Here is a 115343-nt window from a genome sequence, read left to right on the forward strand (position 1 = left end):
GGCTTTCTATCGTTGGAATCATGCTTGCCTTTATCGCACTAATTAATTGATGATGAATAGCCTGTTTTGGTGTTCCACCTAATGATAAAATGAGCTCTACTTGATCACGATGCGCGTGCATTTCAGCTGTGAAACGATTTAAGAATAAAATGGATAGTACCATAGAGTTCCCGATGATCATTCCACTAATTGGAATAATATATTGTGCAGTTGCGGGTACAATGTGGAAGCCTAGTAGTATGGCTTGCGTCAATACTTCAACAGTCAGTAAAGTAACTGCAATTTTCCACGTAATCCCGTCTATAGATTTACCTTTTTTACGTGCGTTTAATGTAGCAGTTCCAATCATCAAAGCGATCATTAAGAAGATATAGATAAAATGATTGGAATCAAAAACAAATTTTAATACATAGCCGACAGCAAGTAACTGGATTATGGAGCGTATAGTAGCAATAAATGTATCTTTTTCTAATCCGAGTTTTAAAGTTTTTGATAAAATTAATGGAATAAGTACGAAAATCAATGTTAAGGATAATGCTAAATAGCTCATTTAATCACCCCTTGTACGAAGCGTCTTACAAGCTCATTTTGAGGGTCCTCTAATAGTTTGCTTTCTCCAGTTTCAATGACTTCACCTTTCATTAAAACCCAAGTATAGTGACCAATTTTTAATGCTTGGTCAAGATTATGTGTAATCCAAATCATCGTCACATTATATTTTTCGTTGATTTTGACGATAAGTTCTTCGATTTCTTTTAATGAAGCACGATCAAGTGCAGATGTAATTTCATCAAGTAACAATATTTCGGATTGATTGACAAGGGTTCTTGCAATCGATACTTTTTGGCGTTGCCCACCTGATAGATCATATGCATCTTTATGTAAAAAGGCGTGTTCCAAACCAACATCATCTAAATATGAAATAGCATCTTCTTCAGTTAGTTTCTTATTTTGCAATGCCAACGGAAGCTCTAAGTTTTCAAAAACTGTGCCTTTGATCATAGGAGCAGCCTGTAATGCCATTCCAACATTTCTACGTAAATCAATTGGATCATAAGTAGTAATGAGCTTATTGTGAATAAAAATTTCGCCAGCAGTAGGGGAGATTAAGCCGTTGCACATTTTGAGTAAAGTAGTCTTACCTGCACCAGAAGGACCAACAAGCGTTGTGATTTTTCCCTTAGGAAAAGATCCTGTAACGTCTTTAATTATTTGAGAGTCGCCAATTTGAAAATCAACATGGCTAAAATGTATGGCGGGATCGTATACAGTATCCATTTGTAAGCCTCCTAAAAAAAGTCTTTACTATAAATGTACCATAGTTCAAGAATAATCTTCTATATAAGAGTCGGTTGAGTATTCAATAGTTAAGCAAGTGACGTTAAACTTTTATAATCAACGTGTCAGATTTTCGATATATTACTTTTACATCCCAACACTACCCTTTCAACTAACAATATTGGGTATATTATAATTACACCAAAAAGTAAGATTTGATATGCTGAGTGCCAATGACCTTTTTGCATCCAACAGAAGAACAAACTATATTAGGGCGTTATATCTTGTTAAGGTGGGAACCAAATGCATCGTATTTTATTACATTATCAATAACAAGACTAGTGAAACAACAAATCTTAATGAAAAAAAGGGGAATATTAGCATGATAAAAGATATTTATTGGACATGTTTTCAATATGAGGATTGGGAAATTTATTTAGCTGCTACAGACCATGGGCTTAGTTATGTAGGCATTAGTATGGATGAGTTAGAAACGATGTCTGCAAAGCGGTTTAAAAAGTATAGCCTAATAGAGTCTGATGAAAAATTAGAAGCATATAAAAAAGAGTTGATCGACTATTTAAAAGGTGTGAAACAGGAATTCGTGATGTCTCTAGATACAGGTGGCACGGAGTTTCAACAAGCTGTTTGGAAAGCATTACAAGGTATACCTTATGGCGAAACAACAACTTACTCAGCCATCGCCAATCAAATAAATAATCCAAAGGCAGTACGAGCTGTAGGTACAGCAATTGGTGCAAATCCAATTCTGATAATCGTACCATGTCATCGTGTTATCGGAAAAGATGGTCAACTTACAGGTTTTCGTAGCGGTATACCGATGAAAAAAGCACTACTTGCATTAGAAAAATAAAGTACATGAGACAAGAAAATGAAGAAATTATTTTACCAAATTGATGCAAAAAAATTGAGTTTCTTCCTATATAAATAGTAACTATAAAATAAATTGATAACGTTTGCGAGATTCTCATATTACCTTTCAAATATTTTATAGTTCACATAACCTAATAATGTCCGTCTGTTTGAAGTTGTCTCGAAAAATAATACGATTCCAATTTTTGTTTGAAAACTCAAATCAATCTAATGTGAAAATCGTTTATTTTATTGGCGTAAATTATATTTTGGCAAAATGAAAAGCCAATTCAAAATTTGATTGAATTGGCTTGAGAATTTGTAAGTTTATTGGTGATGAGGGAAGAGTGGCAATGTCCCTAAGAAAATAATGTCATCCCTTTTAATAGCATCACCTTCTGCTAAAATAGCTGCTTTTGCAACAACTCGACCGCCTGCTTTTGTTACTAGCTCTTCTAATACTTTGATAGACGCCCCAGTGCTAATTACATCATCAATAATTGCAACCCGCTTATATTTTAAAAAGGCTACGTCATGGAAGTCTAAACATAGGATTTGTTTTTCGTCTGTCGTAATGGATTTCACTTCATGAATAAGTGGTTCAAGCATATAAGCTTTTAATGATTTACGCGCTACGACATAACGTGGTAATTTCATACGCTTTGTAAGTTCATACACTAAAGGAATCCCTTTTGCTTCTGCTGTAATGAGTAGATCTACATCAGGTAGCTTTTCGGCAAGGGCAGTAGCTGCTGCATCCACCATCTCTATATCACCTAATAAAACAAAGCTAGCTATAGATAGATTTTCTTTAATTTGAATAATGGGTAAATGTCGCTTTAAACCCACGACATGTAATTCATAAGTTTTCATTGCATAAAATCCTCCGATTTACAAAATGACTAATGAGACAAATTCAAAAAATACCCGATGGCTTATATAAATAGGTCTCTAATAGTCTTTACATTTTCAGATGATTTAAGTCGTAATAATGCGCATCATCAAAAAATAACGTGACACATTCCTTAATATAACAATTTCACGATGACTACCTAGATATTTTCAATACACTTTACTGGAAGTATACGGGATTGTTCGATTCAAAAACAATGTTATCACCTTTAAAACTATTGTTCAAATTAATAGTTGATGGATTACTGAGAAAATTAAGAAATTTACAGTGTAATTAATGAAAAAATATAAGGTTCATGAGATAGAATAACGGTTTTCAAAACATGTTTAACGTTAAATAGTGTATACTATGACTAATTACGATGGTGGAAGAAGGGACTAAGTATGAAGTCGAAATATCCAGATGATAGCTTAGCGCTACATACAGACTTATATCAGATAAACATGGCAGAATCTTATTGGGCAGATGGTATACATAATAGAAAATCAGTGTTTGAGCTGTATTTCAGAAAATTACCATTTGGCAACGGTTTTGCAATTTTTGCTGGTCTAGAAAGAATGCTGGAATATTTACGTGATTTCCGTTTTAGTGAAAGTGATTTAGAGTATTTGCAAAATGATTTAGGTTATAGCGAAGATTTTATAGAATATTTAAGAGATTTACGCTTTACCGGAGATGTATATTCAATGGTTGAAGGTGAATTAGTCTTCGGTAATGAACCGATTGTTCGTATTGAAGCGCCTTTAGTAGAAGCACAATTAGTTGAAACGGCGCTACTAAACATTGTCAATTATCAAACATTGATTGCTACAAAAGCAAGTCGTATTAAGCAAATTGTAAAAGACGATGTAGTAATGGAATTTGGTACACGTCGTGCACAGGAGATGGATGCAGCTATTTGGGGTACACGTGCAGCAATTATTGGTGGGTTGGAATCGACAAGTAATGTGCGAGCAGGTAAATTGTTTAATTTGCCAGTTGCAGGCACTCATGCTCACTCCCTTGTTCAAGCTTATAAAAACGATTACGAGGCGTTTCATGCTTATGCAAGACGTCATAAAGACTGTGTATTTTTAGTTGATACGTATAATACATTAAAATCAGGAGTTCCAACTGCGATCAAAGTAGCAAAAGAACTGGGCGATAAGATTAACTTTATAGGTATTCGCTTAGACAGTGGAGACATTGCATTTTTATCAAAAGCGGCACGTAAAATGTTAGATGACGCTGGATTCCCAAATGCCAAAATCGTTGTATCAAATGATTTAGATGAATATACTATTTTGAACTTAAAAGCTCAAAATGCAATGGTTGATATGTGGGGTATTGGTACAAAACTAATTACTGGTTACGATCAACCTGCTTTAGGTGCAGTGTATAAAATAGTATCCATTGAAAAAGAAAATGGGCAAATGGAAGATACCATTAAAATTTCTGCTAATGCTGAAAAAGTGTCGACACCTGGGATGAAAAAATTATATCGCATCATCGATCGTGAGAATGGTAAAGCAGAGGGTGACTACATTACGATGTTTGATGAGGATCCTCAATTAGAGGAACGTATTAAAATGTTCCATCCTGTGCATACATTCATCTCTAAATTCGTCACTAATTTTGAAGCAAAAAATTTACACACAAAAGTGGTTGAAAATGGACAAGTAATCTACGAAAGTCCTTCTGTACAAGAGATGCGAGAGTACGCAACTGAAAATTTAGAATTATTATGGGATGAATATAAGCGTTCTTTAAATCCAGAGGAATATCCAGTCGATTTAAGCCAAAAATGCTGGGATAATAAAATGCGTAACATTCAAGAAGTGAAAGATATGGTTGAACAAATCGATCTTGGGTAAGGAGGTAAGTAGTATGTCAAATTTACAAAAACAAATTATTGAAGAACTAAGAGTACTACCAATAATCGATGTACAAGAAGAAATTCGTCGTTCAGTAGATTTCCTAAAAGCATACGCACTTAAGCATTCTTTCGTAAAAGGTTTTGTTTTAGGTATATCTGGTGGTCAGGATTCCACTTTGAGTGGTAAACTGGCGCAAATGGCAGTAGATGAACTAAATGCACAAGTTGGTAAAGATCAATATTCTTTTTGGGCAGTGCGTCTTCCATATGGAGTACAATCAGATGAACAGGATTGCCAAGATGCAATTGATTTTATCCAACCGACAAAAGTATATACTGTAAATATTAAGGCAGCTGTAGATGCTGGTGTACAAGCTTTGGCTGATGCGGGAGTTGTACTTTCTGATTTTGTAAAAGGGAATGAAAAAGCACGCGAACGTATGAAAGTTCACTTTGCAATTGCAGCAACAAATGCTGGGATTGTCATTGGGACAGACCATGCGGCAGAAGCCATTACCGGGTTCTATACTAAGTTCGGTGATGGCGGGGCAGATGTTGTACCGATATTCCGCTTAAACAAGCGCCAAGGTAGAGCGTTACTTGAGGAGCTTGGATGTCCGAAACATTTGTACGAAAAGACACCAACAGCAGATTTAGAAGAAGAGCGTCCTTCATTACCCGATGAAGTTGCGTTAGGTGTGAAATATGATCAAATTGATGATTATTTGGAAGGTAAAGAAATTCCTGATGAGGCTCGTAAAGTCTTAGAAGGACATTACTTACGTTCGCAACATAAACGCCACCTACCAATAACTGTGTATGATGATTTTTGGAAGTAATTAAATAACATAGATGAGCCGAATCCCGAAGTGGGGATTCGGTTTTTTTGTATTTCTTTAACCGAAGGACGTGAATTGGTGAAAGATATTATAAACAAATAAACAAACAATTAATTAATAAAACAGATACCTGTTATCATTTGAAAATTTAGCTCTAAAGTAGATTTTAAAATTATGAAGAAAAAGGGGGTTAGTAAAGAGCTTTAAGGAGCAATAATATAAGGAACTAAACAGATGAATTGAGCTAAAAGTTGTTCTACTCTGTGATTTGTTAAAGGTTTGTAATCAAACGAAATACAATGGACATGGTATAATAAGTCCAATTATATAAAAAGACTCGGTTCATAAGACTTATTTTTTTGGTCTAATGGCTTAAAACGATAGACTTTGTAAAGTGGAGGTTCAATTGATGGAAACACAAGAAAAGCTTCAAGAGGTCGTACGTAATATTGAAAAAGTTATGATAGGTAAAAAACATATTGCTGAATTGAGTGTAGTATCATTACTTGCTCAAGGGCATGTTTTATTAGAGGATGTACCTGGTGTTGGTAAAACGATGATGGTACGTGCTTTAGCAAAATCAGTAGGAGCGCAATTTAAACGTATACAATTTACACCGGATCTATTGCCTTCGGATGTTCTGGGTGTATCCATTTATAACCCAAAAGATATGGAATTCCATTTTCGACCAGGGCCAATCATGGGCAATATCGTATTGGCTGATGAAATTAATCGTACTTCTCCGAAAACGCAAGCTGCTTTACTTGAAGGTATGGAAGAGGCTGCTGTGACAATCGATGGTGAAACATATAGTATACCAAAACCTTTTTTTGTAATGGCAACACAAAATCCGATTGAATATGAGGGTACCTATCCATTGCCAGAAGCACAACTCGATCGATTTTTGTTAAAGATGAAAATGGGTTATCCATCTTATGATGATGAAATTGAAGTACTGCGTCGTGCTGAACAAGGAAAGCCAATCGATTTTTTAACATCTGTCATTACATTAGAAGAGTTAATTACTTTGCAACAACAGGTGAAAGATGTTTTTGTTGATGAAGTTGTGAAAGGTTATATTGTTGATTTATCTCGTGCAACGAGAGAAAACCAATATGTATATTTGGGTGTTAGTCCACGAGGCTCGATTGCATTGATGAAAGCTTCGCAAGCATATGCATTACTTCGTGGTCGTAGTTTTGTAACACCTGATGATGTTCAGTTTTTAGCACCATTTGTATTCTCACACCGTATAATGCTAAGGCCTGAAGCTCGTTATGATGGAGTTTCACCTGAAGAAATTATTGGACGCATTTTAATTAATACAGTTGTGCCCATTAAAAGGTCTGCAAATCAATGACAATAAGTAGGTTACGATATGTTTCAGGGAGAATCCTACGCCTGATGCTAGTCGTTTTGCTACTGCTTAGTACTTTAGCATTTAGCATCATAGAAGGCGGTTTTGTAATCTGGTTTGTCTTTTTCATGTTACTTCCTTTCTCAACGTACTCATTGCTGTTATTTTTTACACCTTTAAAAAAAATGAAAATAGAGCGTAGTATTGAACAGGAATATATGAGAAATGGTGATTCATTGAAGATGACAATGACTCTAAAACGCAATAATAGATGGCCTATTGTATATGCAGTTATTCGTGAAGCGATGCCAAGTGAAGCATTGGTAAATGCAACGACGCAACCAATGCAAAGGTTATTGTTAATTGGATTTAAAAAGGAAGTTAAGTGGACGTATGAGATTGAAGAAATACCGCGGGGGGAGCACTTTTTACAAGGCGTTGAAATAACAGTAAGTGATTTCTTTGGATGGATTAAAAAAACGCAAATCATCCCTGCGAAACGTACGGTTGTTGTGTATCCAAATGTGACGAAAATGATTTTCAGACCACTTGATATGAGCATGCAAACAGGAACTGGACCGGTATCTTCCACAATTGTACGAGATACGACGATGGTATCAGGGTTGCGCGAGTATCAATCTGGAGACCGGATGTCTTGGGTTCACTGGAAGACATTTGCGAAAACGGGAGAGCTTCGGACGAAAGAATTTGAAGATCAACAATCACAAGATTTATGCCTTGTGCTAGATTGTTCTCCATCAGCATTATTTGAAGAGCAAGTTGAGTTTGTTGCCTCTATCTTAAATGCAAGTGTTCGTCAGCAAATTACGATGGCGTTTTTGTCGGCAGGTAGAAATCGTGTGCTTTTTGAAGCTACGCAAACAGAAAGCCAATTGCAAGAGGTGATGTTCCATTTGGCGAGTGTACAAGATGATTTGGGAGATTCAGTCAATCATTTGTATGAACAAGATCGTACGTTAGCGAATGCGGCTCAAATTCTTTTTGTGACAAGTGAGCTTACAACAGAGTGGCTTGATATTTTAACAAAGGTATCAAGGTCATCTCGTGCCTGTGTATGTTTTGTTATTCGAAGTAAAGGACAAGTCATGTCTACCCAAGAGCAGGCTATGGAGAAATTGGCTCGTACACGTGGGATAAGAGTTATTACGATTGCTAAGGAACAATTTACAGAAGCTTTTACGGGGGTGTTGAAATGACACATCATCCTATTAAGCGAATGATAGGATTAGTGGCACTCTATATAGTGATTTTCTTCATGTTAAGAGAATGGCTTCTGCCCATAGTGAATTTGACCAATACTGGTCATTTAAACTTATTCTTATTATTCGTAGGTATCTGTTTACTGGCGAATATAGTCCATTTAAATGGTTGGATATCGGCCATTATAAAATCTGCCTATATACTCTGGTTTTTAATGTACGTTTATACAGGAACGAAAGTATTTTCAATTGAGAGTGTACTAACATTAAGCAGTGATCTTCAAAATAGTTGGTTAGCATTGATGCAAAAAGATTGGAACGGTGTGGAGAATTCATTTCGAAGTATCTTATTCTTTATCTTACTTTGGATGACAATTTATCTAATTCACTATTGGATAACGGTGAAGCATACTATTATTCATTTCTTATTCGTAACAATTATATTTTTAGTATTGTTAGATACTTTTAGTGAATATAATGCAAAGTTTGCCATTATAAGAGTTATGTTTTTAGGATTACTTTTACTAGGAACTTTATATGCTAATCATTTATTTGAGACAAATGCTGTAGAAAGGAAAGATATAAAGTATATCTCTGTCCTAGTTCCGTTAGCAGTTATGCTTATTGCGAGTACTGTATTTGCCTATGCGATACCTAAAAAAGGCCCGATGGTAACTTTACCAAAATCACTTTCTACTCTAATGGACCAACAAGGTAAAGGCAGTTCTGCTATTGGGAAAATTGGTTATGTTGAGGATGATAAAAAGCTAGGCGGACCATTTAAAATGGATGCTCGAATCGTCTTTAATGCAAAGGCTGATAGTAATCAATATTGGAGAATTGAAACAAAGGATATTTATACTTCTAAGGGATGGGAACGTAAAAAGGGTGATGTCTATGTCGAAGCTTTTAATCAAAATGAGAACATTCCTTTAAGTATTAAACCAGGAAGTAAAATGGATCAAACTACTGCAGAAATTGAAATGAAGAAAGATTTCAAATTCATTATGCAGACATATGGTTTAATGAAAGTTGGTAATGTAGATCCAGGAGTGTCTTTCTACCGAGAAATAGACGGTGAAAAAATTCGCTCTTTAAAGGGCGAAGATGAAATTGCGTTAGAAGCGTATACGATATCTTATAGTTCACCAAAATATAGTTTGAAGGCACTCAAGAAAACAAATGTAAACGATTTGGATAAGTTATCGAAGGATTATAATACTTATTTGCAATTACCTAAAACACTGCCGAAGCGAGTAAGAAAACTTTCAAAAGACATTACGAAAGATGAAAAGAGCTTATATGGTAAGGCTAATGCAATTGTAGATTATTTTAAATATAACGATTATGTCTATAGCCGTGATAAAGTGGCGATTCCAGGGAAAAATGACGATTATGTAGATCAATTTTTGTTCGATACAAAAATGGGTTATTGTGATAATTTCTCAAGCTCTATGGTTGTCATGTTGCGTTCTATTGGTATTCCAGCGCGCTGGGTAAAAGGTTTTTCTGAAGGTGAAGAAGTACAGAATGTTGCAGGCCAACAGAAGGAATTTGTCATCACAAATAATAATGCCCATTCATGGGTAGAAGCATATTTACCTGGAATAGGCTGGATGTCTTTTGAACCTACTATAGGCTTTGAAGGTTTTGATAATGTGTTAGATGATGTGAAAAATCAACAAGAACCTACACCAATCAATCCTAAAAAAGAAGACAAAGAAGAAAAGCAAAAACAACAAAAAGTTGATAAGAAGAAAGAAGAAAAAACAAAAGAAGAAAAGCAGAAGCAAGAAAAAGATGAAAAAAAGGCTCAAAAATCAAAAAAAGCAGAACCTGTAATGAGTAAGAAGTTTACAATGGTGATAGCGATAATTATAGGAGCTTTGATAGTACTATCTTTAATTCTAGTATTATTGCGTAGAAAGTGGATACCAAAAGCAATAATTACTTTTTATCGTATGAAAAAACCTGAGAATATTTCTTTAGACCATGCTTACCATCAATTATTAAAACAATTAGAGCATGCTGGTTTGAAAAAGGGGAATGGGCAGACCTTGCAAGACTATGCAAATTATGTAGATGAACGATTAAGTACAACGCATATGAGTAAAATAACTGCTTTATATGAGCAACAAATTTATAGTAATAATTACGCTCAATGGGATTGGTTAGATATTAAAGAAAGTTGGGAATATTTAATCAATCGTACAAGCGGTTGATTTTAAGTGTTACAACATGTAAAATTGAGAAAAATTATATATATTGATTACCCTCATATATGTTCGAAAATAAGGTTCGGATGTCTCTACCAGGTTACCGTAAATGACTTGACTATGAAGGTGAATGACAGCGTGGTTAATCCATGTACTAGCATTCACCTTTTTTGATGTAGAGCATAAGGACGCGTAGGATGTAATTTCAGACGCGTTCTTTTCGTATAGAAATGTTAAAATGAGTAGGTAAACAGTTATATTAATATTAAAAGAGGTGGAAACGTTGTCAGCTAGTTCAATTTTACAAGATCAAGAAAAGATTATCGTTCTTGACTTTGGTAGCCAATATAATCAGCTAATTACTCGTCGTATTCGTGAATTTGGAGTTTACAGCGAATTACATGCACATACTATTACTGCAGAAGAGTTAAAAGCAATGAATGCTACAGGGATTATTTTCTCTGGTGGCCCTAACTCTGTATATGATGAAAATGCATTCCATATTGATGAAGAAATCTTCAATTTAGGTCTTCCTATTTTAGGGATTTGCTACGGTATGCAATTAATGACACATGCTTTAGGTGGGAAAGTAGAAAAAGCTGCACACCGTGAGTATGGTAAAGCAGAAATTCAAGTATTGAATGACAATGCATTATTCGGCGAATTACCAAAAGAGCAAGTTGTTTGGATGAGCCATGGTGATTTAGTAACTGTTACTCCAGAAGGCTTTGAAACAATTGCGACAAGTACTTCATGTCCAATTGCTGCAATGGCTAATGCTGAGCGTAAATTCTATGCAGTTCAATTCCACCCAGAAGTACGTCACTCAGTATACGGAAATGACTTATTACGTCAATTCGTATTCGATGTATGTAACGCTAAAGGCGACTGGTCTATGGAAAGCTTCGTAGAAATTGAAATTCAAAAAATCCGTGAACAAGTTGGCGACAAAAAAGTTCTTTGTGCACTTTCTGGTGGCGTAGATTCATCAGTTGTTGCTGTTCTTATCCACAAAGCGATTGGTGACCAATTGACTTGTATGTTCGTTGACCACAACTTAAACCGTAAAGGTGAAGTTGAACAAGTAATGAAAACTTTCACAGAAGGTTTCAACATGAACGTTATCAAAATCGATGCTCGTGAACGCTTCATGAGTAAATTAGCTGGCGTTTCAGATCCAGAGAAGAAACGTAAAATTATCGGTAACGAATTTATCTATGTATTCGATGAAGAAGCTTCAAAACTTGAAGGTATGGATTTCCTTGCACAAGGAACTCTTTACACTGATATTATTGAGTCTGGTACAGCAACTGCACAAACAATTAAATCTCATCATAATGTAGGTGGATTACCTGAGGATATGCAGTTCGAACTTATCGAACCATTAAAAACATTATTCAAAGACGAAGTACGTGCACTAGGTTCTGAACTTGGACTAGCTGATGAAATCGTATGGCGTCAACCATTCCCAGGTCCGGGTCTTTCAATCCGCGTACTTGGTGAAGTAACAGAAGAAAAATTAAACATTGTACGTGAATCAGATGCTATCTTACGCGAAGAAATCGCTAAACATGGTTTGGATCGCGACATTTGGCAATACTTCACAGTACTTCCTGATCTGAAAAGCGTAGGTGTAATGGGTGACCAACGTACTTACGATTATGCAATCGGTATCCGTGCTGTAACGTCAATCGACGGTATGACTTCTGACTGGGCACGTATCCCATGGGAAGTTTTAGAAAAAATCTCAGTACGTCTAGTAAACGAAGTTGATCATATCAACCGCGTACTGTATGACATTACTTCTAAGCCACCAGCAACTATTGAGTGGGAATAATAATATTAAAGCTTGGAGAGCCTACATTAGTAGGTTTTCCAAGCTTTTTTTGTTTGCCTGATATCAATATACTTCATGACCTAGTCTATCTGAATAATGTTCATAGTAGTGTTCTCAGTTAAAAGTAGAAAATACTTTTTCGAATTTCTGCATTCGAATATAAATATTTTTGGTGGGCATTAAAACCTGAACGTTTCCATGACTCTATTGAATTTAAAGATGTAGTGAATGGATATGTAGAAAAAAGTATGGAAAACTATAATTGACAACGGAAGGATTTTTATAAAATAGATGAAAAATTCTATAAACTTTTAGCTTATCAAAAAAATATTAAGAAATTTGCCGAAATTACGACTGAATTGTAAATGCTGTGTAAAGAGCATGTTAAAACTCTGTGAAAAGCCAACGCAGAAAGTTAGTATTTTTTATAATAAATGTGATAAAACATGAAGGAGTGGCAGCATGGAGTTAAATTGGCAGGAAATGATTTTTCAATTCTTGGGAGGCCTAGGACTCTTTTTATTTGCAATTAAATACATGGGTGATGGTCTGCAAAAAGCAGCCGGAGACCGTTTAAGAGATTTATTAGATCGTTTTACGACAAATCCATTTATGGGTGTCTTAGTAGGGATTTTTGTCACAGTACTTATTCAGTCGAGCTCCGGGACAACCGTTATTACGGTCGGTTTAGTCAGCGCGGGCTTTATGACATTACGACATGCTTGGGCTATTTACGAATTATATAGAATGGATTTCTGGTATATTAGGATTAGAACCTAAAATGCAAATTGCCTTCGCGCATGGAACGTTCAATGTTGCCAATACGCTTATTCAACTACCGTTAATTGGTGTATGGGCTTATGTCGTTACCAAGTTGATTCCGGGTAAGGATACTATAGTTGAATATAAACCGAAGTATTTAGATTACTCGTTAATTACAAAATCACCAGGTATTGCGTTAGGACAAGCAAAGCAGGAAGTGGTTCGTATGGGGGGGGTGGTGTACAAGGATTATCAGCAGCTATGGACTATTTAAAAACGTTAGATGTGAAGCAAGCAAGTACAGCGGCACAATTAGAAGAAGCAATAAATAATCTCGATCAAAAAACAACGGATTATTTAGTAAGTTTATCAAAACAATCATTATCAGGTGTAAATTCTCATATCCATCATGCGCTTCTTGAAAATATTCGTGATATTGAACGTGTTGGTGATCATGTAGAAAACCTAATTGAGCTTATTGATTATAAAGAATCGAATCGCATAAAACTTAGTCAAGAAGCGACGCAAGAGCTAGAAGGAATGTTTGAGCTTGTCATTGAAACAGTAAAAATAGCAATGCATGCGCTTGATACACGTGATGTGTCGTTGGCACAGCAGGTAAGAGCTCAAGAAGAACGTATTGACGAAATGGAACGTAGTTTACGTAAACATCATATTCGTCGATTGAATGAAGGTATTTGCTCGGGTTCAGCAGGCATTGTATTTGCGGATATTATTAGCAATCTTGAACGTATTAGCGACCACGCCAACAACATTGCTGATACGATTTACGAACAAGATTAAGGTAATGAGCATTCTTTCGGGAATGCTTATTTTTTTACCTCAATTTTCAAATGATTCATTAGGTGTATTTTCGTAAACAATTAGAAGACATAAGACATCTAATTAAAGAGCAAATGATGAGGATATCAACAGTCACCCTCAATTTAAAGATAAACGAAATGCTAAAATCGATAACTTGTTTTATAGGATAGATGATCTCATTTGTAAAGTAAGATACGAGATTGACAACTTACTTAATTAAATGATTTAATTTACTTAACGATAGGTAAATAAGAGGTGTAATATGAATAAAGGGAAAGAAACGTATCAACGTGTATTGGATGTAGCTATTTATTTTTTTGCTAAAGAAGGAATTCATAAAACAAGCTTTGCAATGATTGCTAAAGAGTTGGGAATGTCAAAGCCTTCTCTTTATTATTATGTGGAGTCGAAAGATGAACTAATCAAAAGGGTTTTTGATTATATATTTGAAGATTATACATTCGAAAGGTACTTTCAAATAGAAGGCATGACTAAAGAAGATTTGATTGAACAGCTTTATTCAGGTGGTATGAAGTATATAAATGAGATTCAAGAACAGGATATATTGCTGAATTTATTGAGTGAATTTACTTTGTATGCTAATCGAATTAAAGAAGAGGATGAAACTTTTATCGATAAGATAAAGGAAGTACAACAAATGTTTATTGATGGCTTTGTCCAAATTCTACAGAAAGCTACAGAGTTTGGATTAATTGAAAAAAATAATATTCAGGCGAAAGCTGGAGTGTTGGCTTTAATGTTGGATAACATTCTGAATTATAAAATGCTAGATATGAAAATAGAAGAGGCTGCTATTTGGCGGCAAACAATTACAGATGTAATAAAGTAATAGGAGTGTAAAAGGGATGAATCATACAACCGTGCATTTGAATTTTTCTAAGGCGGATAAATTATTTTTATGGTTGATTTTGCCGCTCATTGGTTTAGTAATAGGTTATTTTTTGCCTCAAATTTCAGAATGGGCAAGTAAGTTAGATTGGATTCCATTCCAAGGGCCATTTAAGTTGGTCGCTAGTCTAAATGCGGGGTGGGTTATTTTTGCTACGATGGCATTTGGATTGGTAGCGGGTATAATTTTGACTCTAATTATTTATGATGAAATATTGAATATTTACATTAGTGAGGATGCATTAGCCTTTAAAATTGGGAAAGTTGAATTGAGTTATGTCAAAGATGATATTAGCTATATTTATATAGATCATAAAGATTTAGTTCTGATTGGGCATGAAGGTCAGGAACTTTTCAGATATAAAAAAGAAATTAGCACTAAAATATTAAAAGAAGAACTTGGTGAACTGGGTTATCTTTTGAAAGATGGAAATCCGTATAAGGAACAGTTTAAGAAATGGGTACCTGGGTTAACCGATTTATCACTTGAAGCAAATGCATTGTTAAAGGCAAGGGAAATTACGCTTAAAAATGATGCTAGTGAAGAGGCTTTACAAATTGCAGTTGAATTGTGGAAGCTCCATGTTTCGGTAAAAGAGATTGAATCGAAGCAATATTATAGAGTCGTGTAAGGAAAATAACCGAACCTCCTAATCGAAGGAGGACGGTTATTTGCAATTCTTATTGAATATTAATGCCAAGGATAGCGACGATTGCAGTAGCCTGATCATGACGAATAGATAAACCCTTCGCTAATGTTGGATCTAAGTTGATTTGTTCGAAATAACAAGACGATAAATCGATTCCTTTTAAATTTGTATCAGAAAAATCAGCTGCGTTTAGTTCCATTCCTTGAAACGTGACTTGAGTTAATTTTACATCTTGTAAAGTGCTTTCGTTTAATTGGCCATCTTTAAAGGCAACTGCATTCATTTTTGATTCTGAAAATGTGCCATAGTTTAAAAGACAATCAACTAATTCAACATTTTTAAGCTGTGTACGGAAGAAGCTGGAACCAATTAGTTTACATGTATCAAATTTGGCGCGATAAAAAACAGATTCTGCAAAATTACAATTTGATAAATCACATTTAGCGAAAATGACATCCAAAAACTCCATTTTAGTAAAATCATCTGTTAGGAATACGCAATTCTCGAATTTAACTTCGCTTAATTGGCGAGTACCAAAGCGACAATCGATTTGACATCCTTTAAGTAAAGAGTTCGCTTCAATTTCTTCTAGCATCATTTCTTCGTTTTCGATAATTGTTAAATAATGTTGCGAAGGTTCTATGATTTTAGGCATATTATAAATCCTCTCCAATCCACTTTGTATCATTTTATCAATAATACGCTAGATACACACTTAATAAATCGCTAAAACATGTATTGTAATAATCTAGTATCTCGAGACAAAATAGCTTATTCACGAACTATAATAAAGAAAAATATAGAAACGTTCGGAAAAACTATTGAAAATGAAAACCATGAATGATATATTATCTAATATAAACAAATAACGTCGTCGTATAATGTCGGGGATATGGCCCGAGAGTATCTACCAAGTTACCTTAAATAACTTGACTACGATTAAAAGAATTGGCTTTGCCGATTCTTTTATAAACTTGTGAGTATGAGTACTTAGCAAGGAATCGTAGACATTCGACTATTTCTAATTAGTTGCATGTCTTTTTTATTCTCTAAGATGTATAAGACGACATACGGAGGATTATCATGAAAAAGTATTTCCAGTTTGAAGAACTTGGAACAAATTATCGTCGTGAGATCATAGGTGGTATTACAACATTCTTAGCGATGGCCTATATTTTAGCGGTGAACCCAGGGATTTTAGGGGACGCTGGTATGGATAAAGGTGCTGTGTTCGTAGCTACAGCATTAGCAGCGGCAGCTGGTTCATTGGTGATGGGGATTTTTGCGAAGTTTCCGATTGCATTAGCACCGGGCATGGGGCTTAACGCATTCTTCGCTTACACAGTAGTATTAACATATGGTATTCCATGGCAAACAGGTTTAACTGGTGTATTCTTCTCAGGTATTATTTTCATTATCTTATCTTTAACAGGTGTTCGTGAAACAGTTATTAATGCTATTCCAACACAATTAAAATATGCAGTATCAGCAGGTATCGGATTATTTGTAACATTTGTTGGTTTAAAAGGTGCAGGAATCATTGTTGCTAATGAAGCAACACTTGTTACTTTAGGAGAGTTTAAAGGTGCAACATTATTAGCAGTTTTCGGTATCGTTATTACAGTCATCTTAATGGCTAGAAATATTAAAGGGTCAATTTTCCTAGGAATTATTATTACTGCAATTGTTGGTATGATTTTTAACTTAATCGCTGTACCAACTGCTATTGTATCAAGTATTCCTGATGTATCTTCAACATTCGGGGTAGCGTTAGATCCTATTAAAGAAGGATTCTCAAATGGATTTAAGGAATTACTCAATGTTCAATTCTTAATCGTTGTACTTACATTTTTATTCGTAGATTTCTTTGATACAGCTGGTACATTAATGGCTGTAGCAAATCAAGCAGGTTTAGTTAAAGACGATAAGTTACCACGTGCAGGCCGTGCTTTAATGGCAGATGCAATTGCAACAACAATCGGTTCTTTATTTGGTACATCAACAACAACTGCTTATGTTGAGTCTTCATCAGGTGTAGCTGCTGGAGCAAGATCAGGTTTTTCTGCAGTTGTCACAGCAGTATTATTTTTACTGGCAATGTTTTTCTTCCCACTTTTAGATGTAATTACTTCGGCAGTAACCGCGCCGGCGTTGGTGATTGTTGGGGTGTTGATGGTTTCATCATTACGTTTAATTGAATGGAATAAATTCGAAATTGCTGTGCCGGCATTCTTAACAATGATCATGATGCCATTAGGTTATAGTATTGCAACTGGTATTGCAGTAGGATTCATCTTCTACCCAATCACAATGTTACTAGCAGGTAGAAAGAAAGAAATTCATCCTTTGATGTATGTATTGTTTTTTGTCTTCCTTGCTTACTTTATCTGGGTACGATAATTAAAACGCTATTATATAGAAGAAGCTCCCTCCAAATGGTAGGGAGCTTCTTCTATATATAAAGAGAGTTAAAGAGTCTTATACTAATTAATAAAACTTTTTAACGGAAAACTATTGCAACATATCACTTAGGGTGATATAGTAAGTAACGTTGTCACCGAGACAATGAAATTACAACTTAATCCCTTAGTTAAAACACTTTTGTATAAAGGTGTTGACAACAAAGTAATAAGTTGTTATGATATAAAAGTTGCTGATTGAGCAACAATATTATATTAAGAGAAACAACTTAAAAAGAAATTTTAAAATAGTTGTTGACAACGGAAAGTTATTTTGATATAATAAGTGAGTCGCTGATGAAGTGGCGAACATAATGAACCTTGAAAACTGAACATGCAAGACGTTAATCAATAAATGTTTTTGAACATCAACTCTGTTGGTGGATCAAAACAAAAATAGATATCATCTTCGGATGATACGCTAGCAAAGCTAATGAGCTTTCAAACTACTTTTATGGAGAGTTTGATCCTGGCTCAGGACGAACGCTGGCGGCGTGCCTAATACATGCAAGTCGAGCGAATGATGAAGAAGCTTGCTTCTTCTGATTTAGCGGCGGACGGGTGAGTAACACGTGGGCAACCTACCTAGTAGATTGGGATAACTCCGGGAAACCGGGGCTAATACCGAATAATCCATTTTGTCACATGGCAAAATGCTGAAAGGCGGTTTCGGCTGTCACTACTAGATGGGCCCGCGGTGCATTAGCTAGTTGGTGGGGTAACGGCCTACCAAGGCAACGATGCATAGCCGACCTGAGAGGGTGATCGGCCACATTGGGACTGAGACACGGCCCAAACTCCTACGGGAGGCAGCAGTAGGGAATCTTCCACAATGGACGAAAGTCTGATGGAGCAACGCCGCGTGAGTGATGAAGGTTTTCGGATCGTAAAACTCTGTTGTAAGGGAAGAACAAGTACGTTAGTAACTGAACGTACCTTGACGGTACCTTATTAGAAAGCCACGGCTAACTACGTGCCAGCAGCCGCGGTAATACGTAGGTGGCAAGCGTTGTCCGGATTTATTGGGCGTAAAGCGCGCGCAGGTGGTTTCTTAAGTCTGATGTGAAAGCCCACGGCTCAACCGTGGAGGGTCATTGGAAACTGGGAGACTTGAGTGCAGAAGAGGAAAGTGGAATTCCAAGTGTAGCGGTGAAATGCGTAGAGATTTGGAGGAACACCAGTGGCGAAGGCGACTTTCTGGTCTGTAACTGACACTGAGGCGCGAAAGCGTGGGGAGCAAACAGGATTAGATACCCTGGTAGTCCACGCCGTAAACGATGAGTGCTAAGTGTTAGGGGGTTTCCGCCCCTTAGTGCTGCAGCTAACGCATTAAGCACTCCGCCTGGGGAGTACGGCCGCAAGGTTGAAACTCAAAGGAATTGACGGGGGCCCGCACAAGCGGTGGAGCATGTGGTTTAATTCGAAGCAACGCGAAGAACCTTACCAGGTCTTGACATCCCAATGACCGCTCTAGAGATAGAGTTTTCCCTTCGGGGACATTGGTGACAGGTGGTGCATGGTTGTCGTCAGCTCGTGTCGTGAGATGTTGGGTTAAGTCCCGCAACGAGCGCAACCCTTGATCTTAGTTGCCATCATTTAGTTGGGCACTCTAAGGTGACTGCCGGTGACAAACCGGAGGAAGGTGGGGATGACGTCAAATCATCATGCCCCTTATGACCTGGGCTACACACGTGCTACAATGGACGATACAAAGAGTCGCTAACTCGCGAGGGTATGCTAATCTCATAAAATCGTTCTCAGTTCGGATTGTAGGCTGCAACTCGCCTACATGAAGCCGGAATCGCTAGTAATCGTGGATCAGCATGCCACGGTGAATACGTTCCCGGGCCTTGTACACACCGCCCGTCACACCACGAGAGTTTGTAACACCCGAAGTCGGTGAGGTAACCTTTATGGAGCCAGCCGCCGAAGGTGGGATAGATGATTGGGGTGAAGTCGTAACAAGGTAGCCGTATCGGAAGGTGCGGCTGGATCACCTCCTTTCTAAGGATAATTACGGAAACAGATCTTGGATCTGTCGATTAACGTCTTGCGTTCAGTTTTGAAGGCTCATTGTAAAATGATCTTCAAAACCTTGTTCTTTGAAAACTGGATAAAACGACATTGAAGCAAATTAAGTAACACATTTTTTATTATTAAGTTTTTTAGGCTTAATAACTAACTTTTAGGTTAAGTTATTAAGGGCGCATGGCGGATGCCTTGGCACTAGGAGCCGAAGAAGGACGGCACTAACACCGATATGCTTCGGGGAGCTGTAAGTGAGCTTTGATCCGGAGATTTCCGAATGGGGGAACCCACTGTTCGTAATGGAGCAGTATCTTGACGTGAATACATAGCGTCTTGATGGCAGACCCAGGGAACTGAAACATCTAAGTACCTGGAGGAAGAGAAAGAAAAATCGATTCCCTGAGTAGCGGCGAGCGAAACGGGAATAGCCCAAACCAAGAGGCTTGCCTCTTGGGGTTGTAGGACACTCTATATGGAGTTACAAAGGAATGAGTTAAACGAAGCGGTCTGGAAAGGCCCGCCAGAGCAGGTAACAGCCCTGTAGTTGAAAGTTCATTCTCTCTTGAGTGTATCCTGAGTACGGCGGAACACGTGAAATTCCGTCGGAATCTGGGAGGACCATCTCCCAAGGCTAAATACTACCTAGTGACCGATAGTGAACCAGTACCGTGAGGGAAAGGTGAAAAGCACCCCGGAAGGGGAGTGAAATAGATCCTGAAACCATGTGCCTACAAGTAGTTAGAGCCCGTTAATGGGTGATAGCGTGCCTTTTGTAGAATGAACCGGCGAGTTACGATTACATGCGAGGTTAAGTTTTAGAAGACGGAGCCGCAGCGAAAGCGAGTCTGAATAGGGCGAATGAGTATGTGGTTGTAGACCCGAAACCAGGTGATCTACCCATGTCCAGGGTGAAGGTAAGGTAACACTTACTGGAGGCCCGAACCCACGTACGTTGAAAAGTGCGGGGATGAGGTGTGGGTAGCGGAGAAATTCCAATCGAACCTGGAGATAGCTGGTTCTCTCCGAAATAGCTTTAGGGCTAGCCTCGTGATAAAGAATCCTGGAGGTAGAGCACTGTTTGAACTAGGGGTCCATCCCGGATTACCGAATTCAGACAAACTCCGAATGCCAGTGATTTATGCACGGGAGTCAGACTGCGAGTGATAAGATCCGTAGTCAAGAGGGAAACAGCCCAGACCACCAGCTAAGGTCCCAAAGTAATTGTTAAGTGGAAAAGGATGTGACGTTGCTTAGACAACCAGGATGTTGGCTCAGAAGCAGCCATCATTTAAAGAGTGCGTAATAGCTCACTGGTCGAGTGACGCTGCGCCGAAAATGTATCGGGGCTAAACAATTCACCGAAGCTGTGGATGGACATCTTAGATGTCCGTGGTAGGAGAGCGTTCTAAGTGCTGTGAAGTCAGACCGGAAGGACTGGTGGAGCGCTTAGAAGTGAGAATGCCGGTATGAGTAGCGAAAGACGGGTGAGAATCCCGTCCACCGAATGACTAAGGTTTCCTGAGGAAGGCTCGTCCGCTCAGGGTTAGTCGGGACCTAAGCCGAGGCCGATAGGCGTAGGCGATGGACAACAGGTTGATATTCCTGTACCACCTATTTACCATTTGAGCAATGGGGGGACGCAGTAGGATAGGGTAAGCATGCTGTTGGTTATGCATGTTCAAGCAGTGAGGCGTGAAATGAGGCAAATCCCATTTCTATAACGTTGAGCTGTGATGACGAGGACGTATGTCCGGAGTTCCTGATTTCACACTGCCAAGAAAAGCCTCTAGCGAGGTAAAAGGTGCCCGTACCGCAAACCGACACAGGTAGTCGAGGAGAGAATCCTAAGGTGTGCGAGAGAACTCTCGTTAAGGAACTCGGCAAAATGACCCCGTAACTTCGGGAGAAGGGGTGCTCTAGTAGGGTGAAAGCCCGAGAGAGCCGCAGTGAATAGGCCCAGGCGACTGTTTAGCAAAAACACAGGTCTCTGCAAAACCGTAAGGTGACGTATAGGGGCTGACGCCTGCCCGGTGCTGGAAGGTTAAGAGGAGTGCTTAGCGCAAGCGAAGGTGCGAATTGAAGCCCCAGTAAACGGCGGCCGTAACTATAACGGTCCTAAGGTAGCGAAATTCCTTGTCGGGTAAGTTCCGACCCGCACGAAAGGCGTAACGATCTGGGCACTGTCTCAACGAGAGACTCGGTGAAATTATAGTACCTGTGAAGATGCAGGTTACCCGCGACAGGACGGAAAGACCCCGTGGAGCTTTACTGTAGCCTGATATTGAATTTTGATACATCTTGTACAGGATAGGTAGGAGCCAGAGATTCCGGAGCGCCAGCTTCGGAGGAGGCGTTGGTGGGATACTACCCTAGATGTATTGAACTTCTAACCCATGCCCCTTAGCGGGGTAGGAGACAGTGTCAGGCGGGCAGTTTGACTGGGGCGGTCGCCTCCTAAAGAGTAACGGAGGCGCCCAAAGGTTCCCTCAGAATGGTTGGAAATCATTCGTAGAGTGTAAAGGCATAAGGGAGCTTGACTGCGAGACCTACAAGTCGAGCAGGGTCGAAAGACGGGCTTAGTGATCCGGTGGTTCCGCATGGAAGGGCCATCGCTCAACGGATAAAAGCTACCCCGGGGATAACAGGCTTATCTCCCCCAAGAGTCCACATCGACGGGGAGGTTTGGCACCTCGATGTCGGCTCATCGCATCCTGGGGCTGTAGTCGGTCCCAAGGGTTGGGCTGTTCGCCCATTAAAGCGGTACGCGAGCTGGGTTCAGAACGTCGTGAGACAGTTCGGTCCCTATCCGTCGTGGGCGTAGGAAATTTGAGAGGAGCTGTCCTTAGTACGAGAGGACCGGGATGGACACACCGCTGGTGTACCAGTTGTTCTGCCAAGGGCATCGCTGGGTAGCTATGTGTGGACGGGATAAGTGCTGAAAGCATCTAAGCATGAAGCCCCCCTCAAGATGAGATTTCCCATTACGCAAGTAAGTAAGATCCCTCAAAGACGATGAGGTAGATAGGTTCGAGGTGGAAGTGTGGCGACATACGGAGCTGACGAATACTAATAGATCGAGGACTTAACCAAATTTTACTTAACGAACTTCAATGTAATTTATCCAGTTTTGAGAGAACAAGTTCTCTAAAAGAGAGTTTCAAGACACAAGTAGTACAAGGAAATGAACGAATGATAACCGGAATGTACTTTAGTACATGAGGATTTGAATGAGTGAAATTGACGCAGTAATACGATGTGTATTGGAAGTCTAATATAGTCTAGTGATGATGGCAAAGAGGTCACACCCGTTCCCATGCCGAACACGGAAGTTAAGCTCTTTAGCGCCGATGGTAGTTGGGGGTTTCCCCCTGTGAGAGTAGGACGTTGCTAGGCATACTAAGGCACAACTGATTTTATCGGTTGTGTCTTTTTTATTTGTCCTTTTAAAACCAAAAGCTATGACTATTTGAAATTCCAAGAGAAAAAACTCCAATTGTTATAATAGTAGAAGGCCATTAAACCATCTTCAGAAACGATTGGAGTTTTTTACAGGTATCGAGCGACAATGGTTTATCATATACATGATGAAAAGTAAGTATCACATCTTGTTCTTACATAAATACATAAGCAAAATAATTTACGGTAAATTAAGAAAAGCTATCGATGTCATTTTAGAATCAAAATTCCACCAAAAATGTCTGTATTGATATTTGAAAGAGGAAAGTTCCTAATCGACATGCTAATCTGAAATATATCCATGAAAACTAAGCATTTTGGACAAACGGATATTATGTTAGTACCGTTGGTTTAAATGAAAAAATAATTACCAAGTATATTAGAAATCAAGAAACTAAAGATCGCTTCCAGATAGTACGAGCAAAGAAGAATACCGCGATTTGTTTAAAAAGATCTTGAGACAAAATGATTGAAGGTCAATTGAGAGGTTGCCTTTAGGTATTTGTAAGCAAAGAGGGTGAAATAAAAACCACCTGTTCTACAGGTGGTTTTTATTTGTTTATTATGATTTTGCAATTATTATCGAAATATAGTATAAGATAAAGGATTATGCAAATAATAGGGATATATAGTCCAAAAAGAAGATATTAAACTTATATACTTTAGGCAGTTAGATTATAATAATCGACGTTTAAAAATCAAGTAACGACAATTCTTTCGAGAAGTTCACCTTAAATATTTTCAGCGTTAGTATATTAATAAATAATAACTAGGAAAAATATAAAAATAAATTGACTGAATTTTCAGAATGAATTACTATATATTCTTATAACGCTTAAATAGAAATCTATAAATAATCTAAGTTATGCATGAAATTTTTTGTTTTGTGTTAATATAGAAAATGAAAAATATGCTTAGTTATGTATTATATTTTCTATTTTGTGTTAAAAAATGAATCGGGGGAAGAGTATGAGTGAATTAAAAAATAATGCGTTAGCAATGCATAAAAAAAATAGAGGTAAGATTGAAGTGATTTCCAAAGTGGAGATTAATACTATAGATGATTTAAGCTTAGCTTATTCTCCAGGAGTTGCTGCACCTTGCTTGGAGATAGTGAAGGATCCAACTACAGTTTATGAATATACGGCAAAAGGTAATTTAGTGGCTGTAGTGACAGATGGTACGGCTGTTTTAGGGCTAGGTAATATCGGTTCTGAAGCTGCCTTACCTGTTATGGAAGGTAAGGCAGTCCTTTTTAAAAAGATGGCTAACATTGATGCTGTTCCTATCTGCTTAGATACTACAAATGTAGATGAAATAGTGCGAATTGTAAAAGGTATAAGCCCAACATTTGGAGGCATTAATTTAGAAGATATAGCAGCTCCTAGATGTTTTGAAATTGAAGAAAGACTGCGTAAAGAATGTTCTATACCTGTATTTCATGATGATCAGCATGGTACAGCGATTGTAGTTGGTGCTGGTCTAAGTAATGCCTTGAAGGTTATTAATAAGGATAAGAGCACTGTACGTATTGTTATAAACGGTGCTGGAGCTGCAGGTGTAGCTATCTTGAAAATCTTGAAACAAATTGGCTACGAACATATAATAATCTGTGACTCAACAGGTATTATCTATGAAGGTCGCGAAAATGGGATGAATTCGGTAAAACATGACCTTGCTAAAGTGACGAATAGTGAAGGACGAAAAGGATCATTAAGCGAAGCACTTATTGGTGCAGATATTTTTATCGGAGTATCTGTTGCAAACATTTTGGATGAAGAAATGATACAGAGTATGAATCATGACCCTATCATTTTTGCACTTGCTAATCCAAATCCAGAAGTATCTTATGAGAATGCTATGCGATGGGGTGTGCGTATTTTCGCAACAGGTCGTTCGGATTATCCTAATCAGGTAAATAATATGTTAGCATTCCCTGGGATTTTCCGTGGTGCATTGGATGTTCATGCTTCAGAGATTAATGAGGAAATGAAATTAGCGGCTGTTTTTGCAATTGCCTCTTTAATTGATGGAAATGATTTAGCACAAGGTACAATTATTCCAGATGCTTTAGATGAACGTGTTACTCCTATAGTTGCGAAGGCCGTTAGTGAAGCTGCAATCAAGACTGGTGTTGCTAAAAAGCCTGTAGCTATCGAAAATAAATAAAGTAAAGTAAAGTAAAAGGGCTGTCCAAAGAGTCGATAAAACGACTTTTGTAGGATATCCCTTTTTCATTGATTTAAAAAGAAAAGATATCATAAATTCTTAAAGATTTACGAGTAAGAAATGAAGAAAGCAAGCTATAATAAGGATAATGTTATTTAAGGAAGTGAAAGTGTGAGTAAAAAGCAAGTATGGTTCGAAGTGGAAGAGAACGAAACGATTGATGCGTGTTTGCAACGTATGAAAGAGGCTGGATATATGCCGATTGCACGAAAAGAGGAACCTCTTTTTGAAATGAAAGACGGAAATCCTGTTCCAGTTCGTCAAATAATACGGTTTAAAGGTATGTTATGTGAAGAATAACTAGAAAATGAATCTAAATACGAACATTATCTATTTACTAAAATTTATTGTTCGTATTTTTGCATTGACTTGTACTCGTTCAATTGTTAAAATGTGAGAAGGAAAACATCGAATCCCCATATATGCTAAGGAATTGGCCTTAGTGTCTCTACCCGACACCGTAAATGTCGGACTATGCGGGAAAGCAACTTTTGGAATGAGAGTGAAAGGTGTGACACAATTGCGTACAGCTAATGTTTCTAAGCCAAACTCTTTTGTTATGTCCTCAAGTAAATTGCTTTCACGCATGGCTGTGTGAAGTATTTTATTTGGGGACTTTTATTTGTTTAAAGGAGCGGAATGTATGAGTTCAAAAATTGGCGTGATCATGGGAAGTTCAAGTGATTGGGAAACAATGAAACATGCGTGTGATGTATTAGATGAATTGCAGATTCCATATGAAAAAAAAGTGGTTTCGGCACATAGAACACCAGATTTGATGTTTGAATATGCACAGGAAGCTCGTACAAGAGGCCTTCATGTCATTATTGCTGGAGCAGGTGGTGCAGCGCATTTACCAGGTATGGTAGCTGCAAAAACAACTCTACCGGTTATTGGTGTACCTGTTCAATCAAAAGCATTAAATGGGCTAGATTCTTTATTATCTATCGTGCAAATGCCTGGTGGTGTTCCTGTAGCGACTGTTGCTATCGGCAAAGCTGGTGCGACAAACGCAGGATTACTAGCAGCACAAATTTTATCTACAACAGATTCTGAAATCACAGAAAAAATAGAAGCACGACGCCAAGCTATGAAAATGAAAGCTCTAGAAAGTTCAGGTGAGTTAGAGTGACGAAAATTTATCCTGGTCAAACTATTGGAATAATCGGAGGCGGTCAACTTGGTCGTATGATGGCAATGGCAGCAAAGGAAGCTGGTTTTAAAATTGCTGTTCTTGAGCCAACAATGGATTCACCATGTGGTCAAGTTGCAGATATTCGTATCGTTGCCCCGTATAACGACGAAGCTGCATTAGAAGAGCTTGCAGAAGTAAGTGACGTTATTACATTCGAATTTGAAAACATCGATTATGCTGGTTTGAAAAGATTATCTGAGATTGCCTATGTACCTCAAGGTGCTGAACTTGTACGTATTACGCAGAACCGAATTCTTGAAAAATCTGCGATTAATGAGGCTGGTTGTCCAGTTGCAACATACATAAATGCTGATAGCTTCGAGGAACTTCAGAGTAAAATCGAAATTGTTGGTTACCCTTGCGTCGTGAAAACTGCAAGAGGTGGTTATGATGGGAAAGGCCAACAGACGTTACGATCAGAAAAGGATATGTCTTTAGCGAAATCTTTATTTGAACATTCTGCTTGTGTAGCTGAAGCATTCGTACCATTCGAGAAAGAAATTTCTGTCATTGTACAACGTAATGTTCAGGGAGAAACGTATTGTCTTCCTATTGGAGAAAATATTCATGTGAATCATATTTTACACGAAACGATTGTACCCGCACGTATTACAGAAGAAACTGCTAAACGAGCTACTGAAGAAGCGAAAAAAATTGCGAATCATCTTAAATTAGTGGGTACACTAGCTGTAGAACTATTTGTTTTAGAGAATGGACAAGTTATTATTAATGAGTTAGCACCACGTCCACACAACTCAGGACACTATTCGATTGAGGCCTGCAACATTTCACAATTCCATCAGCATATTCGTGCTGTATGTGGTTGGCCATTACGTGAACCACAATTATGGGCGCCTTCGATTATGGTTAATGTCCTTGGACAACATGTCGTACCACTGAGTAACTCTATTTCAAAATACTCTGACTGGTCTATTCATTTATATGGTAAACAAGAAGCAAAACATAATCGTAAAATGGGCCACGTTACGATTATGACAAACGACATTCAAAAAACGTTAACAGAAATTAATGATTCCCACATTTGGTCGGAATAGAAGGAGAACAATATGATAACACGCTATACTCGTCCTGAAATGGGCGCAATTTGGACAGAAGAAAACAGATATCAAGCTTGGTTGGAGGTTGAAATCTTATCATGTGAGGCTTGGGCAGAACTTGGTGATATCCCTAAAGAGGATGTTGTGAAAATCCGTGAGGGTGCAAGTTTTGATATCGACCGTATTTTAGAAATTGAAAAAGATACTCGACATGATGTAGTTGCATTTACTCGTGCTGTTTCTGAAACTCTAGGGGAAGAACGTAAATGGGTACATTACGGTTTAACTTCTACGGATGTTGTAGATACTGCTCTTTCTTATTTAATTAAACAAGCTAACGAAATTTTACGTAAAGATATTAAAAACTTTATCGAAATTTTAGAGAATAAAGCGAAAGAACATAAATACACAGTTATGATGGGCCGTACACACGGTGTTCATGCTGAACCAACTACATTTGGTTTAAAACTCGCATTATGGTTAGAAGAAATGAAACGAAATTTAGAACGCTTCGAAGCATCTGCTCAAGTAATAGAAACAGGTAAAATTTCTGGAGCAGTTGGTACTTATGCTAATATTGATCCATTTGTTGAAAAATACGTTTGCGAAAAATTGGGCCTTCAAGCAGCTCCTATCTCTACACAAACGTTACAACGTGACCGTCACGCACAATACATGGCAACGTTAGCTTTAATCGGATCTTCAATTGAGAAATTCGCAACTGAAATTCGCGGTTTACAAAAATCAGAAACACGTGAAGTAGAAGAGTTCTTCGCAAAAGGTCAAAAAGGCTCTTCTGCAATGCCTCACAAACGTAATCCAATTGGTTCTGAGAATATGGTTGGTATGGCTCGTTTACTTCGCGGCTATATGATGACAGCTTATGAAAACGTGTCATTATGGCATGAACGTGATATCTCACATTCATCAGCAGAGCGTGTAATCTTACCGGACGGTACAATTGCTCTAAATTACATGTTAAATCGTTTCGCAAACATTGTGAAAAACTTAACAGTATTCCCTGACAATATGAAACGCAATATGGGTCGCACATTTGGCCTTATCTATTCACAACGTGTATTACTTGCTTTGATAGACAAAGGCCTTGCACGTGAAGAAGCGTACGATACAGTACAGCCCCTAACTGCTAAAGCTTGGGACGAACAAGTGCAGTTCCGTGGACTAGTTGATGCTAGTGAGAAAATCACTGCTCATTTATCAAAAGAAGAGTTAGATGATTGCTTTGATTACAATCATCATCTACAACATGTAGATACAATTTTTGAACGTCTAGGATTAAACTAAACCGGGGGAATTAACAGTGGAAAAAGGTCAACTTTTGTATGAAGGAAAAGCTAAAAGATTGTACTCAACAGCAGAAGAAAATATTCTGTTTGTTGAGTACAAAGATAGTGCTACAGCATTCAATGGTGAGAAAAAAGAGGAAATCGCAGGTAAGGGAATTTTAAATAATAAAATTACAACTTTAATTTTCGATAAATTAAAGTCAGCGGGAATCGAATCTCACTTTGTTGAACAAATTTCAGAAAACGAACAGCTTGTAAAAAAAGTAGACATTATTCCAATTGAATTGGTTGTCCGCAATATTGCAGCAGGTAGCCTTGCAAAACGACTTGGATACGAAGAGGGTACAACTCTTCGTCGTCCAATCGTTGAATTTTATTACAAAAACGATGATCTTGGAGATCCACTCATCACAACAGAGCATATTGAAATATTGAATATTGCTACACCAGAAGAAGTACAAGCTCTTTACGACAATGGCTTAAAGGTGAATGAAGTTCTCCGTCCATTATTCCAAGAAATCGGCGTAACTCTAGTAGACTTCAAACTAGAGTTTGGTCGTGACGCTAATGGGCAAGTGCTATTAGCAGATGAAGTTTCACCAGATACTTGCCGTCTTTGGGACATAGAAACAAATCAAAAACTTGATAAAGACGTTTTTCGTCGTGATCTTGGTAATTTAACAGATGTTTATAAAATCATATTAGCTCGCCTAGGAGGACTATCAAAATGAAAAAGGTAAAAGTTTATGTAACATTACGTGAAAGTGTATTAGACCCACAAGGTTCTGCAGTGAAAGGTTCATTACACACAATGGGCTACAAAGAAGTTGCAGACGTTCGTATTGGTAAGTATTTAGAATTACAAATCGAACCATCTGATCGTGATTTAAATGTAGTGGTAAAAGAAATGTGCGAAAAACTACTTACAAATACTGTTATAGAAGACTACCGTTTTGAAGTCGAGGAGGCTAACTAACTATGAAGTTCGCAGTACTCGTTTTCCCAGGATCGAACTGTGATTTAGATATGTATCACGCAATTAAGGACGAGCTTGGTGAAGAAGCAGAATATGTATGGCACGATACAAAAGATTTAAGTAGCTATGACGGTATCTTATTACCAGGTGGATTCTCTTACGGAGATTACCTGCGTTGTGGTGCAATCGCTCGCTCTTCAAATGTTATGACTGAAGTAGTAAAAGCTGCTGAGGCAGGTAAGCCAATTCTTGGCGTTTGTAATGGATTCCAAATTTTAACGGAGGCAGGCTTACTTCCGGGTGCCCTTCTACGCAATAAAAACTTGAAATTCATGTGTCGTACAGTTGACTTAAAAGTAGTTAACAATAATACACAATTTACAAATCAATATGCAAAAGATGAAATTATTAAAGTACCTATCGCCCATGGTGAAGGAAATTATTACTGTGATGAAGATACTTTGCAATCATTAAAGGACAATAACCAAATTGTTTTCACTTATTCTAGCGAAAATCCAAATGGTAGTTTAGAAGATATTGCAGGAATCGTCAATGAACGCGGTAATGTACTTGGTATGATGCCTCACCCAGAGCGCGCAGTAAATGAATTAATCGGTGGCGCAGATGGACTTGCAGTATTTAAATCAATCGTCAAACAGTGGAGGGAAACACATGTCAATCAAGCTTGAACCAACACAAGAGCAAATTAAAGAGCAAAAACTCTATGCACAAATGGGCTTGTCCGATGAAGAATTTGCGCTAGTTGAAAGTATTCTAGGACGTCTACCGAACTGGACTGAAACAGGTTTGTTCTCAGTAATGTGGTCAGAGCACTGCTCATATAAAAACTCTAAACCGGTGCTACGTAAATTCCCAACTACAGGACCTCGAGTATTACAAGGCCCTGGTGAAGGTGCAGGAATCGTCGATATCGGCGATGAACAAGCCGTTGTGTTCAAAATGGAATCACATAATCACCCGTCTGCAATTGAACCTTACCAAGGTGCAGCGACAGGTGTAGGCGGTATTATCCGTGATGTGTTCTCAATGGGTGCACGCCCGATTGCTATGCTAAACTCTCTACGCTTTGGTGAGTTGAAAACTCCACGCGTAAAATATTTATTTGAAGAAGTGGTAGCAGGAATTGCAGGCTACGGTAACTGTATCGGTATTCCAACAGTTGGTGGCGAAATTCAATTTGATGATTGTTACGAAGGCAATCCACTAGTAAATGCAATGTGTGTCGGTTTAATCGATCATAAAGACATTCAAAAAGGTATTGCTTCAGGTGTGGGTAACCCAGTAATGTATGTTGGTGCTAAAACAGGTCGTGATGGTATTCACGGTGCTACATTTGCTTCTGAGGAATTAAGTGAGTCATCAGAGGAAAAACGCCCAGCTGTACAAGTTGGCGATCCATTCATGGAGAAATTGCTTCTTGAAGCTTGCCTAGAATTAGTGAAATTTGATTCACTAGTTGGAATTCAAGATATGGGTGCTGCAGGCTTAACTTCATCATCTGCCGAAATGGCTTCTAAAGCAGGTTACGGTATTGAGATGAACTTAGATTTAGTACCTCAACGTGAAACAGGTATGACAGCTTATGAAATGATGCTTTCAGAATCTCAAGAGCGTATGTTAATCGTTGTGAAAAAAGGACATGAAGCTGAAATCGTTACTTTATTCGAGAAGTATGGTTTAGATGCTGTAACTATCGGTCATGTAACTGACGATAAAATGCTTCGCCTTATACATAAAGGAGAAGTAGTAGCAAACGTACCTGCAGATGCTCTTGCAGAGGAAGCACCTGTTTATAACAAACCATCAGCAGTACCAGCTTACTACAATGAATTCCAATCAATGGAAAACGTAGAGCCTACAGTTGCTGACTATAAAGAAACTTTAATCTCACTATTAAAACAATCTACAATTGCTTCTAAAGAGTGGGTTTATGACCAGTATGATTATCAAGTACGTACATCAACAGTTGTAGCACCAGGATCTGATGCAGCAGTAGTACGTGTACGTGGTACGAACAAAGGTCTTGCTATGACAACTGACTGTAACTCTCGTTATATTTACTTAGATCCAGAAGTTGGCGGGAAAATTGCGGTTGCAGAAGCTGCCCGTAATATCGTTTGTTCTGGTGGTAAACCACTTGCAATTACAGACTGCTTGAACTTTGGTAACCCAGAAAAGCCAGAAATCTTCTGGCAAATCGAAAAATCAGCTGATGGTATTTCAGAGGCTTGTTTAGCACTAGAATCACCAGTAATCGGTGGTAATGTTTCTCTTTACAATGAGCGTAGTGGTGTAGCAGTTTATCCAACACCAACAATTGGTATGGTTGGTTTAGTAGAAGACTTAGCTCATGTTACAACACAACAAGTTAAAGAAGCTGGAGACTATATTTACTTAATCGGCGATACAAAAACTGAATTTGGTGGATCTGAACTTCAAAAAATGCAAAATGATGGACGTATTTTCGGTCTAGCACCAGAAATCGATTTAACTGTAGAAGCAACACGTCAAGATGCGTTATTAAATGCTATTCAACAAGGTTTAGTAGCATCTGCACATGATGTTGCTGAAGGTGGAGTAGCTGTTGCATTAGCAGAAAAAACATTCGGTACAAAATTCGGAGCAGAAATCATCTTAGAAGGTTCGGCAGTGACTGCTTTATTTAGTGAATCGCAATCACGTTTCTTAGTATCAGTTAAAGCTGAAAATGCACAAGCATTTGAAGTAGCTGTTAAAGATGCTCATAAAATTGGTGTTGTTTCAGCAGATGCCACATTGAGTGTTCGCGGTGAAGACGGTTCTACATTAATCGAAGGTCCAGTAGCAGAATTCCAAGATGCTTGGAAAGGGGCAATACCATGTTTGGTGAACTCAGAGGCTTAAATGAAGAATGTGGCGTGTTTGGGATTTGGGGTAATGAAAACCCAGCGCAGCTTAGTTATTACGGTTTACATGCATTACAACATCGTGGTCAAGAAGGTGCAGGGATTGTTGTCAAAGATGGCAAGCAATTTCGCGCTGTAAAAGGTGAAGGCCTTGTAAATGATGTATTTAGTGAAGGTAAATTAGAAGGCTTAAAAGGACAAGCAGCAATAGCTCATGCACGTTATACGACAGCAGGAGGCGGCGGAATTGAAAATGTTCAGCCGCTGCTGTTCCGCTCATCAACAGGCAGTTTATCAATCGCGCATAATGGTAATTTAGTTAATGCAAATCACTTAAAGCAACATTTAGAACGTCAAGGTAGTATTTTTAACTCAACTTCTGATACAGAAGTACTTGCTCATTTAATTAAAAAAAGTACGTATCCGACATTTCTTTCAAAAGTGAAAAATGCGCTTACTTTGTTAAAAGGTGCATTTTCAATCTTAATGTTATCTGAAGAAGGTTTAATCGTGGCTCGAGACCAGAACGGTTTACGTCCCTTAGCACTTGGTAAATTAGGTGACAGTTGGGTTGTTGCTTCTGAAACTTGTGCGTTCGATTTAATTGGCGCAGAATTCGTTCGTTCAGTCGAACCAGGAGAATTAATTGTTATTAATGATAGTGGTGTGAAAAGCGACCGTTTTGTAGAACCATCTAAACGTGCAATGTGTGCAATGGAATATGTATATTTAGCAAGACCAGATTCAGAAATTGGTGGCATAAACGTGCATATGGCACGTAAACGTATGGGTAAAACACTTGCTAAAGAATGTGCTCATATTGAGGCAGATGTTGTAACAGGTGTTCCAGATTCAAGTATTTCCGCCGCGATTGGTTTTGCAGAAGAAAGTGGGATTCCTTACGAATTAGGCCTTATTAAAAACCGTTATGTTGGTCGTACTTTCATCCAACCGACACAAGAGTTACGTGAACGTGGTGTGAAAATGAAATTATCTCCAGTACGTCAAGTAGTTCAAGGAAAACGTGTTGTAATGGTAGATGATTCAATTGTTCGTGGTACAACCTCAAGACGTATAGTGAAAATGTTGAAGGAAGCTGGAGCAGCAGAAGTACATGTTGTCATCAGTTCTCCGCCAATGACAGATCCATGCTACTACGGTATTGATACATCTTCATCAGAAGAACTTATAGCTTCTAGTCATAGTGTTGAAGAAATCCGTGATGCAATTGGTGCTGATACGGTAACATTTTTATCTGTTGAAGGCATGGTAGAATCTATTGCTCGTCAACACGAAGGTCCGGAACGTGGTCTATGCTTAGCATGTTTTACCGGAAAATATCCAACTGAGATTTTCCCGGATACTATCTTGCCACATGAAAAAGAACTTATACGTTAAGGAGACGATCTACATGTCAAAAGCATATGAACAAGCAGGCGTTAATATTGAAGCAGGCTATGAAGCAGTCCAAAGAATGAAATCACATGTTGAACGTACAGCAAGAAAAGGCATCATGGGTTCATTTGGTGGCTTTGGCGGCATGTTCGATTTATCTGAATTAAACTTGAAGGAACCAGTTCTTATTTCTGGTACTGATGGTGTTGGGACAAAATTAAAACTAGCGTTTATGACTGATAAACACGATACAATCGGAGTAGACTGCGTAGCAATGTGTGTAAACGATATCGTTGCACAAGGTGCAGAGCCATTATACTTTTTAGATTACGTAGCAGTTGGTAAAGCTGAGCCTGCTAAAATCGAGCAAATTGTTAAAGGTGTTGCTGATGGTTGTGTCCAAGCTGGTGCTGCGTTAATTGGTGGCGAAACAGCTGAAATGCCTGGTCTGTATGAAGAGGACGAATATGATTTAGCGGGCTTTGCGGTTGGTGCTGCTGAAAAAGCAAACATCGTAACAGGCGAGAAAATTTCAGAAGGTGACGTACTTGTAGGCCTAGCTTCTAGTGGTATTCACTCAAATGGTTATTCACTTGTCCGTAAAGTCGTTTTTGCTGATAATGGCTTTACACCTGAAACAATTGTTGAAGGCTATGAGAACCTTGGCCCGATTGGTGAAGCTTTATTAGTACCAACAAAAATTTATGCAAAACCTGTTTTAGCAATGCTAAAAGAGTGTGAAGTGCATGGTATGGCACACGTTACAGGTGGTGGTTTCTACGAAAACCTACCTCGTATGATGCCGGAAGGACTAGCAACAGAAATTGATTTAGGCACTTGGCCAGTATTACCTGTCTTTGAATTCTTAAAAGAGAAAGGTAATCTACAAGAGCGTGATTTATATAATGTTTTCAATATGGGGATTGGATACGTACTTTCAGTACCAGCTTCTGAAGCAGCTCGTATTATAGAGATTGCTGAACAGCATGGTGAAAAAGCGTATGAAATTGGTCGCGTTGTGAAAGGTGAAGGGGTTCTTTTCAAAGGTAATCATGATGGGAGCCTAACTCATGAGTAATATCGTTTCCATCGCAGTTTTCGCATCAGGTAGCGGTTCTAACTTTCAAGCTATTCAAGAAGCAATTGAACGTGGTGAACTAAATGCGAAAATTGAGCTCGTTGTCACAGATAAGCCTGGTGCTTACGTTGTAGAACGTGCTAAAGCAAAGAGTATCCCTGTATTAGCTCTAAGTCCTAAGGATTTTGGTTCTAAGGAAGCTTATGAACAAGCTATTTTAGCTAAGCTACAAGAGTGTGAAGTGAAATGGATCGTTCTTGCGGGATATATGCGTTTAATCGGTGAAACATTATTAAATTCCTATACTTCTAAAATTGTTAATATTCACCCATCTCTATTACCTTCGTTTCCAGGGAAAGATGCCATTGGACAAGCAATGGAACATCGTGTGAAAGTAACGGGTGTAACAGTTCATTTTGTAGATGCGGGAATGGATACAGGTCCAATTATTGCGCAACGTGCTGTAGCAGTCACTGACGGTGATCGCGAGGCAACAGAACAAGCAATTCATGCAATTGAGCATGACCTTTATAAAGAAGCATTACAGGCAACTTTAAAATAAATAATTAATTGGAGCCAGAGCTTCGTGCTTTGGTTCTGATCATGTACTACATAAGAATTACAACTTGCTTTCAAATCTAAGGAGGAAATAATCGTGACGAAACGTGCGTTAATCAGTGTCTCTGATAAATCAGGTGTTTTAGAATTTGCTAAGGAATTAGAGGCATTAGGCTATGAAATTTTATCAACAGGCGGTACAAAAAAACATTTACAAGAAAATGGTGTAGCAGTAACTGCTGTTGACCAAGTAACAAACTTCCCAGAAATTTTAGGTGGACGTGTTAAAACATTGAACCCGCTTATTCATGGTGGATTACTTGCAAAACATGATGATCCTGAACACCAAGCGCAAATGGCCGAACATGGTATTCAACCGATCGAAATCGTTTGTGTAAATCTATATCCATTCGTTGAAACAATTTCAAAGCCTAATGTAACAATCGTTGATGCTATTGAAAATATTGATATTGGTGGTCCAACAATGCTTCGTTCAGCCGCTAAAAATCAAAAATATGTAACAGTTATCGTCGATTCAAATGATTATGCAATTGTATTAGCAGAGCTAAAAGCAGAAGGTCAAACAACACTTGAAACACGTCGTCGTTTAGGTGCAAAAGTATTCCGTCATACAGCGGCTTACGATTCTTATATTTCTAACTACTTGACAGAATACACTGGTGAAGAGTTCCCAGAACAAATGACTTTAACATACGAATTAAAACAACCACTTCGTTACGGTGAAAATCCACATCAAAAAGCAGCTTTCTATCAAAAGCACTTAGGCTCAGATTTCTCAATCGCATCAGCTGAACAATTACACGGTAAAGAACTTTCTTATAATAATATTCAAGATGCAAATGCTGCACTTCAAATTATCAAAGAATTTGACGCACCAGCTGCAGTAGCAGTAAAGCATATGAATCCTTGTGGCGTTGGTACAGCTGAAACAATATCTGAAGCATTCGCTAAAGCATATGAAGCAGATTCAACTTCAATCTTCGGCGGTATCATTGCGTTGAACCGTGAAGTAGATTTAGCAACAGCAGAACAACTTGCTGGAATCTTCCTAGAAATTATCATCGCTCCTGCATTCACTGCTGAAGCACTTGAAAAATTATCTGCGAAGAAAAATATTCGCTTACTAACAATTTCATTTGCACAAGAAAAACGTGATGCATTCAACATAGTATCTGTTGAGGGTGGCTTACTTGTTCAAGAGCCAGATCGTTTCGGGTTAAAAGACGGAGAAGTAAAAGTAGTAACAGACCGCGAACCAACTGAAGAAGAATGGGCAGCAATGAAACTTGGCTGGTCAGTAGTAAAACACGTTAAATCGAATGCCATCGTTGTTACAGATGACAAAATGACATTAGGTGTTGGTGCTGGTCAAATGAACCGTGTAGGCTCAGCAAAAATTGCATTAGAGCAAGCTGGTGAAAAAGCAAAAGGTGCAGCACTTGCATCAGATGCATTCTTCCCAATGAATGATACTGTAGAAACTGCTGCTAAAGCAGGCATCACAGCAATCATCCAAACAGGCGGCTCAATCAAAGACCAAGACTCAATCGACAAAGCAAACGAATACGGCATCACAATGGTATTCACAGGAGTAAGACACTTTAAACACTAAGTGTGGAAGGCGCTCGCTCATCGGCGACAAGCACTGGAAGGCTCGAATCAAAGGCGCATTTGCCTTTGACCGAGAGACTGAAGTGACCTCGAGCCGATAGCGCCTGGAACCGGATATGCTAGATAATGAAGGCAACCTAAAAGCGCGACGTCGTGTCGCAACGGTTGCATGACAGCATCCTGCTTGCCCAAGGCGCTCGTCCAGCTGCGAGGTCGTTGGAGGGTGGAAGCCAAAGTCGCTCTTAGACTTTGAGCGCCTGGAACCGGATATGCTAGATAATGAAGGCAACCTAAAAGCGCGACGTCGTGTCGCAACGGTTGCATGACAGCATCCTGCTTGCCCAAGGCGCTCGTCCAGCTGCGAGGTCGTTGGAGGGTGGAAGCCAAAGTCGCTCTTAGACTTTGAGCGCCTGAAGCTGGATATGCTAAATAAGGAACACACCGATTAAACATCGGCGTGTTCCATTAATTTATAAGTAGGAGGAAACCTCAATGAAAGTACTAGTTATTGGTAGTGGCGGTCGCGAGCATGCAATTGCTAAACAATTTGCAAATGCAGCATCCGTTAAGAAAGTATTTGTAGCTCCAGGTAACGATGGTATGAAAAATGATGTAGAGTGTGTTGCAATTGACGTTTTCAACTTTGCGGAACTTATAGCATTTGCTAAAGAGCAGTCAATCGACTTAACATTTGTCGGACCTGAACAGCCTTTAGTAGCTGGTATCGTGGATGCTTTTCAAGAGGAAGGTTTGCGCATTTTTGGCCCAACTAAGGAAGCAGCTAAAATAGAAGGTAGTAAATCATTTGCAAAAGAACTAATGCAAAAATATAATATCCCAACAGCCGCTTCTGCAACATTTACTGAAGCAGAAGCGGCAATTGCATACGTGCAAAAAATGGGAGCACCAATTGTTGTAAAAGCAGATGGTCTAGCTGCCGGAAAAGGTGTAATCGTTGCATTAACTGAGGAGGAAGCGATTGAAGGTATCAAAGACATGATTGGTAATCAACGCTTTGGCGATTCTTCTTCTCGCGTAGTGATTGAAGATTTCCTTGATGGGGAAGAGTTCTCTTACATGTCATTTGTACATAATGGTCAAATTTATCCAATGGTTATTGCACAAGATCATAAACGTGCATATGACGGTGATAAAGGTCCAAATACAGGTGGAATGGGTGCTTACTCTCCAGTACCTCAAATTTCTGATGCGGTTGTTAAACGTGCATATGATGAAGTAGTCGTACCAACCGTTCAAGCGATGACAACTGAAGGTGCACCATTCACAGGGATTTTATATGCAGGACTTATTTTAACTGCTGAAGGTCCAAAGGTAATTGAATTTAATGCACGCTTTGGTGATCCTGAGACACAAGTTGTATTACCACGTATGGCTTCTGACTTTGGAGAATTCATGATGGCGTTAATGAATGAAGAACCTTATAAATTGGAATGGTCGAACGATGCAATGCTAGGTGTAGTAATTGCATCTGAAGGATATCCAGGCGATGTAAAAAAAGGTGCGAAATTACCGTCACTTGAAAAATTATCGGCAAACTTTGATGTATTTCATGCCGGAACAAAGTTAGTAGGAGAAGACTTTGTAGGTAATGGTGGACGTGTACTACTAGTTACTACAAAGGCTACATCTTTAAAAGACGCACAACAAAAAGTATACGAAGGTTTATCTAAAGAATCGTGGACAGGCTTTTTCCACCGTTCAGATATAGGTTGGCGTACAATGAAGTAAAACGAAAAGCTGCCCGATTGTAAGGTCGGACAGCTTTTTGTCTAGTATGGGGAATTATGAATTAGTTGAGTTAGATTGACTGTTATTATTGTTCTTTTTTTGATCATTAGACTGATTTTTTGAGTTGCTGTTTTGAGAGTTATTCTTTTCATTATTATTATTGGAGTTACTATTCGAATTACTATTGGAATTAGTATTCGTATCAGCATTCGAATTTCCACCAGCAAAATCTTTCATCAATTGATCAATATTCGGAATAATACTCGCAGCTTGGCCACCAAAAGCACTTGTCATAGAACTATCCACCACGGATTTCATAGTGGAGTTCATCATTGCTTTTGTTGGGCAATACTTTAAAATACCTTCCGCTGTTTTCATAGCACCGATAATAATCATCAATCGACCACCAGTACAATTAGAATCGCGCGAAATTCTACCGATACCAAATGCTGTCATAGTTATACCACATGTTAACCGCATAAAAGCATTCTTCGTACTTAAGTTTTCTGATTGTGTCAATTTAGTCAACCTCCTATACAAATTTTCCCACAAAATACTACTAAAAACTTTGCTTTCCTAAAGTGCTGTGATACGATAATTCAATAATGACAAAACAGTATTAAATCCTATTTTTGACATAAATTAAATAATCACATTAATGAGCATATAAATAATAAAGAAAAGCGAAAGGAGATGGATGTAATGCCAGAGCCTTCATGGAAAATCAGTCAAATCCGTCAACAAATAGCCATCATTGATGGTAAAGAAGCACCTAATTTAGTAATTAAAAACGCGCGTTATTTACATGGCATATATAAACAATGGATCCAGGGGAATATTTGGATTGATAAAGATCGTATTATATACGCAGGGTCTAAAATGCCTCCAAACACAGCGACAACAGAGATTGTTGATGCTGAGGGACAGACGATTGTTCCAGGTTACATTGAACCACATGTTCATCCATTTCAGCTTTATAATCCCCAATCCTTTGCGGATTATGCAGCGCAACGTGGAACGACGACGTTTCTATCCGATAACTTAATGCTATTTTTAGCAATTAAAAACAAGAAAGCGTTTTCAATTTTAGAACAATTAAAGCAGCTACCGTTCTCATTTTACTGGTGGGCGCGATTTGATTCGCAAACGGAGCTTGAAAATGAACATGATTTATTTACGACAAAAGCAATTAATGATTGGCTTGAACGAACAGATGTCATGCTAGGTGGGGAGTTAACAGGCTGGCCAAGATTACTTGCAGGCGATGACCAAATGCTGTATTGGCTAAAACTCGCAAAAGCACATGGCAAAAAAATTGAAGCACATTTACCGGGTGCATCTGAAAGAACATTGGCTCGTATGAAACTATTTGGTGCTGATGGGGACCATGAATCAATGACTTTAAAAGAAGTGGAAAATCGCATTTTACATGGATATGCAGTGACTTTACGTCATTCATCCATCCGTCCAGATTTACCAATACTTTTGAATGATATTGTTGAGAAGAAATTGAATATTTTTGATCACTTAATGATGACAACAGATGGTGCTACACCTTCATTCCATAGAGATGGTGTGATGGACAAATGCATTCAAGTAGCCCTTGATGCGGGTGTGGCACCGATTGATGCCTATCAAATGGCATCTTACAATGTTGCGCGCTACTATAATATGAGTAATTTACACGGACTTATTGCAACAGGACGGTATGCTACTCTGAACTTTTTAGAAAATGAATTTAATCCAGTACCAGTCAGTGTATTATCAAAAGGTGTTTGGTTAAAACGAGACAATAAAAAGGAATTCACTCTACCAACTATCGATTGGACGGCAATGGGCACTCTCGACTTGAAATTTGACTTATCTGATGATGACTTCCAATTTTCGATGCCATTTGGAATTCAATTGGTAAATGATGTTATTACAAAACCATATAGCGTATCAGTTCATACGAATGAAGGTAAACTTCACACGGACCACGATGAATGCTATTTGATGTTAGTGGATAAAAATGGAAAATGGCGTGTGAATACTTTGATAAAAGGTTTCGCGACACATCTCCAAGGATTTGCATCCTCTTATTCAAGTACTGGCGATATAATTTTAATAGGAAAAGATACAAAAGATATGTTAATAGCCTTTAATGAAATGAAAAAAATGAAGGGCGGTATCGTAATTGTTGAAAATGGACGAGTTTTAGAAAGCTTACCACTTTCAATTGGAGGAGGATTATCCGCTGAGCCTGTTGAAGTATTAATAGAGCAAGAATTAGCTCTAAAGAAGGCATTACAAGAGCGAGGCTATCATCTTGGTGATGCTATTTATACTTTGCTATTTTTACAATCTACACATTTACCTTATATTCGGATTACTCAACGCGGTATTTTCGATGTGATGAAGAAAACCGTTCTATTCCCGTCCGTTATGAGATAGGAGGAAGTCTTTTGAAAAAGAAGTTGATGGTGGGATTACTAGTACTAGGCGTTTTATTGGTTGGATGTTCTAAAGAGAAAGAAGAAAAAGAAGTAAAGAAGGAACCAGAAAAAACAGAAGTACAAGCGGAAGTAGAAGTTGAGAAAAAGACTTATTTCACACCGTTTACTGGATTAGAAGTAGAGCAAAAACCAAAGATGCGTCCTGTGATGGTGACGATTAATAATCATCCGCAAGCACGTCCTCAATCTGGTCTAACATCGGCTGACCTAGTTTATGAGATGGTAGCTGAAGGGAATATTACACGTTTGCTTGCAGTATTCCAAAGTGAGTTGCCTGAGAATATGGGGCCGATAAGAAGTGCAAGAGATTATTTTGTGGATCTAGCAAAAGGTTTAGATGCATTTTATATTGCACATGGATATAGTCCAGAGGCGAGAAGGATGCTAAGTGCTGGTGAAGTAGATAATATTAATGGGATGCAATATGATGGTTCATTATTTAAACGTTCAACTGATCGAGTAGCACCACACAACTCCTATATTTCAGAAAAAAATGTAAAGTTAGGATTTGAAAAGGTAGGGGCTTCATTAAAAATGCACAAAAAAGTACCTTTCTCTTTTTATGAGTCTGCTGAAGATGTTAAAATAGAAAAGTATATTGCAAAAGTAGATATTCGTTTTGGTGTTGATGAACAATTCCATAACACATATACTTTTAATGAAGACAGTAAATTATATGAACGTCAATCTGGCGGCGTTGTTACAAAGGATTTATTAAACGATGAATCTGTACAAGTTGCCAATGTATTATTCTTTGAAGTGAATCAAAGTACTGTTGATCAAAAGGGACGTCAAGCGCTAGATTTAACTTCAGGTGGAAATGGTTATGTCTTTCAAGCTGGGCAAAAGTTAGATATCGAATGGCGAAATGTAGATGGTGTATTAGCGCCATATGCAGATGATCAGCCTGTCAAATTAGTGCCTGGTAAGTCATGGATTCATCTCGTACCTTCCAATCCTGGATTAGCAAAAGCGGTCACATATGAACCTTAATGAGGAAAGGGGGAATGAAGCATGCAAATTGAAAAAATTAAAGGTCATCAAACAGAACAACTATTTAAAGCGGTTTTGGAGTTAAATGACATAGAAGAATGCTATAAATTCTTTGATGATTTATGTACAATAAGTGAAATCCAATCTCTAGCACAACGTTTTGAAGTAGCGCATTTATTACGCTTGAAAAAAACGTATGAAACAATCAAAAAGGAAACAGGTGCTTCTACAGCAACAATTTCTCGTGTACGTCGTTGTTTCGATTACGGAAATGATACATACGATGAAATGCTTGGTCGCCTTTATCCAGATGAAAAACCTTTTCTAGCTCCTAAAGACTGAGAAGTTGTTTAGCAAATATAATGAAACCGACTGAGCAGATGTCTGTTCAGTTTTTTTCTTGTGAAATAAATTCCAGATAAATTCTTTCTAGCCTTTACGAATATTCAATGGAGAGCACGTTTGACTAATGTATACTGGTAATTAGAGAAAAACTTGGTTGCTCTTTGATTAAATCAAATAGATATTAATATTACAGATAGGTGGGTTAAAATGGAGTTTCAAAATTGGCGTCATGTATTTAAAGTTGATCCGGCAAAACCAATGACAGATGAAGTGCTAGAGCAGATATGCGAATCAGGCACAGATGCAATAATTGTTGGTGGTACAGATAATGTGACAATCGATAATGTATTAGATTTATTGGTAAGAATACGTCGTTTTACAGTGCCAGTTGTTTTAGAAATTTCTAATTTAGAATCTGTTACACCAGGCTTTGATTATTACTTTATACCAACAGTATTAAATAGTAGTAACACCACATGGGTAAAAGATTTACATCATCAAGCGATTAAAGAATACGGCGATATCATGATGTGGGATGAGCTTTTTGCAGAAGGCTATTGCATATTAAATGCAGATTGTAAAGCTGCAAAAGTGACGGAGGCAAATACTGAGTTAGATGCAGAAGACGTAGTTGCTTATGCAAGAATGGCTGAAAATCTGTTCAATTTACCTATTTTTTATCTAGAATATAGTGGCATTTACGGGAATCCTAATATAGTAAAAGATGTTCAAGCAGTTCTAGAAAATACACGATTATTTTACGGTGGAGGGATTTCCAACGCTGAACAAGCAAAGGAAATGGCTCAATCAGCTAATACCGTCGTAATTGGCAATATTATTTATGAAGATTTAAAAGCGGCGCTTAGTACAGTAAAAGCCGTGAAAGAATTATAAAACTATAGTATAATCAAGAACAAATGTTTGTATTGTAAAAAGGTGGTGCGTTATGGAACAACTAACGAATAATTTATTAAAAGGAATGAACCCTGAACAGGCAGAAGCTGTGAAAACAACAGAAGGTCCATTGCTAATAATGGCCGGAGCTGGATCAGGGAAAACGCGAGTACTAACTCATCGTATTGCGTATTTAGTAATTGAAAAAAAGGTGTATCCTTCGAAAATATTAGCCATCACATTCACGAATAAAGCAGCTCGTGAAATGAGAGAACGTATCGATGGTTTACTAGGCAACGGCACGGGTGCTCAAATGTGGGTATCTACATTCCACTCAATGTGTGTTCGAATTTTGCGCCGTGATATCGATCGTATTGGCTACAACAAAAACTTCTCCATTCTAGATACAACGGATCAATTAACGGTAATTAAAAACGTTTTGAAAGAGTTAAACATAGATCCTAAACGTCATGATCCACGCTCTATGTTAAATGCGATTAGTTCTGCGAAAAACGAATGTATCGATGTTGAAACATATAAAGCGCAAGTGAGCTCAACAAACCCATATGAAAAAACTGTGGCAGATGTATATGAAAGTTATCAAAGACGCTTGCGAAAAAACCAATCGTTAGATTTTGATGATTTAATTATGATTACTATTCGTCTATTCCAACAGGTACCTGAAGTACTAGAATATTACCAAAATCGATTCCAATATATTCACGTGGATGAATATCAAGATACGAACCATTCTCAATATCAATTAGTTCAAATGCTAGCGAAGAAATTCCAAAACATTTGTGTTGTTGGTGACTCTGACCAATCCATTTATCGTTGGCGCGGAGCAGATATTCAAAATATTTTATCTTTTGAAAAGGACTACCCTAAAGCAAAAGCAATCATGTTAGAGCAGAATTACCGCTCATCTGCACGCATCCTTCAAGCGGCTAATGACGTCATAAAAAATAACTCAAGCCGCTATCCAAAAGAACTTCGTACGGAAAATGCTGAAGGTGAGAAAATTGCTATTTCTCGTTCTTATGACGAAAAACAAGAAGCACAATTTGTCGTGCAAACAATTCAAGAAATAATGTTAAAAGAGAATCGTTCACTCGATGATTTTGCAATTCTTTACCGCACAAATGCACAATCACGTGCAATGGAAGAAGTACTTGTGAAGTCGAACATGGCTTATACAATTGTTGGTGGTACGAAGTTCTATGATCGAAAAGAGATAAAGGATTTACTAGCATACTTACGTTTAATTGCTAATAATGATGATGATTTATCTTTAGCGCGAATTATTAACGAACCAAAGCGTAGTATTGGTGCGACTTCTTTTGATCGTATGGCACAATTTGCATTCGAACAAGATCGTTCTATTTTTGATGCATTAAGAGAAGTTGATTTTATGGGCTTGCCTGCAAGAGCAGCTAACGCAGCAGCAAAATTCCATGCTATGATTTCGGACTTTACGAGAATGCAGGAATTTTTGTCTGTGACAGAACTAGTTGAGCAAGTACTCGAAAAGTCAGGCTATCGTGAGATGCTCAAAACGGAAAAAACGATTGAAGCAGAAAGCCGCTTAGAGAATATCGATGAATTCTTAACAGTTACAAAAGCATTTGAAGCTCAAAGTGATGATAAAACGCTTGTTGCCTTTTTAACTGATTTAGCACTTATAGCAGACATTGATTCACTTGATAAAGAGGATGAGTCTAAAGGTAGCATCGTATTAATGACAATGCACTCTGCAAAAGGTTTAGAATTCCCAGTCGTGTTCATTATCGGAATGGAAGAAAATATTTTCCCACACTCACGTTCATTGCAAGATGAAGATGAAATGGAAGAGGAGCGTCGACTTGCTTATGTAGGTATCACACGTGCTGAGCAGAAACTATTCTTAACTTGTGCACAATCGCGTACTATTTTCGGACGTAGCAGCTATAACAATCCATCGCGATTCTTACAGGAAATTGATAATGGAATTATTGAAGATGTTTCTGCTAACAATAGCAATAGTAGTGCAAGTGCTGGACGTTCACCACGTCAGTCTGGATTTGTTACATCAACAGCACAGACAACTCGTACAGTAGTGACAAAACCTGCTTATACACAATCTGGTGGAGAAAAGCTTGGCTGGGCTTCTGGCGACAAAGCATCTCATAAAAAATGGGGTGTAGGTACAGTTGTTAGTGTCCGTGGTGAAGGAGAAAATGTTGAGTTAGATATTGCATTCCCAAGCCCAACAGGTATTAAACGATTATTAGCAAAATTTGCGCCTATCGAAAAAGTATAGGAGCAGTTGCGGAGGAAAATGAATGGACAAAATACAACTGGAAAAGCGTGTAGCTGAACTCAATGATCTTCTTCATGAATATGGACATGCCTATTATGTGCTGGATAAACCGGTTGTTCCAGATGCAATTTACGATCAATTATTAAATGAACTAATTGCAATTGAACAAGAAAATCCGGATTTAATCTATCCGGACTCACCTACACAACGAGTAGGAGGGGAAATATTACAAGGTTTCCGCAAGGTTACACATGACTATCCAATGCTTAGTCTTTCGAATGCTTTTAACGAAGCAGACTTGAATGACTTCGATCGTAGAGCTCGCACTATTATCGGTGACAATTTTAATTATATTTGTGAATTGAAAATCGATGGTTTAGCGATTTCGCTTCGGTACGAAAATGGTGTTTTTGTTGTAGGGTCAACACGTGGTGATGGTCAAATTGGTGAGGATATTACAGAAAACTTAAAAACGGTTCGTTCTATTCCGTTGCGTTTAAAAGAATCCGTTTCCATTGAAGCACGTGGAGAATGTTATATGCCAAAACGCTCTTTCACAAATTTAAATAAAGCACGTGCTGAAAAGGGCGAAGAATTATTTGCAAACCCTCGTAATGCAGCTGCTGGATCACTTCGTCAACTAGATCCTAAAATTGCAGCGAGTCGTAATTTATCGACCTTCATTTATGCTATTGGAGGTAGCGGTGAGGCTTACAATTTAGACAGTCATAGTGAAGCATTAGATTACATGGATACATTAGGATTCCATACAAATCATGAACGCAGAGCATGCAAGGATATTAAAGAAGTAATGGCTTATATCGAAGAGTGGACTGAAAAACGTCCAGAATTACCTTACGAAATTGATGGAATCGTTATTAAAGTAAACCGTTATGACCAGCAAGAGGAGTTAGGTTACACAGCGAAAAGTCCACGTTGGTCTATCGCATATAAATTCCCAGCTGAAGAGGTAGTCACTAAAGTTTTAGACGTAGATTTGACTATTGGTCGTACAGGTGTTGTTACCCCTACAGCTATACTAGAACCAGTTCTTGTAGCAGGGACAACTGTTGGGCGTGCAACATTGCATAATGAGGATATTATTCGCGAAAAGGATATCCGAATTGGAGATCAAGTTATTATCCGTAAAGCCGGTGATATCATCCCTGAGGTTGTATCCGTATTGTTTGATCAACGTAGTGAAGATTCGGTTCCTTATGAAATGCCAACACATTGCCCAGCTTGTGATAGTGAGCTTATACGTTTAGAAGGTGAAGTAGCACTTCGCTGTGTAAACCCACAATGTTTCGCTCAAATTTCAGAAGGTATGGCTCATTTTGTCTCACGAAATGCCATGAATATCGATGGTTGCGGTGAAAAAGTTGTAGAGCAATTATTAAAATCTGATCTCGTAAAAGATGTATCAGACCTATATAAATTAAAAGTAGAAGATTTAGTTCAATTAGAGCGTATGGGCGAAAAATCAGCAAATAATCTAGTGACAGCTATTGAAAACTCGAAAGAAAATTCAATGGAGCGCTTATTATTTGGCTTAGGTATTCGGCACGTTGGTGCAAAAGCAGCGCGCGTATTATCTGAAGAATTTGGTTCTATGCAGAATTTAATGAAAGCAACAACAAACGAACTTGTGAATGTAAATGATATTGGTGAGAAAATGGCCGAATCATTGCTTTCTTATTTTGAGAATGAAGAAGTTCAAGCATTGATACAAAGGCTTTCTGATGCAGGTGTGAACATGGACTTTAAAGGTAAAAAAGTAAATGTTACTGACATAGAGAGTATATTTTCAGGAAAAACAGTTGTTTTAACCGGTAAATTAGAACAATTGACACGACAAGATGCAAAAGAGAAAATAGAACAGTTAGGCGGTACAGTTACTGGAAGTGTAAGTAAAAAAACAGACCTAGTAATCGCCGGAGAAGAAGCAGGCTCCAAACTAGCAAAAGCCGAACAACTTGGCATTGAAGTTTGGGATGAAAACCGCCTTCTTCAAGAATTAACTGTGTAAAGGAGATCAAGATCATGAAACGACTTCGCTGGATACCGGCGATGATTGTTGTCACCATGCTTGCAGGTTGCGTTCCATCATTAAAGAATGACACGGAAGTAGTACAAAGCGATGCTAAAGACAAGGAAGAAGCAACGATCATTCCTAATATGCAAATTGATGACCAATACTATCGTACTCTTTTACCTTATAAAGCAAGTGCAAGTAGAGGTTTGATTGTTTCAAACATTTATTCGAAATATGATATTACTGAAGCAGAAAGTGGACTATTACGCTTATCTCAAAACGCATTTGACCCAGGAAAGTACTTTTTCCAAGAGGGGCAGTATATTGATAAGGAAACTGCCTCTTCATGGCTTGCGCGTAGTTCCCAAACAGATGATGGTTTAAACCCTGCTACTAACAAGAGTATGTCGCCAACAGAACGTGCTAAAAAGGCTCCTATCTATTTGGCGCATATCGTAGAACAAAACTATCTTGAAAAAGCAGGGAAAAATAAAGTGAAGCTTGCTGGTGTTTCAATCGGTTTGGCTCTTAACTCTATTTACTATTATCAAAAAGAAGATTATGGTGCAACATATGAAGAACAAATACCTGAACAGGCATTAACAAAACAAGGTGAAAAAATTGCTGCTCAAATCATCCAACGATTACGTCAAAAAGAGGGACTAGAAAATGTGCCAATGGTTGTTGGACTATTTAAACAGCAAAGTCGTAGCTCCATTGTTCCAGGTACATATATCTCTTACGGTATTGTAGATGAGGGATCTAATAAAATCTCAGAGTGGAAATCGATTAAAGAGGAATATGTGTTGTTCCCAACAAATGATAGTGAAGAAAATTACCGTGAAATGAATCAATATTTTAAATTCTTTAAACAAGATATTGAAAAGTACTTCTCTAACTATACAAATGTTATTGGAACAGGCTTCTATCAAGATAATAAAATTAAAAAGTTAAACATAGATATTCCAATTAAATTTTACGGTACTTCTGAAATTGTTGGTTTCACACAATTCATGGCTGGTGCAGTAATTGATCAATTCCCTAAAGGATTAAAGGTCGAAGTTAATGTAACTTCTGTCAACGGACCAGAGGCATTAGTAGTAAAAGAAGCTAATTCAAGTGAGCCATATGTTCATATATATAATGATTAGTTTTTAATAGAAAGAGTGCGACAAATCTGTCGCACTCTTTTACTTTAGTAGAAAGTATGAAAATCATACTTATTTGTGTCGATAAATTGTATAATCTGAAGGTAGTCAATTATCTCTATTCATTTTGCTATAATGAATTATGAGGATAGTAAGGTTGATAATAAAGGAAAGAAAAGCCTTTATTTTCAAGCGTTTGGCGTCACTTTAGCGAAAAGTATCGCCTTGCATAAATATTACTAAAAATGATATTATTATCGGTATGGTTATTGAATTCGGAGGTGTGAAGAATGGCGAATATTACAAAAGAAGAAGTTAAGCACGTTGCTAACTTAGCTCGTCTAGCTATTACAGAAGCTGAAGCTGAAAAGTTTGCACAACAATTAGGTGCGATTACTAAATTTGCAGAGCAACTTAATGAATTAGATACTACTAATGTTGAACCAACAACACATGTCTTACCACTTGTAAACGTTTTACGTGAAGACGTTGCAGTGAAAGGTTTAGATCGTGAAGTTATGATGTTAAACGTAAAAGAACATGTAGACGGTTTAGTTAAAGTACCACCAATCATTACAGAATAATAGTCAGTAAGGAGGGCCACATATGACATTGTTTACAAAATCAGCACAAGAGTTACAAGAACTTTTAAAAACAAAAGAAATCTCAATCGCTGACTTAACAGAAGAAGCTTACAAACGTGTAGCTGCACTAGATGGTGAAGTAGGCGCGTTTTTAGCATTAAATGAAGAAAAAGCAACAGCACAAGCAAAAGAAATGGATGTAGTTCCTTTTGAAGAAAGAGGACCACTATTCGGTCTACCTATCGGTGTTAAAGACAATATCGTTACTGAAGGCTTAGAAACAACTTGTGCAAGTAAAATTCTAGAAGGCTTCAACCCAATCTATGACGCAACGGTTGTCAATAAATTACGTGAAGCTGGAATGGTAACAATCGGTAAATTGAACATGGATGAATTTGCAATGGGTTCTTCAAATGAAAACTCAGGCATCAAACCAGTTCGTAACCCATGGAGTCTTGACCGCGTACCTGGTGGATCTTCAGGTGGTTCAGCAGCAGCTGTAGCAGCAGGAGAAGTACCATTTTCATTAGGTTCTGATACAGGTGGTTCAATTCGTCAACCAGCTTCATTCTGTGGTGTTGTTGGGATGAAACCAACTTATGGTCGTGTATCTCGTTACGGTTTAGTAGCATTCGCTTCTTCACTTGATCAAATCGGTCCAATTACTCGTAATGTACGAGACAATGCATTATTACTTGAAGCAATCTCAGGTGTGGATGCTAACGATTCAACTTCAGCAAACGTTGAAGTACCAAGCTTTGTAGAAGCTCTTACTGGTGATGTGAAAGGTCTTCGTATCGCTGTACCTAAAGAATATTTAGGTGAAGGTGTTGGAGAAGCGGCACGTCAATCAGTTCTTGATGCACTTAAAGTATTAGAAGCTCAAGGCGCAACTTGGGAAGAAGTATCACTTCCTCACTCAAAATATGCATTAGCAGCATATTACATCCTTTCTTCTTCTGAAGCATCTTCAAACTTATCACGTTTTGACGGTATCCGTTTCGGTTTCCGCGCTGAAAACGTTACAAACCTAGAAGAACTTTACAAAGAAACTCGTGCTCAAGGTTTCGGAGATGAAGTAAAACGTCGTATCATGCTTGGAACGTATTCATTAAGTGCAGGTACTTATGATGCTTACTACAAAAAAGCACAACAAGCTCGTACATTAATCAAAGAAGATTTCGATAAAGTTTTCGAAGAATTTGATGTAATTCTAGGGCCTACAACTCCAACTCCAGCATTCAAAATTGGAGAAAATGTTGAAGATCCTATGACAATGTACGCTAACGATATTTTAACGATTCCTATTAACTTAGCAGGTGTACCAGCTATCTCAATTCCATGTGGATTTGAAGATGGTCTACCACTTGGTTTACAAATTATTGGTAAATACTTCGACGAAACTACAATTTACCGTGTGGCAGATGCTTTCGAAAAAGCAACTGAATTCCACAAAGAAACTCCTCAAATTTGGGAGGTAAAATAACATGAACTTTGAAACAGTCATTGGTTTAGAAGTACACGTAGAGTTAAAAACAAACTCTAAAATCTTTTCTGGTTCACCAAACCACTTTGGTGCTGAACCAAATACAAACACAACAGTAATTGACCTAGGTTACCCAGGTGTTTTACCAGTTGTAAACAAAAACGTTGTAGATTACGCAATTCGTGCATCTCTAGCACTTAATATGGAAATCGAACAACATACTAAATTCGACCGTAAAAACTATTTCTACCCTGATAATCCGAAAGCTTACCAAATTTCACAATTTGATAAACCAATCGGTAAAAACGGATGGGTTGATATTGAAGTAAACGGTGAGAAAAAACGTATTGGTATTACTCGTCTTCATATGGAAGAAGATGCGGGTAAACTTACTCATGGTAAAAACAGCTCTCTAGTTGACTTTAACCGTCAAGGTACACCACTTGTGGAAATCGTATCTGAACCAGATATCCGTACTCCAGAAGAGGCATACGCTTACCTTGAGCAAATCAAATCAATCATCCAATATACAGGTGTATCTGACTGTAAAATGGAAGAAGGCTCACTTCGTTGTGATGCCAATATCTCAATCCGTCCATACGGCCGAGATGAATTCGGTACAAAAACTGAATTGAAAAACTTAAATTCATTCAACTTCGTTCGCCGTGGTCTTGAGTTTGAAGAAAAACGCCAAGCAGCTGTATTAAATGCCGGCGGTGTCATCGAGCAAGAAACTCGTCGTTTCGATGAAAAAACAGGTAAAACAATCCTTATGCGTGTAAAAGAAGGCGCGGACGATTACCGTTACTTCCCAGAGCCAGACTTAGTTGATATCGTAATCGACGATGCATGGTTACAACGCGTAAAAGATGAAATCCCTGAATTACCAGCAGCTCGTAAAGTTCGATATGTTGAAGAACTAGGCTTAACAGCATATGATGCAGGCGTTTTAACATTGCAAAAAGACATCGCAGATTTCTTTGAAGCAACAGTAGCGGCTGGAGCAGACGCTAAACTTGCTTCTAACTGGTTAATGGGTGAAGTATCTGCTTACTTAAATGCAGAACAAAAAGAATTAAAAGATACTGCTTTAACACCAGAAGGACTAGCAGGTATGGTTAAATTAATCTCTGCAGGTACAATTTCTTCTAAAATCGCTAAAAAAGTTTTCAAAGAGCTAGTTGAAAACGGTGGCGATGCAGAAAAAATCGTTAAAGATAAAGGTCTTGTTCAACTTTCTGATCCAACAGCTTTACTTAAAATTGTTACAGAAACTTTGGACAACAACCAACAATCAATTGAAGACTTCAAAAACGGTAAAGATCGTGCAATTGGCTTCTTAGTAGGTCAAATCATGAAAGCAACTAAAGGACAAGCTAACCCACCAATGGTTAACAAAATCCTTCTTGAAGAAATCAACAAACGCTAATTTAAAACTTTCAAAGACTGCTTGGGCATCCGTGCCTCAAGCAGTCTTTTTTTGCTATAGTAGAGAAAAAGTAAGGGGGCATTCATATGGAAACACTTAGTCGTTCTGAAAGCATCATTTATGCTTTTGATAAAAATCACGAGCCTATTAAAATGATTTCATCAGGTACAACAATTCGTATCGAAACTTTCGATTGCTTTCAAAATCAAGTGACATCTGAGGCGGATAAGATAGAACAATTAGCATGGGATCAAACGAATCCTGCAACTGGGCCTATTTATATTGAAGAAGCGATGCCTGGGGACATTTTAAAAGTCAAAATTGATAAAATTGAAATCGGCTCACAAGGTGTGATGATGACCTTGCCAAATGAAGGTACATTAGGACATCGTTTGACTGAATCGACGATCAAAATTTTGCCGATAAAAGATGACCATGTGTTCTTAAACGACATTAAATTACCTATTAATAAGATGATTGGCGTTATCGGTGTTGCACCTAAAGAAGAAGCAATTAATTGTGGCACACCTGGCCCACATGGGGGGAATATGGATAATAAAATGATTACAGAGGGCGCAATTTTATATCTCCCTGTTTTCGTTGAAGATGCATTATTTGGTCTTGGTGATTTCCATGCTGCAATGGGTGATGGGGAAATTGGTGTTACGGGTGTTGAAGTAGAAGGAGCAGCGACAGTTACATTAGAGGTGTTAAAAGGAGAGACAATAGAACAACCTTTACTAGAAAATGAAGAAGTGTTTACACAAATTGCTTCTGCCAAAACATTAGATGAAGCAAGCAGACTTGCAACGGAGTTAATGGCTAATAGAATTGTACAAAAAACAGGACGATCACTAGCCGAAGTTACCATGTTATTAAGTGCGGCTGGTCAAATTGAAATTTGCCAGATAGTCGATCCACTCATGACAGTGCGCTTCGTTTTATCAAAATCAATACTAACTCAATATAATACAAAGTTAATTTAAAACGAGTAGTAGCGGAGTAACAACATCTTATTTGAGATATGCATGTTTAGAACTTTGCCAAAAATTCATAAAACATTTACACTATTTTCAAGGAGGTTTTACATATGAAAACTGAACAACAATATTTTGACGAAGCAATTTCAATTCAAGATTATATGGATAGTATGACAACGCATAAGGATAACAGCTTTAAAGTTTATAATAATTACCAACTGCCTGAGGATGAAGAGTTTATTTCATTACTTGCATCTAAAAAACCACATATTCTAACGATAACTGAAGACTGGTGTGGTGATGCGATGATGAACAATCCAATCATCCGTAAAATTGCAGAGGCAGCTAATTTAGAAATGCGTTGTGTTTACCGTGATCAAAATTTAGAGTTAATGGATCAATATTTAACAAATGGTGGTCGCTCTATTCCTGTTTATATTATTTTAAGTGAAGCAGGAGAAGTGATTGGAAAATGGGGACCTCGTGCACCACAATTACAAGAATATGTGTTAGCAAACAAAGCCAAACTACCTTCACAGGATGATCCAACATTTACAGAGAAACAAAAGGAATTATTCGCAGGTATTACTGAAGAGAATGCTTCAAATGAAGAGTTTTGGGGCTGGGTGTATGATGATTTCCGTAAAGTTATAACAGACACTTTAAAATAAAACCGTCATTTGCACAATAAGGATGATTCTGTATAATGGGATTGAAAGCTTTTCATATTTGGATGGCATCAAATTGGAATTTTGATATCACATTACAAAAAATAAAGGGCTGCCTAACGTATTTAATATAAACGTTGAGACAGCCTATTTTGAGCCTTAAGTACTTTTGGGAACATTCCACAGAATTTTTCCGTTAACATAATTAGAAAATTGTAGAGCAAAGAAGGTAATGATATGAAACGAGCACGAATCATTTATAATCCCACATCGGGTAGAGAAATTTTCAAAAAGCATCTACCTGAAGTATTAGAAAAATTAGAAGTCGCCGGCTATGAAGCCTCTTGTCATGCTACTACCTGTGCAGGCGATGCAACTACTGCTGCAAAGGCAGCGGTTGAGCGTAAATTTGATGTGATCATTGCTGTAGGTGGAGATGGGACATTAAACGAAGTTGTCGCCGGGGTTAGTGAGTTTGAAGAGAGACCTAAAATTGGGTTAATACCGATGGGGACAACAAATGACTTTGCACGTGCGGTACATATTCCACGAGATATAAAGCAAGCTGTAGATATTATTATTAAAGGTGATACTATTCCAGTGGATGTAGGATTAGTGAATGATCGTCATTTTATCAATATTGCTGGCGGCGGTCGTATTACTGAACTGACTTACGAAGTACCTAGTAAGCTAAAAACAATTATTGGACAACTGGCTTATTATTTAAAAGGAATAGAGATGCTACCGTCTATAAAAGCTTCTAAAATGCGTATTGAATACGATGGAGAAGTATTTGAAGATGAAGCAATGATGTTCTTAATCGGCTTAACAAACTCAGTAGGCGGATTTGAAAAATTATCACCAAACTCAAGTATTAATGATGGCTACTTCTCCATGTTTATTTTGAAAAAATGTAATATCGCTGATTTTATCAAACTTGTTTCACTTGCAGTTCGTGGGGAACATTTTAAAGACCCACATGTTATCCATGCAAAGGCTAGTCATGTGAAAGTGACTTCGGATGAAGTAGTACAGTTAAATTTAGATGGTGAATACGGTGGAGATATTCCTGCTGAATTTAGAAATTTAAAAAGACATATTGAAGTCTTTGTACCAATTGATGATATTAGAGAACAAGATAGACCATAATATAATGAATGTTTTAAGACTAGAAGCCATGCTGCTTTCTAGTCTTTTCTTTTATTTAAAACGTGAAATGCAAATTCTTTGCTCAAGATAAATATCAATTCACATTTTGAACATTCTTTTATCATATTTTGAACATGAATACGTGATAAATCTGTCACGTTCGGAAGTTAGAATACCGGTTGCTATGGGTATAATAATAAGTAAGGGAGAGTGCGCTATGTATAAAACACATGAGAAGAAACTAATCTGGTTAAGCTTTATCGTAGCAGGTATTATGCTGCTGTCACTCGTCGGACGTATTTTCGGAAGCTGAGGAGGAACAATCATGGAAAATGAAAGTGCTGTATTTTTTAGCCGTGTCTTAACGGAGCTTACATTATCTTTCCATATCATTTACGCTACGATTGGCGTAGGTGTCCCATTGATGATTATGATTGCACAATGGGTAGGGATTAAGAAGAATGATGAGCATTATATTTTACTGGCAAGGCGTTGGGCGCGTGGATTCGTTATTACCGTTGCAGTTGGTGTAGTAACAGGTACCGCTATCGGTTTGCAGTTATCGCTACTATGGCCTAACTTCATGCAGCTAGCAGGTAATGTTATTGCATTACCACTCTTTATGGAGACATTTGCGTTTTTCTTTGAAGCAATTTTCTTAGGTATTTATTTATACACTTGGGACCGTTTTGAAAATCAAAAGAAACATTTACTATTATTAATTCCTGTTGCAATTGGTGCATCGATGTCAGCAGTCTTTATAACAATTGTGAATGCATTTATGAACGCACCACAAGGCTTTGATGTCGTAGATGGTCAGCTCGTTAATATACAACCAATTTTAGCGATGTTAAACCCAGCAATGCCAACTAAAGTAGCACATGTTGTCGTAACAGCCTACATGACAGCAGCTTTTGTTTTAGCAGCTATTGCAGCATTTAAAATGCTTAAAGGTTCAACGCACGTTTATCACAAAAAAGCATTGTTCTTATTAATGAAAGTTGGTTTAGTATTTGCTGTTGCATCAGCAATCATTGGAGATTTCTCTGCAAAATACTTAGTAGAATATCAACCAGAAAAATTAGCAGCAGCAGAGTGGCATTTTGAAACTGAGAAAAATGCTCCACTTGTTCTATTTGGTGTAACCGATGGTGAAGAAGTGAAGTATGCCATTAAAGTGCCTTATGCTTTAAGCTTTTTAGCACATTCAAATCCTACAGCTGAGGTTATTGGGTTAAATGAATTTCCAGAAGATGAAACACCACCACTTTACATTCACTACTTGTTCGATACGATGGTCATGATCGGTATGTTCATGGTATTAGTGTCAGCAGCGTATGTATTAGGTAAAATTCGTGGCTGGTCATTTGTAAGTACTAAATGGTTCCGCTGGGTCATTGTTGCAGGTGGGCCGTTATCTATTATTGCCATTGAAGCTGGCTGGTGGCTTGCAGAAGTTGGTCGCCAACCATGGATTTTAAGAAAGTATATGAAGGTAGCAGAAGCTGCAACAACAAGTGATCATGTGGACATTATGTTGATATTATTCTGTGGCTTATATATTGTTTTAGGTGTTGGTAGCGTCGTTGTACTTCGTCGTATGTTCCGTCACAATCCAATTGAACAAGAAATTGAAGATCGCAAAGCTGAAAAAGGCGGTGACTTCTCATGACATTAGAAATTCTAGGGATTTCCGTATTGTGGCTGTTTTTATTAGGCTATTTAATAATCGGTTCGATTGACTTTGGTGCAGGATTTTTCAATGCTTATGGTGTATTAACAGGGCGACAACATATTTTAACGAATATTATTCAACGTTATTTGTCACCAGTCTGGGAAGTAACGAATGTATTCTTAGTATTCTTTTTCGTAGGAGTTGTTGGTTTCTTCCCGAAAACAGCTTTTTATTACGGAACAACATTACTCGTACCAGCAAGTATTGCGATTATTCTCCTTGCCATTCGTGGTAGTTATTACGCTTTTGAATCGTATGGGTCACGGGGACATAAAGGTTATTCGTTTATGTACGGAGCGGCAGGATTGTTAATCCCAGCTTCATTATCAGTAGTGTTAACGATTTCTGAAGGGGGCTTTGTATCGATGGTGAATGATAATCCAGTGCTAGATTATCATGCATTATTCACAAGCCCATTAACTTGGAGTATAGTCGTGTTGGCAATAGCGGCTGTTCTATATATATCAGCGGTATTTTTAACTTGGTATGCAGATAAAGCTGGAGATCGAAAAGCTACAAAGCTTCTAAGAAAATACGCGCTCATTTGGGCAGGTCCATTAGCAATTTCTGTTATTGGGATTATGTTTGAGTTAAGTAAACATAACGTCGAACATTTTAATCGCATGATTGATATTGGCTGGATGTTCGGCCTGTCAGCAATCATGTTTGTCATTACAGTATGGTTTATTTGGAAGCAACAGCATTATAGCTGGGCACTAGGCTTACTTATTGGTCAATTTGCTTTAGCATTTTTTGCATACGGTATCTCACATTACCCATATTTACTTTACCCATACTTGACTATATATGATAGCTTTACGAATCCAGCAATGGCAACCGCTTTAGTAGTTGCTTTCGTGCTAGGATTATTACTGTTAATCCCATCAATATATTTACTCATGAAGTTATTCTTATTCAACAAAGATTATATTCGAGGGAAAAAAGACCATCATGCATAAGGGAGGATTTTCAGAATGGTTAATTTTCTAATTTTCTATGCACCATTTATTGTTTTAGCAGCATCCATTGCCGTAGCCTTCTTTGTAGCATTAAAAGATGGGCCAGTTACGAAAGGTGAATAATTAACTTTTTAAATCCAAGTGTCGATTTTGGCATTTGGATTTTTTCTGCATCTAGCTTCGTGTACCACACCATCGAGGTCGCTTCGAACACTCATATGAAGTCAAAAAGCAACTTCATATGAGTGTCCTCCACCGCTTGACGGCACTCTGCGCTTTTGTTCCTTCTAAGAGGTCATGGTACAATAGAAGAACTGAAATGGAGGAAGTACGAAAATGACAGCACCAGTAAAGAAAAATGACCGTTTGACGGTTTATATAGAAGACTTAACACATGACGGAGCAGGCGTTGCGAAAATCGATGGTTACCCACTTTTTATACAAGGTGGGCTGCCTGATGAAACTGCTGAAGTCCATGTATTAAAAACATTAAAAAACTACGGCTTCGCAAAAATTATCAACATTACAGAACCTTCACCTGATCGCGTCGCAGCACCATGCCCTGTATTTGCACAATGTGGGGGTTGTCAGCTACAGCACTTATCATACGAAGGTCAATTGAAATGGAAAGAAAAAATGGTCCGTAATGTTATGACACGTATCGGTAAGATTGACGCACCAGTGTTATCTGTTAAAGGTATGGACAATCCATGGAATTATCGCAATAAAGCTCAGATTCCATTTGGCTTAAACGGCGAAGCACCGATTGCAGGTTTTTACAAAACAAAATCACATGATATCGTTGATACAGATCGTTGCCTAATCCAAACAGCAGAAGCAGACGCCATTTTAGAAGGCTTAAAACCACGCCTTTGGAAGTTAGGTATCAAACCATATGATGAGCACACAGGACAAGGTATGCTACGCCATGTAGTAGTACGCAAAGGCCGTGCAACAAATGAAGTAATGGTAGTACTTGTAACGAAAAAGCGCAAATTCCCGCAAGCTGAAGCAGCAGTGGAACTGATCAAGCAACTCGTACCAAATGTAACATCAATTATGCAAAATATTAATGGTGAAAAAACAAACGTTATCTTCGGTAATGAAACGTTGAAACTTTGGGGCAATGACACCATTGAAGATACAATTGGCGACGTACGCTTCGAAATTTCAGCGCGTTCATTCTATCAAGTAAACCCAGAGCAAACAGAAGTGCTTTATAAGCAAGCTTTAGATTACGCAGACCTAAAAGGGGACGAAACAGTGATCGATGCTTACTGTGGCATTGGTTCAATTTCATTATTCCTAGCACAAAAAGCGAAATCTGTAATGGGTGTGGAAATTGTACCGCAAGCAATTGAAGATGCAAAACGTAACGCTGAACTGAATGGCTTTACAAATACGTATTTCGAGGCAGGTCCAGCAGAAGAAGTCATTCCACGCTGGTACAAAGAAGGCAAAACAGCAGACGTTTTAGTAGTCGATCCACCACGCAAAGGTTGCGACGAAGCATTGTTAAATACAATTTTAGAGCAACGTCCAAAACGTGTTGTGTATGTATCTTGTAACCCAGCTACATTGGCAAGAGATTTAAGGATCTTAGAAGATGGTGGCTATAAAACACAGGAAGTGCAACCTGTGGATATGTTCCCACATACGGCTCATTGCGAAGCTGTTGCGTGGTTGGAATTAGTATAGTAAAGCAAAAATAGACTCTTGCTACATGAAATAAAGTTGTGCAAACCATGTGGATAAAGAATGGATAGAAAAGGGGGTATCCCTATCTCTCCATCCTTTATCCACTTTTTTGTAAGTGAAGTGCAGATTGAGAAGAAGATGAGAAATATCATATATGAGACGTGATAAAATCCAAGATTCAAACTTTATATTGGATTTATTGAATAAAAAACCTCTGACCAAATTCAAATCATAAAACTATTCTGAAAAACAGGGTTTACCGTTACATGAAAATCATATACATAGAGTAAAAGCTAATAGGAGTAGAAATCATTGGAAAAACAAAATAGCAGATACAGATGGGTTGTATTTGTTGCTGTATTATTTACTTATTTGTTAATGGCAAGCCAACGAACTGCTCCAGGATTGATTACAGACCAATTAATGAGGGATTTTAATGTAACTGCATCAACGATTGGCTTATTGACGAGTATACAATTTTTTGTGTATACGAGTTTGCAAATTCCAATGGGGATTTTGGCTGATCGTTATGGTCCAAACTTTTTTCTAATTATCGGGGCCTTACTTACAGGTTTAGGTACAATCATTTATAGTCTTGGTACACATGAATTGGTCTTGTTTTTTTCTAGAATATTAACTGGGATAGGGGATGCGACCATATGGGTTAATATGGTGCTAATTTTGGCCCAATGGTTTCATACAAAGGAATTTGTTCGATTAATTGGCCTGGCGGGCATGACAGGAAGTCTGGGTTTCTTGTTGGCGACAGTCCCTTTCTCCGAATGGATAATTTTACTTGGTTGGAGGGCGGCATTTTTCTCAGCAGGACTACTATTATGTTTATGTGGCTTTCTCCTTTATTTTGTACTTGTAAAAAAACCTAAAAGAATTTTTTGGGATGAACCGGTAGTAGTAACAGTAGAAGTACAACGCGAAAAAACAGTAGTTTTATTACGAAGAATTTTTTCAAATCGTCAAGCATGGGCTCTATTCTTTTGTCATTTTGGAGTAGTCGGAGGTTATGTAGGGTTTATCAGTTCTTGGGCAGTACCATATGGAATGAATATGTATGAAATGACACGCTCAGATGCAAGCCAGCTGATTATGATTGGTCTCATCGGGGCACTTATTGGAGCTCCTCTAACTAGTTGGATTTCAAGCCGGTTAGAAACAATAAAACGGCCATATATTGTCGTTCATATCACTGTTTTATTGGGATGGTTTTCTTTCCTTTTATTTAATGGACATCCGTCATTTTTCTTGTTAATTATACTTTTCTTTATCATTGGTTTTGGATATGGGTCAAGTGCATTAACCTTTGCAGCTGTACGCCAATCTTTCCCTATAAAAGAATCTGGCATTGTTTCTGGAGTTGCGAATACGGGTGGCTTTCTAAGTGCTGTCTTGCTACCAATCATTTTTGGATTTATATTGGATTATTTTCAAGCTACTTCAGGTAATCAAGTTGATGGATACTACTATGGTTTCATCACGCCAGTGATATTCTCCATAATTGGCTTGATTGGAGTGATTTCATATAAGGAAAAGCGTCAGGTAACAGGAGATAAAACGAATATCCGCCTGTCTTAACCTAGCATAATATAAAATGCATGATTCTAAGTTGACCAATCCCTTTTGCATAAACTCACCAAAACCTCTTTGTTACGCCATACACGCCGTACATTGTGAAGCTGTGGAAAGCTAGTAATAAAAGATACAGGTAACCAAATTGCACTTTAATGTAGCACATTATTTTTCTATAATATGACATGGTAAAACAAATTATAGTTTGATAGAATAAGTAACAAGATAATTATCCTTTAATATAGCCCAGAGAGGCTAAAAAGGGCTACTTGATATTTTATACGTTATTATATCTTTGCTTTTTCATGCCCTTTTGTCCTCTCTGACGGAAGGGTATTTTATTTTGCTTTAATGTTGTGAGTAGACATAACTTTAGTACCTCTTTTAAAGTAAGTCCTGTGAGGCTTAAAAGGAAAATGGAAAAGTTTCATTTAATAGATTGATACATCCATTCCTCTTGAAATAAAAGAGATTATTTGCATTAAGAAAATATTGGAGGATCGTAAAATGGATTATCGAAAAAAAACGGTGGTAGCATCGGTAGCTGGTTTAACATTAGAGGGTATGGACATCATGTTTATTTCTTTTGCGATGACAATGATTATTTCGGAATTTAACATTGATTTAGCAACTGGTGGACTTATTTCTTCTATAACAAATATAGGTATGTTATTAGGTGGAATTATTTTTGGAATTCTAGCAGATAAGTATGGTCGAGTAAAAGTTTTTACCTATACTGTTTTGCTGTTTGCAATAGGCACAGCATTCACAGGATTAGCAACAAATATTGAGCAAGTATATATATATAGATTTATTGCAGGATTAGGTGCTGGTGGTGAATATGGAATCGGTATGGCGCTTGTTGCAGAAGCCTGGCCGAAGAATAAACAAGGGAGAGCATCTTCTTATGTAAGTGTAGGTGCTCAATACGGTGTCATTATCGCGGCGTTGCTTAGTGCAATTATTCTTCCTACTTTAGGGTGGAGAGCATTATTTTTCGTTGGTGTGGTGCCTGTTATTTTTGCCGTTATTGTACGTAAGAATCTAGACGAATCACCTGAGTGGCTAGCTGCTCAGAAGAATAAGAAAATCGGTAATAAAGATGAAAAGAGTAAGTTATTTCAATTGTTTGAAACCCCTCGAACTACAATGACGACAATCTCTTTAATCATAATGGCAACTGTTCAAATTGCTGGTTATAATGGCTTGATGATTTGGCTTCCATCTATGCTACAAAAATCACAAGGCTTATCTATTTCAAGCTCTGCACTTTGGACAATCAGTACAGCAGTAGGAATGATTATTGGTATGTTAACCTTCGGAAGATTCATGGATCGATTTGGAGCAAAGCGTACCTTTGGAATCTTTCTTCTTGCCTCTGCATGTGCTGTGTTTTTATACTCATATGCAACTGGAAGTGTGGGCGTATTATTAGGTGGTGCAATCGTTGGATTCTTCTCAAATGGAATGTTTGCCGGATATGGTGCATTAATTAGTAGCTTTTATCCCGTTCAGATTCGAAGTACGGCTACAAACACAATCTTTAACTTCGGTAGAGCTATTGGAGGATTTTCACCAATCCTTGTAGGATATATTCTACAGAGTTATGACATGACAGTTGCGATGGTCTATTTAGCTGTTCTATATTGCATTTCCTTTATTGTCATGCTTACTTTGAAAAAAAGTACATGGAAGCCTATGCAATCAATTGAAAAATACTAAATATTACTGATAAGAAAATGTTAATTTAACGATCAATTGAAATGTATTCCCGTTTTGATTGATGGATTATTAATCTTATGACTTTAGTCAGCTTGTCTTGAGTAAGTCTATATACAAAAACACATACAGTGCGATGCTAAAGAAGACCATGGATTTGAAAATATTCTATGGTCTTTTTTAAATTATTGTTCAATTATTAAAATCACTAAAGAGTAGTATAGATTAGTTAGTAAGCGAGAAAATAAAGATGTGTGAGTACTAAGTTATATTCCGTTTTATGGAAGTTTAAAAGAGAATGCGACATAACTTGAAAAAAACGTTAGTTCTTGTGAAAATGGAGATTGTAAGAGTGTTTACACATATTTGGAGAGTTATCGCCATTTGAATAATGTAGGTGATGTAAATATATAGATGTCGACTCCTAAAGCTAATTGATAGAAATAGAATTTTTTTAAGGTACTACTAACAACGTTGTGTATATACGTGTTAAGATTCTTAAAGGACAATCAAACTGCTGAAGCGACGAAGAAAATAAGCAATAGTATGAGGTGCATTATAAATGGATAACAATGATATTTTAATTAGAACAAGATACGCTCTAGATATAAAAAATAGAGATATGGTAGAGATATTTAAACTTGGTGGTATGGAAGTAACAAGAGAAGAAGTACCAAAAATATTGACAAAATCAAAAGATGAATTTGATGATGAAGCTAGCGTAGAAGAAAATGACGATCAGATAAAATGTGATTATAAAATGTTAGAGTCATTTTTAAATGGTTTCATTACTTTCAAAAGAGGAAAACAAGATACAAAACAAGGACAACCAAAAGCTCCTGAAACTACTAAGGACCATGTGAATAATATGCTTCTTAAGAAATTGAAAGTAGCACTACAACTAACAACGGAAGATATGTTGGATATCCTTGATGATGGCGGTATAGCCGTTTCAAAAGGTGAATTAGGCGCTATTTTAAGAAAGCCAGGGCATAGAAATTATAAAGATTGTGGCGATAATTTCGCACGTAAATTCTTAAAAGGTTTGGCTGTAAGATATAGAGCGTAAGGGAATAGTATACTTAATTTTCACAAAAGCCTCTTTCTTTGGAAAGGGGTTTTTCAAATGTATGGTTATTTATGTTTAGATAAATTTATTTCTTATGTAGTAAGTTCTCGCATGCGACACATTGCGAAGTGGTCGCGAGGTTGGAGATGGTATAGAAAAAATCTATACCATCTGCTTTTTTGTGTGTAAAATAACATTCAGGATCAATTTTGGTTAAAATAAATATTGCAGATTTTCACAATAGTTTTTCATAAATTATAAATGTCCAAATGTACTTGTGTTTGATAATAAGTTATTAAACATGATATAAGTGTAAAAGAAGTGGAACATTAGGCTTTATATTTTTTGACCGAGAGTTTGAAGTTGTATCCATAGTGAGAGGATTTGAGTTTGAAATGATAGATAATTTTTGGCGTGATTTACCACGACCATTTTTTGTACTTGCACCAATGGAAGATGTGACAGATGTTGTTTTTCGTCACGTTGTAAGTGAAGCCGGTCGACCGGATGTATTTTTCACAGAGTTTACAAACTCGGATAGCTATTGTCATCCAGAGGGCATGAAAAGTGTGCGTGGCCGTTTGACTTTTACAGAAGATGAACAGCCAATGGTGGCACATATTTGGGGGGATAATCCCGAATATTTCCGTCAAATGAGTATTGGCATGGCAGAGCTAGGATTTAAAGGCATCGATATTAATATGGGCTGCCCTGTACCGAATGTGGCATCGAGAGGGAAAGGTAGTGGTCTTATTCTGCGTCCAGATGTTGCGGCAGAACTTATTCAAGCAGCAAAAGAGGGCGGACTGCCTGTCAGCGTGAAAACACGAATTGGCTATAACGATATAAATGAGTGGGAGGAGTGGCTAACGCATATTTTAAAACAGGATATTGCGAACCTTTCTATTCATTTACGTACAAGAAAGGAAATGAGCCAAGTAGATGCGCATTGGGAGCTAATTCCGGAAATCAAAAAATTACGTGACCGTATCGCACCAAATACGCTACTAACAATCAATGGAGACATTCCTGACCGTCAAACTGGGCAGCAGCTTGCTGAACAATATGGTATTGATGGCGTTATGATCGGGCGAGGTATTTTTAAAAATCCTTTTGCTTTTGAAAAAGAGCCAAAAGAGCATAGCAGTAAAGAGTATCTTGATCTTTTAAGACTGCAGCTTGATCTTCAAGATCAATATGCGGAAGTACTACCACGATCAATGACAGGGCTTCATCGCTTTTTTAAAATTTATGTCAAAGGATTCCCTGGAGCTGCTGAATTAAGAAATCAATTGATGAACACGAAATCAACAGATGAAGTGCGTGCATTGCTTGATAACTTTGGAAAAGAATGTTGACGGGACAGTGAAATGATGAAACTCTTAAAAAGTTAGAGAAAAAATGAATCACATCAACTCATGTGTACTTATTTTATTTAGTTTCAAGTTCCTTTGCGGCCGCACCTTTTATTTTGATAAAGTCTGTTTTCTGAAAGAAAAAGGTCTTAAGAATGGAATAAACCTACCAGCACCCTTGTGTTGCCACATACACTCTGTACATTCTGAAGCAGTATGTGGTAGAAGTTACTATAATCATTTAAGAACGAATTCCAATTAGAAGAATTCGATTAGACTGTGATTATTTAAATTAAAGTTTTTAAATCCAAAGTAAAAAGGTAGAGCATAATAACTCTACCTTCTTACTTTGGATTTTTATTTCCCGGAATTTCCTTTTACTTGGTTTTCAGCCATTTGAACTAATCGTTTAGTAATTTCTCCACCAACTGAACCGTTTGCACGAGAAGAAGCCTCTCCTCCAAGTTGTACACCAAACTCTTGAGCAATTTCATATTTCATTTGATCAATCGCTTGTTGAACACCAGGTACTTCAAGTTTATTTGAACTTCGGTTATTTGAAGCCATAACTTTCACCTCCTTGTGATATTAGAATGGACAAAGATTTGTTTTTAATACATTTAGTTAAGAGGTGAAAAGTTCATCCTACAAATATTTTTAGGCTGCAATAGCGACAGAAAAGCCTCATTGGATTGTCTTAAAAAAAATTTTTTAATGTAGCTTTTAATGAAAGGGATTGTAAATAGTATTTTTGAAATAAAAATATAGTAATTACAAAAAGGTTATTCTGTGAAACAAACGGAGAAATAATAATGCAGGCAGAATAAGTGTGGGGAATTTAGTAGCTTAGAGTGTAGAATATCCAATTGAATTACAGATTAAAACTGATCTACATTTTAATTTATACTAATTTCAAATGCTTACTGTTTATGAATGAGGTTTATGAGGAAGTGAATCAGTAGTTATAAAGAAACGTATCCAAAATACTTTAGGATATATGGATACGTTCTTTTGTCTATCTTTTATTAACAAACCTTATTGATTCAGTTGTTTAATGAATTCCCTCATAAATCCGGGTAGATCAGGCCAAGCATGTCCGGAAATGAGGTTTCCTTGAACATGGAGAGGATCTTCAATATAAGTTGCACCCGCAGCTTCTACATCTGGTTTACATGCGATATAAGCCGTTAATTCGCGACCTATTAAGTATTGAGAAACAGTTGTTAAAATGAGACTAGCGTGGCAAATTGCTGCAACAGGTTTATTTGCCTCAAAGAAATGAGCAACGATTTTTGGAACATTTTCATTTAATCGAATGTATTCAGGAGCTCTACCTCCAGGGATAATCAATCCATCATACTCTTCAGGCTGTACATCCTCAAACGCCAAATGAGATTCAATTAAGTATCCTTTACTCTCTGTATAAGTATCCCAACCAATAAAATCATGAACGACCGTCTGTAAGTTTTTCTTCGATGGAGCAGCTATTTGCACATCATAGCCCTCTTCAAGACAACGATAATAAGGATAATAAATCTCCAAAGCCTCAACGGCATCTCCAGCTAACAATAATACTTTCTTTGACATTACTCATTTCCTCCTCTCAAAAATGGTCTTTCGCCTTCACTTGTATATTCTGAATATATTATCAATTCCCTCTATTACGATAGATTTTTTTAAAAAATCTAATTGTGCCAGTCACGGATACTATTTAAGTTATTAGTATTAAATTGGAAATATTGTTGATATTAAAAAATATAGCGGAATACTGGCGCCAAAAATTAAATTTGATATAATAAAGTATAGTATTTATTAGGAGGAAATGGATTGTCAGTAGAAATTGGTAGCAAGGTACAAGGTAAGGTTACAGGAATCACAAATTTTGGTGCGTTTGTTGAGTTGCCAGATAAGGTCACAGGACTTGTGCACATTAGTGAAGTTGCAGAAGCTTACGTAAAAGATATTAATGACCATCTGAAAGTTGGGGATCAAGTAGAAGTTAAGGTCCTAAGCGAAAAAGAAGGAAAAATTGCCTTATCCATTAAAAAAGCGATTGATAAACCTGTTGAAAATACGTCTTCATATACGAAGCGTCCATATCGCCAGAAAGATAGTCGTCCACGAGGCAATTTCCAACCGAAGGAAACCTTTGAAGATAAGATGGCTAAATTCTTAAAATCAAGTGAAGATAACTTATCTACTCTAAAACGCAGCACCGAGTCTAAACGCGGTGGAAGAGGCGGACGAAGAGGATAATTATAGATAGCAGAAGAAACGCACATCTTTTAAGATGTGCGTTTCTTTAATTTTATGGACCATAGTCACAGACACTACTTTAGTCATTAGAATTAAATAAAGTATATGATCGATATCAAATCTACAAATTAATAAATATTTAATAAGATAAAACTTGAATTGAACAGGTAAATAGTTCTGATTATTGACATTCTATGGATATACATGTAGATTGTTAACTAGTAATTAAATATGTAACTTTCTTATTTAGAGAGATGGAGGGACTGGCCCTTTGATATCTCAGCAACAGACTTTTTTTGCACTGTGCTAATTCCAGAAGCGTAACGCTTGAAGATAAGAAGAGTAAATAGCCATGAAGCCAATCTCTTCTTTCTTTTAAGAAGGGGTTTTTTTGTACCTCGAAAAGCTCAATAAAAAATACAAATTTAACTTCAGAGGGGTTGTCTAATTTGACTAATACAGTAACTAAAGCACCATTTCGAGCAGACCATGTAGGGAGCTTTCTTCGCCCACAAGTACTTAAAGATGCAAGAGCACAATATCAACAAGGTCAGATCACTAAAGAAGAATTACGATTAGTTGAGGATATAGAAATTGCTAAGCTTGTTGAAAAACAAAAAGAAGTTGGTCTATCTGCTGTAACAGATGGTGAATTTAGAAGAAGATGGTGGCATTTAGACTTTATCAGAGCGATTGAAGGGATTCGTGTTTATGAAATAGACCTTTCGGGTGCTTTTAATGGAGCGATGAAAAAAGCGGAGGCATACATGGTCGATTCGAAATTAAAGTTCCCTAAAGAACATCCATTTTTAGAAGACTTTAAGTATTTGAAAAGTATTGCCGGTGAGCATGTTGCTAAAATTACAATCCCAGGACCTAATATGATTTTTTACTCGGGTGTAGTTGGAAGCGAACCGTATTTAAGCAATCCTACATATGCTTCACTCGATGAGGTAGCTAAAGATATTAGTAAAGTATATCAAGATGCGATTCAAGCTTTTTATGAAGCAGGGTGCCGCTACTTACAATTAGATGATACAAGCTGGGGAGCTTTGTTCAGTGATGTTTTCCGAGATAAGATAAAAGAGCAGGGATTTGATCCAGATGAATTAGTAAAAAAGTTTGCTGATATTACTGTTGAAGCAGTAGCAAATAAACCGGAAGATATGACGGTTACGATCCATATTTGTCGAGGGAATTTTAAATCATCATGGTTATATCAAGGTGCGTATGAGCCGATCGCAAAAGAACTATTCTCACGTGTGAATGTGGATGCCTTTTTCTTAGAATTTGATAATGAACGATCAGGAGATTTTAATCCATTACGATTCATTAAAGATCAACATGTCGTTTTGGGATTGATTACTTCCAAGACTTCTGAACTCGAAGATGAAGATGAAATTAAAGGAAGAATCGAAGAAGCAACGAAATATGTGAATATCGATCAACTTTGTTTAAGTCCACAATGTGGTTTTGCCTCTACTGAAGAAGGCAATCTATTAACTGAAGAACAGCAATGGGAAAAATTACGTCATGTTGTACGTATCGCTAAAGACGTTTGGAATAAATAGATTTTAAAATAAGGACTATCTACAAAAGTCAGCTATCAGACTATTGTGGGTAGTCCTATTTACCATTATGGATGTATAAAAACCGGAGTTCCTATTGGAATAATACTTGCTAACTCTTCTACATCCTCATTATGCATACGAATACAGCCGTGAGATACGGCCTTACCGATTGAGCTTGGATCATTTGTGCCGTGAATTCCATACGTATCTTTTGATAAGCTCATCCACATCGTTCCAAATGGGCCTCCTGGGTTAGGTGCTTTATTAATGATAATAAAATTTCCTACAGGTGTATTGGTTAACATTTTTCCAACCGCAATAGGATATTGCTTTTGTAAAATACCATCTTTATATAATCTAAGCCAACGATTGTTGAGTGAAACATCAATTTGATATGGAATTGTATTAGGATCAGGAAAACCTGGAATAACAATAGGTTGGCCAATATAAAGTACATTTGGATTGATAGATGGGTTCGCGCTTATAATTGCGGATAGCGGTGTGCGATAATCTCTAGAAAGTTGAAACAGTGTTTCACCTGGTTTAACCGTATGAATCAGTGTAATCACCTCCGAAGTTGTTACAGTACATTATATGTTTGTTATATAGGGAGTTTCATAATGACATATTGACATTCACAATTTTTTTAGAAGGAATGGCAGAAAAGGTAAAACTGCTGACAACTATAAAATTGGTCTTTAGTAGGATTAATGACACTTTAACCAGTTGAATGCATGCTCCATAAGCTACTTCAAGATTTCCTCAAAGAAGAATCCTCAACAATGACTCATTATTGGGTATCATTATTTCTCTAATTTCATACTATGTTATAAATCAGGCTAAGAATGGAGGGAAGGCTATAGACATTTTAAGTAAGTTTAAAGTTTATCGTGAAGAAGAAAACAGACTGAAATGGGAAGGCTCGTTTGCGGATTACTTAAACATTGTAAAGGAAAGGCCGGAAGTTGCTCAAACAGCCCATTCACGTGTGTACAATATGATTAAAAGCTCTGGATTAGAAGAAAGAGATGGGCAAAAATTATTTAACTTTTTTGGACAAGAAATTTTCGGGCTCGAATCGGCAATTGAAAGATTGGTAGAGGAATACTTTCATCCTGCAGCAAGAAGATTAGATGTTCGCAAGCGGATTTTATTATTAATGGGACCCGTGAGTGGAGGGAAATCTACAATTGTGACATTGCTAAAGCGAGGGCTTGAGCAATATTCACGAACAGATGAAGGAGCGGTATACGCAATAAAAGGATGTCCGATGCATGAAGACCCACTCCACCTTATTCCTCACCATTTGCGTAAAGATTTTTATGAAGAGTATGGTTTGCGCATAGAGGGTAATTTATCTCCTTTAAACACGATGAGACTCGAAAAAGAATATGATGGCCTTATTGAAAATGTCATGATTGAACGGATTACATTTTCAGAAGATAAACGTGTGGGGATTGGGACATTTACACCTTCTGATCCAAAATCACAGGACATTGCTGATTTAACTGGTAGTATTGATTTTTCAACGATTGCGGAATTTGGTTCTGAATCAGATCCACGTGCTTACCGTTTTGACGGAGAACTTAACAAAGCAAACCGTGGCATGATGGAGTTTCAGGAAATGCTTAAATTAGATGAAAAGTTTTTATGGAACTTATTGTCATTAACACAAGAAGGCAATTTTAAAGCAGGCAGATTTGCATTAATAAGTGCTGACGAGTTAATTGTTGCTCATACGAACGAAACTGAATACCGATCTTTTATTTCAAATAAAAAGAACGAGGCACTTCACTCAAGAATTATTGTGATGCCTATTCCTTATAATTTAAAAGTAAGTCAGGAAGAGCGAATTTACGAGAAAATGATTAATGAAAGTGATATGGCGCATGTTCATATTGCCCCTCATGCATTAAAAGTAGCTGCAATCTTTTCTGTTTTAACTAGGTTAGAAACACCTAAAAAGCAAAGTATTGATCTTGTGAAAAAGATGCGTATGTACGATGGGGAAAGTGTAGAAGGATATAACTCAATTGATGTAGAGGAATTGAAAAAAGAATATCCAAATGAGGGCATGAATGGTATCGATCCTCGTTATATAATAAATCGAATTTCATCTGCCATTATTCGAAAAGAAGTGCCATCTATTAATGCATTAGATGTTTTACGCTCGCTTAAAGATGGGCTTGACCAACATGCCTCGATTTCCCAAGAAGATAGGGAAAAATTTATAAATTATATTGCAGTTGCAAGAAGAGAATACGATGATATTGCTAAGAATGAAGTTCAAAAAGCATTTGTTTATTCGTATGAAGAATCTGCAAAAACGCTAATGAACAATTACCTCGATAATGTTGAAGCATACTGTAATAAAAATAAAATTCGAGATTTCCTTACTGGAGAAGAAATGAATCCAGATGAAAAACTAATGCGATCCATAGAAGAACAAATAGGAATTTCGGAGAATGCGAAGAGGGGATTCCGAGAAGAAATTTTGATTCGTATTTCGGCTTATGCAAGAAATGGAAAGAGATTCGAATATCATTCTCATGAAAGATTACGTGAAGCAATTCAAAAGAAACTGTTTGCTGATTTAAAAGATGTTGTGAAAATTACAACGTCCTCAAAAATGCCTGACGAATCTCAGCTTAAAAAGATTAACGAAGTTGTTGCAAGGCTTATAGATGAACATGGATATAATTCAACTTCAGCAAATGAATTATTGCAATATGTAGGCAGCTTACTGAATCGTTAAAGTTAAGAAAAGCGTCTAGTTACCCCGAAAAGAGCTGGACGGATGCCCTTTAGCGATTTGAAGGGAGCATGGCGCATTCTTCTAGACAGCTATTACAAAACGTATATTATCTTTTCTTTTTAAATAAGGGGTGTCCAGATAAACTTTAGGGCACTCTTTTTTTTTTACAAAAAGAAGTTAAACAATTCTAAAAACTAACATATTATAAGAAAAGTGCCTTCCAATTTTAAGGGGTTTCATATAAGAAGTAAAACTTACAGGGAGCCGTACTTAATAATGCAATATCAAGAAATAACGGTCTTTTGATTATGATGTAAAGTCGGTTGCTAATAGTCTTAGGCGAATTTGATTTTATAGATGGGTGAGGATAAAAATGAGCGAAAACCAGGATAAGCGCTTTGTCATCTCTCAGGAAAATTGGTCCCTCCATCGCAAAGGGTACCAAGATCAACAACGCCACATGGAAAAAGTAAAAGATGCAATTAAAAATAATTTACCAGATTTAATAAGCGAAGAAAGTATTGTTATGTCAAATGGTCGTGAGGTTATTAAAATTCCTATACGATCTCTAGATGAATATAAAATTCGTTATAACTACGATAAGTCAAAACATGTTGGTCAAGGACAAGGTGATAGTCAGGTAGGCGATGTAGTAGCAAGAGCTCCAAGTCAAGGGGATAAAGGTAAAGGTGCAGGAAACGGTAAAGAAGCAGGTGACAAACCTGGAGAAGATTACTATGAGGCAGAAGTAAGTCTTGAAGAAATAGAGAGCGCCTTATTTAAAGAGTTAGAGTTACCTAATTTGAAAGAAAAAGAAATGGCAGATATCACAACCGAAAAAATTGAATTTAACGATATTCGGAAAAAAGGTCTTATGGGTAATATCGATAAGAAGCGTACAATCTTAAATGCGATTAAACGTAATGCCATAAAAGGAAAAGCAGAGATTACACCAATCCATAATGACGACTTACGTTTTAAAACATGGGATGAAGTGACAAACCCTGAATCAAAGGCAGTAGTCCTAGCGATGATGGATACAAGTGCCTCGATGGGCAATTTTGAAAAGTATTGTGCAAGGAGTTTTTTCTTTTGGATGACAAGATTTTTACGTTCCAAATACGAAACAGTTGAAATTGAATTTATTGCTCATCATACAGAAGCAAAAGTAGTATCAGAGGAAGATTTCTTTTCAAAAGGAGAAAGTGGAGGAACACTTTGTTCATCCGCCTATATAAAAGCTTTAGAACTGATTAAACAGAAATATAATCCAACAAGATATAATATTTATCCTGTTCATTTTTCAGATGGAGAAAATATGTCGACTGATAATGAAAAGTGTATGAAATTAGTTCAGGATCTAATGAAAGTATCCAGTATGTTCGGGTACGGAGAAGTAAATCAACATAATCGTTTTTCGACATTAATGTATAACTATAAAAAAATTGAAGATCAGAAATTTCGCCACTATATATTGAGACATAAAAGTGACGTTTATGAAGCATTAAAAAGCTTTTTCCAAAAAGTTGAGTCTTAAGCGAGAGACGGATGGTGCCAAGCACTCATTTCCTAATAATAGACACGGGGGGATTTAGATAAATGGAAAAAGAGCTTCACCAAGCGATTGATGAAATTACGGAAATTGCGACTGGGTTTGGTCTAGACTTTTACCCGATGCGTTATGAAATATGCCCTGCAGATATTATTTATACATTTGGAGCATACGGTATGCCTACTCGTTTTTCCCATTGGAGTTTCGGTAAACAATTTCACAAAATGAAGCTGCAGTACGATTTAGGTTTAAGTCAAATTTATGAGCTTGTCATTAACTCCAACCCTTGTTATGCATTCTTACTAGATACAAATAAGTTAACACAAAATAAGCTGATCATTGCGCACGTTTTAGCGCACTGTGACTTTTTCAAGAATAACGTTCGCTTCTCTAATACAAGACGAGATATGGTTGAGAGTATGACAGCTACGGCTGAACGAATAGCCAACTATGAAATGCTCTACGGAAAAGAGGAAGTTGAAGAGTTTTTAGATGCTGTATTAGCTATTCAAGAGCATATTGATCCATCTATACAACGACCCAAGTTGTTAACGTATGAGAACGATATAGATGAAGATGAGGATGTTGCCCGTAAAACGCCTTATGATGATCTTTGGAGAATAGACGAAAAAGAAAAAGAAGAGAAGATCATACGACAAAAAAAGAAACAGTTTCCGCCATATCCAGAAAAAGATCTACTATTATTCATTGAGCAATATAGTCGTGAATTAGAGGAATGGCAAAGAGATATATTAACGATGATGCGTGAGGAAATGCTCTATTTCTGGCCCCAATTAGAAACTAAAATTATGAATGAGGGCTGGGCTTCCTTCTGGCACCAACGTATTATGAGAGAGCTAAATTTAACAACGGATGAATCGATAGAATATGCGAAGTTAAACGCAGGTGTTGTTCAACCTTCAAAGACGACGATTAATCCATATTATCTAGGACTGAAAATTTTCGAAGATATTGAGAAACGATATGATTCCCCAACGGATGAGATGCGGAAATTAGGTGTGAAGCGGCACTCCGGTCGAGAGAAAATGTTTGAAGTACGAGAAGTTGAATCAGATATTTCCTTTATCCGAAACTATTTAACCAAAGACTTAGTGAAGCATGAAGATCTTTATTTATTTGAAAAAAAGGGCAATGAATATAAAATTACAGATAAGGATTATGAAAATGTACGTGATCAACTCGTATCAATGCGTGTGAATGGCGGGTTCCCATATATTCTTGTGAAAGATGGGGATTACTTACGAAATGGTGAATTATATTTAGTCCACGGATTTGAAGGAATGGAACTTGATACTCGCTATTTAGAAAATGTTCTAAGGTATATTTATCAGCTGTGGGGGCGCCCTGTTCATGTAGAAACGCATAGTGAAGAAAAAAAAGTTCTATATTCATATGATGGTAAAAAGAATTCACGGAGATTTTTATAAAACAAGATATGCAACGCTTGAGCCCTTGAATTGCTCCATTTAAGGGCTTTATTAGTTGCATAAGTAAATATAGAAAGCTAGGCATACAAATAGTGAATTAATTAAAGAACATGCGGAATAACTCGAACAACTTTTTACCCAGTTTCATATGTATATAGAGGAAGGGGCGAATTAGATGGTTTCAACTGAAACGATTAATATTGAAGGTTCTATATTTAAGGCAGTTACTGTAAGTTTGCCTAAAACAACGTTATTAACGGTTTCGAATGATGTAGGTTATATTATGTGTGGTGCGTTAGACGTCGGACTTTTGAATACAAAATTAGCTGATCGTAAAATAGTTGCAGGTCGAGCAGTTGGTGTGAAGACAATTGAACAATTGTTGAATGCACCTCTTGAGTCCGTTACCCTTGAAGCAGAGCAATTTGGCATTGTTAAAGGAATGATTGGATCAGATGCATTGTTAAAAATGACTTAAAAGCTCCTAACACTAAGCAATGAATAGTAGCAATGATGTAAAGTTAAGGTAGAAATCATAATAATAATTGATCTAATGGGTCAGTCTTCATTACGTAAAGTAATAGGAGGCTGACCCATTTATTTTTATATGAAAAATTTTTGTAACAAGCTTTTCTTATAATACGGAAGTTAATGGAGATAATAAGAAAACTAAAAGGATTGAGAGGATGTGTCACTATGGACTTTTTTCATGCACAAGAAACGCTTACGGCAATTCAATGGTTTCTCCGAGCAATTGTTGCTTTTCTTTTTTTACTCATTGCAGCGAAAGTTATGGGGCAACGTTCTATCTCTCAATTGAGATTACTCGATTTTGCAATGGCAATATCTGTAGGTAATATCATCGCCCATCCCTTGTCTGATGAAGGGTTAGGGATGAAGGGCTCCATTATTACCATGTCAACTTTAGTTGTTTTATATTCAGTAGCTGTATATTTGAGCCTTAAATGGGTCCCGTTTCGACATATAATAGACTCCTCACCATTTCCACTTATTAAGAATGGACAAATTGTTTCTAAAAATTTGTCGAAGGCTAGGATTTCCGTAGATTTACTTTTATCTGAATTAAGAAAAGAGAAAATAGAAGATATTCAAATGGTTGCTCTAGCTTTATGGGAGCCAGACGGAACTATTTCAAGCTTTTTATACCCTCAATACCAAACAATAACGCGAGTAGATATGAAGTTAGCACCTGAAGCTTTTTCTTTACCTACTGTACTTATTAAAGAGGGCAAAATTGATTACTTTGAATTGAAGAACTCAAATATTAATGAGGGTTGGCTTAAAGACAGAGTCATTTCCATGTATAAAGTGGATGTTAAAGATGTATTATTAGCAACATTAGACCAAAACAATAATTTGCAAGTATATCTGTATAACTAAAGAAGGTCTATCAAGTAATTTTCTTTGTGTTTAAAATAGATAGGATTTCATACGAAATTTAGTGAAAGTCCTATCTATTAAGATAAACATTGGAACTAAATTTGGAACAGTTACTATTAAAAGAAAATAAATTTCAAAATAATGTATATTAATTGGTATAAATGATGCTCCTCGTTAAATAGAATATAAGGATTGCTATTTAAGGAGGGTTATTGTGAAATCTATTATAAAAAAAGTAGTAGTAGTTTTAGCAAGCTTTGCATTGCTATTTTCACTAGTTAGTAGTTTAAAAGTAGACGCGAAAACTAAATCTATTGCAGCTAAATTGCACTCGCTTAGCCAAAATGAACGAACGTCCAAAATTGAAAAGACTGCGAATTATAGTGACGACACAATTATTATTAAATATTCAAGTTCACTAAGCGCTAGTGATCATCGCAAGGCTGGCGGAACAGTTGTAAACCAAATCAAAGGACTTAACTATGTAGCTGTTAAAGTTAGTAATAAAAATAAACTACAGCAAACTATTAAAAACTATCAAAAAAACAGTAAGGTAGTTTCTGTTGGTCTTAGTCCAAAGTACCAGCATGCGGGCTCAGTTGACCCGAAAATAAATGAACAATATATGCATAGCATACTAAAAACAGCAGATGCTCAAAAGTTGGCAGGGAATAATCAAGTAAAGGTAGCGGTTATTGATACGGGTATTGACCGAAATCATCCAGAGCTAAAAGAATCCATTCTTTCAAGTACAAACATTATAAATCCAATGAATCCGGCAACTACTGATATACATGGGACTCACGTGGCTGGTATTATTGCTGCTAAAAAAGATAACGGTATCGGTGGATATGGCATAAATCCGAATGTGAAGATTCTTTCATATGATATCTTTGACGGAGATATGTGGACATTTGACTATACAATTGCAAATGCTATTTTAAAAGCTGTAGACCAAGGCGCAGACGTCATTAACATGAGTTTGCAGGGCTCTATGCCATCTACTGTTTTAGAAGAGGCTGTGACAAAGGCAATTAGTAGTGGTGTTGTTATCGTTGCAGCAGCGGGAAATCAAGGATCTGATATGCCCATTTATCCTGCTAAGTATGAAGGAGTAATTAGTGTAGGCTCTATTAATAGCGAAAAAAAATTAAGTGAATTTTCATCTTACGGTACATCCACTGATGTGGTAGCACCTGGAGAAAATATTTATGCACCTTTTTATGATGCACAAAAAGGATCAACTTTTGCCAAACTAAGTGGAACATCTATGGCTTCGCCTGTAGTTGCTGGAGCAGCAGCATTGCTGCTATCCAAATATCCAAATTTAAAGCCGGCTGAAATAGAATATATCTTAGAGAAAACAGCGACAGATATAGGGGAGAAAGGGTTCGATCATAAATATGGAAATGGACTCATCAACCCAGTTGCCGCGATGAAATTTGATGTAAAAAAGATCCCTTCTTTAGTGAAAGAGAAGTGGGGTGAAAAAGAGATATTAAAAAATGCAGAGGTCATTTCAATCCCTGCACAAGTAAAGCACTCTTTTACAAAACCTTCAGAACAAAAGTGGGTTAAAATCCCTGTAGAAAAGGGCGAATATATCCAAGCTTCACTGGAGGGCTCATCTCAATATGATTATAAAATGAGTATAAATTTTTATGGTAAAGACCAAAAACAATTGTTAGATGTCAATGATGTAACGGAAGGAAAAAAAGAAGGAAAACTAATCCAAGCTCCATTTAGTGGAACAGTAGCTATTGGTGTAAAAGATGTGAATGGCAATTTTGATGATTCAGGTCAGAAGCAGTCAACATTTACGTTAAAAGTAGATAAAGTATCTGAACTTCCAAAAGACGAGTCAGCATTAGAGCATCCAATAAAAATTGAAAAATGGCCATTTAGCAAAGATAAACTATATATAACGGGTGAAAATGGCGATGAAGACTATTTCTACTTTACATCAAAAGAAGCACAATTTATGAACTTTGAAGTTACAGGTATTCCAGGAGTAGATATAAGTGCTGCTGTGTATGAAAAAGAACAGCTATTCCCTGCAACATCTGAAGAATTAAGCACAGAAGATATGCCAGCTTTATATACAAGTAATACACACGGTATAGGAGAAGGAGAAACGCTATTATTCCAAACTGAACCTGAAAAAGAATATTATTTAAAAGTAACAAATAAAGGAACTTTCGGTTACGTTACTTTAGAACAATTACTATTAGGTTTAGTAGGAGGACTGGAAGAAAAAGAACCTGCGGGGTCTATTCTCTCATATAGCGTGAGCTTAGTCGGAAAGAGTATTCCAGAAGATGAAGATAACTATAGTTCTATGGATGATTCCACAATGATGAATGTACTAACAGAAGATGACTCAGAACGAATTAACCTATTAGAATCGGTAGCAATACCATATGAATTAGGTGGAACAATTCAAGGGTATCTACAAAATACAATGGACCAAGACTGGTATAAATTAAACACTTCAAGTGCGGGCATTTATCAATTTCAATTACCAACACCAAAAGAGAATATTCCAAATCTAGGATTGTATGAGGTAATAAAAGATAAAGATGAAAATGGTAAGGCATATCAACTTTTATCTCTTGTCTCAACTAATGAGGACTGGTCTTCTTATGATGATTGGGTCAAAGGGAAATTTTTCGCTAGTTTAAAAGCAAATAAAACGTATTACTTATCCATCAATCCAAACTATAATACAAATCAAATCCCGTATGATGGATATCAAGTGACTTCAAAACTTGTTGTTAAAGATGCTGGTGATAGCTATGAAGAAAATGATAAACCAGAACAGGCAAAGAATATACCTGCTACTGGTGTGACGGCCAACTTCTCTACAGCGAATGATGTTGATTCGTACTATTTCACTGCAAAAGAAAATTCAGTATACGGTGTGAAATTCTCCCGTACACCTCTTACTTCAAAGCTAAAAGCGAAGTATCCTAAAGAGTTGTTGAGTCCGTATTTAGGATATATGGAAATTACAAGGGATGTTAATAAAAATCATAAAATAGATGATAGAGATACTGAATACAGAACATACCTTTTGAAAAATACTGAAGATGGAACGACAACAGGATCTTTTGAAGCGAAAAAAGGTCAATCGTATTTTGTCACCGTATTTGGTTCGGTTGACTCAAGTACAGCACTTTCTCTATGGCCATATCAACTAAAAGTAAACTCTGTGAATAAAAAAGATGAAGATGCAGGATCTAAAGTGAAAAATAACAAACCTTCTAAACCTATCAAGCTACAGAAGAAAAGTAGCAAATTGTATTCAACGACAGGGTACTTTAATACAGGATATGAAAATGGTGATGAAGATTGGTATATTTACCAACCAACTAAATCAGAGCAAGTAACGTTGACACTCAGTGCCAGCCAAGAATTAGATGGTGTTTTTGAAGTCTATCGTAATGGAAAAAGAGTATCAAAATCTGATATTTATGGGCAAGGGGATAATGAGATTTTATCCTTAAAAATGACCAAAGGAACTTATTATGTGAAGGTTCGAGATGGTAAAGGACGTGCTTCAATTGACCCGTATACTTTGTCATTAAAAGTGAAGTAAGAAAAGGTTGGGGTGATTCTAAAGGTCGTTACCAAGCGACTTTTAGGAGTCACCTTTTTTATGTTATTGCTACAATATAACTCATTATAGAATAGAAAAAGTATGCATTCACTCCATCTTAGTTGTTGAAAAACTGTTCTTTATCATTGATTTTGATTAAAATAATTATAGTCCCTTAATATATACAGAACTGGAATGGTGAACAAGTCTTGAAAACATTTAAAAAAGTCTATGTAGAAATTACAAGCGTCTGTAATCTGGCGTGTAGCTTCTGCCCGCCTACGAGTCGTAAGGCAAATATAATCAAACTAGATGCATTTAACAATATACTTGATCAGATCAGACCGCATACGAAATATATTTACCTACATGTGAAAGGAGAACCTCTTTTACATAACAAAATCGACCAATTACTTGATGCAGCACATGCTAAAGGGTTTAAAGTAAATATCACGACAAATGGTACATTGATTAAAAAGAATCGAGAGAAATTATTAGGAAAGCCCGCGCTACGTCAAATCAATTTTTCATTACATAGTTTTGACGGCCATGAGGGGTCAGAGAATCGTGAAAAATACTTAGGAGATATTCTTGAATTTGTACGTGATGCGGCAGAACATAACATCATTATTTCGTACCGATTATGGAATTTACAAAAAGATCAGGTTACCGATTTAGAGAAGAGAAGAAACCGTGAAACGTTAGATATATTGGAGCAGGAATACAATTTAGACTTTAGAATTGAAGAAAAAGTACAGCCAGGAAAAGGCGTTAAAATTACAGATCGTGTTTATTTAAACCAAGATCATGAATTTCAATGGCCGAGCTTGCAAGCCCCTGAGGATGAAGGAAAAGGATTTTGTCATGCACTGCGCAGTCAAGCAGCGATTCTTGTTGACGGTACCGTAGTCCCATGTTGCCTAGATGGAGAAGGTGTCATCAATTTAGGAAATATTAATAACAAATCATTCTCTGAAATTGTAGAGAGTGAAAGAGCCAATAACCTCTTTGATGGATTTACTAGAAGAGAAGCGGTTGAAGAATTATGCAGGAAGTGCGGCTTTAGACAGAAATTTGGGATGTAAAAGCAATTAGTTCCAATAGATTTTAAGTTTATATGGTGTCAGCTACAGGCAATATTAAAAAGCATCTCTTGTAAGATGCTTTTTTGTTTTGGTATTAGAATGAGTTAAAAGGGAGCTCAAGTGAGTCAAATGAAAGCCCGATTAGATTAATTAAAAGAGCGAGTAAGTTAAAAGTAATCACAAGTAAGTCCATTATGATAATAAAATAGAATTTTTCCCGTTCGGTTAATATACTGCCACTATGCATCCAATCTAATTAGACTGTAAATCCACCTTAATTTAAGAGAAAATATTGACAATTCCTAATGTTGTGTGATTTGCTATAATAATATAAAAAAATAAACGGAATATAGTAGAAGTAGTTTAGAAGGAGAATTGATGATGGTGCAAATTTATTCAGATAGAGTATTACAAGCAGATAGTTCTTTTATAAAAGATATTTTAAGTTTGACTGAGGTAGAAGATATTATTTCATTTGCAGGAGGTCTACCAAATCCTATTTCATTCCCAATGAAAGAGTTCCAAGAATCGATTAATCGAGTTTTACAAAATTCTGGTGACAAGGTATTCCAGTATTCAGGGACACAGGGTTATTTGCCATTACGCCAATGGGTTGCGGACCGTTATAAAAAACGATTTGGTATGGATGTTACAGCAGATGATATTTTAATTACAACTGGCTCTCAACAAGGACTAGATTTAATGGGGAAAGCTTTAGTTAATAAGGGGGATAAAGTAGCTGTAGAAAGCCCTTGTTATCTTGCTGCTATTCAAACATTTGCACTTTTTGAGCCTGAGTTTTTGCCAATTAGCCTTGAAGATGACGGCTTAAATTTAGAAGAGCTTGAAGCAACTTTAAAAAATAATGATGTGAAATTATTGTATACAGTCCCTAATTTCCAAAATCCTACAGGCTTAACTTACTCGAAAGAGAAACGTGAGGCAATTTTTGAAATCATTAAGAAGACGAATACAGTATTAATTGAAGATGATCCGTATGGTGAACTTCGCTTTGAAGGAGAATCATTGCCTTACATTGCAGGTGGTAAATCGGAAAATAGTGTACTATTTGGTTCTTTCTCTAAAACGTTATCACCGGGAATGCGTATTGGTTATTTATGTACAAAAAGTAAAGAGCTAATGGGGCATTTAATAGGAGCTAAACAATCATCTGACTTACATACGAATGTACTTGCACAATATGCTATTTATGATTATTTAACAAATAATGATTACGAAGCGCATATAAGCAAAATTACAGCACTATATAAGCAGCAGTGTGACGCTATGATAGCGGCGATGGAAAAATATTTACCTGCTCATGTTACGTTCACAAAACCAGAGGGCGGTATGTTTTTATGGGCAGATTTGGGAGAAGGGATTTCTTCAGTAGAAGTCTTTAAACGAGCAACTGAGAAGAAAGTGGCTTTCGTTCCTGGCGATCCGTTCTATACGAATATTAAAGGAGCAGGAACTTTGCGCCTTAATTATACGAATTCTGATCCAGAAACAATTGTAGAAGGTATCAAAAGACTGGCTTCCGTTTTATAAAGAAGACAAGAATTTTAATAAGGCAATTAGTATTAGCCAAATAGAAGAAGGTAGAACCTCAGGAGATAAATCTGGTTCTACCTTCTTTTTTTGGTTCAAATAAAGAAAGATAGAAAAGTATGGTAAAATTCATTGACAATTTGTGACGAAATTGTGTACAATGAATTAAGACACATTTTCGTCACAATTATAATTAAGATGTTAGCAAATTGGGGGATGCACAATGAACTTTTCAGATGTGATTTTAATTGCTATTGCATGTATGAGTATTCCACTCGTCGTTGCTATTTTTACGGACATTTTTTATGCACAGAAGAAACAACGTCAATTTTCGTTACGACGTATGTCTCTATGGTACATTTTGTTTTTTGGCATTTCTTTCATACCATCCATTTTTTTAGTTATACCGAACTCATAATTTATTTCAAAGCCTTCCGATTGGAAGGTTTTTTTTATGTAACTGAATGATGGCGAGGTAAGTGATTTAGTTGGATAACGTGGAAGTTAATTCGATAATCAATATAGAACTGAAGAAGTGAATACAAAAAAAGGGTGTTTAGCTTCACAAGAATAAACTTCCTTTTTAATATAAATTATGAATTAACTTTCAATAGCCGATTTTATAAATCCATTGTTTGTTTTGACAACTGTGAAATATACTTCAGCACCAGAATCTTCGTTTTCTTCGATTAGCAAGGTAAGAATCCAATAGCTCCATTTACCATCATAATTAAACCATTCTATATGAACTTCATAAATAATGTTTGAATTGATTTCTGAAACGATTGGTATAGGACTTTGACCATCCTTAAGATTTTCTTTTTGTAGTGTATTAACTTTCTTTTCTAGCGTATCGATATCGCTTCCACAACTCGATAGTAATGCTGCCCCTAATACTATAGGAATCAATTTTCTTTTCATTATTAAAATCTCTGTTCATTGCATACATAGTTGTTCTTCTGTAAACAAGGATTTATTTATGTTTTCACCTTGTAGTAAAAATTCACTTAACATATAGGGACCTCGGATAATCTTATCAATCTAACTACACTCGCGGAAAAATATTACATAATATTTCCATATTTTATTTGAAATTACCGGTTTAATTTGTGATACTAAAGATAGAACAGATTGAACGAAGGTTTAGCTTGTGTATTTTTTATTTGAACTACGCAGAAAAGGGGTTTTAAAATGAAGAAATATGTAATGTGGCTTTGCGTGCTAATGTTTTTAGTAGCTTGTTCTAAGGAAGAAAGTCCAGAGGTTAAGAAAGGTGTGAATGATGATATGTTAGGACAATGGCAAGGGAATATTGAGCTTCCGCAATCACAATTAGAAATTATTTTATCGCTTACAGAAAAAAGTGGCACTTTATCAGTACCGGCTCAAGGGTTAAAGGACTATCCATTTAAAGAAGTCTCATATGATGGCAATAAAGTTTCGATTACAATCGATTTACAAGGTTCGAATGTCGTAATAGAAGGTAAGTTACAAGATAATTTAATAACAGGAACATTTAAGCAGAATGGTAATGTACTATCATTTAAATTAACTCCCTATGAAGAAGAGAAGGCAAATTATGAATCCATTAAGATCCCAGTTAATGAAGGGAATCTAAAGGTAGCTTTACAACATCCTGAAAAGGGAGGTTCATATCCGCTGGCGATTATAATAGCAGGGTCTGGTCCGACCGACAAAGATGGAAATACTATAGGTGCTGGCAAAAATAATAGCTTGAAAATGCTAGCTGAAGACTTAGCTAAACAAGGGATTGCATCTATTCGTTATGATAAAAGAGGAATTGGCGATAATGCGCCATTAATAACAAAAGAAGAAGATTTATCAATAGAACAATATGTAGAAGACGTTAATCAAGTTATTAAATACGCAATATCAGAAAATAAATTTAAAAGCATTCATATTATTGGTCATAGTGAAGGGTCTTTAATTGGCATGTTAGCAGCACAGAATAGCGACATTGCTTCGTTTACTTCACTAGCAGGAGCAGGGCGTCCAGCAGATGAGATATTACTTGAGCAATTAGAAGGCAAATTAACACCGGATCTTACGAAAGAAACTACTGGAATCTTAGCATCATTAAAAGAAGGTAAATCTGTTGCAACCATAACAACAGAATTACAAACATTATTTAGACCGTCTGTACAGCCATATCTTATGTCTTGGCTAAAGTATGATCCAGCTAAGAGCATTCAAAAAGTAACAGCACCTGTCTTAATCATTCAAGGAGCACACGATATTCAAGTTCCAGTAAGTGATGCAAAAATATTAAAGGCGAATAAAGAAGAAGCTAAACTAATGATTGTAAACAAGATGAATCATATTCTAAAAGATGCACAAGAGGAGATAAAGGGAAATTTGGCTACTTATTCAGATCCAACACTTCCGCTATCTACAGAATTAGTTGAGGCGATTACAGAATTTATACAGAAGTAGATGTACAGCTTTATAGAAATAAAGTATGGAATGGCATTTGTAGAGATTTAAACTACAGAATTGTATTATTACGATAGTAAAACATAATATAAAAAGACTGAACGCTGCGAACGTTCAGTCTAGTGGCTAGTAACCGCAGATGAAGCGGTTGGTCCGAGGTCAATAATAACCGTCAAACCTTATGTGGAGGGGACGGTTATTTCTTTTTTAATAGAAAAAAGAGTACCGACAACAAAACTGAAAGGAATGCTATCCATCCAACTGAGAGTTGAATCAATAAGCTTATTATTTCGTAAGTTGTCAATAGTATCACCCCCAATCCCTTGGAAGTGACCAACCGCCCAACCTGCACAACTAGTTATCATTATTTTACCAGATTAGGAATTCGTATTCTATTATTTCCCCTGAATATATATATAATGGTATAATTTAGGTGTATAGGTGTGGTAAATGAACATTATTATTGTGATATAAGGTTTCCTTGAAATAGAAATGAAATTACAAGTGGATTTAAATGATGTGAATAAATTTAATATTTAATACTCTTTATACGTACTGCGAGTTAATCCAATCAGGTCAATTTGTTGCAAATTGTGTAGTGAATGAAGATAGGCTTTAAATGTACGGAGTAAAAATACTATTTCTTTAATTGGAGGAATATAAAATGAAAAAAGTGTTATTAACAGCATCTATTCTATTGATAACAGCGCTCCCGGCAACAGCAAATGCACAGAGCGTTCAAGCTAAGCCAATTTATAATGGCCAAGAGCTTGCTCAGAATAAAGTGAAAACTTCTCCAGGTACAATCGGTCAAATTACAAATTACTTAAACGATAAGACTGGCAAATTCATTACTGTAACAGGACATGGGCTTGCTAAAACAGATCAAAGTGAAATAATTCTATCCATTACCAAAAGTTCTAAAATTATTGATTCCAAAGGTAAAAAAGTGTCGTTGAAAAAAATTATCGAAGACAAGAAGACTGTTAAGGCATTCTATGATCCTAAAATTACGAAGAGCCTTCCTGCGCATGGTGAAGCACTAAAGCTAGTTGTTCAAAAACAGGACTTTACAGGAATTAATGGCACAATATCAGAAGTGAATGAAAGTGGAATTGTCGTAGAAGGTACAGATATCTACACAACGCATAAGGATAAGATTGTTTTGCATTTCGCTGATAAAGCACAGATATTAGACCAAAATGGAAATGCGATAAAGGTAAGTGCTATCAAACCAGGCATGACGGTCAAAGCTTTCTATGGACCTGCTGTTACGATGAGTATTCCAGCTCAATCGACAACGAATTATGTCGTTGTTAATTTGGCAATAAAAGAGGTGGTTCAAGAAGAGGCTGTAGGTACAAACGGTATTATTACAAATGTAGCAGATAAAAAGTTCACCGTGATTGGAAATTCGATGAAAAAAGGCGGAGTGGATTATGTTATTCTATCGGTAGATGAGAACACTCAAATAGTTGATCAAGCAGGAAAATCATTATCGTTAGAATCTTTAAAGTCTGATGTTCGCGTTGAGGCATACTACGGTGAAATGATGACCATGATATATCCAGCTCAAACACATGCAGAGAAAATTATTGTGAAAGAAACAGAACACAATAAAGTTGAAGGTACAATTGTTTCATTGAATAGTACGAAGAAAGATCAGTTGTATATCAATGTCAGCTCTGACCAAAATGCAAACAATGATGTAATTCTGAACATCTTGAAGGACACAAAAGTAGTCTCATTACTAGGATTGGGAACGGAATTACGAGCAGGTATGAAAATTACGGCATACCATTCCCCAATGATGACGAAATCATTGCCCGGCATCACGAATGCTGAGATTGTGATTGTAACTTTTGATGACAAAGTAGTAACTCCTTAATAATTGAGTATGTCGATTATATAAAATAAGGGAATACAATCCATTTATTGAAAATTCCCTACTAGAATTGTATAATAGGGGTAGAAAAGCATACCATAATAAGACCGAACGCTGCGAACGTTCAGTCTAGTGACTAGGCACCTCAGAAAAGTTGTTGGTCCGAGGTCAAGAATAACCGTCAAACCTTTTGTGGAGGGGACGGTTATTTTTATTTTTTTTGAAAAAAATAAAATAAAATCTAATTTATCTAATTGAAAGTAGATTATATAAATTGATAACAATAGTGAACTTACATATTAAATCGAGCATCTCTCAGATGCTCGATTTTTCTTATGAAAAAGGTGGACTAATTACCTCGAGAAAAGAATAATTTGTGAACATTTCAATGAATCATTGATTAATTGGTAGTTTTTGCTATATGTTAATCATGGGTTGTATAGCCTATAGTTTTAAAAATAAGTAGTATTAATATACTGCTTATTTAACTCGTGGAAATAGTGAAAACTTAACATCATGTACAAAAGAAGGTTTTATTAGTCGAAATGTCGTTGTAGATTATGAAAAAAATAAAGTACTAAGGGGATATGTATGTTTGGTAAAACGAAAGGTCATTATCAATATTTTTCAACTACACCTGGTTCAGATATTACTTCCAATGAACGTTTTCAGGAAAAATTGAATTTTTTAGGATTATCACAAGTGGGTCGGGGATCTGTCGCGGAGTTAAAGGAGATTTATGAGAAAAACCACGAAATGATTTTAGACAAGTTTTACGATCGTTTAATGCAAATTGATGAATTTAAAGAAGTAATCGATCAACATTCATCTGTAGTTAAACTGAAAAAGTTAATTCATAAGCATTTTATGAGTATTTTCCAAGATGAGTTAGATTTAAATTATATTTTCCGTAGAAGGAAAATTGCTTATACCCATGCCAAAATAGGTGTACTACCAAACTGGATGATTTCAGCATACACGCTTATCAACCAATTTATAATTCCTTTAATCGTTGAAGCTTTTCCTAAAGACCGTAAGAAAATGATGGATGTGTTACTTGCTTACGATAGTATTGTTACGATTGATCAACAGCTAATTGTTGAAACTTATATAGAAATTCAAGCAGGATCAATTATAAATGGATTGGGTGAAATTATTAAATATAATGTGCAACTAGATCAGATTAAAAATCTAATTCAATTCCAAGAAAGACAAGAGCAAGACGTTTTGTCTGTGAAATCATCTATGGAACAACTAGATGAAAGTGTCGATGAAATTGCCGCATCTGTGGGGGAAGTCTCACAGCATACACAATCTTCATTGAAAGAATTACATAATGGTATAGATGCCTTGCAAAATGTAACGCAATTATTGAAATCTACTGATGGGGGGCATCATCAAGTACAGGATAATGTAACAGAGTTAGTTGAGCGTGTGAAAAGTGTTTCGCAATTAATGGAATTCATAAAGGGGATCGCAGAACAAACAAATCTGTTAGCGTTAAATGCTTCAATTGAAGCGGCACGTGCTGGCGAAGCCGGTAAAGGTTTTGCTGTTGTTGCGGAAGAGGTTCGTAAACTAGCGGATAATACGAAATCCTCGGTACAATCCATTCATAATGATATTAAGAAGCTCTTAGAAATCACAAATAATATTGATGCGCTTACGAAGAAGTCAGCAGAGGATTTGCATCGAGGTGTAAATGAAACTGCGAATATCTCAAGTGCTTTAGCAGATCTTAACATTGCTTTACAACAGCAGGGTATGCATTTTAAAGAAATCGCTAGTACTACGCATCAACAAGCAGCAGCTGCAAATGAAATTACAATCCGTAATAAAAACATTGCCGAAAATTCAAGTCGTAGTAAAGATATTTCCTATAAAACAGGTGAAGAAATTTATGAATTAAGTAAAATGATTAATCATTATCGTACAGAAACTATTTCGAAAAACTTTATAATTAGTCAAGAAGATATTATAGAATTAACTATTACAGATCATTTATTATGGCGTTGGAGAATTTATAATTTAATGCTCGGTTTTGAACAGATGAGTGAACATGATATTTCTTCTCACAAAGATTCTCGTCTTGGAGTCTGGTACTACGGAAAAGGAAGAGAATTGTTAGGTACAGAGCCTGCTTATAAAGAGTTAGAAAAGCCTCATGCGCTAGTACATGAAGTTGCCAAAAAAGCTGTACATGCGTATAACGCTGGTAATCAAGCTCTTGCTGAAGAGTACTTAGTGGAGCTTGCAGATATATCACAAATCGTCATTGGTAAACTAACAATTTTAAAACAAATAATAGTGAATAGTAAAAAACAATATACTCATTAATAAGTATGTAGGCTGATTAAATTATTCTCTATTGAAGAGTTAATTTAATTGGCTTTTTTACTTTCTAACTTACTCAGTAAAATTAATCTAGGGGATATTTTCCTGTTAGTAAAACTAATCGGATACTACATTAGAGAAATATAGAGGGAGAGATAGCAAATTATTATGGCATATAATTACATTAAGTCATGGTGAATGGACTTAATTAATTGAATAATAATGAGATAAATAACTTATAAAAAATTTGAACATTTTATAGATGAAAGTATACAGTTTTTATAAGATCGAATCTTACATATCCTTGTCAGCACTGAATTAACAAAGAGATAAAAGACTTTTGAATTTAACGTTTATTGCACACAAGAAAAAGAATATTATGCTATAGTTAAGTTAATTGATATTGTTTAAATATGGTATTTGTATAAGGCGATACCCCTGTCTAAAGGTGAGCAAATTAATATTAAACTATTTCGATATAAGATTGTAATTGAATTTTAATATTTTCTTGCAACTAAATCCTATATAATTTGTCCTGTTAAATAGAAAGTATGAAATGAGTGAAAAGGTTGTCAGATATACTGTATTACCTACTTGAAATGATCCCTGTTATGATTGTGGCGATTCCTTTTGTCGTTTATTTACGATTCAAGTCTCGCAAAAGAAAAGGGAATCCTCCGACTAATAGGTGGCATGAAATAGGGTTATTGTTCTTTTCTGTGTATGTAATTGGTTTGTTCTATGAAACAATCGTACCTAGAAATGGCATGAGTCTACAGCATCTTCAAATGCGCTTCCAAGAGGATATGATTTTAGGTGTGAATTTAAAATTGTTCCAAGTGTTCACGGATGTGTATAACGCTATTCATTATTTAGATTTATGGCAGCCATTTTTCATTAACTTTCTTGGTAATATAGCCATTTTCATGCCAATTGGTTTTTTACTACCACTGTTATGGCGCAAGATGGAGATGTTTCCTTATGTTTTTATTACAGCTTTGAGTTTATCTTTCTTTATCGAAACAATGCAACTACCACAAATGCGTAGTACTGATGTAGATGATCTTTGGTTAAATACATTGGGTGCGATATTAGGCTATCTTGTATACAAAGGGATGAAAAAGGGGTTGCCAAGTATCGGGTCAAAATGTAAGCAAATTGTTTAATTTACGAACTTTCGGGTATGGATAATGGAGCAATTTATGTAAGAAGGGGTTTTTTAAATGATTGAACAACGAGAACAATTAGAAGAAAATAAAAAGATGCATATTATAGATGATTTAATGGCGTTAGGTGTTTTTAAAGTTAATGATCAACAGCTTTATCAAGTATCTATAGAGGAGCTTGTGGAAGAATATCAAAAGCATTGTCAATAAAAGATTGCTACTTGGTGGCAATCTTTTTCGATTTTGCGAGGAAATAGTATAATAATCGTGGATACTAGGCGATAAAATGACTTTGTTATCATAGACAAACATTGGAGAAATAGAGAAAATAGCGTATAATTACTATGTGATTTTTTATTATAAAGCAAACTAGTGCGTGTTAAAATATATGACTGAATGTAACAAGATAGGAGAATTTAAATATATGTGTGGATTTACAGGATTTATAGGTGAGGTTTCAAACCCTGACGTAGTGTTAGAGAATATGATGAATCAAATTATTCACCGTGGACCAGACTCTGCAGGTACTTTTACAGATGGTGAAGCTGCACTTGGTTTCCGTCGTTTAAGTATTATTGACTTAGAAAATGGTAGCCAACCTTTGTATAATGAAGACCAATCTTTAGTATTAATTTTCAATGGTGAAATTTATAACTATCAAGATATCCGTAAAGACCTAATAGAAAAAGGGCATACATTTACAACTGAAACAGATAGTGAAGTTTTAATTCATGGTTATGAAGAATACGGTACTAAATTAGTAACTAAATTACGTGGTATGTTCGCATTCGTTATTTGGGATCGTAACAAAAAACGAGCATTTGCTGCACGTGATATGTTCGGTATTAAACCATTTTATTATGCCCATATGAATGGTACTTTAATGTTCGGTTCAGAAATTAAAACCTTCTTGCCACATCCACATTTCGATAAAGTATTAAATGAAAAAGCGTTAAAGCCTTATTTAACATTCCAATTCCCAGTGTTAAACGAGACATTCTTTAAGGGTGTTTTCAAATTGCCAGCAGCTCACTATATGACGTACGAAAACGGCAAAGTGACAACTACTCGCTACTGGGAACCAAAATTTAATCCTGAAGAGCGTCCACTTGATGAAATCGTTGAAGAGATCGATAGTGTCGTGCGTGACTCAATTAAAGCACACCAAATCTCAGATGTTAAAGTTGGTTCATTCCTATCAAGTGGTGTTGACTCAAGCTATGTAGCCTCTGTTTTAAAACCAGATAAAACTTTCACGGTAGGTTTTAGCGCTCAAAACTTCTCTGAAATTGACACTGCAAAAGAGTTATCTAAAGAGCTCGGTATTGAAAATGTCAATGAAGTACTTGATCCAGAAGAATGCTTTAACAAAATCGATGAGATTCAATATATTATGGATGAACCACATTCAAACCCATCAATCGTACCACTTTACTTCTTAGCTGAGCTTGCACGCAAACATGTAACAGTAGTGTTATCTGGTGAAGGTGCCGATGAATTATTTGGTGGTTATGAAGAATACGACGAATCATCGTCTATGAAAAAATATAAAAAAGTACCGGGCTTCATCCGTCGTCCAGTATCTGAAGTTGCCAAAATGCTTCCAGAAGTAAGAGGTAAACACTTCTTGATGAAAGGTGGCTTGCCAGTAGAGGAAACATTTATTGGACAAGCACACATCTTCGAAGAGCAAGAAGCAGCTAATATTTTAACAGCAAAATATAACGATGCACCATCTGTCAAAGATATCGTAATGCCTGTTTATAAAAAGGCTGCAGGCGAAGACGATTTAACGAAAAAACAAATCTTAGACTTAAACTTATGGTTAGTCGACGATATTTTATTAAAAGCAGATAAAATGAGTATGGCGCACTCAATTGAATTGCGCGTACCATTCCTTGATAAAGAAGTAATGAAAGTGGCTTCGAAAGTACCGACTCGCTACCGAGTTAATGATGTTGATACGAAATATGCATTCCGTGTAGCTTCTAAACGCGCATTGCCTGAAGCATGGGCAAATCGTAAAAAAATCGGTTTCCCAGTACCAATTCGTTTATGGATACAAGAAGAAAAATACTTCAACAAGATTAAAGAATCATTTGAATCTCCAGAAGCAGCACAATTCTTTGACCAACAAGCAATTGTTAAATTATTAACAGACCATTACGAAGGCAAAGCGAAAAATCAACGTAAAATCTGGACAATTTATATGTTCTTAGTTTGGTACAAAAAATATTTCAGCTAAAAACAAGTGATAAGTAGAAGGGATCATCAGCATTGGATATGAGAGGTAAAATGCCAATGAGGCTGCTCCTCTTTTGCTTTGTACTGCTGGTAGCAGTGAGCGGTTGCAGCAGCATTTCCCCAGCAAAAGAAAAGCAGCTAGATGAGGGCATAAAAGTACTCATTGTTGAATTCGGTAGCCGCACGCCGATACCTGATATGAAAGTGACCGTCCGAGATATGGAGACGAATGAGGATGTAACGACAGCGACTGGGGATATAGAAGGAGAAGCTATCATTACTGACTTACAAGAAGGGCATCAATATTTGTTTGTCCCTTCATCAATTTATACAGATGATAGTGAACAGGAAAAAAGTGTCGGTAAAGTTGTGACGATTCAAGAAGATATGGGCTATGTAGTGTTGGAGACGTATTTTGAACGTGAGGAACAGCAATTAGATGTGCCGATCATAATGCAAAATCCTGAACTACCCCATGGCTGTGAAATCACAGCTTTAACTGCAGCACTTAATTATTACGGGTTAAATTTATCAAAAACAGATATGGCTAAAAACTATTTACCAAAACAAGAGATTGTTGAAAAAGGGAATAAACGCATAGGTCCTGATCCAGCAAAAGCGTATGCGGGTGATCCATTTAACAAACTTACAGGTACCTATGTCTTTGCGCCAGTGATTGAAAAGGTAGCAAAGAAAATAGCAAAAGACAAGGACGTATCGTTGAAAGTAGAAAATGTAAGTGGTCAAAGTGCAGAGGAAATAGTCTCGCTTGTTCAAGAGGGAGTACCTGTTGTAGTTTGGGTTACACTTGATCTATCTAAGCCTACTTTTAAAGAAGGCTGGTGGGTTAAGGGAACAAATAGAAAACTGGATATGTATCGTAATCTTCATGCTGTTGTTCTAACTGGGCATATGGATGATAAAGTAATTGTAATGGATCCGTTACACGGCTATGTTTCTCACGACGAAACTAGCTTTTTCAAAAGTTATAAGAAACTCGGATCACAAGCTGTTGCAATTTGGAAGTAATCATCACAGGGGGATTAACCTCTGTGATTTTTTGATAAGGGTATACAAGTCGTATATGAACATTCAAAAAGAATTTACGAAATATGTTACACTAATGGCAAAACAATAGACTATAAGTGAGATGATATACAATGGCAGAACAACCATTTTTACCAATATTAATCGGATCAGATATGAATGCATACGGAATGGCTCGTTCATTTTATGAAGCATACGGCATTAAACCAATCGTTATCGGTCGTTCACATTTAACTGCAACGCAAAATAGTAGTATTCTACACTTTGAACAAGTACCCAATTTAAACGAGCAAGAAACTTTCGTAGATGAAATGGTGAAAGTAGCAAAGAAATATTCTCATAAAAAATTATTGCTACTAGCTTGTGGCGATGATTATGCGAAACTAATTATTAAAAACAAACCAGAGCTAATCAAATATTTCACAGTGCCATATATCGATGAATCATTAATGGATCAAATTTTGTTGAAAGAAAACTTTTACAAAATGTGTGAGAAATATAATTTCAGCTATCCAAAAACTGATACTTGCACGTATGAAACATATGAAAGCTTTGATGTGAAATTTAAATACCCTATTATTATTAAAGCGTCTAACTCAGTTGAATACTGGGCATGTAGTTTCCCAGGTAAGAAAAAAGTATTCGTTGCACATGATGAAGCTGAGAAAACTGCAATATTAAAAGCTATTTATAGCTCAACATATAAAGACCATCTAATCATCCAAGAATTCATCCCTGGTGATGATTCGTATATGCGAGTATTGAATGCTTATGTTGGACAAGATGGTAAAGTGAAATTGATGTCTCTTGGTAATCCAATCCTTGAAGAGCATTCACCAGAAGGAATTGGTAGCTATGCAGCTATCATTAACACATATGATAAAGAAATTATGGACCGAGTACGTATCTTCCTAGAGGATATCGGTTATACAGGTTTTGCTAACTTCGATATGAAGTACGATTCTCGTGATGGTGAATATAAATTATTCGAAATCAATTTACGTAACGGTCGTAGTAGCTACTACGTAACAGCAAGCGGACATAACTTGATGAAGTATGTAGCAGATGATCGTATGTTAGGTAAAGATTTAGGATTAACGTATGCGAAGGAAAAGCATTTATGGATGATTATCCCCAAAGGCGTTCTATTCAAATATGCTCAAAATGAGGAACTTAAAGCAGAAGCCAAACGTTTAATCAGAGCGGGTAAAATGACGAATTCGTTATTTTATAAAAAGGATTTTAACATTAAACGTTGGTTTAAATTAACGCTTAACAATTTAAACTACTACCGTAAATATAAAAAATATTTTAATAACAAAGGTTTGTCTTAAGTCATGAATAAAAAAACATTAGGTATTATTGGTGGAGTAGGACCACTTGCAACAATGCTTGTAGGAGAAATGATTGTCCGTAGAACGAAAGCTTTCAAAGATCAGGAACATGTGCATTTCATTATAGATAATGATACGCGTATTCCTGACAGAACAGCTCATATTCTGAATCCATCTGAACCAAGTCCGGTACCTTTAATGGTTGAGGATACGCATAAGCTAGCGACTGCTGGAGCAGAGCTAATTGCAATTCCTTGTAACACAGCACATACATTTTATGATGAGCTACAAGAAAACTCACCGGTACCAGTACTGCATATGATTCGAGAAACAGCTAATAAAGCAAAACAACTCGGTGCAAAACGAGTAGGAGTATTAGCAACAACCGGTACCCTTACCTCAGGTGTATATCAACATGCATTGGAAGAGGTTGGGTTAGAACCAGTTATCCCAAATGAACAACTGCAAAAGCAAGTCATGTCAATCATTTATGACTATGTGAAAGCAGGAAAAGCCGTTACACATAACGAATGGAATATGATTGAAGAAGCGATAAAAGCTGAAGGCTGTGATCGTATTATTTTAGGATGTACAGAGCTCTCAATTGTAAATCGTGAGCTTGCTCTTGATGATTCTTATATTGATTCGTTACTTGTACTTGCTGATTGTGCTATTGTTAGTTGTGGATATGAATTACTAGATTAGAGCGCAAAAACCTGTCCTTCATCTCAATTAAAGGGCAGGTTTTTATATAAAAACTATATTTCACATTACATATATGTGAATGGGAGAAGGTGGAACAGCAATGTCTTTTTTAACTTTATTAAACGAAGATTTACAAAAAAAATGGACTTTTGAACATACAATGCCAATCCAAGATGAAATGATTCCCGCATTACTTGAGGGCAAAGACGTCGTAGCAGAATCTCCGACAGGAACGGGTAAAACACTTGCGTATCTTTTACCAATTTTACAATCAGTTGACGGTACTAAAAAAGCAACACAAGCATTAATTATCGCTCCATCACAAGAGTTATGTATGCAAATTGTTGAAGTTATCCGTACGTGGGTTGCAGGAACGAACATTACAGTCGTTCCATTAATAGGTGGCGCGAATCCACAACGTCAAATTGATAAACTAAAGAAAAAACCAACAATCGTTGTCGGCACACCTGGACGTCTAAACGAATTAGTAAAAGCAAAAAAACTAAAGCTTCATGAACTAACGAAAATTGTCCTTGATGAAGGGGACCAACTTCTTAGTCGTGACTATCGCGTATTAGTAAAATCATTTATCGATGGAGCAAGTCATGGTCGCCAAGTAGCTGTTGTTTCTGCAACAATTACTGAGGAAATCGAGCTAGTCGCTGCACGTATGATGAATGAGCCTGTACGCTTCAAAGTTAGCTTAGATGAAATGCCAAACCAAGGAAAGGTAACGCATTCATTTATGAAAATCGAAGAGAGAAATAAAACAGAAATGTTACGTAAGCTTTCAAATGTAGAAGGTTTACGTGGTTTAGCATTTGTAAATAATTTAGATCAATTATTGATGAAAGAAACAAAATTATCATACCGTGCTGCACCAATTGTTGTTTTACACTCAGAAATGAAAAAAGAAGAGCGTAAAAAGGCACTAGATTCGTTCCGTAAAGGCGAAGCACGTATTTTAATTGCGACAGATGTAGCTGCACGTGGATTAGATATTGAAGGTCTAACACATGTAATACATGTAGATGTACCACATACAATGGAGCAATACTTACATCGTTCAGGCCGTACAGGACGCGCAGGAGCAGATGGTGAAGTATTAACATTACTTGCACACCATGAAGAGCATACGTATCGTAAATGGACTCGTGAGCTGCCATCAAAACCCGTTGAAAAAACGTGGACAGCTGGAAAATTAATCGAAGGAACAACAAAACCTACTGTGAAAAGGGGCAAATAAGAATGACATTCCAGGAGAAATTAGCACAATTTGCTGAGCTTGCTGTAAAAGTAGGCGTTAATATTCAAAAAGGTCAAACACTTCTAATTAACACAACTACAGATACAATTGAGTTTACACGTTTAGTTGTAAAAGAAGCATATGCAGCAGGAGCAGGTCGCGTTACTGTCAATTTTTCTGATGGAGAGATTGACCGCGCTTTTTTTGATAATGCTCCTGAGGATGAATTTGCAAAATACCCCCGTTGGATTAGTGAACAGCGTGACGAACTAATCGAACGAAAAGGTGCCTTATTATGGATTGATGCCGCAGATCCAGATTTACTATCAGGTGTCCCTGTGTCTAAGTTATCTGCACAACAAAAAGCAGCGGGTAAAGCATTAGCGAATTACCGTAATGCTGTTATGAACGATAAAGTTGCATGGGCAATCATTGCTGTTCCGTCGAAGCAATGGGCAGCGAAAGTATTCCCAAATTTAGAAGCTGACAAACAAGTGGAAGCCTTATGGGAAGCGATTTTCAAAACAGTTCGTATTGGCGAAGGAAATGCAGTTGAAAACTGGCAAGGTCATTTAGAAAACCTAGATACTCGTGCGGCTATACTGAATGCTAAACGCTTTGTAAAACTTCACTACACAGCTCCAGGAACTGATTTGACAATCGAATTGCCTGACAAACATATTTGGCAAACTGGTGCTAGTAAAACACCAGAGAATACTTCATTTGTGGCTAATATGCCGACGGAAGAAGTATATACAATGCCATCAAAATATGGAGTAGACGGATTTGTATCAAATACAAAACCTCTTGTCTTCCAAGGCAATATCATTGATGATTTCAAATTAACGTTTGAAAATGGTAAAATCGTCAAAGCTGAAGCTGGCGTGGGCAATGATTTATTACAAGAATTGATCAAAGCTGATGAAGGTTCAAAATACCTTGGTGAAGTAGCATTAGTGCCACATGAATCACCAATTTCTGCATCAAATATTCTTTACTACAACACATTATTTGATGAAAATGCTTCTAATCACTTAGCTATCGGTGAAGCATATCCAACGTGCTATGAAGATGGTAGTGAGTTATCTCCCGAACAACTAGAAGAGCACGGTATTAATACTTCTATTACACATGAGGATTTCATGATTGGTAGTGCCGACATGAATATTGACGGTGTTTTAGAAGATGGTACAATAGAACCGATTTTCCGTAATGGTAGTTGGGCATTTTAATTAATTGAGTAAAACTGGTACGTCTCCTTGGAGGGCGTTCCAGTTTTTTTATTGTTATAGAAGAATATAACTGGGTGATGTTTAGCTTTTATTTGGAATGAAAAGGACGTGAATATTCTGCTGAATTACAAACAGATGACTTAGTGCAACAAATCCTAAAGTTAAAGCAACAATCACAATTCCATAAAAAAAACCCCTATGCATGGATTTATCCGCATAGGAGTAATTAATACTATGGTTTATATCTTGTTGTGGGTGCTTGTTTTGCTTTTGATTTTGCTTTACGAGAATCAATAACTTTAATAACGATTGGATAAACAATTGGTGCTAATTTAATTGCAGTTTTTACTACGTTTCTTACCTTCATTTAGTCGCACTCCATTTCTTATAAGCTAATAATAATTTATTCCCATTGATGCTTCATCTTAAACGCGTAGTACACGAACACCTTGGATGATATTCCAAATGATTACTGCTACAGATATTAGAATTTCTAAAATGATAAACGAGATAATTAAAATTGGCCCTGTACTTATAAAATTATCAGAACCACTGCCATAAAATCCAAACACGACAAAGAAAATAATGAAACCGATAATGGATGGGATAATGAGTAAAAGATGTGATATGAATGCTCGTTTCGCATGGTTTTTTACATTCGAATCAGCACTGACAAAATAAACAATCACTGGCAAAATAAATCCGGCAAAAAATATACTAAAGTAACACAATGCAGACAATACTCGATTGTTATCCAGCCCAAGCACCTCCAGTCATATTATTATCTACGCTACAAAGCCCAAAAAGATTCAACTCAATGCATGTACTTTTATTATATCTGCGTAACGGTATACAGATGAAATACTGACATATTCAGTGGGACCATGCCAATCTGCTCCAGTCGGTCCGAATTCGATGGCTCCTACACCATCTGCAGCATAAAATCGAGTATCAGCAGATCCATGTTGTCCAAATAGCATGTCCTGTTTGTCGCAAACTGTTGTCATTGTTTTTATTAATGATAAAACAAATGGATCATCAGCATCTGTTTTAACTGCAGGAGCAATACTGTGAATAATTATTTCAGCTGATATTTTTTCATCATCGAGAATTTTTTGAATTTCATTTAGAATATCTTCTGCTGATTGTCCTCGGACGTATCGAATATAATAGCGTACATTGCACTGATCTGGGACGACATTAAAACGTTCACCTGCTTGTATTGTTGCCAAATTAATTGATGGAGAATCATAAAATACATTACGAGCATTTGTTATTGGTGATTCTAACAGTTTGAGTGGAATTGCAGGGCTTGTAAAACGGCATTTAACCCCTCCCAAGGAAGACTACCATGTGATGCTTTACCTTTAAATTGAAGTTCGAATTGAAGAATGCCTTTTGCTTGTAAACCAATCTGCATTTGTGTAGGTACACCACAAATTGGCCATTGTAGCCATTACGAGCAAGCGTACCAGAGGTATTTTCACCGCCAATTTCTTCGTCTGTCACCAGATGAAGTTGAAGGCGTCTAGGCAGCTTGTCAGCTGATTAGATAACTCTACAAAGCTGAACATCATCGCCGCAACTCCGGCTTTCATTTCAGCAGCTCCACGTCCGTATAAAAGATCACCATCTACAAAGGGGGTATATTGTTCAATTGCTGCTGGGACGACATCAACATGGCCGTTCCAGATAAGACAATCTGCACCTTGTCCAATTTCAGCTGTTAAAATATCAAATCCATTATTTTGATGTAGGTTAACATCTATACCTTGTTTCTCAAGCCAATTAGCACAAAATTGTAATGCTTCATTTGCGCCAGTAGGAGTATCACTTTTATATATGATTAGCTTTTTAAGTAAACTAATCATCTAATTGTAATCACTTCAATTAAATTCCATTTTGTTTATTATATACGTTTTGAAAGAAATCTCTCATTCATTTCAGAGTAATCTATTGAAATAAAAGAATTGTTTGAGTACAATAGGGGTGTTCTACAATTACAATTAAATGATGTATTTACCACAAGGGGAGCCGAAATGGTCGGCTGAGAGTGAACCCAAAGTTCTAACCCTTTGAACCTGTAAGTTAATGCTTGCGTAGGAATGTGGATAGAAACCGACATATAACCGATGTCAGGACCTGTCCTGATGTCGTTTTTTTGTTGCCAAAAGTTTTACTATCTAGAGCCCATTTACAAATGGGATACGTTTAGGTCTTGTGTGTTCTACATCAGAACTACGGGAGGATATTTATTTTGAACAAAAAGAGATTGTTGTTTTTAATCGAGATTGCAATTTTTTCTGCAATCGGCTTAATTTTGGATCAGTTATCATTTAAGCTATGGGCTCAAGGTGGTTCTATTAGTCTTGTTATGGTACCAATTGTATTAATGGCATTCCGATGGGGTGTATCGGGTGGTTTAATTACCGGGTTTTTAATTGGTTTATTGCAAGTGGCGATGGGTGCTTCAATTTTCACACCTGTTCAGGGATTTATCGATTACTTTATAGCATTTACTGTAGTCGGTCTAGCTGGTGTTGTGAGACATCTAGTTTTTGCAGCGAGTAAGCAATTAAACAAAAAAGCAATGACTTTGTATATTGTGCTCGGTACAACTCTAGGTGGTTTATTGAGGTATATTGCTCATACTACAGCAGGGATTGTCTTCTTTAGCGAATATGCAGGTGACCAAAATGTTTATTTGTATTCTATAATTTATAATGGTACGTATATGTTGCCAGCTACTATACTAACAGCGGTTGTAGCTGTACTTTTATTTACTTCAGCACCGCGATTATTACAACAAAAAAATTAAAAAAAAAGAGGATTCCTTATAGATGGAGTCCTCTTTTAGTACTTTCAGTTATGTAATTTCATATGTTAAACATAAGAACTAAATAAAATTATTCTAAATATATAGACATTTGAAATAGCTATATACGCGATTTTCATGTTCTTCATTTTGCGAAAAAAGTGTTATAGTAGAGAGTAGACATATGAGAAGAAGGGATCGTATAAAATGATAGCTATAACTCAAGAGGATATTGCAGGATTGAAAAAAGCTGGACGTGTGATGGCCCAAATCCGTGAAGCGATGAAGGCAGCAACAAAACCAGGAATTACAACTAAAGAATTAGATGAAATTGGTGGCCGTTTATTTGAAGAAAATGGAGCCGTTTCAGGACCTAAAAGTGAATATGATTTTCCAGGATATACATGCATAAGTGTGAACGAACAAGTTGCACACGGCATTCCAGGGAACCTTACTCTAAAAGAGGGAGACCTTATTAATATTGACGTTTCAGGTCATGTTAATGGCTATTTTGCAGATACTGGCGTGTCATTTGTTGTAGGTGAAGGATCTTACCCAGAAATCGATAAACTTTGTCAAGTTGCAGAAAGCGCATTTGATCGTGCGATGACGAAAGTAAAACCAGGTGCACGTTTAAACCAAATTGGTAAAGCGGTCGAACGTGAAGCGAAGGCAAACGGTTTAGCAGTTATTATGAACTTAACAGGTCATGGCATTGGCCGTTCACTTCATGAAGATCCACAACATGTATTAAATTATTTTGATGCATGGGATCGCACCATTTTAAAAGAAGGTATGGTTTTAGCTGTTGAACCGTTCATCTCTCAAAAAGCAGAACATATCGTTGAAGCAGGTGATGGTTGGACATTTATAACGCCTGACAAATCACTAGTTGCTCAATATGAACATACAATCATCGTAACAGATGGTGAACCTATTATTACAACTAAATTAGACTAAAATAATGAAAAAGCCTCCCTTGAATTTTCTTCAAGGGAGGCTTTTTGTTTTCTACAGTTATTTAGAAGGCTTTTGTTTTTTTATAAATAAGATTCCTGCCAATAAGACGCCACTTAAAAAAAGTGCTGCGGTCGTTACTAGTAATTCCTCAAAGCCATTTTTTATCGCAATCCCTATATAAGCCCAAATGAAGACGATAGGAAAATAAATATCATAATGGTGGAAACGAATATGAAGTGCAATAGCGGTACCTAGAGTAAGCATAATAACAGCCCACAAAGGATTACTTAAACCTAAGCCATTCCAATGATTAGACGTTAAAACGAAAGAGATATTTGTTATTGTTGCTACGCAAATCCAAGCAAAGTAAATGGAAATGGGTATGCGCTTTGACCATGTTTGTTCATCATTACTATATGAGAAATATAGAAGTGCTAAACAAGATAATAATAGTAGCATTACAACAACAGTAAGTTGGAAGTAATTATAATGCCACAGGAAAATCCACAAAACATTAAGTAGTGAACTGGCTGTAAATAACAATGTTTGTTGAATAGAAATCGTGTTCTTTATCTGATGATTGAACCAATGTTTATAAATCCAGTAAGCTAAAGTTATGTATATAAAGCCCCAAATAGTAAAAACATATCGTGCTGGAGTGAAAAGAACCGTATAACTGTCGGAGATTTCGCCAGTAGTTTGACCATTTAGTGGAAGAATATTAGCAGCTAAGTTTACGGTTACCATTGCAATATAAGCGATGGTAATAATAATCAATCTCCCCAATAAAATCTCCTCCTTCATGTTGGGAATAGTATAAAAATCTGAATGTTGTTGCACTCTGAAGTAGAAAAGAATCTCGATAAAATTGCGTATATATACAAACAATATCTTCCGATTTTAATGTATATGTATAAAGTATACATTCGATTAGTTAGAACAACAAATATCATTTCAGTACAATTTGCTGTAAAATAATAGTATAAAAGTAAAAGGAGTGGTTAAAGTGAGTAAACGCATTGAAGATATAAAATTAGACAAACATCTAAACGATAAACCTTCCTACAAAAAGGAACTAAAAAAATTACAATTTGAACTATTAAATATTCAACAGTTCTTGTTCAATCATAATATAGGGCTTGTGTTAGCCTTTGAAGGGATGGACGCAGCTGGTAAAGGTGGAGCGATTAAACGTTTAACACAACGACTGGATCCTCGTGGATATATCGTACATCCAATTGCCGCACCGCAACCCTTCGAACTAAAATATAACTATCTACATCGCTTTTGGACGCGCCTACCTTACAAAGGGCAAATCGGCATTTTCGATCGTTCATGGTATGGACGAGTACTAGTAGAACGTATTGAAGGCTTTGCTAAACAAGAAGAATGGCAACGTGCCTACGAAGAAATTAACCGATTTGAAAAACTACTTACAGATGATAACTATATCGTAGCGAAATTCTGGATTCAAGTGTCAAATGAAGAACAATTAAATCGATTTAAAGAACGACAAGAAGATCCCTATAAAAAATGGAAGCTTACAGATGAAGATTGGCGCAATCGTGACAAGTGGCCACTTTATGTTGAAGCAGCAAATGATATGTTCAAGAAGACCGATAAACCTCATGCACCATGGATTTTAATATCAGGTGATGATAAAAATTACGCACGAATTCAAGTGTTAAAAGAAATAATCGCACATGTTACAAGAGAATGTGAACTTAGAGGATTAAAAATTACTGATCCCTCGGAAACTATTAGCGAAGAAGTCTAACTATTTCGTGTCCAGAAGTATTATACTGAATATGTAAGATAATTTAGTAATGGAGGTCGGAATATGACAAACAAAAAATTCCCAGAAGTATGGGATTTAGAGTCCGTATTTACAGGAGGTAGCAATTCAGAAGAATTAAGAATCCAATTAGACAGAATCCAAGTTGAATTAGAAGAACTTCAAAATGCAGTTTCAAGTATTGTGGCAGAAGATGCAAAATCCATTTTAAATGTTCTAGAACTAATGAAAGAAGTATATATTAATATGGGGCAAGCAGGTTCATTTGTATCTTGTTTACAAGCGCAAGATATGACTGATAAAAAAGCATCTTTACTACGTGGTGAAATTTCATCATTAGCTGCGAATTTTGCACCGATTAAATTGCAATTTCAACAAGTATTAAGTGGCATAGAAGAAGAAAAGTGGACAGATTTACTAACTACTGAGGAGTTATCACAATTCAATTTCACTTTAAATGAATGGCGAGATGAAACTAAATTAAAACTTTCTGAGCAGGAAGAGAATATTATTTCTGCATTAAAAGTAGATGGTTATAATGCTTGGGGAGAAATGTATGATCTATTGATTAGCGATATTAAAATTCCTTTTACAATTGATGGTGGGGAAAAAGAGCTTTCGGTAGGCCAAGCGAATAACTTAAGTTCACATCCAGATGCTACAGTGCGTCAAGCTGCTTATGAAGCGCTTGAAAAAACATGGACTGAAAAAGAGGAATTCTTTGCAAAAACGTTGAATCATATAGCAGGGTTCCGATTAGCTACATACAAAAAAAGAGGTTGGGATTCGGTATTACAAGAGCCACTTCAAACTAACCGTATGCAACCTGAAACGATTGATGCAATGTGGGGTGCAATTACAGATCATAAAGCACCTTTCGTTGAATATTTAAAGCGTAAGGCAGAGCTGTTAAATACAAGTACAATGGATTGGTTTAACTTAGATGCCCCAATTACTGCATCAACTGAGACGATTTCTTATCAAGAAGGCGCAGCATTTGTCATTAAAAATTTCGGACGTTTCGGCAAGAAGCTAGAAACCTTCGCTACAAATGCAATTGAAAACGGATGGATTGAAGCAGAAAATCGCCCAAATAAACGTCCAGGTGGATTTTGTACTGGTTTACCATTAACGAAAGAATCACGAATTTTCATGACTTATAGTGGTACTATGTCTAATGTTGCAACATTAGCACATGAATTAGGTCATGCATTCCATTCGTATGCATTACGTCCGATTCATACTTTGAATACTGGCTATGCAATGGGTGTAGCAGAAACAGCTTCTACATTTGCTGAAATGATTGTTGCAGATGCAGCTGTTCAAGAAGCAAACTCGGTAGATGAAAAAATAGCATTACTTGAAGATAAAATTCAGCGCAGTGTCGCATTCTTCATGAATATTCATGCTCGATTCTTATTCGAAACACGTTTTTATGAAGAACGTAAAGAAGGAATTGTACCAGCTCAACGCTTGAATGAAATAATGGAAGAAGCACAAAAAGAAGCTTATGCAGGTGCGCTAAATGTTGCTCATCCCCATTTCTGGGCTTCAAAATTGCACTTCTATATGACAAGCGTGCCATTTTATAATTTCCCATATACATTTGGCTATTTATTCTCATTAAGTATTTATGCTAAGGCGAAAGAAGAAGGTAGTAGTTTTGAAGATAAATATATCGCTTTATTACAAGATACAGCTGTTATGTCTGTAGAAGATTTAGCGATGAAACATTTAGGTGAGGATATTACAGAAAAGGCATTCTGGGAAAAGGGAATTCGTATATGTGAACAGGATGTTGAACAGTTTTTAGAATTAACCACTCAAAAAGGGTGATCTGACATGGTGTTTCTTGAAGGAAATCGCTGCTATTTACGAACATTAGAGGAAGCCGATGTTTCGGCATTCACAAATCTAGTTAAGCGTAATAAGCGCTATTGGTCGATCTATGAGCCATTACATGAGGATGAGTTTTATACAGAACACACTCAAAGAAAGAAGATTATTGAGTCTATTCAGCGTATGAGACTCAACCGTGAGTATAGTTTTGCAATATTTGCAATGGGAACGTCGGATCTTGTAGGACATATATCGATTTATTCTATCAAGAGATTACCATTTGCAAGTGCTTTTGTCGGTTATTCAGTAGATAAACGTTATATTGGACAAGGAATTGCATCTGAGGCGCTAGAGCTAGTAGTTAAATTTGGCTTTGAAGATTTGTCGCTACATCGAGTAGAAGCTTACGTATCGCCTAAGAACATTGGCTCTGTCCGCGTTTTAGAGAAAACAGGATTCCAGCGAGAAGGATTATTAAGAAAGCTACTGTACATTAACGGAAACTGGGAAGATCATTATTTGTATTCTTATATAGATGATGAATTTTGAAAGGGTAAGGCCGTCTGGCGGAGATGGAAAAGTACTGTCAGAGGGATGCTGTACGGAATGAAATAATTAGCGAATCATTTCCTGGGAAATACGTCGATTTCTGTTCGAAAAAGAAGAAGCGAGGGTCACTTAACAGGTGACTCTCGCTTTTTGTCATATCAATTATTTTGAACCGTCTTCAACTACATCAAGACGTCCTGTACTTGGGTCAATTACTAAACCGTGAACGGGAATAGAGTCGATAACTAAAGGATGACTTCGAATCATCTCAACACTATTTCGTACGTTTTCAGTTACATCATCAAAGCCTCTTAACCAGTCATGTAAGTTTGCACCAGAGTAATTTAGAAGATCAATGGTATCTTGAGAAACACCACGATCAACCATTTTAGCTAACATGTTGTCAGGGTTAACTGCACTCATACCACAATCGTAGTGCCCAATGACAAAAATCTCATCTGCTTGTAACTCATAAATTGCAACAAGTAGACTGCGCATAATACCACCAAATGGATGGTTTAATGTTGCACCTGCACTTTTAACGATTTTGACATCGCCATTACGTAAATTCATTGCTTTTGGTAATAGTTCCACAAGGCGAGTATCCATGCATGTTAAAATAACAAAATGCTTATCTGGAAATTTACTTGTAATAAAAGGCTCATATTGCTTTTCTTCTACAAAGGCTTCATTGAATGTAAGAATCTCATTTATTATAGACATTAAAAAGTTCCCCTTTCCTTACATACTTATTTTAGAATAACTATTCAGAAAAGAGAATAAGTTTTCACGAATTTAAGAATTCAATTTTTGTAAAAGGTTCATTGTATCTAGAGAACGTCCAGTACCAATTGCAACAGATTCTAATGGTGATGGAGCTAGAATAACAGGAACAAGTAGTTCATCTGAAAGCCATTCAGGCATACCTTTTAATAGAGAACCGCCACCTGTTAACACAACACCTCGGTCTACAATATCTCCGGATAACTCTGGTGGGCAGCTTTCTAATGTTCTACGAATAACCTCTAAGATTGAAAGAAGAGATTCTTTAAGGCAACCTTGAATTTCTTCTGAATTTAAAGTGATCGTTTTTGGTAAACCAGTTACTATATCTCTACCACGTACTTCCATGAACTCTTTATCATGTTGAATTAAAGCATAACCAATTTCTTTCTTAATATTCTCAGCAGTATGTTCACCGATTAGCACGCTATATTCCTTACGTGCAAAATGAATAATCTCATCATTCATTCGGTCGCCACCTAGTTTCATAGTGTTTGAAGTAACAACACCACCAAATGAAATGATTCCGACCTCTGTTGTTCCTCCACCGATATCAACGATGACACTTGCGATAGGTTCACTAACGGGAAGATCAGCACCAATTGCAGCAGCAACTGGTTCCTCGATTAAGAAGACTTCTTTAGCTCCACATTGTTTAACAGCATCTTTTATAGCTAAGCGCTCAACTGAAGTAGCTCCTGAGGGAGTGCAGACAATTACACTTGGTTTACGGATTGAGCCACCTATAATTTTTCCGACCTTTTGCATAATGACTTTAATCATTTCGGTAGTCATATCAAAGTCGGCAATGACACCATCGCGAAGGGGACGGATTGCTTGAATATTCGCGGGCGTTTTACCGATCATATTCTTCGCTTCAGTACCGATTGCGATAACTTCATTTGTAGTTGTATTTACTGAAATAACTGATGGTTCATTTAATAAAATTCCTTTGTTTTTTGTATATACTAACGTATTGGCTGTGCCAAGATCGATTCCAATTGCAGTTGTTGAAAACATTGTATACTTCCTCCCTTATAACATTGCCTCATAAGTATAGAGGAAAAACGATAAAACACATATGTTACATTTTGGAAGTTGTAAATCGTATTAAGGAAATATGTGAAATTAGTATTTTTTAATAATCATTTTTTGGTAAAAATATAGGTAATTAGTTTTATTATGTCACAAGTTTGTTACAAAATTGTGAGGAAAATATAAAAAAACAGTTACTTATTAGTAACTGTTTTGGATTAAAAGTTAGTTTTTTGGTTTTGGATCAACAAGAGTTGCAGTTGAAGTATCTAATCCTACTAGTAAATAGTGAATAAGGATTCCACCAGTGATTAGGATAAGTGCTGAAAATCCTAATACTGTTACTATAAATGTACCCATGATAAAACTCCTCTCTACCATTATTAAAGATTCATTAACTACCAGTATACATGATATTTTGCTTCAACATAAGTCTAATTTATGGATTACCATTTTACCAATGCATTATATGTACGTAAGTTGTACACTTCAGTAGGATTTAGAGTGCAAAATAATAGTTACATTATTATTTGTAGAAAACTTGCTGGAATATTAAAATGCCCAGCTTCCTTGGCGGAATATTGGTTCTACGTTGTTATCTTCTGTAATACCGTCTATATCCATCTTGTCAGAACCAATCATAAAATCTACATGTGTTAGACTTTGGTTTAAGCCGTTCTCGGCAATATCTTCACGGGACATGGTTTTACCACCTTCTATGTTGAATGCGTAAGCACTACCAATAGCTAAATGGTTGGAAGCATTTTCGTCAAACAGTGTGTTATAAAATAATAGACCCGATTGCGAAATAGGTGAATTGTGTGGAACTAAAGCAACTTCACCTAAATAATGTGAACCTTCGTCAGTAGCTACAAGTTGTTTAAGTACTTCCTCACCTTGCTCAGCAGATACGTCCACGATTCGACCATTTTCAAAGGTAATTTTAAATTGATCAATAATATTGCCACCATAGCTTAATGGTTTAGTACTAGAAACAAAACCGTTAACGCCGGTTTTAAAAGGTGCAGTAAAGACTTCTTCTGTAGGCATGTTAGCCATAAACTCTTTACCATTCACATTGACACTTCCGCCACCACACCATAAATGGTTTTTAGGAAGCTCGATTGTAAGGTCTGTTCCAGGTGCACGGTAATGCAATTTATGGTATTTTTTTTCGTTTAAATAGGATACTTTATCGTGTAGTGATTCATCAAGTGTTTTCCAGGCTTGGATTGGATCTGCTACATCGACTCTTACAGCTTTGAAAATTGCGTTCCAAAGTTGCTCAACTTGTTGGTCTTGAGGTAGTTCAGGGAAAACTTTGGCAGCCCAATCTTTAGAAGATGCTGCAATAACATTCCAACTAATTTTATCAGATTGTGCATATTCTCTATATTTACTCAAGGCTTTACCGGTAGCTTTTTGGAATGCAGAGATACGGCTAGATTCAATCCCCGCTAGTAAATCTGGACTTTGGGAAACAATGCTTATGAAAGCAGCACCTTGTTCTGCTAACCAATTGCGTTCTTCCGTTTTCCAATGTGGGTAAAAGTCAAAAGAGTCTGCGGGAGCTAACTCATAACGTAAACGGTTAATTTGATCATCTGCGAAATCAACAAATACTTGTTTAGCGCCAGCTTCATAAGCTTTTTTAGTAATTAAGCGGACTAACTCTACATTATCAGTAGAAGTGCTGATGTAAAGAAATTGATTGGGTTGGATGTTGACACCTATTTTAACAGCAAGTTCAGCATAACGATCTAATTTCTCATTGAATGAAATCATGACGACATTCCTCCTTAATTTAAGTTAATTGTAACAATTTTTGAAAGATTATAAAAGAAAAAGTGAAGGACCATAATTTTGTCCTTTTCACGAAATTTCAGCAAATATCTTCTATTGTTTACAATAGATTATTAAAATAATGAAATATAAACCGAAATAAAAAAAAGAATGACGATTTTGGGGGTACTAAAATGGATTTATCATCGATTATTGGTTTAATAATAGCTTTTGTTTCGCTATTAGCAGGAATGTATTTTAAAGGTGTTACTCCTGATGCATTACTGAATCCAGCAGCGATACTTATTATCATCTTCGGTACGATCGCAGCGATTACGATCGCATTTCCTAAGAATGAACTAAAACGTATACCTAAGCTGTTTGGTCTTATCTTCAAGGAGCAAAAGTTAGTAAGTGATGTAGAGATTATTAAAATGTTTTCGCAATGGGCAGATTTAGCTCGTCGTGAAGGGCTACTTGCACTTGAAAGTAAAGTATCGGAAATTGATGATCCATTTTTGAAAAATGGATTGACTTTGGCTATTGATGGTCAAAATGCAGATTATATCCGCGACGTCTTAAATGAAGAAGTGGAAGCGATGGAAGATCGCCATGCAAGTGGAGCTTTGATTTTCTCACAAGCAGGTACATATGCCCCAACTTTAGGGGTACTTGGTGCAGTAATTGGTCTTATCGCAGCACTAAGAGATTTAAACGATATTGAAAAATTGGGACATGCTATTTCAGCAGCGTTCGTAGCGACACTTCTAGGTATCTTCACAGGATATGTATTATGGCATCCATTTGCAAATAAGTTAAAACGTAAATCTAGCCAAGAAATTCGTCAAAAAACAATGATGATTGAAGGTATTTTATCGGTTCTAGAAGGTGAAGCTCCTCGCGTAATCGAACAGAAATTGGCATCTTATTTAACCAAAGAAGATCGCTCTCAAATAATGGACGAAAGCGGGGCGAGTGGCCTTGGCAAAGAGATCTAAAAGAAGAAAAAAGCATGAAGAACATACAGATGAATCTTGGCTAATTCCATATGCCGATATCCTAACATTATTATTAGCGCTCTTTATTGTCTTATTTGCTTCTAGTACTGTCGATGTACAAAAAATGCAACAGCTTTCTACAGTTTTTAGCTCTATTTTCGATTCAGGTGAGGGCGTATTTGAGCAGCCCTCACCAGTTGAACCACAAAAACCAGAAAGTACTGAAAAAGATAGCAACTCAGCATATTTAGAAGATCAAGAAGCCTTATCACAGATAAAAGGGAATGTAGATGAATTTATTGCTGTGAATGAGCTTGAAAAGCAATTCGCAACAAAGCTGACAGATGAAGGATTACTCGTAACAATTCGTGATAGTATTCTCTTTGATCCAGGTAAAGCTAATGTAAAAGATGAATATCAAAATATTGCGAAAGAATTATCCAAGTTACTTGTATTCGATCCACCACGTCATGTAATTATTACAGGTTATACAGATGATGTACCAATGAACAATGCAGAATTTGCTTCGAATTGGGAGCTAAGTGTTATGCGTGCAGTTAATTTCTTGAAATTAGTTGTAGATGAAAATGTTAAACTTGATCCAGCATTTTTTAGTGCAAAAGGATATGGGGAAAATGAACCTGTTGCATCTAATAAGACAGATGAAGGTCGTGCGAAAAATAGACGTGTAGAAGTACTTATTCAGCCTTTAGTGAAAAAAGAAGATACAAATACAAACGAAAAAGAAACATCAGCAAAATCAGAATAAGAAAAAACGATATGTATTTTACATATCGTTTTTTTTTTTTTTTTGACATTATAAAAACAAAAGTTTATAATCTAAACAAAAGTAATAAGGGTGATGACATGAATGAAAAAGAGTTAATGATCCTAAAGCTTATTCGCCAAAACCCTTTTTTGTCCCAACAAGAAATGGCCGAAGAGTTAAATATGTCTAGACCCGCTTTAGCGAATATTATCTCAGGGTTAACACGTCAAGGTAAAATTGTCGGGAGGGCGTATATATTGCCGGAAGAAAATGAAGTAATTTGTATCGGTGGAGCTAATATGGACCGTAAGTTTCATATTAAAGGTAAAGCTCAGTTGGGAACCTCTAATCCAGCTGCCGTTACACAAAGTATCGGTGGTGTAACTCGAAACATTGCTGAAAATTTAGGGCGCCTAGGACACCATGTTTCACTTTTAACAGGTGCAGGCAAGGATTCAGATTGGAATGCTATTAAAGAAGCTTCAGCAAGCTATATGAATGTTTCTAACGTAGAACAATTCCAAAGCGCTTCAACTGGCTCTTATACGGCAGTTTTAGATGAGCAAGGAGAAATGCTTTTAGCTGTAGCGAATATGGATGTGTATGATCTATTAGTACCAGAGTTGCTGATGAAGCACGAGGCAACGATGTCAAATGCAGCATGTATCGTTATGGATTTGAATTGTCCTAAAGAAACAATCGAGAGTATTAAAGAACTTGCATTGGTTAGACAAATTCCATTTGTATTAATTCCAGTATCGTCACCGAAGATGGATCGTATGCCAAAAGATTTAAATGGCGTAACATGGTTTATCTGTAATCGCGATGAAGCAGAAACGTATTTGGATAGTACGATTACCTCAGAGGAAGACTGGAAAAAAGCAGTACAAGCTTTATTGGAAAAAGGTGCAGAAAATGTTGTTATTACAGCAGGCAGTAAAGGCGTCTACGCAGCGTCTAAAGATTTGCCTGTGAAGAGCTATGCTGCAATTCAAATTGATCATGTTGAAGATGTGACTGGTGCTGGAGATGCTTTTGTAGGAGCATTGCTACATAGTTGGATTCTACAAGAACCTTTCGCTGAAAATATTCAAAATGGTTTGATGAACGCAGCAAAAACTTTACAAAGTGCATTTACAGTAAGACCAGAGTTATCTGCAAATAAACTAAAAAATGAGCTGGAGGAATAATTCATGAAACAATATTTATCATTCTCAGAAGAAGTAAAAGCTGCACAAGAAAAAGGGCTACCAATCGTAGCGTTAGAATCTACAATCATTTCACATGGTATGCCATATCCACAAAACGTTGTTACAGCACGTGAAGTAGAACAAATCATCCGCGATAACGGTGCAGTACCAGCAACAATTGCTATTTTAGATGGTAAAATCAAAATCGGTCTTTCTGATGAAGAGTTAGAAGTACTAGGTAACTCACCAGACGTTGCAAAAACATCTCGTCGTGACCTTGCTTATTTACTAGCAACAAAACAAAAAGGTGCTACTACAGTGGCTGCAACAATGATCTGTGCAGAATTAGCTGGCATCGAAATGTTCGTAACAGGTGGTATCGGTGGTGTTCACCGTGGCGCTGAAACAACAATGGATATTTCAGCTGACTTAGAAGAACTTTCACAAACAAATGTAGCTGTAGTATGTGCGGGTGCAAAATCTATTCTAGATATCGGATTGACATTAGAGTACCTTGAAACAAAGGGTGTTCCAGTAATCGGTTATGAAACAGACTTAGTACCAGCATTCTATACACGTGAAAGTGATTTCGCTGTAAACTTCCGTGCAGATAACCCTGAAACGGTAGCAGAAACATTACGTGCAAAATGGGATCTTGGACTTAAGGGTGGAGCAGTAATTGCTAATCCAATTCCAGAAGCTGATGCAATGGATCATGAATTCATCACTAACATCATTGAAACAGCATTGCAAGAAGCTAAAGAAAATGGTATTAGTGGTAAAAAAGTAACTCCATTCTTATTAGGTAAAGTGAAAGAATTAACAGAGGGCAAGAGCTTAGTAGCTAATATCGCATTAGTAAAACATAATGCTGTAATAGGTTCTAAAATTGCTGTAGCTTTAAATAAATAATTGGATGAAAAAAGCTAGGAACATAGCCGTTACATTATGGCTGTTCCTAGCTTTTTTATGATTTTCGGAGTGAGCCTAACTCACTTACAATTGCTTGCATTTCACTTGGGCTAAATGCATCACGTTTCATTACCATTTCATAAAGATAGACAAGGTCCTCGTATTGCTCGGTATCAAAATGCTCTGGTTTCATTGCGTCGGCATTAACCATACGAAGTTTATCTTTGATCATATCAATCATATAGATGACATTCTCAGTAGAGGGTTCAGTTAAATTCATAGGATTCCCTACCTTTCGTTACATACATAGTATCATTTCATGCAATGTATTGAATGTCAATTAAAAATTGATTAAGCTTTTGCAGATTGCTCAGCTTTGTTATTTAATTTTTCTTTTTTCTCTTCTTTTAGCTTTTCTTTAATACGTTTTGTTTCAAAAACAACTATCCCTGATAGGCCAATAAGACCGATTAAGTTTGGAATGGCCATTAAGCCATTTGCAACATCAGAGAATGTCCAAACGATATTAAGTGGAATAGTTGCACCGATAAATACGAAAGCTACGAAAATAATACGATAAACTAAAAGAGCAAACGGATTTTTAAATAAGTACTGGAAGCATTTTTCACCATAATATGCCCATCCTAAAATAGTTGAAGAAGCAAAGAAAATTAACCCGATTGCTACAACAATTGGTCCCCAACTACCTAAGAAGTGACCAAATGCTTGAGTTGTTAGTGCATTTGCTTCTAGTTTTGGATTTGTATAAACACCGGACATAACGATAGTTAAGCCAGTAATTGAGCAGATTAAGAATGTATCAAAGAAAACTTGTGTCATTGAAATAAGTGCTTGTCGTCCAGGTAAA

97 protein-coding genes, 3 rRNA genes, 2 pseudogenes and 5 riboswitches (2 of these 107 cut by a window edge) are annotated in these 115343 nt (G+C 36.7%); of the genes and pseudogenes, 81 read left to right on the forward strand and 21 right to left on the reverse strand.

Translation table 11 applies throughout. From position 1 onward, the window contains the following. Positions 1-550, reverse strand: partial view of an ABC transporter permease gene (locus MHH98_RS02330; RefSeq protein ID WP_038179377.1) — the 5' portion only. The gene continues 206 nt to the left of window position 1, outside the view; 550 of the gene's 756 nt are visible here — the first part of the coding sequence; the start codon lies at positions 548-550; the stop codon falls past the left edge of the window. Continuing rightward, complete coding sequence (locus tag MHH98_RS02335; protein WP_038179375.1) at positions 547-1278, reverse strand: ABC transporter ATP-binding protein; 732 nt, start codon at positions 1276-1278, stop codon at positions 547-549. Before MHH98_RS02335 ends, MHH98_RS02330 begins: the two co-directional genes overlap by 4 nt. Before the next feature lie 382 nt (positions 1279-1660). Between MHH98_RS02335 and MHH98_RS02340 the strand changes: the two genes are divergently transcribed. After that, on the forward strand, positions 1661-2152 hold the full coding sequence (locus MHH98_RS02340) for a methylated-DNA--[protein]-cysteine S-methyltransferase (protein WP_038179373.1): 492 nt from the start codon (positions 1661-1663) through the stop codon (positions 2150-2152). Between the two features lie 326 nt (positions 2153-2478). Here MHH98_RS02340 and MHH98_RS02345 read toward each other — a convergent pair whose 3' ends face one another. After that, positions 2479-3024, reverse strand: coding sequence for a phosphoribosyltransferase family protein (locus tag MHH98_RS02345; protein ID WP_038179372.1), 546 nt, complete (start codon positions 3022-3024; stop codon positions 2479-2481). Between the two features lie 423 nt (positions 3025-3447). Here MHH98_RS02345 and MHH98_RS02350 point away from each other — a divergent pair, with 423 nt between their 5' ends. From MHH98_RS02350 to MHH98_RS02390, 9 genes and pseudogenes are all read left to right on the forward strand, one after another. Beyond that, positions 3448-4917, forward strand: coding sequence for a nicotinate phosphoribosyltransferase (locus MHH98_RS02350; RefSeq protein ID WP_340712209.1), 1470 nt, complete (start codon positions 3448-3450; stop codon positions 4915-4917). A 13-nt stretch (positions 4918-4930) separates the two neighbouring features. Next, positions 4931-5758: an ammonia-dependent NAD(+) synthetase gene (gene nadE, locus MHH98_RS02355; RefSeq protein WP_340712210.1), complete on the forward strand. Its 828-nt coding sequence runs from the start codon at positions 4931-4933 to the stop codon at positions 5756-5758. A gap of 409 nt (positions 5759-6167) precedes the next feature. Continuing rightward, positions 6168-7118, forward strand: a complete 951-nt coding sequence (locus MHH98_RS02360) for an AAA family ATPase (protein ID WP_038179365.1) — start codon at positions 6168-6170, stop codon at positions 7116-7118. 44 nt (positions 7119-7162) lie between these two features. After that, a complete protein-coding gene (locus MHH98_RS02365; RefSeq protein WP_076035268.1) occupies positions 7163-8332 on the forward strand; it encodes a DUF58 domain-containing protein in 1170 nt (389 codons plus the stop codon). Continuing rightward, positions 8329-10557: a DUF4129 domain-containing transglutaminase family protein gene (locus tag MHH98_RS02370; RefSeq protein ID WP_340712211.1), complete on the forward strand. Its 2229-nt coding sequence runs from the start codon at positions 8329-8331 to the stop codon at positions 10555-10557. Before MHH98_RS02365 ends, MHH98_RS02370 begins: the two co-directional genes overlap by 4 nt. A gap of 33 nt (positions 10558-10590) precedes the next feature. After that, positions 10591-10692: riboswitch (purine riboswitch) on the forward strand. A gap of 142 nt (positions 10693-10834) precedes the next feature. Continuing rightward, positions 10835-12388 carry a glutamine-hydrolyzing GMP synthase gene (gene guaA / locus MHH98_RS02375; protein WP_340708593.1) on the forward strand — a complete coding sequence of 518 codons (1554 nt, stop codon included), beginning with the start codon at positions 10835-10837 and terminating at the stop codon, positions 12386-12388. A gap of 462 nt (positions 12389-12850) precedes the next feature. After that, positions 12851-13954, forward strand: a pseudogene (locus MHH98_RS02380) (Na/Pi cotransporter family protein). Between the two features lie 283 nt (positions 13955-14237). Next, positions 14238-14825, forward strand: coding sequence for a TetR/AcrR family transcriptional regulator (locus MHH98_RS02385; RefSeq protein ID WP_340712212.1), 588 nt, complete (start codon positions 14238-14240; stop codon positions 14823-14825). Between the two features lie 16 nt (positions 14826-14841). Continuing rightward, positions 14842-15516, forward strand: coding sequence for a YqeB family protein (locus MHH98_RS02390; RefSeq protein WP_038179357.1), 675 nt, complete (start codon positions 14842-14844; stop codon positions 15514-15516). Between the two features lie 49 nt (positions 15517-15565). Here the strand turns inward: MHH98_RS02390 and MHH98_RS02395 are convergent, their stop codons facing one another. Continuing rightward, entirely contained in the window at positions 15566-16189 is a 624-nt protein-coding gene (locus MHH98_RS02395) for a pentapeptide repeat-containing protein (RefSeq protein WP_038179355.1), read from the reverse strand. A 199-nt stretch (positions 16190-16388) separates the two neighbouring features. Next, positions 16389-16490: riboswitch (purine riboswitch) on the forward strand. 127 nt (positions 16491-16617) lie between these two features. Here MHH98_RS02395 and MHH98_RS02400 point away from each other — a divergent pair. From MHH98_RS02400 to purD, 19 genes and pseudogenes are all read left to right on the forward strand, one after another. Further along, positions 16618-17934, forward strand: a complete 1317-nt coding sequence (locus MHH98_RS02400; RefSeq protein WP_038179353.1) for an NCS2 family permease — start codon at positions 16618-16620, stop codon at positions 17932-17934. A 510-nt stretch (positions 17935-18444) separates the two neighbouring features. Next, positions 18445-19997 (forward strand): 16S ribosomal RNA (locus MHH98_RS02405). A 184-nt stretch (positions 19998-20181) separates the two neighbouring features. Beyond that, positions 20182-23111: ribosomal RNA gene (locus MHH98_RS02410) — 23S ribosomal RNA — on the forward strand. Between the two features lie 187 nt (positions 23112-23298). Beyond that, a 5S ribosomal RNA gene (rrf, locus tag MHH98_RS02415) occupies positions 23299-23414 on the forward strand. The 16S, 23S and 5S rRNA genes sit together here, the layout of an rRNA operon. A gap of 188 nt (positions 23415-23602) precedes the next feature. Next, positions 23603-23950, forward strand: a pseudogene (locus tag MHH98_RS02420) (transposase). A gap of 496 nt (positions 23951-24446) precedes the next feature. Next, the gene (locus MHH98_RS02425; protein WP_076035163.1) at positions 24447-25646 is read left to right on the forward strand and encodes an NAD(P)-dependent malic enzyme; all 1200 of its coding nucleotides are present in this window, start codon (positions 24447-24449) and stop codon (positions 25644-25646) included. Between the two features lie 171 nt (positions 25647-25817). Beyond that, complete coding sequence (locus MHH98_RS02430) at positions 25818-26006, forward strand: NETI motif-containing protein (RefSeq protein WP_038178709.1); 189 nt, start codon at positions 25818-25820, stop codon at positions 26004-26006. A 96-nt stretch (positions 26007-26102) separates the two neighbouring features. Then, positions 26103-26201: riboswitch (purine riboswitch) on the forward strand. Positions 26202-26349: 148 nt separating this feature from the next. Beyond that, positions 26350-26838 carry a 5-(carboxyamino)imidazole ribonucleotide mutase gene (purE, locus tag MHH98_RS02435; RefSeq protein ID WP_038178707.1) on the forward strand — a complete coding sequence of 163 codons (489 nt, stop codon included), beginning with the start codon at positions 26350-26352 and terminating at the stop codon, positions 26836-26838. Continuing rightward, positions 26835-27956, forward strand: coding sequence for a 5-(carboxyamino)imidazole ribonucleotide synthase (purK, locus tag MHH98_RS02440; RefSeq protein WP_038178705.1), 1122 nt, complete (start codon positions 26835-26837; stop codon positions 27954-27956). Before purE ends, purK begins: the two co-directional genes overlap by 4 nt. A gap of 12 nt (positions 27957-27968) precedes the next feature. Next, on the forward strand, positions 27969-29264 hold the full coding sequence (gene purB, locus MHH98_RS02445; protein ID WP_076035162.1) for an adenylosuccinate lyase: 1296 nt from the start codon (positions 27969-27971) through the stop codon (positions 29262-29264). A gap of 16 nt (positions 29265-29280) precedes the next feature. Further along, the gene (gene purC, locus MHH98_RS02450; RefSeq protein WP_038178701.1) at positions 29281-29997 is read left to right on the forward strand and encodes a phosphoribosylaminoimidazolesuccinocarboxamide synthase; all 717 of its coding nucleotides are present in this window, start codon (positions 29281-29283) and stop codon (positions 29995-29997) included. After that, the gene (gene purS / locus MHH98_RS02455) at positions 29994-30242 is read left to right on the forward strand and encodes a phosphoribosylformylglycinamidine synthase subunit PurS (protein ID WP_038178699.1); all 249 of its coding nucleotides are present in this window, start codon (positions 29994-29996) and stop codon (positions 30240-30242) included. Before purC ends, purS begins: the two co-directional genes overlap by 4 nt. A gap of 2 nt (positions 30243-30244) precedes the next feature. After that, on the forward strand, positions 30245-30931 hold the full coding sequence (gene purQ, locus MHH98_RS02460) for a phosphoribosylformylglycinamidine synthase subunit PurQ (RefSeq protein WP_076035161.1): 687 nt from the start codon (positions 30245-30247) through the stop codon (positions 30929-30931). Further along, entirely contained in the window at positions 30915-33146 is a 2232-nt protein-coding gene (gene purL / locus MHH98_RS02465; RefSeq protein WP_340712213.1) for a phosphoribosylformylglycinamidine synthase subunit PurL, read from the forward strand. Before purQ ends, purL begins: the two co-directional genes overlap by 17 nt. Further along, entirely contained in the window at positions 33122-34546 is a 1425-nt protein-coding gene (purF, locus tag MHH98_RS02470; RefSeq protein ID WP_340712214.1) for an amidophosphoribosyltransferase, read from the forward strand. The genes purL and purF overlap by 25 nt, the downstream gene beginning before the upstream one ends. 13 nt (positions 34547-34559) lie before the next feature. Then, a complete protein-coding gene (gene purM / locus MHH98_RS02475; RefSeq protein WP_340712215.1) occupies positions 34560-35621 on the forward strand; it encodes a phosphoribosylformylglycinamidine cyclo-ligase in 1062 nt (353 codons plus the stop codon). Further along, entirely contained in the window at positions 35614-36183 is a 570-nt protein-coding gene (purN, locus tag MHH98_RS02480; RefSeq protein ID WP_038178694.1) for a phosphoribosylglycinamide formyltransferase, read from the forward strand. Before purM ends, purN begins: the two co-directional genes overlap by 8 nt. A 93-nt stretch (positions 36184-36276) precedes the next feature. Further along, entirely contained in the window at positions 36277-37812 is a 1536-nt protein-coding gene (gene purH, locus MHH98_RS02485) for a bifunctional phosphoribosylaminoimidazolecarboxamide formyltransferase/IMP cyclohydrolase (protein ID WP_038178693.1), read from the forward strand. Positions 37813-38303: 491 nt separating this feature from the next. After that, positions 38304-39560 carry a phosphoribosylamine--glycine ligase gene (gene purD / locus MHH98_RS02490; protein ID WP_340712216.1) on the forward strand — a complete coding sequence of 419 codons (1257 nt, stop codon included), beginning with the start codon at positions 38304-38306 and terminating at the stop codon, positions 39558-39560. 54 nt (positions 39561-39614) lie between these two features. Here the strand turns inward: purD and MHH98_RS02495 are convergent, their stop codons facing one another. Further along, a complete protein-coding gene (locus MHH98_RS02495; protein WP_051448536.1) occupies positions 39615-40079 on the reverse strand; it encodes a YgaP-like transmembrane domain in 465 nt (154 codons plus the stop codon). Between the two features lie 183 nt (positions 40080-40262). On the opposite strand from MHH98_RS02495, the gene MHH98_RS02500 reads away from it, so the two are divergent. From MHH98_RS02500 to MHH98_RS02595, 21 genes are all read left to right on the forward strand, one after another. Continuing rightward, entirely contained in the window at positions 40263-41993 is a 1731-nt protein-coding gene (locus tag MHH98_RS02500; protein WP_076035156.1) for an adenine deaminase C-terminal domain-containing protein, read from the forward strand. 11 nt (positions 41994-42004) lie between these two features. Beyond that, the gene (locus tag MHH98_RS02505; protein WP_340708597.1) at positions 42005-43048 is read left to right on the forward strand and encodes a DUF3048 domain-containing protein; all 1044 of its coding nucleotides are present in this window, start codon (positions 42005-42007) and stop codon (positions 43046-43048) included. A gap of 21 nt (positions 43049-43069) precedes the next feature. Then, the gene (locus MHH98_RS02510) at positions 43070-43390 is read left to right on the forward strand and encodes a YerC/YecD family TrpR-related protein (protein WP_038178690.1); all 321 of its coding nucleotides are present in this window, start codon (positions 43070-43072) and stop codon (positions 43388-43390) included. 210 nt (positions 43391-43600) lie between these two features. Further along, positions 43601-44287, forward strand: a complete 687-nt coding sequence (locus MHH98_RS02515) for a heptaprenylglyceryl phosphate synthase (protein ID WP_038178684.1) — start codon at positions 43601-43603, stop codon at positions 44285-44287. 52 nt (positions 44288-44339) lie between these two features. Then, positions 44340-46586: a DNA helicase PcrA gene (gene pcrA, locus MHH98_RS02520; RefSeq protein WP_038178683.1), complete on the forward strand. Its 2247-nt coding sequence runs from the start codon at positions 44340-44342 to the stop codon at positions 46584-46586. A gap of 22 nt (positions 46587-46608) precedes the next feature. After that, the gene (gene ligA / locus MHH98_RS02525; RefSeq protein ID WP_038178681.1) at positions 46609-48615 is read left to right on the forward strand and encodes an NAD-dependent DNA ligase LigA; all 2007 of its coding nucleotides are present in this window, start codon (positions 46609-46611) and stop codon (positions 48613-48615) included. 14 nt (positions 48616-48629) lie between these two features. Further along, a complete protein-coding gene (locus tag MHH98_RS02530) occupies positions 48630-49772 on the forward strand; it encodes a CamS family sex pheromone protein (protein ID WP_038178679.1) in 1143 nt (380 codons plus the stop codon). A gap of 287 nt (positions 49773-50059) precedes the next feature. Beyond that, complete coding sequence (gene gatC, locus MHH98_RS02535) at positions 50060-50353, forward strand: Asp-tRNA(Asn)/Glu-tRNA(Gln) amidotransferase subunit GatC (RefSeq protein ID WP_038178678.1); 294 nt, start codon at positions 50060-50062, stop codon at positions 50351-50353. A 22-nt stretch (positions 50354-50375) separates the two neighbouring features. Next, positions 50376-51839, forward strand: a complete 1464-nt coding sequence (gatA, locus tag MHH98_RS02540; RefSeq protein ID WP_340710571.1) for an Asp-tRNA(Asn)/Glu-tRNA(Gln) amidotransferase subunit GatA — start codon at positions 50376-50378, stop codon at positions 51837-51839. 1 nt (position 51840) lies between these two features. Further along, positions 51841-53268 (forward strand): Asp-tRNA(Asn)/Glu-tRNA(Gln) amidotransferase subunit GatB, encoded by a 1428-nt coding sequence (gene gatB / locus MHH98_RS02545; RefSeq protein WP_053418878.1) that lies wholly within the window; start codon positions 51841-51843, stop codon positions 53266-53268. 86 nt (positions 53269-53354) lie between these two features. After that, positions 53355-54254, forward strand: coding sequence for an acetamidase/formamidase family protein (locus tag MHH98_RS02550; RefSeq protein ID WP_340712217.1), 900 nt, complete (start codon positions 53355-53357; stop codon positions 54252-54254). A gap of 104 nt (positions 54255-54358) precedes the next feature. Continuing rightward, a complete protein-coding gene (locus MHH98_RS02555; RefSeq protein WP_038178669.1) occupies positions 54359-54919 on the forward strand; it encodes a thioredoxin family protein in 561 nt (186 codons plus the stop codon). Positions 54920-55153: 234 nt separating this feature from the next. Further along, positions 55154-56065 (forward strand): diacylglycerol kinase, encoded by a 912-nt coding sequence (locus MHH98_RS02560; protein WP_038178667.1) that lies wholly within the window; start codon positions 55154-55156, stop codon positions 56063-56065. A gap of 325 nt (positions 56066-56390) precedes the next feature. Next, a complete protein-coding gene (locus MHH98_RS02565; RefSeq protein WP_038178665.1) occupies positions 56391-57737 on the forward strand; it encodes a cytochrome ubiquinol oxidase subunit I in 1347 nt (448 codons plus the stop codon). After that, the gene (locus MHH98_RS02570) at positions 57734-58759 is read left to right on the forward strand and encodes a cytochrome d ubiquinol oxidase subunit II (protein ID WP_076065923.1); all 1026 of its coding nucleotides are present in this window, start codon (positions 57734-57736) and stop codon (positions 58757-58759) included. The genes MHH98_RS02565 and MHH98_RS02570 overlap by 4 nt, the downstream gene beginning before the upstream one ends. A 15-nt stretch (positions 58760-58774) precedes the next feature. Next, entirely contained in the window at positions 58775-58882 is a 108-nt protein-coding gene (gene cydS, locus MHH98_RS22045; protein ID WP_390011768.1) for a cytochrome bd oxidase small subunit CydS, read from the forward strand. A gap of 213 nt (positions 58883-59095) precedes the next feature. Beyond that, entirely contained in the window at positions 59096-60457 is a 1362-nt protein-coding gene (rlmD, locus tag MHH98_RS02575) for a 23S rRNA (uracil(1939)-C(5))-methyltransferase RlmD (protein ID WP_076035152.1), read from the forward strand. A gap of 312 nt (positions 60458-60769) precedes the next feature. Further along, a complete protein-coding gene (locus MHH98_RS02580; RefSeq protein ID WP_038178659.1) occupies positions 60770-62047 on the forward strand; it encodes an MFS transporter in 1278 nt (425 codons plus the stop codon). Positions 62048-62548: 501 nt separating this feature from the next. Further along, positions 62549-63763, forward strand: coding sequence for an MFS transporter (locus MHH98_RS02585; protein WP_038178657.1), 1215 nt, complete (start codon positions 62549-62551; stop codon positions 63761-63763). Between the two features lie 559 nt (positions 63764-64322). Further along, positions 64323-64829, forward strand: a complete 507-nt coding sequence (locus MHH98_RS02590) for a YehS family protein (protein ID WP_038178656.1) — start codon at positions 64323-64325, stop codon at positions 64827-64829. Between the two features lie 374 nt (positions 64830-65203). After that, positions 65204-66187 (forward strand): tRNA dihydrouridine synthase, encoded by a 984-nt coding sequence (locus MHH98_RS02595; RefSeq protein WP_179078292.1) that lies wholly within the window; start codon positions 65204-65206, stop codon positions 66185-66187. A gap of 354 nt (positions 66188-66541) precedes the next feature. Here the strand turns inward: MHH98_RS02595 and MHH98_RS02600 are convergent, their stop codons facing one another. Together MHH98_RS02600 and MHH98_RS02605 are read right to left on the reverse strand one after the other, a co-directional pair. Further along, complete coding sequence (locus tag MHH98_RS02600; protein WP_038178652.1) at positions 66542-66751, reverse strand: alpha/beta-type small acid-soluble spore protein; 210 nt, start codon at positions 66749-66751, stop codon at positions 66542-66544. Positions 66752-67219: 468 nt separating this feature from the next. Further along, positions 67220-67771 carry a DJ-1/PfpI family protein gene (locus MHH98_RS02605; RefSeq protein ID WP_038178649.1) on the reverse strand — a complete coding sequence of 184 codons (552 nt, stop codon included), beginning with the start codon at positions 67769-67771 and terminating at the stop codon, positions 67220-67222. 240 nt (positions 67772-68011) lie between these two features. Here MHH98_RS02605 and MHH98_RS02610 point away from each other — a divergent pair, with 240 nt between their 5' ends. Beyond that, the gene (locus tag MHH98_RS02610; protein WP_038178647.1) at positions 68012-68440 is read left to right on the forward strand and encodes a S1 domain-containing RNA-binding protein; all 429 of its coding nucleotides are present in this window, start codon (positions 68012-68014) and stop codon (positions 68438-68440) included. Between the two features lie 239 nt (positions 68441-68679). Further along, positions 68680-68780, forward strand: a riboswitch (SAM riboswitch). 109 nt (positions 68781-68889) lie between these two features. Next, a complete protein-coding gene (locus MHH98_RS02615; RefSeq protein WP_038178645.1) occupies positions 68890-70011 on the forward strand; it encodes a 5-methyltetrahydropteroyltriglutamate--homocysteine S-methyltransferase in 1122 nt (373 codons plus the stop codon). Between the two features lie 65 nt (positions 70012-70076). Here MHH98_RS02615 and MHH98_RS02620 read toward each other — a convergent pair whose 3' ends face one another. Next, positions 70077-70571: a L,D-transpeptidase family protein gene (locus tag MHH98_RS02620; RefSeq protein ID WP_038178728.1), complete on the reverse strand. Its 495-nt coding sequence runs from the start codon at positions 70569-70571 to the stop codon at positions 70077-70079. A gap of 299 nt (positions 70572-70870) precedes the next feature. Here MHH98_RS02620 and MHH98_RS02625 point away from each other — a divergent pair, with 299 nt between their 5' ends. From MHH98_RS02625 to MHH98_RS02665, 9 genes are all read left to right on the forward strand, one after another. Then, entirely contained in the window at positions 70871-72766 is a 1896-nt protein-coding gene (locus tag MHH98_RS02625; RefSeq protein WP_038178726.1) for a PrkA family serine protein kinase, read from the forward strand. 373 nt (positions 72767-73139) lie between these two features. After that, positions 73140-74303 carry a sporulation protein YhbH gene (gene yhbH, locus MHH98_RS02630; protein ID WP_038178643.1) on the forward strand — a complete coding sequence of 388 codons (1164 nt, stop codon included), beginning with the start codon at positions 73140-73142 and terminating at the stop codon, positions 74301-74303. Positions 74304-74365: 62 nt separating this feature from the next. Continuing rightward, entirely contained in the window at positions 74366-75766 is a 1401-nt protein-coding gene (locus tag MHH98_RS02635) for a SpoVR family protein (protein WP_038178641.1), read from the forward strand. A gap of 175 nt (positions 75767-75941) precedes the next feature. After that, positions 75942-76244: a YunC family protein gene (locus tag MHH98_RS02640; RefSeq protein ID WP_038178639.1), complete on the forward strand. Its 303-nt coding sequence runs from the start codon at positions 75942-75944 to the stop codon at positions 76242-76244. Positions 76245-76462: 218 nt separating this feature from the next. Further along, complete coding sequence (locus MHH98_RS02645; protein WP_340712218.1) at positions 76463-77167, forward strand: DUF421 domain-containing protein; 705 nt, start codon at positions 76463-76465, stop codon at positions 77165-77167. A gap of 214 nt (positions 77168-77381) precedes the next feature. Further along, positions 77382-80765 carry a S8 family peptidase gene (locus MHH98_RS02650; RefSeq protein ID WP_340712219.1) on the forward strand — a complete coding sequence of 1128 codons (3384 nt, stop codon included), beginning with the start codon at positions 77382-77384 and terminating at the stop codon, positions 80763-80765. Positions 80766-80974: 209 nt separating this feature from the next. Continuing rightward, a complete protein-coding gene (locus MHH98_RS02655) occupies positions 80975-81850 on the forward strand; it encodes a radical SAM/SPASM domain-containing protein (protein ID WP_038178633.1) in 876 nt (291 codons plus the stop codon). Positions 81851-82228: 378 nt separating this feature from the next. Next, entirely contained in the window at positions 82229-83401 is a 1173-nt protein-coding gene (locus tag MHH98_RS02660; protein WP_235175659.1) for an aminotransferase-like domain-containing protein, read from the forward strand. 223 nt (positions 83402-83624) lie between these two features. Next, positions 83625-83819: a hypothetical protein gene (locus MHH98_RS02665; RefSeq protein ID WP_038178623.1), complete on the forward strand. Its 195-nt coding sequence runs from the start codon at positions 83625-83627 to the stop codon at positions 83817-83819. A gap of 182 nt (positions 83820-84001) precedes the next feature. Here the strand turns inward: MHH98_RS02665 and MHH98_RS02670 are convergent, their stop codons facing one another. Then, positions 84002-84322, reverse strand: coding sequence for a hypothetical protein (locus MHH98_RS02670; RefSeq protein ID WP_038178621.1), 321 nt, complete (start codon positions 84320-84322; stop codon positions 84002-84004). A 270-nt stretch (positions 84323-84592) separates the two neighbouring features. Between MHH98_RS02670 and MHH98_RS02675 the strand changes: the two genes are divergently transcribed. The 11 genes from MHH98_RS02675 to MHH98_RS02725 all read left to right on the forward strand — a co-directional run bounded on the left by MHH98_RS02675 (position 84593) and on the right by MHH98_RS02725 (position 99048). After that, positions 84593-85855, forward strand: a complete 1263-nt coding sequence (locus MHH98_RS02675; protein WP_340712220.1) for an alpha/beta hydrolase — start codon at positions 84593-84595, stop codon at positions 85853-85855. A gap of 664 nt (positions 85856-86519) precedes the next feature. Continuing rightward, positions 86520-87743, forward strand: a complete 1224-nt coding sequence (locus MHH98_RS02680) for a peptidase (RefSeq protein WP_340712221.1) — start codon at positions 86520-86522, stop codon at positions 87741-87743. 588 nt (positions 87744-88331) lie between these two features. Further along, positions 88332-90077 (forward strand): methyl-accepting chemotaxis protein, encoded by a 1746-nt coding sequence (locus MHH98_RS02685; protein WP_038178614.1) that lies wholly within the window; start codon positions 88332-88334, stop codon positions 90075-90077. A gap of 566 nt (positions 90078-90643) precedes the next feature. Then, on the forward strand, positions 90644-91240 hold the full coding sequence (locus MHH98_RS02690; RefSeq protein ID WP_051448535.1) for a VanZ family protein: 597 nt from the start codon (positions 90644-90646) through the stop codon (positions 91238-91240). Positions 91241-91297: 57 nt separating this feature from the next. Continuing rightward, entirely contained in the window at positions 91298-91450 is a 153-nt protein-coding gene (locus MHH98_RS02695) for a Fur-regulated basic protein FbpA (protein WP_076035144.1), read from the forward strand. Positions 91451-91664: 214 nt separating this feature from the next. Continuing rightward, the gene (gene asnB, locus MHH98_RS02700) at positions 91665-93485 is read left to right on the forward strand and encodes an asparagine synthase (glutamine-hydrolyzing) (protein WP_038178612.1); all 1821 of its coding nucleotides are present in this window, start codon (positions 91665-91667) and stop codon (positions 93483-93485) included. A 56-nt stretch (positions 93486-93541) separates the two neighbouring features. Continuing rightward, positions 93542-94513, forward strand: coding sequence for a C39 family peptidase (locus tag MHH98_RS02705; protein WP_081729987.1), 972 nt, complete (start codon positions 93542-93544; stop codon positions 94511-94513). Positions 94514-94644: 131 nt separating this feature from the next. Then, positions 94645-95865 (forward strand): carboxylate--amine ligase, encoded by a 1221-nt coding sequence (locus tag MHH98_RS02710; protein ID WP_038178610.1) that lies wholly within the window; start codon positions 94645-94647, stop codon positions 95863-95865. A gap of 3 nt (positions 95866-95868) precedes the next feature. Beyond that, on the forward strand, positions 95869-96570 hold the full coding sequence (locus MHH98_RS02715; protein ID WP_038178608.1) for an aspartate/glutamate racemase family protein: 702 nt from the start codon (positions 95869-95871) through the stop codon (positions 96568-96570). A 100-nt stretch (positions 96571-96670) separates the two neighbouring features. After that, positions 96671-97816, forward strand: a complete 1146-nt coding sequence (locus MHH98_RS02720) for a DEAD/DEAH box helicase (RefSeq protein ID WP_038178606.1) — start codon at positions 96671-96673, stop codon at positions 97814-97816. A 2-nt stretch (positions 97817-97818) separates the two neighbouring features. Then, positions 97819-99048 carry an aminopeptidase gene (locus MHH98_RS02725; RefSeq protein ID WP_038178603.1) on the forward strand — a complete coding sequence of 410 codons (1230 nt, stop codon included), beginning with the start codon at positions 97819-97821 and terminating at the stop codon, positions 99046-99048. A gap of 232 nt (positions 99049-99280) precedes the next feature. Here the strand turns inward: MHH98_RS02725 and MHH98_RS02730 are convergent, their stop codons facing one another. The 5 genes from MHH98_RS02730 to MHH98_RS02750 form a co-directional block, all read right to left on the reverse strand. Beyond that, positions 99281-99415 (reverse strand): hypothetical protein, encoded by a 135-nt coding sequence (locus MHH98_RS02730; protein ID WP_235175658.1) that lies wholly within the window; start codon positions 99413-99415, stop codon positions 99281-99283. Between the two features lie 58 nt (positions 99416-99473). Next, positions 99474-99737, reverse strand: a complete 264-nt coding sequence (locus MHH98_RS02735) for a hypothetical protein (protein WP_235175657.1) — start codon at positions 99735-99737, stop codon at positions 99474-99476. 120 nt (positions 99738-99857) lie between these two features. Next, positions 99858-100388 (reverse strand): M20/M25/M40 family metallo-hydrolase, encoded by a 531-nt coding sequence (locus tag MHH98_RS02740; protein WP_268746449.1) that lies wholly within the window; start codon positions 100386-100388, stop codon positions 99858-99860. Continuing rightward, positions 100334-100468, reverse strand: a complete 135-nt coding sequence (locus MHH98_RS02745) for a peptidase dimerization domain-containing protein (protein ID WP_268746448.1) — start codon at positions 100466-100468, stop codon at positions 100334-100336. The genes MHH98_RS02740 and MHH98_RS02745 overlap by 55 nt, the downstream gene beginning before the upstream one ends. Before the next feature lie 85 nt (positions 100469-100553). After that, entirely contained in the window at positions 100554-100919 is a 366-nt protein-coding gene (locus MHH98_RS02750) for a M20/M25/M40 family metallo-hydrolase (protein ID WP_235175656.1), read from the reverse strand. 146 nt (positions 100920-101065) lie between these two features. After that, positions 101066-101171: riboswitch (TPP riboswitch) on the forward strand. Positions 101172-101305: 134 nt separating this feature from the next. Here MHH98_RS02750 and thiT point away from each other — a divergent pair. Then, complete coding sequence (gene thiT, locus MHH98_RS02755; RefSeq protein ID WP_038178602.1) at positions 101306-101866, forward strand: energy-coupled thiamine transporter ThiT; 561 nt, start codon at positions 101306-101308, stop codon at positions 101864-101866. Between the two features lie 204 nt (positions 101867-102070). Then, complete coding sequence (gene map, locus MHH98_RS02760; RefSeq protein ID WP_038178600.1) at positions 102071-102823, forward strand: type I methionyl aminopeptidase; 753 nt, start codon at positions 102071-102073, stop codon at positions 102821-102823. A gap of 57 nt (positions 102824-102880) precedes the next feature. Here the strand turns inward: map and MHH98_RS02765 are convergent, their stop codons facing one another. Then, complete coding sequence (locus MHH98_RS02765) at positions 102881-103609, reverse strand: tryptophan-rich sensory protein (protein ID WP_038178598.1); 729 nt, start codon at positions 103607-103609, stop codon at positions 102881-102883. A gap of 220 nt (positions 103610-103829) precedes the next feature. On the opposite strand from MHH98_RS02765, the gene MHH98_RS02770 reads away from it, so the two are divergent. The 3 genes from MHH98_RS02770 (at position 103830) to MHH98_RS02780 (ending at position 107006) form a co-directional block, all read left to right on the forward strand. Next, positions 103830-104600, forward strand: coding sequence for a polyphosphate kinase 2 family protein (locus tag MHH98_RS02770; RefSeq protein WP_038178597.1), 771 nt, complete (start codon positions 103830-103832; stop codon positions 104598-104600). A 63-nt stretch (positions 104601-104663) separates the two neighbouring features. Then, the gene (locus tag MHH98_RS02775) at positions 104664-106454 is read left to right on the forward strand and encodes a M3 family oligoendopeptidase (protein WP_076065920.1); all 1791 of its coding nucleotides are present in this window, start codon (positions 104664-104666) and stop codon (positions 106452-106454) included. A gap of 6 nt (positions 106455-106460) precedes the next feature. Beyond that, entirely contained in the window at positions 106461-107006 is a 546-nt protein-coding gene (locus MHH98_RS02780) for a GNAT family N-acetyltransferase (protein WP_038178593.1), read from the forward strand. 162 nt (positions 107007-107168) lie between these two features. On the opposite strand, the gene MHH98_RS02785 is transcribed toward MHH98_RS02780, so the two are convergent. From MHH98_RS02785 to MHH98_RS02800, 4 genes are all read right to left on the reverse strand, one after another. Continuing rightward, entirely contained in the window at positions 107169-107729 is a 561-nt protein-coding gene (locus MHH98_RS02785; RefSeq protein ID WP_038178591.1) for a beta-class carbonic anhydrase, read from the reverse strand. 72 nt (positions 107730-107801) lie between these two features. Continuing rightward, a complete protein-coding gene (mreBH, locus tag MHH98_RS02790) occupies positions 107802-108809 on the reverse strand; it encodes a rod-share determining protein MreBH (protein WP_038178589.1) in 1008 nt (335 codons plus the stop codon). Between the two features lie 240 nt (positions 108810-109049). Further along, the gene (locus tag MHH98_RS02795; RefSeq protein WP_255511482.1) at positions 109050-109184 is read right to left on the reverse strand and encodes a hypothetical protein; all 135 of its coding nucleotides are present in this window, start codon (positions 109182-109184) and stop codon (positions 109050-109052) included. A gap of 192 nt (positions 109185-109376) precedes the next feature. Continuing rightward, entirely contained in the window at positions 109377-110609 is a 1233-nt protein-coding gene (locus MHH98_RS02800; protein ID WP_038178582.1) for an aminopeptidase, read from the reverse strand. Positions 110610-110800: 191 nt separating this feature from the next. Here MHH98_RS02800 and motA point away from each other — a divergent pair, with 191 nt between their 5' ends. The 4 genes from motA to MHH98_RS02820 all read left to right on the forward strand — a co-directional run bounded on the left by motA (position 110801) and on the right by MHH98_RS02820 (position 114475). Then, positions 110801-111604, forward strand: a complete 804-nt coding sequence (motA, locus tag MHH98_RS02805) for a flagellar motor stator protein MotA (RefSeq protein WP_038178580.1) — start codon at positions 110801-110803, stop codon at positions 111602-111604. Beyond that, positions 111588-112373 carry a flagellar motor protein MotB gene (gene motB, locus MHH98_RS02810; protein WP_038178578.1) on the forward strand — a complete coding sequence of 262 codons (786 nt, stop codon included), beginning with the start codon at positions 111588-111590 and terminating at the stop codon, positions 112371-112373. Before motA ends, motB begins: the two co-directional genes overlap by 17 nt. Before the next feature lie 98 nt (positions 112374-112471). After that, complete coding sequence (locus MHH98_RS02815) at positions 112472-113563, forward strand: carbohydrate kinase (RefSeq protein ID WP_038178716.1); 1092 nt, start codon at positions 112472-112474, stop codon at positions 113561-113563. Between the two features lie 3 nt (positions 113564-113566). Then, positions 113567-114475, forward strand: a complete 909-nt coding sequence (locus MHH98_RS02820) for a pseudouridine-5'-phosphate glycosidase (protein ID WP_038178576.1) — start codon at positions 113567-113569, stop codon at positions 114473-114475. 55 nt (positions 114476-114530) lie between these two features. Here MHH98_RS02820 and MHH98_RS02825 read toward each other — a convergent pair whose 3' ends face one another. After that, positions 114531-114755 (reverse strand): DUF1128 domain-containing protein, encoded by a 225-nt coding sequence (locus tag MHH98_RS02825; protein ID WP_038178574.1) that lies wholly within the window; start codon positions 114753-114755, stop codon positions 114531-114533. 71 nt (positions 114756-114826) lie between these two features. Beyond that, on the reverse strand, positions 114827-115343 hold the 3' end of the coding sequence (locus MHH98_RS02830) for an alanine/glycine:cation symporter family protein (protein WP_076035142.1). 866 nt of this gene lie beyond the right edge of the window; only the last 517 of its 1383 coding nucleotides appear in the window; its start codon lies off the right edge, out of view; it ends in the stop codon at positions 114827-114829.

The sequence above is a fragment of the Viridibacillus sp. FSL H8-0110 genome (genome assembly GCF_038003565.1).
GTDB lineage: Bacteria > Bacillota > Bacilli > Bacillales_A > Planococcaceae > Viridibacillus > Viridibacillus arenosi.

Bases quoted from the DNA above. Each gene is read 5' to 3' on its own strand.
- MHH98_RS02335 (WP_038179375.1), bottom strand. From the start codon at position 1,278: ATGGATACTGTATACGATCCCGCCATACATTTTAGCCATGTTGATTTT.
- MHH98_RS02340 (WP_038179373.1), top strand. From the start codon at position 1,661: ATGATAAAAGATATTTATTGGACATGTTTTCAATATGAGGATTGGGAA.
- MHH98_RS02345 (WP_038179372.1), bottom strand. From the start codon at position 3,024: ATGAAAACTTATGAATTACATGTCGTGGGTTTAAAGCGACATTTACCC.
- MHH98_RS02350 (WP_340712209.1), top strand. From the start codon at position 3,448: ATGAAGTCGAAATATCCAGATGATAGCTTAGCGCTACATACAGACTTA.
- nadE (WP_340712210.1), top strand. From the start codon at position 4,931: ATGTCAAATTTACAAAAACAAATTATTGAAGAACTAAGAGTACTACCA.
- MHH98_RS02360 (WP_038179365.1), top strand. From the start codon at position 6,168: ATGGAAACACAAGAAAAGCTTCAAGAGGTCGTACGTAATATTGAAAAA.
- MHH98_RS02365 (WP_076035268.1), top strand. From the start codon at position 7,163: ATGCTAGTCGTTTTGCTACTGCTTAGTACTTTAGCATTTAGCATCATA.
- MHH98_RS02370 (WP_340712211.1), top strand. From the start codon at position 8,329: ATGACACATCATCCTATTAAGCGAATGATAGGATTAGTGGCACTCTAT.
- MHH98_RS02385 (WP_340712212.1), top strand. From the start codon at position 14,238: ATGAATAAAGGGAAAGAAACGTATCAACGTGTATTGGATGTAGCTATT.
- MHH98_RS02390 (WP_038179357.1), top strand. From the start codon at position 14,842: ATGAATCATACAACCGTGCATTTGAATTTTTCTAAGGCGGATAAATTA.
- MHH98_RS02395 (WP_038179355.1), bottom strand. From the start codon at position 16,189: ATGCCTAAAATCATAGAACCTTCGCAACATTATTTAACAATTATCGAA.
- MHH98_RS02400 (WP_038179353.1), top strand. From the start codon at position 16,618: ATGAAAAAGTATTTCCAGTTTGAAGAACTTGGAACAAATTATCGTCGT.
- MHH98_RS02425 (WP_076035163.1), top strand. From the start codon at position 24,447: ATGAGTGAATTAAAAAATAATGCGTTAGCAATGCATAAAAAAAATAGA.
- purE (WP_038178707.1), top strand. From the start codon at position 26,350: ATGAGTTCAAAAATTGGCGTGATCATGGGAAGTTCAAGTGATTGGGAA.
- purB (WP_076035162.1), top strand. From the start codon at position 27,969: ATGATAACACGCTATACTCGTCCTGAAATGGGCGCAATTTGGACAGAA.
- purS (WP_038178699.1), top strand. From the start codon at position 29,994: ATGAAAAAGGTAAAAGTTTATGTAACATTACGTGAAAGTGTATTAGAC.
- purQ (WP_076035161.1), top strand. From the start codon at position 30,245: ATGAAGTTCGCAGTACTCGTTTTCCCAGGATCGAACTGTGATTTAGAT.
- purL (WP_340712213.1), top strand. From the start codon at position 30,915: ATGTCAATCAAGCTTGAACCAACACAAGAGCAAATTAAAGAGCAAAAA.
- purF (WP_340712214.1), top strand. From the start codon at position 33,122: ATGTTTGGTGAACTCAGAGGCTTAAATGAAGAATGTGGCGTGTTTGGG.
- purM (WP_340712215.1), top strand. From the start codon at position 34,560: ATGTCAAAAGCATATGAACAAGCAGGCGTTAATATTGAAGCAGGCTAT.
- purN (WP_038178694.1), top strand. From the start codon at position 35,614: ATGAGTAATATCGTTTCCATCGCAGTTTTCGCATCAGGTAGCGGTTCT.
- purD (WP_340712216.1), top strand. From the start codon at position 38,304: ATGAAAGTACTAGTTATTGGTAGTGGCGGTCGCGAGCATGCAATTGCT.
- MHH98_RS02500 (WP_076035156.1), top strand. From the start codon at position 40,263: ATGCCAGAGCCTTCATGGAAAATCAGTCAAATCCGTCAACAAATAGCC.
- MHH98_RS02510 (WP_038178690.1), top strand. From the start codon at position 43,070: ATGCAAATTGAAAAAATTAAAGGTCATCAAACAGAACAACTATTTAAA.
- MHH98_RS02515 (WP_038178684.1), top strand. From the start codon at position 43,601: ATGGAGTTTCAAAATTGGCGTCATGTATTTAAAGTTGATCCGGCAAAA.
- pcrA (WP_038178683.1), top strand. From the start codon at position 44,340: ATGGAACAACTAACGAATAATTTATTAAAAGGAATGAACCCTGAACAG.
- ligA (WP_038178681.1), top strand. From the start codon at position 46,609: ATGGACAAAATACAACTGGAAAAGCGTGTAGCTGAACTCAATGATCTT.
- MHH98_RS02530 (WP_038178679.1), top strand. From the start codon at position 48,630: ATGAAACGACTTCGCTGGATACCGGCGATGATTGTTGTCACCATGCTT.
- gatC (WP_038178678.1), top strand. From the start codon at position 50,060: ATGGCGAATATTACAAAAGAAGAAGTTAAGCACGTTGCTAACTTAGCT.
- gatA (WP_340710571.1), top strand. From the start codon at position 50,376: ATGACATTGTTTACAAAATCAGCACAAGAGTTACAAGAACTTTTAAAA.
- gatB (WP_053418878.1), top strand. From the start codon at position 51,841: ATGAACTTTGAAACAGTCATTGGTTTAGAAGTACACGTAGAGTTAAAA.
- MHH98_RS02550 (WP_340712217.1), top strand. From the start codon at position 53,355: ATGGAAACACTTAGTCGTTCTGAAAGCATCATTTATGCTTTTGATAAA.
- MHH98_RS02555 (WP_038178669.1), top strand. From the start codon at position 54,359: ATGAAAACTGAACAACAATATTTTGACGAAGCAATTTCAATTCAAGAT.
- MHH98_RS02560 (WP_038178667.1), top strand. From the start codon at position 55,154: ATGAAACGAGCACGAATCATTTATAATCCCACATCGGGTAGAGAAATT.
- MHH98_RS02565 (WP_038178665.1), top strand. From the start codon at position 56,391: ATGGAAAATGAAAGTGCTGTATTTTTTAGCCGTGTCTTAACGGAGCTT.
- MHH98_RS02570 (WP_076065923.1), top strand. From the start codon at position 57,734: ATGACATTAGAAATTCTAGGGATTTCCGTATTGTGGCTGTTTTTATTA.
- cydS (WP_390011768.1), top strand. From the start codon at position 58,775: ATGGTTAATTTTCTAATTTTCTATGCACCATTTATTGTTTTAGCAGCA.
- rlmD (WP_076035152.1), top strand. From the start codon at position 59,096: ATGACAGCACCAGTAAAGAAAAATGACCGTTTGACGGTTTATATAGAA.
- MHH98_RS02585 (WP_038178657.1), top strand. From the start codon at position 62,549: ATGGATTATCGAAAAAAAACGGTGGTAGCATCGGTAGCTGGTTTAACA.
- MHH98_RS02590 (WP_038178656.1), top strand. From the start codon at position 64,323: ATGGATAACAATGATATTTTAATTAGAACAAGATACGCTCTAGATATA.
- MHH98_RS02600 (WP_038178652.1), bottom strand. From the start codon at position 66,751: ATGGCTTCAAATAACCGAAGTTCAAATAAACTTGAAGTACCTGGTGTT.
- MHH98_RS02605 (WP_038178649.1), bottom strand. From the start codon at position 67,771: ATGTCAAAGAAAGTATTATTGTTAGCTGGAGATGCCGTTGAGGCTTTG.
- yhbH (WP_038178643.1), top strand. From the start codon at position 73,140: ATGAGCGAAAACCAGGATAAGCGCTTTGTCATCTCTCAGGAAAATTGG.
- MHH98_RS02635 (WP_038178641.1), top strand. From the start codon at position 74,366: ATGGAAAAAGAGCTTCACCAAGCGATTGATGAAATTACGGAAATTGCG.
- MHH98_RS02640 (WP_038178639.1), top strand. From the start codon at position 75,942: ATGGTTTCAACTGAAACGATTAATATTGAAGGTTCTATATTTAAGGCA.
- MHH98_RS02645 (WP_340712218.1), top strand. From the start codon at position 76,463: ATGGACTTTTTTCATGCACAAGAAACGCTTACGGCAATTCAATGGTTT.
- MHH98_RS02660 (WP_235175659.1), top strand. From the start codon at position 82,229: ATGATGGTGCAAATTTATTCAGATAGAGTATTACAAGCAGATAGTTCT.
- MHH98_RS02665 (WP_038178623.1), top strand. From the start codon at position 83,625: ATGAACTTTTCAGATGTGATTTTAATTGCTATTGCATGTATGAGTATT.
- MHH98_RS02670 (WP_038178621.1), bottom strand. From the start codon at position 84,322: ATGAAAAGAAAATTGATTCCTATAGTATTAGGGGCAGCATTACTATCG.
- MHH98_RS02675 (WP_340712220.1), top strand. From the start codon at position 84,593: ATGAAGAAATATGTAATGTGGCTTTGCGTGCTAATGTTTTTAGTAGCT.
- MHH98_RS02680 (WP_340712221.1), top strand. From the start codon at position 86,520: ATGAAAAAAGTGTTATTAACAGCATCTATTCTATTGATAACAGCGCTC.
- MHH98_RS02685 (WP_038178614.1), top strand. From the start codon at position 88,332: ATGTTTGGTAAAACGAAAGGTCATTATCAATATTTTTCAACTACACCT.
- MHH98_RS02695 (WP_076035144.1), top strand. From the start codon at position 91,298: ATGATTGAACAACGAGAACAATTAGAAGAAAATAAAAAGATGCATATT.
- asnB (WP_038178612.1), top strand. From the start codon at position 91,665: ATGTGTGGATTTACAGGATTTATAGGTGAGGTTTCAAACCCTGACGTA.
- MHH98_RS02705 (WP_081729987.1), top strand. From the start codon at position 93,542: ATGAGGCTGCTCCTCTTTTGCTTTGTACTGCTGGTAGCAGTGAGCGGT.
- MHH98_RS02710 (WP_038178610.1), top strand. From the start codon at position 94,645: ATGGCAGAACAACCATTTTTACCAATATTAATCGGATCAGATATGAAT.
- MHH98_RS02715 (WP_038178608.1), top strand. From the start codon at position 95,869: ATGAATAAAAAAACATTAGGTATTATTGGTGGAGTAGGACCACTTGCA.
- MHH98_RS02720 (WP_038178606.1), top strand. From the start codon at position 96,671: ATGTCTTTTTTAACTTTATTAAACGAAGATTTACAAAAAAAATGGACT.
- MHH98_RS02725 (WP_038178603.1), top strand. From the start codon at position 97,819: ATGACATTCCAGGAGAAATTAGCACAATTTGCTGAGCTTGCTGTAAAA.
- MHH98_RS02730 (WP_235175658.1), bottom strand. From the start codon at position 99,415: ATGAAGGTAAGAAACGTAGTAAAAACTGCAATTAAATTAGCACCAATT.
- MHH98_RS02745 (WP_268746448.1), bottom strand. From the start codon at position 100,468: ATGCAGATTGGTTTACAAGCAAAAGGCATTCTTCAATTCGAACTTCAA.
- MHH98_RS02750 (WP_235175656.1), bottom strand. From the start codon at position 100,919: ATGATTAGTTTACTTAAAAAGCTAATCATATATAAAAGTGATACTCCT.
- map (WP_038178600.1), top strand. From the start codon at position 102,071: ATGATAGCTATAACTCAAGAGGATATTGCAGGATTGAAAAAAGCTGGA.
- MHH98_RS02775 (WP_076065920.1), top strand. From the start codon at position 104,664: ATGACAAACAAAAAATTCCCAGAAGTATGGGATTTAGAGTCCGTATTT.
- MHH98_RS02780 (WP_038178593.1), top strand. From the start codon at position 106,461: ATGGTGTTTCTTGAAGGAAATCGCTGCTATTTACGAACATTAGAGGAA.
- MHH98_RS02785 (WP_038178591.1), bottom strand. From the start codon at position 107,729: ATGTCTATAATAAATGAGATTCTTACATTCAATGAAGCCTTTGTAGAA.
- mreBH (WP_038178589.1), bottom strand. From the start codon at position 108,809: ATGTTTTCAACAACTGCAATTGGAATCGATCTTGGCACAGCCAATACG.
- MHH98_RS02795 (WP_255511482.1), bottom strand. From the start codon at position 109,184: ATGGGTACATTTATAGTAACAGTATTAGGATTTTCAGCACTTATCCTA.
- MHH98_RS02800 (WP_038178582.1), bottom strand. From the start codon at position 110,609: ATGATTTCATTCAATGAGAAATTAGATCGTTATGCTGAACTTGCTGTT.
- motA (WP_038178580.1), top strand. From the start codon at position 110,801: ATGGATTTATCATCGATTATTGGTTTAATAATAGCTTTTGTTTCGCTA.
- MHH98_RS02815 (WP_038178716.1), top strand. From the start codon at position 112,472: ATGAATGAAAAAGAGTTAATGATCCTAAAGCTTATTCGCCAAAACCCT.
- MHH98_RS02820 (WP_038178576.1), top strand. From the start codon at position 113,567: ATGAAACAATATTTATCATTCTCAGAAGAAGTAAAAGCTGCACAAGAA.
- MHH98_RS02825 (WP_038178574.1), bottom strand. From the start codon at position 114,755: ATGAATTTAACTGAACCCTCTACTGAGAATGTCATCTATATGATTGAT.